A 114,073-nucleotide genomic window follows, 5' to 3' on the forward strand; every position below is an offset into this window, starting at 1 on the left:
CCTGCTCACCGAGGGCGACCAGCCACGGATCATCTCCGGATCGCTGTCGAACGTCGAAACCTGGTGGTCGGCGCTGCTCGCCGCAGACCTGGTCGCGGTCCGCCCGCCGGCCGAGGGCTGAGTGAGCCATCTGCCGGAACCCCGGCCGACCGGAGACCACCGACCGGCCCCGTGCCGGATCAGACGCGGGTCGGACCCGGCCGCCCCGCCGGCCGGGTCAGCCGCCGGTGCCAGGAGATCGCCGCCAGATCGGTGAGTGACGCGACCTGATCGATGATCACCCGGGCCCGGGCCCGGTCATCCGGCGCGTCCGACCACAATGGGAGAAAGACCGGGTCCAGACCGGCCGGGGCGTACGCGGTCAACGCCTCGACGAGTTCGGCGAGCACCTCCCGCTGCCGCAGATAGCCGGCGGCGGCACCGGGCCGACGCATCACGTAGCGCAACGCCAGCCCTTTCAACAACGCACACCGGGCGCGCACCACCCGGGGCACCACCAGATCGGCCGCGTACCGCCGCACCGGCAGCCCGCCGAAGCGCTCCCGGGTGGCCGACACCGCGGCTGCGACGAACGCCCCGGTGAGCATGCTGGTCGTGCCCTTCAGCGCCGCCTGGGCCGGGTGGCCGCCGTCGTAGCCGACCAGCAGCCGCAACTCCGGTCGGGCCAGCAACTCGGCCAGGATGCCGGCCAGGTCGTCGGCGGACTCGGTGGAGTACACCGCGGCGACGTCAGCCGCCAGCGCGGCCTGTTCGTCAGGGTCCGCGATCAGCCGACCGAGGTCGATGTAGCCGCCATGGATACCGTCCTCCAGGTCGTGCACCGAGTACGCGACGTCGTCGGCCCAGTCCATCACCTGCGCTTCCAGGCAGCGCCGCCGGCCGTCGGGCGCGCCGTCGCGCAGCCAGGTAAACACCGGCTGGTCGTCGGCGTACACCCCGAACTTGCGCTCGCCGGGCCTCCGTGGCCAGGGGTACTTGCAGGTCGCGTCGAGCGAGGCCCGGGTGAGGTTGAGCCCGACGGAGTCGCCGGACGGACCGATCACCTTGGCTTCCAGCCGGGTGAGCACCCGCAGCGTCTGCGCGTTGCCCTCGAAGCCGCCGTAGCCGGCGGCGACCTCGTCCAGCGCCCGCTCACCGTTGTGTCCGAAGGGCGGGTGTCCGAGGTCGTGGGCCAGACCCGCGACGTCCACCACGTCCGGGTCACAGCCGAGCCGGGCACCCATCTCGCGGGCGATCTGCGCGACCTCCAGCGAATGGGTCAACCGGGTCCGGGGTACGCCGTCCGCGCCGCTCGGGTCCGCCAGATGCACCTGGGTCTTGGCCGCCAGCCGCCGGAACCCGGCCGAGTGCAGCACCCGGGCCCGGTCCCGCTCGTACGGGCTGCGCCCGTAGCCGGTGTCCTTGGCCGGCTCCGGCACCAGACGGTGCGAGTCGGCGGCGCGACCAGCCGCCGGGCCGTCCGGAGAGGCACTCACCTTCAGCAGCCTAACGCCCTGGCGGGGCGGCGAACCGGACCCGTCGGGGCGGCGGATGCCGTCACCCGATCAGGTAACGATTTCGGGATGATTTCCGGTTTGTGTCGTGATGTTGACGTCGACCCTGCGGGACCCGTACCGGCCAGCCCACAATCGGGACGTGGCTGACCAGGGGTGGATCCGTACCAGCCGGCTCGTACACATCTGCGATGTCGCCGAACCGATGCGGTACGCCGTCGAGGAGCACTGCGCCGGCCAGCTCATGGGAGAGCTGGCCGGCGCCAGCGCCTGCTGTCTGACCAGTTCGACCGGCCCGACCGGATCGACGCGACCACCGCACCGTCATCATCGGGTCGACATCCTGCTCGGCCGGCACCTGGTCACGGCCGGGGACGATCCGCCGCACGGCTACGCCCGGTCGGCCCGACTGGCCACGCTGGCGCTGGCCCTGCCGGCGGCGGACGGCATCCTGGTCACCGCCCGCTGGCAGATCCACGGCCGGCCCGAGTCCTGCTGGCTGGGGTTCGGCGACGGGCCGGACGGCCGGACCTTCCTGCTGCTGCTGCAGGCCGCAGTCGAGCGGGTCGCTCAGCCACGTCCGCTGAGCACGCAGAACTCGTTGCCCTCCGGATCCGCCAGCACCATCCAGGTGACGTCTCCCTGGTCGATGTCGACCCGGCGGGCACCCATGTCGACCAGCCGCTCGACCTCCGCTGCCTGATCCGTCGGACGCAGGTCGATGTGCAGCCGGTTCTTCAACTGCTTGCTCTCCGGCACCGGGACGAAGATCAGCCCGGGCAGTTGGTCCGGCGCCCGCCGGATCTCCACCTCGTCCGGCGCCTCGTGCACGATCTGGTAGCCGAGCGCCTGCGCCCACCATCTGGCCAGCCGGGCCGGGTCGTGGGCGTCGACCACCAGGTTCTCCCACTGACTTGCCACCGGCCACCTCCTGAGGTCGTACGGAACCCGGTTCCAGGCCTACGGTACGGCGGCCACCACCGACCCGGCAGGGTGACGGGCCAAACACCCGAAGTCAGTTTGATGATCGTTCGCAATAGCCGATCAGTTATCAGTTGCTGTCCGATTGCCGATGGTTACGGGTCCACAAAGAAACATCGCCTGCGGTAACGTGCCAGGAGCACATCGTCACTGCCGCCTCGACCGGACGATTGGACAACCCGCTGGTGTCGATCATCGACCGACCGAGGCCCGCCGGCACCCCACCCGGCCCGGTGGCGGAACCTGCGCCCCACCGTCGCGCGGCGCGCAACGTCGCCGACGCCGCGCCGACCGCGGTCGCCCTCCCCGCCCGGCCACCACCCGCCCGTACGCCTGCGGCGGGTCGGTCGGGACGAAGGTCGGCGACCAGCCAACCGGACGATCGAGTGAAGGAGACCGCCGGTGGACACTGACACCGCCATCGTTACCGAGCTGAACGGGCTACGCCGCCGGGTGCCCGACGTGACCGGCTCCGTACTGACCGGGGTGGACGGCCTGCTGATCACCCACGACCTCGCCAACGCCGAAGCGGAGAGCATCGCCGCGCTGGCCGCCGCCAGCGTCGGCCTGGGGCGGCGGTTCGCGATGACCGCCGGCCACGGTGACCTGCGGGAGACCGTCATCCACGGCAACCGTGGCCAGGTCGCCCTCTACCCGGTGGGCGACCGGGCGCTGCTCGCCGTACTCGCCGGACCGGGCACCGATCCGGGCCTGCTGCACGCGCATGGCCGCCGGGCCGCCCGGTCGATCGGCGAGCTGCTGCGCAGCAAACCGGCCGGCAACGTCGCGGCACCGGTACCGGGCCTGCTGGACAACCACGCGCCGCTGGCGGTCCGCACCCCGATGGCGACCCTGCCGTACAACCCGGCGCTACCGCGCCGCCGGTTCTGACCGACGCCGACCAAGGCAGCACCGGCCGAGGCCACGCCTACCGGCGTCGGCCGAGGCGGTACCGGTCGGCGTCGGCCGAGGCGGCGGCCGGGCACCCTCTCGCCCCCCAGGGTGCCCGGCCGCTCTTCGCCACCGGTCGGGCCACTCTTGACCGCCGGTCGGTCAGCGGCTGTCCGAGCCGGTCGACTCGACCGTCGCCCGGCCGGCCTCCAGCCGGGCCACCGGCACCCGGAACGGCGAGCAGGACACGTAGTCCAGGCCCGCCTCGTGGAAGAAGTGCACCGAGTCGGGGTCGCCGCCGTGCTCGCCGCAGACCCCGATCTTCAGGCCGGGCCGGGCGACGCGGCCCTCCTCGACGGCGATCCGCACCAGCCGACCCACCCCGTCCCGGTCGATCGACTCGAACGGCGAGATGCCGAAGATGCCCAGCTCCAGGTAACGCCAGAAGAACGCGCCCTCCACGTCGTCACGGGAGAATCCCCAGCCCATCTGGGTCAGGTCGTTGGTGCCGAAGGAGAAGAACTGCGCCGATCCGGCGAGCTGACCGGCGGTCAACGCGGCCCGGGGCACCTCGATCATGGTGCCGATCAGGATCTCGACCGACCGGTCGCCGAGCACCTCGGCGATGATCCGGTCGGCTTCCGCGCGTACCGTCTCCAGTTCCTGGACCGCACCGACCAGCGGGACCATGATCTCCGGGCGCGGATCGCGCCCGGCGGCGGCCAACTCGACGGCCGCCTCGGTGATCGCCCGCACCTGCATCGCGAACAACCCCGGGATGACCAGGCCGAGCCGCACGCCACGGAGCCCGAGCATCGGATTCTGTTCGTGCATCCGGCGCACCGCGGCGAGCAGGGCCGTGTCACGGCCGGCGTCCTGACCCCGGGCCTGCGCCAGGGCGACCGACACGGCCAGTTCCTCCAGCGACGGCAGGAACTCGTGCAGCGGCGGGTCGATCAGCCGTACGGTGACCGGCAGCCCGTCCATCTCCTGGAAGATCTCCCGGAAGTCGGCCCGCTGCAGAGGCAGCAGTTCGGCCAGCGCGGCCGCACGCTCCGCCTCGTCACGGGCCAGGATCAACCGCTCCACCAGCTCCCGGCGGTCGCCGAGGAACATGTGTTCGGTGCGGCAGAGCCCGATCCCCTCGGCGCCGAACCGCCGGGCCCGGGCCGCGTCTGCGCCGGTGTCGGCGTTCGTGCGCACCGCCAGCCGCCGCCGGTCGTCGGCGTGGGACAGGATCCGGTGTACGGCGAGCACCAGCGGGTCGGTGGTGCTCGCCGGGTCGACGGTGCCTTCGAAGTACTGCACCACCTCGGACGGGCGCACCGGCACCGCACCGAGGTACAGGCAGCCGCTGGTGCCGTCGATCGACACCACGTCACCTTCGGAGACGATCTGGTCGCCGACGATGAACCGACCGGCCCCGGCGTCGATGTCGAGGGCGTCGGCCCCGCACAGGCAGGTCTTGCCCATCCCCCGGGCCACCACGGCGGCGTGGCTGGTCTTGCCGCCCCGGCTGGTCAGAATGCCCTGCGCGGCGATCATGCCGGGCAGGTCGTCGGGGTTGGTCTCCCGCCGGACCAGGACCACCTGGTCCCCCTGCCGGGCCAGCTCGACCGCCCGGGCCGAGTCGAAGACGACCCTGCCGACCGCCGCACCCGGCGAGGCACCGATCCCGGTGGCGATCGTCGGCGGCGCGTCGGACAGGTCGAAGCAGGGGAACATCAGCTGCGCCAGCTGCGCCCCGCTGACCCGGTGCAGCGCCTCGTCCAGATCGATGATCCCCTCGTCGACCAGCTGGCTGGCGATGACGAACGCGGCGGCGGCGGTCCGCTTGCCGACCCGGGTCTGCAGCATCCACAGCTTGCCGCGTTCGATGGTGAACTCGATGTCGCACAGGTCCCGGTAGTGGTTCTCCAGCCGGGCCATGATGGTCAGCAGCTCGTCGTACGAGCGGGGGTCGAGCCGGGCCAGCTCCTGCAGCGGCAGCGTGTTGCGGATCCCGGCGACCACGTCCTCGCCCTGCGCGTTGGCCAGGTAGTCGCCGTAGACCCCCTGGTCACCGCTGGCCGGGTCGCGGGTGAAGGCGACGCCGGTGCCGGAGTCCGGCCCCAGGTTGCCAAAGACCATCGCGACCACGTTGACCGCGGTGCCGAGCTCGGCGGGGATCCGCTCCTGACGCCGGTAGATCACCGCCCGGTCGGCGTTCCACGAGTCGAAGACCGCCCGGATCGCCAGGTCGAGCTGCTCGCGGGGGTCCTGCGGGAAGTCCCGGCCGGTGTGCGCGAAAAAGATCTTCTGGTACGCCCGGACCAGTCCGCGCAGCGCGTCGGCGTCCAGCGCGAGATCGTCGTCGGAGCCGGTGGCCCGCTTGGCCGCCTCCAGCGCCTGGTCGAACTCCTCCCCCGGGACCCCGCAGACCGTTCGGCCGAACATCTGGACCAGCCGGCGGTAGGAGTCCCAGGCGAACCGTTCGTCACCGCCGGCCTGGGCGGCGAGCCCTGCCACGCACTCGTCGTTGAGGCCCACGTTGAGCACCGTCTCCATCATTCCCGGCATGGAGAACCTGGCCCCGGAGCGGACCGAGACCAGCAGCGGGTCGGCCGGGTCACCGAGCCGTTTTCCGCGCTGGCGCTCCAGCCGGTCCAGGGCGGCGGCGATCTGGTCGGGCAGATCCGGCGGTACCGCGCCGGTCGCCAGGTAGGCCCGGCACGCCTCGGTGGTGATGGTGAAGCCGGGTGGGACCGGCAGGCCGAGGTTGGTCATCTCGGCCAGGTTCGCCCCCTTGCCGCCGAGCAGATCCCGCTGGTCACGGTTTCCCTCGGTGAAGTCGTAGACGTACCTGTGGTGATCGGTTGTCTGTCGGGACGGGTCGCCCGGTCCGCCGGATTCCGCCATTGTTGGCCTCCCATGTGCCGTTCGGCGCTGAACGATGGTTCACCAATGGCCATTGGTTGGCGCAGGTTAAGCGACCAGGGAGGTCAGCCGACAGTAGTGGGTGACCAGCCGCACAGGAAACGACACAGGTGGCGATCGGATGGGCGTTCTGGGAGCGCTTCCGTGCGCAGTTCCGCGCATTCACCGGTGTGCTGGATCACCCCGGTGAAGCGGTGTGAAGTACGGGATCCGTCGGCGGATTTCAGCCGCCGGAATCGGCGATCTCCGCCCCCGCCGGGACGGAATCGTCGTCCCGGCTGGCCAGCCACCCGTACGGCAGGAAGACCTTGCCCGGCGAGTTCGTCCGGCCCCGCGGCTGGCCCAACGTGTGCCGGGGGAACGGCTCGGCCGGGTCGAGCTTGGACAGCAGCGCGTCGAGCTCCGCCAGGCTGGACACCATGGCGAGGGCCCGGCGCAGCTCACCGCCGACCGGGAAGCCCTTCAGATACCAGGCCACGTGCTTACGAAAGTCGGTGCAGCCGTCCCGCTCGGCGTCGGCCCGCCCGTCCCGTCCGGTGCCGAACCAGTCGACCAGCAGCTCGGCGTGCCGGCGCATGGTGGCGGCGACCGCGCCCAGGGTCGGCAAGGTCCGCCCGGACCCGCCCTCGAACGCCGCCGACAGGTCGGCGAACAGCCACGGCCGGCCCAGACAGCCCCGGCCGACGACGACCCCGTCGGCGGCGGTGTGCGCCACCATCCGCACCGCGTCGTCGGCCTCCCAGATGTCACCGTTGCCGAGCACCGGCACGCTCAGTGCCTGCTTGAGCTGGCCGATCGCGTCCCAGTCGGCGGTGCCCGAGTACCGCTGGGCGGCGGTACGGGCGTGCAGCGCCACCGCCGCGACCCCGGCCTCCTGGGCGGCCAGCCCGGCGTCCAGGTACGTCAGGTGATCGTCGTCGATGCCCTTACGCATTTTGACCGTCACCGGCACCCCGGCGGGCGCGGCCGCCCGGACCGCGCCGGCGACGATCCGGCTGAACAGCCGGTGCCGCCACGGCAACGCCGCACCGCCGCCCTTGCGGGTGACCTTGGGTACCGGGCAGCCGAAGTTCAGGTCGATGTGATCGGCCAGGTCACGTTCCACCACGATCCGCACGGCGGCGGCGGTGACCTGCGGATCGACGCCGTACAGCTGCAGGCTCCGGGGGCGTTCGGACGGCGCGAACGCGATCATCCGCAGCGTCTTCGGGTTGCGCTCGACCAGCGCCTGCGTGGTGATCATTTCGCAGACGTACAGCCCGCCGCCCTGCTCGCGGCACAGCCGGCGGAAGGCGACGTTGGTGATCCCGGCCATCGGCGCCAGGACCACCGGTGGCCACACCTGGTGACGACCGAGCGGCAGCGGCGGCAGGACCGGCGCGGCTCCGCCGGCCGGTGGGGACACGGTGACAGACACGCCGTCCAGGATTCCACGGGCCCACCCGGCGCCGGCCCCGGGTGGGTCGGTCAGCCGGTCGGCGACCACTCCGGATGGCTGATCACCCGGTCGGCAACCGCTCCAGCAGGTACCGCTCGACCTGGTCCAGCGACACCCGCTGCTGCGCCATGGTGTCCCGGTCCCGCACGGTCACCGCGTCGTCGGTCAGTGTCCCGAAGTCGACCGTGACGCAGTACGGCGTACCGATCTCGTCCTGACGCCGGTAGCGGCGACCGATGGCCTGCGAATCGTCGAACTCGACCATCCACCGGCGGCGCAGCGCGGCACCCAGGTCACGTGCCTTCGGCGAGAGGTCGGCGTTGCGCGACAGCGGCAGTACCGCCACCTTGACCGGGGCGATCCGCGGGTCGAGACGGAGCACGGTCCGCTTGTCGACGCCACCCTTGGTGTTCGGTGCCTCGTCCTCGTCGTACGCCGCCAGCAGCAGGGCGAAGACCGTCGCGGTGAGGTCCGCCGCCGGCTCGATCGCGTACGGCACCCACCGCTCGCCCCGGTCCTGGTCGAAATAGGAAAGGTCGGCACCGGAATGCTTGGCGTGCGCGGTCAGATCGTAGTCGGCCCGGTTCGTGATCCCTTCCAGCACCACGAATTCCTGATAAGCGCCACCGAGCTGGAATTCGATCTCGACGATCCGCTTGGCGTGCTGCGGCAGGCCGGCGAGGGGCATCTCGGTACGGCGCAACTGCTGTGGCGCGAGACCCAGATCGACGTACCACTCCCACCGCCGCTGCGCCCAGTACTCCAGCCAGTCGTCGTCGGTTCCGGGCTCGACGAAGTACTCCAGCTCCATCCGCTCCCGCTCGTGGCTGCGCAGCAGGAACTCGCCGGGGCCGACGACGTTGCGGAAGACCCGGCCGACCTGGGCGATGCCGAACGGCGGCTTCTTACGGGCGGCGATCATCACGTTGGCGAAGTTCACGAAGGTGCCCGGTGCCGCCTCCGGCCGCAGGTAGTACCGGTCCGGTGGTCCCGGCCGGTCCGGCGAGACCTCGAGCAGCCCGTTGACCCGTTGCGGGTCGGTGAAGCTGCCCCTGCTGCCGCAGCTCGGACAGGCGAGCTCGGCGAGTGCGGCGGCCGGCTGTTCCCGGCGTACGGTGAACGCCTCGACGATCCGGTCCAGCGGCTGGGTGAGATCGCAGGCCCGGCACCGGACCCGGGTCTGGGTGTAGGTGTCGAGCAGGCCGGACGCGGTGAACACCGGCCTCGGCTGGATGACCGCCGCGTCGAGGCCGACGACGTCGTCGCGGTGCTGCACCACCGTCCGCCACCACTGCCGGCGGACATGCTCCTTGAGCTCCACGCCGAGTGGCCCGTAGTCCCAGGCGACCGGCTGGCCACCGTAGACCTCACCAGACGGGAACGCGAAACCACGCCGGTGGGCGAGACTGGCCACGGCGTCGATGCGGTCGGCTGGCATGCGCTGCTCCTACACCGGCTGGCGGCCGGCGGGGATGTGCGGACGGGCTGATCTGGCAGATGTTCGGAGGCTACCCCTCGACGCCGCAGACCTCTAGCTCACCGGTGCTGGTGTCCTGGTTGAGCGACACCCGCAGGGTGTCCTCGCCGCCCCGGGCGTAGTCGACCTCCACCGGTACGACGATCCGGCTGGTGACCGAGACCTGACCGACCTCGTAGGCAGTGATCTCCGGCTCCGTGGCGAGCCGCCGGGCGAACTCACTGGCCGACTCGCGGCTCTGCGCCTCGGCGCAGAGCATGTCGTACGCGGCGCCGAAGTCCTGCTGGCTCACCGCCTCGAAGTAGTCGCCGACCGCGATCCGGGCCTGTTCGTCGATCGCTTCGGCACCGGTGACGATCAGTCCGACCAGCGCGACGGTGCCACCACCGCAGCACAGCAGCAGCGCGAGCGCCGCGACGCCCAGCCCGATCCAGACCCGCGCGGTACGGCCCTCGGCCGGCGGCGCGGCGAACGGCGGCGCGACTCCTGGACCAGCCGGCACCGGGTACGTCGGACCGGGAGCCAATGTGTCCGTGCCGACGGCCGGCGTGGCGTCAGGCGCAGCCGACGTGGCGTCAGCTGCGGCCTCAGGCTGTCCGGTCGCAGCGGGCTGCGGCTGCGGCTGGCGGTCCGGCGGTGCCCACGGCGAAGGTGCCTGCCACGGGGACGGGCCGTCGGGCGCGGCGGACGGCGGGCGCGGTTGCGCCGGTCCGGGATCGGTCATGGGCAAAGGGTAGTGCCCGTCGGCTCACCGTCCCGGCTCCGCCGCCCGGTCGCTGCTGTGGGCTGCCGGTTCTTCTCCGGGCCCGGCGGTGACCAGTTCCTCGTACGCGGACGGTTCGTCGAGCGATTCGGCGAGCAGCGGCGTCGCGTCCACCTTCACCTCGAAGGAGCCAAGCGCCCGCCGGTAGGTGCCCACCGACTCCCACTCGGTGACCAGGCACCAGCGGAGCGGGTCCTCCAGCGCCCGGGTCAGTGCGCCGCGCCGGTACCCCGGGCGGCCGGCCAGGGCGCGTAACGCGGCCCGGGCGCGATCGACGAAGCCGGGCGTGTCCGCCTCCGGCACGGCGAACCGGTTGACCACCAACACGGCGATCCCCTCCTGACTAGAGTCGGTCGGATGCAGCCTACGCAGCCGTCGCCGCCGGTCCGCCCCGGGCGGATCAGCCCGACCGGGGCGTTTCTCGCCGCCCTGGTCCTCGTCCTGGTCGGGCTCTTCGCGCCGGGCGTCGTCGGCGCGGCGGCGCTGCTGGTGCTGGCCGCCGGGCTGGTCTGGTTGCTACATCGCAGCTGGCCGGCGGTGCCGGCGGCCGGACGCATGTTCCGCCTGGTGGCGCTCACCCTGCTGGTGGCGGTCGCCCTCGCCAAGATCTTCTAGCCGGCTTCCAGCCCGCTCGTCGCGGGCGGCGCCGAATCATGCAACCATGCGTTTTTGACAATCATTATCGTCGCCACGGACAGTTGCCTGATGCACAGCCACCTCTTCCGCCGTACCGTCGCCACCACCGCAGGTGCCCTGCTGGCCCTGGGCGGCACCGCCGCCTGCGCCCAGGACGGCGGCGACGGGTCCGCCGACGACGCAACGGTCGGCGTGGTAGCCGCCTTCTACCCCTTGCAGTTCCTGGCCGAACGGATCGGCGGCGACGCCGTCACGGTGACCGGTCTCGCGCCCCCCGGAGCGGAGCCGCACGACCTGGAGCTCAGCCCTCGGCAGGTCGGCGAGGTCAGCGACGCCGACCTGGTCGTCTACCTGAGTGGCTTCCAGCCCGCCGTCGACGCCGCGGTGGAGCAGGAGGCCGGTGACCACGCCTTCGACGTGGTGGAGGTCGAACCGCTGCTGGACGCCACCGACGGTGGGCACAGCCACGACCACGACGGCGCCGACGAGCACCCCGAAGAGGACGGGCACGGCTCCGAGGAGGAACCCGCCGACGACCACACCGACGAGGCGGACGACCACGCCGAGGAGACCGGTGCGAAGGACCCGCACCTGTGGCTGGACCCCACCCGGTTCGCCACCGTCGGTGACGCGCTGGCCGAGCGTCTCGCCACCGTCGCCCCGGACCACGCCGCCGACTTCACCGCCCGCGCCGCCACGCTGCGCACCGAGTTGGCGGCCCTGGACACCGAGTACACCGAGCGGCTGGCCGACTGCGAACGCCGGGAGATCATCACCAGTCACGCCGCCTTCGGCTACCTGGCCGCCCGCTACCAGCTCGACCAGATCGGGATCACCGGGTTGAGCCCGGAGGACGAGCCGACGCCGCAGCGCCTCGCCGAGGTGATCGAGGAGGCCCGGGAACACCAGGCGACGACGATCTTCTTCGAGACCCTGGTCAGCCCGAGCGTCGCCGAGACCATCGCCGACGAGACCGGCACCGAGACCGCGGTGCTCGATCCGATCGAGGGACTGCAGCCGGACGCCGACGGGGACTATTTTTCGGTGATGCACAACAATCTGAACAATCTGACCGCCGCCCTGGGATGTTCGTGACCACCAGCGTCGTCCAGGTATCGCGCGGGGCGGTCGGCTACGACAACCGCACCGTACTGCGCTCCGTCGACCTCACCGTGACCAGCGGTGAGGTCGTCGCGCTGCTGGGCGCCAACGGCTCCGGCAAGTCGACCCTGATCCGCGCCGCGCTCGGGCTGGTGCCGCTGCGCAGCGGCTCGGTGCACCTGTTCGGGATGCCGGCGGGGCGGTTCCGGCAGTGGCACCGGATCGGCTACGTCCCGCAACGGCTCGGTGCCGGCAGCGGCGTACCGGCCACCGTCGGCGAGGTGGTCGCCTCCGGTCGGCTGGCCCGTCGCGGCGTACTGCGGCCAGCCGGTGCCGCCGACCGGGCCGCCGTCGCCGCGGCGCTGACCGCCGTCGGCCTCGCCGACCGGACCCGCGACCCGGTGGCCACGCTCTCCGGTGGCCAGCAGCAACGCACGCTGATCGCCCGCGCGCTGGCCGGCGAACCGGAGCTGCTGGTGCTCGACGAACCCACCGCCGGGGTCGACGCGGCCAGCCAGGAGGCGTTCGCCCGGGCGCTCGGCGCGTTCGTGGCCGGCAACGGTACGGTGCTCCTCGTCGCCCACGAGCTCGGTCCGCTGCAACCGCTGATCGACCGGGCCGTGGTGCTGCACCACGGCGAGGTGGTGCACGACGGCCCGGTGCCTGCGCCGGCCGGCCACCACGCGGACCCCGGACACGACCACGTCCATCCGCATGCTTCGGTGGAGCCGTCCCGGATGTGGAGCGCATGAGCATCTTCCAGTACGAGTTCATGATCCGTGCCCTGATCGGGGCCCTGGTCATCGGTCTGGCCGCCCCGGCCCTCGGCATCTACCTGGTGCAGCGTCGGATGTCGCTGATCGGCGACGGCGTCGGCCACGTGGCGCTGACCGGCGTCGGCGTCGGTCTGCTGCTGGACCGGTCCCCGGTGCTCACCGCGGTGATCGCCGCAGCGGTCGGCGCGGTCGCCATCGAGCTGCTGCGCGAACGCGGGCGTACCTCCGGCGACATGGCGCTGGCCCTGCTCTTCTACGGCGGCATCGCCGGTGGGGTGATGCTGGTCGGGCTGGCCGGCGACCGCAGCAACGCCAACCTGATGGCGTACCTCTTCGGCTCGCTCACCACCGCCTCCGTCGAGGACCTGTGGGTGATCGTGGTGCTGGCCACGGTCGTGCTGACCGCGATGCTGCTGCTGCGGCCGGCGCTGTTCGCCATCTGCCACGACGAGGAGTACGCCCGGGTCTCCGGCCTGCCGGTGCGCACCCTCAACCTGCTGATCGCGGTGACCACCGCGGTGACCGTCACCATCGCCATGCGGGCGGTCGGCCTGCTGCTGGTCAGCGCGCTGATGGTGGTCCCGGTGGCGACCGCCCAGCAGATCACCCGGGGCTTCCGCAGCACCATGGCGATGGCGATGATCATCGGTACGGCCTCCGCCGGCTGCGGGGTGTGGTTGGCCGGCACCGCCGACACCGCGATGGGCGCGACCATCGTGATCCTGGCGATCGCCGCCTTCGCGGCCACCGCCGTCGGTGCCGGGACGTGGCGGCTGCTGCGTCGCCGGGCCGGTACGCTGGCCGTCCACCGCCGGCAGCCCCGCGAGGTCGAACCGCCCGAGGTGGTCCTGGACCGTCCCGCCGAGATGGTCCCGGATCGTCCCGTCTGACCTGGTACAGACCCGGCGACGAGCACCGCTGAACCGCCTGCCTGCCGATCCGGCTCCGGTATTGGTTACCGTTGCGGGGTGACGATGGCCAACGGCTACGACGGGTACGAGAGCGCCAGCGAGTTGCTGCGCGCGCTCTCGGCCCCGCTGCGGGTGGCGATCGTGACCGAGCTCGCCCAGGGCGAGCGGTGTGTCCACGAACTCGTGCAGAAGCTCGGCGCGCCGCAGCCACTGGTGTCACAGCATCTGCGGGTGCTGCGGGGCGCGGGGGTGGTGCACGGCTCCCGACGTGGCCGGGAGATCGCCTACGCGCTGGTCGACGAACACGTCGCGCACATCGTCGCGGACGCTGTCAGTCATGCCCGGGAGGTCCGGTGAACAGCCGCCGGCTCCGGCCCGGTCAGAAGTCCCGGAGGCCTTGAATGAGGACTGGAGACACCACGCCCGGCACCGCGGAGCCCTCGACGGTGCGCAACACCCGGCAACGCAGCGCGGTCAGCGCCATCCTCGACGAGCTCGCCGGCTTCCACAGCGCCCAGGAGCTGCACGCCATGCTGCGCCAGCGGGGCGACCGGGTCGGTCTGACCACGGTCTACCGGACGTTGCAAGGGCTGGCCGACTCCGGCGAGGTCGACGTGATGCGCCCGCCCGGCGGCGAGCACCTCTACCGGCGGTGCAGCCAGGGCCACCACCACCATCTGGTCTGCCGCTCGTGCGGCAGCGCGGTCGAGGTGGCCGGGCCGGCGGTGGAGAGCTGGGCGGAACGGATCGCGGCGCAGCACGGCTACGTCGGGGTCAGCCACACGATGGAGATCTTCGGGACCTGCCCGAAATGCGCCGCCCGGCGTACCTCGACGACGTGACCGCGCACGCGCGGTTCCGGTCCTCGTACGGCACGCTGTGCGCATGCAGATCTACGCCGACCGCTTTCCCCGCGCCGCCCGGCAACTCGCCACCGACCTGATCGTCGTCGTCTGGGTCTACCTGTGGATCCGTGCCGCCACCTGGCTACATGACCGGGTCGGTGAGCTGGCCGGCGCGGGCCGGACGCTGGAGAACGCCGGCACCGGGCTGGCCGACAACCTCGCCGACGTCGGCGGCCGGGTCGGCCGGGTGCCGCTGGTCGGCGACGAGCTGACCGGGCCGTTCGAGCAGGCCGCCGGGGCGGCCCGTTCGGTCGCCGCCGCCGGGCAGGAGCAGCAGGACCTGGTCGGTGAGCTGGCCCTGGTGCTGGCCGCCACGATGCTGGTCTTCCCGCTGGGCCTGGTGCTGTTCGGCTGGTTGCCGTTGCGGGTGCGCTGGATCCGGCGGGCGAGCGCGGCGGCCCGACTGCGCGGCGTACCGGCCGGGTCGGATCTGCTGGCGCTGCGGGCGCTGACCACCCGCCCGCTCGGCACCATCGCCGCGCTGGGCCCGGATGTCGCCGCCGGGTGGCGGCGGGGCGACCCGGCGGTCACCGACGCGTTGGCGGAGCTGGAGCTGCGGGCGTTGGGCCTACGTGGCCGGCGCTGACCGGCCGTCGCTACCCGCACCACCGTCGCTGCCCTCGTCCTCCTCGTCCTCCTCGTCCTCGTCGCCGTCCAGCCAGCCACGGTGCACGAACGGCAGGGCGGCCCAGAAGATCAGGAACCACACCCCGGTGAGGCCGCTGAGCACGAACGCGACCGGTCGGGGCAGGATGAAGTCGGTGACCAGCAGCACCGAGCTGACCATGGCGACCAGCATCAGGCTGAGGCCGCCGCTGGCCATCCGGTGGGCGAACCGGACCAGCTCCGGCTTGCGGCCGCGTCGGAAGAGCACCCGGTGAAACGCCACCGGCGAGATGATCAACGCTGCGGCGGCGGCCGCAGCCAGCAGCGCCACCACGTACACGTCCCGTTGAAACCCGTTCGTGTCGGGGAACCCGCTGCTGAACGGCAGGGTCAGCAGAAACGCGAAGAGGATCTGCACCCCGGTCTGGGCGACCCGCAGCTCCTGCAACAGATCGGAGAAGTTGCGCTGCCAGCGTTCCTTCTCGGTTTCCCGGTCCACGTCCGCTCATCCTCCTGCCGAACCGCCCACACTCAAACCGCGGTCGGCAATGTGCCCCGGGCCGGATGGCGGGAAACCTCTACTCGTACTGCTGCCGGGGGGCGTCGATCTGCTGCCACGACTCGACCGCCAGATAGGGGATGCTGGCCCCGTTCACCGGGTCGGTGCCGATCCGGTCGCTGTACCGGCCGACCACCTCGATCCAGGTGTCCGCCGGCAGCCCGGTCGGGGCGCTGCCGTCCATCCCGACCTTGATCGGCCGGCCGTCGGCGGCGCAGCAGGAGAGCACGATCCGGGCCAGCATCGGCTCACCGTCCGGGCCGTCGGTGACGAAGCCGGTGAGCCGCACGTCGCGCCCGTCCAGCGACCGGCCCTCGTCGAAGATCGCCCGGGAGGCGTAGTCGAGCACACTGATCTCGGCCGGATCGCCGTCCGGCAACGGCGGATAGTCCGACGATGCCTGCTCGCTGCTCAACGCGGTACCGGCCTGCGCGACGGCGTACGAACCCAGCGCCGGCGGGGCGACCAGCAGCAGCCCGAGCACCGGCAGGATCAGCAGCCAACCCACCCTCGGCTCGTGATGGGCGTGGCCGTGGCCGTCGTCGGCGGTGTCGTTGGGCCCGGAATGCGCATCATGCCCGGAATGCGCAACGGCGGCGGCCGGTGTCGACCGACGCCGCAGGTCGTGCCAGAGCGTCATGACCGCTGCGGCGATCAGCAGCAGACCGGCGACGATCAGGAACGGCTGCAGCGCTTCCTTGACGTACCGCAGATACATGTCGGTGACGCTGGCCCGGACCACCGCGCCGCCGAGCAGCAGCAGCACCACACCTTGAGCCTGTTTGTTCACAACAGCACCGTCCCCACCGCGACCGCCACCACGACGGCGATCAGGAATGTCGCCGGAGCGAACCGGTACGCGAATCTGCGCCCGAACGTACCGGCCTGCATCGAGATCAGTTTCAGGTCGACCATCGGGCCGACGACCAGGAAGACCAGCCGCGAGGTCAGCGAGAACTGCGACAGCGAGGCCGCGACGAAGGCGTCCGCCTCGGAGCAGATCGACAACAGCACGGCGAGTACGGCGAGCGCCAGGATGGACAGCACCGGGTTGTCGGCGAGAGTCTGCAGCCAGCGCTCCGGCACCAGCACGTTGATGCTGGCGGCGGCCATCGCCCCGATGACCAGGAAACCGCCGGCGTGCATGATGTCGTGCCGGACCGCCGCCCAGAACGCCCGCGCCCGGGACAGGTCGTCCAGGTCGGGGCGGTGCGGCAGGCGGATCCAGTCGGTACGGCCCAGCCGCAGCCACAGCCAGCCCATCACGACCGCGACGAGCAGGCTGGCGACGCCTCGGCCGAGGACCATCTCCGGGTTGTTCGGGAAGGCGACCGCCGTGGCCACCAGCACGATCGGGTTGATCGCCGGGGCGGCAAGCAGGAACGCCAGCGCGGCGGCCGGCGCCACGCCCCGACGGATCAGCGACCCGGCGATCGGCACCGAACCACACTCGCAGCCGGGCAGCACCACCCCGGCGGCGCTGGCCACCGGCACCGCCAGCGCCGGATGTTTCGGCAGCGCCTTGGCCCAGAACGACCGGGGCACGAAGACCGCGATCACCGCGGAGAGCACCACCCCGAAGACCAGGAACGGCATCGCCTGGACCATCACCGAGACGAAGACCGTGGTCCAGGTCTGCAGCCGGGGGTCGGAGATCAGGTTGGCCAACGGCTCGCGGAAGATCACCAGCCCGATCAGCAGGAAGGCGAGCACCTCCACCGAGCCGACCCGGCCACCGAACAGCCGGCGTCGGGGTGGTCGTGGGCCACCGGGCGGTCCGGCGCCGCCGCCGGACCCGGTCAGGTCGTCGTCGGCCGGCGCGGCCCAGTCGATGTCGTCGCCTGGGCGCGTCCGACGCGTCGCGGTGCGATCGGCAGCGGTCACGGCGGGCTGGTCCCCTCGCTGGTGTGAAGGCGGGCAGTTCACGATAACCCGCGCAGGGGTGCCCGCCACCACACCGGGACGCGCCCACTGTCGGTGCGGTGCCACCGGTGCTAGCGTCGGTGGCACAACCTGATGTCCCACAGGGGAGCGCACACAGCGCTGAGAGTGCGGGGAGTCCCGCAGACCCTCGAACCTGATCTGGGTAATGCCAGCGCAGGGAGTTGGAGCGACCAATGACGCGACAAAATGCATCTGTCGACCGCAGCTGGCGGACCGTCGACATCGTGGTCGCCTCGGTGATCGCGGTCGCGTTCGGGGTGGTCTTCTGGCTGTGGGGGTTGATCTGGACCGCCACCGAGGCCGCGTTCACCTTCTTCCCGCCCGCCCAGGCGGTGCTGTACGGGGTGTGGCTGGTGCCGGCCGTGCTCGGCGCGCTGGTGATCCGCAAGCCGGGAGCGGCGTTGTTCTGCGAACTGGTCGCCGCGGTCGTCTCGGCGGCGTTGGGCAGCCAGTGGGGTGCCGTGGTGATCGTGCAGGGGCTGGCCCAGGGGGTCGGTGCCGAGCTGGTCTTTCTGGCGGTGGCGTACCGCTCGTTCCGGCTGCCGGTGGCGCTGGCCGCCGGTGCGGCCGCCGGGCTCGGCGCGGCGATCTTCGACCAGATCCGCTACTACGCGCCGTACGACCTGGTCAGCTTCCGGATTCCGATCTTCATCGTCACCGTGGTCAGCGCGGTCGTGCTGGCCGGTGCCGGCAGCGTGGCGCTGACCCGGGCGCTGGCCCGCACCGGGGTGCTCGACCGGTTCCCCGCCGGCCGCGACCGCACCACGGTGTGACCCGGCCGGGGTCGCACCACCGGGTGGTTCGGCCGGGGCCGGCCGGGTCGTGAGCCGGCTGGAGCTGCGCGGGTTCGGCTGGCGGCACGCCGGCCGCCGGGCCTGGGCGGTCCGCGACGTCGAGCTGAGCGTCGACGTCGGCGAACGAGTCCTGCTGCTCGGGCCGTCGGGTGCCGGCAAGAGCACGCTGCTGGCGGCGATCGCCGGGCTGCTGCCGGCCGACTCGGGCGAGCAGGCCGGCACAGTCACCGTCGACGGGCTCGACCCGCGCACGGCCCGCGAGCGGGTCGGCATCGTCTTCCAGGACCCGCAGAGTCAGCTGGTGATGGCGCGCAGCGGCGACGACGTCGCCTTCGGGCTGGAAAACCGGGGCGTGCCGGCCGAGCAGATCTGGCCACGGGTGGACGCCGCGCTGGCCCGGGTCGGCTTCCGCTACGGCCGGGACCGCCCGACCGCCGCGCTGTCCGGCGGCGAGCAGCAGCGGCTGGCCCTGGCCGGGGCGCTCGCCCTGCGGCCGGGTCTGCTGCTGCTGGACGAGCCGACCGCCAACCTGGACCCGGCCGGCGCCGACCTGGTCCGCGACGCCGTCGCCGAGGCGCTCGACGGGGACCGGGACACCACGCTGGTGGTCGTCGAACACCGGGTGGCTCAGGCGCTGCCGCTGGTCGACCGGGTGGTGGTGCTGTCCGCCGGTGGCGGCGTACGGGCCGACGGCAAGCCGGACGAGATCTTCGACCGGTACGGCGGGCAACTGGCCGCCGACGGTGTCTGGGTGCCCGACCAGCCGCTGCCGCAGCGAGGCGGGCCCGCCGCCCCGGCCGGTGAGCCGCTGCTGATCGCCGACCGGGTCGGGCTGGTGCCCCGGCTCGCCCCGCTCGCCGACGAGGTGCCGGTACGCGGCGGCGAGGCACTGGCCGTGCTGGGGCCCAACGGTGCCGGCAAGACCACGCTGGCCCTGCTGCTCGGCGGGCTGGTCGCGGCCACCGACGGAACGGTCCGGGCCACCGCCGCGTTGACCGGCGACGGCCGGGTCGGCCCGGCCCCGCACCGGTGGCGGGCACCGGAGCTGGTCCGCCGGATCGGCAACGTGTTCCAGAACCCGGAGCACCAGTTCGTCGCCACCACGGTGGCCGACGAGTTGGCTCTCGGCCCGCGCCGCTGCGGGCTGGCGGAGTCGGCCGTCGCCAGCGTGGTCGACGAGCTGCTGCACCGGCTGCGGCTGGACCGGTTGGCGGCGGCCAACCCGTACACCCTCTCCGGTGGTGAGGCGCGGCGGCTGAGTGTGGCGACCGCCCTGGCCACCGCGCCCCGCCTGCTGGTGCTCGACGAGCCGACGTTCGGCCAGGACCGGCGTACCTGGCTTGAGCTGGTCGCGCTGCTCGGTGAGCTGCGCGACGCCGGGCACGGGATCGTGACGGTGACCCACGACGTCAACCTCGTCGCCGCCCTCGCCGATCGGCGGTTGACCCTGTGATCGGCGGACCGGACGGCACCGAGGCGACGGCCGGTTCGGCGCCGCTGGCCCGCCGCAACCCGGTGGCGAAGCTCGCCGCCGCGCTGGTCTTCTCGGTGCTGCTGCTGGCCACCCTGGACCCGGTGGCGCCGGCGGTCGCGATCGCCGTCGAGCTGGCCGTGGTCCCGCTGTTCGGGCTGGGCTACCGTGCCCTGCTGCGCCGGATGGCACCGCTGCTGCTGAGCGCCGCCGGGGTGCTGGTCACCCTGACGCTGTTCGCCGCCGAACGGACCGGCACGGTGCTGCTCACCGCCGGCCCGGTGCTGGTGACCAGCGGGGTGCTGGTCACCGCGCTCGGGCTGGCGTTGCGGCTGCTGGCCGTGGCGCTGCCCGGGGTGCTGGTCTTCGCCACCACCGACCCGACGGACCTGGCCGATGCCCTGGTGCAGAACGTCAAGGCCCCGCCCCGGTTCGCGATCGGGGCGCTCGCCGCGTTCCGGCTGGTGCCGATGCTGGCCGCCGAGTGGCAGCTGCTGGCGATGGCCCGCCGGGCCCGGGGCATCGACGCGGGCCGCAACCCGGTGCGTCGGCTCCGGTTGTTCGCGGCGACCGCTTTCGGGTTGCTGGTGCTGGCGATCCGCCGGGGTACCCGGCTGGCCACCGCGATGGACGCCCGGGGGTTCGACGCCGGCATCCCCCGGACCAGCGCCCGGCGGCAACGGTTCGGGGCGGCCGACGCGGCTCTGGTCGTCGGTGCCGCGATCGCCGCCGGCGGGTCGCTGGCGGTCAGTTTCGCCGCCGGGGTCTTCCGCCCGGTGATCGGCTGAGCGCTGCCGACAGACAGGACCGCAGGTCAACAGTGGTGTGACCGATGCATACATGGCTACACCTTCACGGCACGTGCGCCGCAACGACGGCGGTACGTCGCCTGTTGTTTCCCCTCCTCCACGAGATTGACCGCGACAAAGTTGATCTGGGAGGCGGAACAGGGATGGGACACCACCACCATCATCACCACCACGACCATGCGGCGACCGGTGCCGACGTACCGGCACCGCTCGACCTGTCGGTGCCGGACGCCGAACTGTCGCCGACCGAGGCGTCCCGGCGTACCTTCCTGCGGAACGCCGGGCTGCTCGGGGCCGGCGCGGCCGCGTCATCGGTGCTGGCCGGCGGACACGCCGCGCACGCCGCACCGGCCGGCGACCACGCCGGCGGCGGCACCGGCGGCGGCCAGGCCAACGACGGCGAGTTCGTCTGGCTGGCCGGCGACCACCACATCCACACCCAGTACAGCTCGGACGCCATTTACCGGGTGGTCGACCAGGCCAAGCATGCCCGCGCGTACGGCCTGGACTGGATCGTCATCACCGACCACGGCAACGCCACCCACGCCAGGATCGGGGTGGAGAAGGTCAACCCGGACATCGTCGCCACCCGCCGGGAGATCAAGGATCTGCTGATCTACCAGGGTCTGGAGTGGAACATTCCGTCGGCCGAGCACGGCACGGTCTGGGTGCAGCCCAGCCCGAACGAGGTCGCGGTGCTCAAGCAGTTCGAGACCGACTACGACGGTTCGGTGACCGGCACCAGCGGCTCCAGCCCGGCCAACGAGGCGCTCGCCGTCGCCGGGATCAAGTTCCTGGCCGAGGAGGTCCGCAATCGCCGGATCGGCGGCGCGCTGTTCCTGGCCAACCACCCGTCCCGGCGGGGCGTCGACTCGCCGCACGAGATGCGGGCGTGGCGCGACGCCGACCCGACGGTGGCGGTCGGCATGGAAGGCGCGCCGGGGCACCAGGCGGCGAGTCTGCCGGCGCCGAACGGCCCGGGTCGCGGTCGCGGCTACTACGAGGGCAGCCCGTCGGCGGCGTCGTTCCCCGGCTACCCGTTGGAGAGCTACCGCACCTGGGGCGGCTTCGACTGGATGACCGCCACCGTGGGCGGGCTGTGGGACAGCCTGCTCGCCGAGGGCAAGCCGTGGTGGATCAGCGTCAACTCCGACTCGCACTTCAACTACCTGGGTACGTCGATGCGCGGGCCGGGCAGCGACTTCAACGCCAACGGCAAGTACAACGACCCGGTGTACGGGCCGCTGATCACCACCGCGGGTGACTTCTGGCCGGGCCAGTACGGTCGGACGCACGTCGGCGCCAAGGCGTTCGGCTACCGCGCGGTGATGGACGCGATGCGGGCCGGCCGGGTCTGGGTGGACCACGGTGGCCTGATCCGGGGCCTGGACATGCGGGTCCGCCGGCTCAACGACCAGCGGCCGGGAGCCGGTGCCACGCTCGGCGGCACCTTGAAGATCAAGAGTGGTACGTCGGTCGTGGTCACCCTGGACATCGATCTGGCGACCGTGCCGAACTGGGCGCAGTTCGTGCCGAAGCTGGCCCGGGTGGACCTGATCGTCGGCGACGTCACCGGACCGGTCACCGACCAGGACACCTTCACCGCCCCGACCGCCCGGGTCGCCGCCTCCTTCGAGGTGCAGCCGGGCCGCAAGCGGGTGTCGTTCAGCTACCCGCTGGGCCGGGTGGACCGGCCGATGTACGTCCGGGTCCGGGGCACCGACGGCAACCGCAGCGCGCCCGGCCTGATGGGTGCGACGGTCGACCCGCACGGTCCGGCGATGGACGTGCTCGGCGACGCCGACCCGTGGCTGGACCTGTGGTTCTACGGCAACCCGATCTGGGTCCTGCCGTCCTGACCGCCACCGCCATGACAGTCATCGGAATCAGTCTCGGGCACGCCGACGACGCCGCCGCCGAACACTGGCTGCACGACGTCGTCGGCGTGGCCGACCTGCACGACCTGGTCGCCTGCACCCATCTGGTGCGGACGCCGAGGCCGCACGTGGCGATCAGTCTGGCCGCCCCCGACGGGCTGCCAGACCTGCCCGCCACCCCGGCCGATCTCGTCCCGGCGGCGGAGCTCGCCGCCGACGAGCACCGGGCCGGCCGGTCCGGGCGGGCGGTGCGCTACCCCGGGGTCGACCGTCTGGTCGGCACACTCACCGTCGCGGAGCTGCTCGAGTTCAGCGCGATCGAGCAGGTCATCATGCTCGGCGGCGCGGTCCCGGAGCCGGAGACGCCGGTGCAGACCCGCGACTTCGTCCGGCCGCAGTGGATCAACGGAGTACTGACGTTGATCACTACTGCGGTCGGGCCGGGGCGGATCGGGCCATTCGAGCTGCCCGACCCGACCCCGTGCTGCGCCGACAAGCACTGATCGTACGCCTCACCTATCCAGAATCACCTATCCAGTCCTCCGGTGCTGGTCACCTCCTGTGGCCAGCGCCGGAGGCAGTCTCATGCTCAACGGCCTCCCCTTGCCGGAGCCGCGAGGTGAGGCTTGCGCACGTCATTTCGCATTTTGAGGTGCGTCAGCCTCACCTCGCAGGCGGTGGCGTGGTGGTCAGTTCGCCGCACCGAGGGCACCAGCGGCTCTTGACTCGGAATGAGAACAACCCGGCCAGGAAGCCGAGTAGCGCGGCGCTCGTCAACGCACAGATTTCCATGATCCTCTTTGACTTCTCTACGAGTGGGGATGGTCGACGCCGTTGAGTGGCTGCCGGCGTTGCACCACGCCGGAGCGGGTCAGCGCTGACTTGTAGACGCCGATCGCGGCCATCCGCCCGTCCCGCCCGGCCGAGGTGATCGTGGCGAGGATGCCGACCACCGGGGACTCGGCGTCGTCGAGGCCGTACCGGATGTCGGAGACCCGGACCGTCATCGACCGGTCGCCGAACACCCAGTCGGCCTTGCCGAGATGCAGTGTGTCGCCGACCCGCAGGAGATCACCGTCGGCCATCAGTCGTCCCGGCCGTCGTGGACGTACCCGTCGGGCCAGAGTCCGGCGTACTGCAACACCGCCCGCACCCGACGCGCCTTGCCGTGGTCCCAGCGGTCCAGCACCGCCAGCGCGTTGGTGAACGGCGGGCAGAACGCAGCCACGTCACACACCCGGCACTCGGCCAACCGACTCGGCATGTGCTCAGCCACCGTCTCCCGCGCACGGTCCAACACGCCGACGTCCGGCCGGTTCCGCATCGCCGCCGCCACCTCGTCCAGCACCGCCTGCTCGGCGTCGACAACCGGCCGCCCGGCATCCGGCGCGGGTGCCACCGCACGCGCGGCCAGCAGCCGGAACCGTGAGTCCCGCCCGATGTCCGTCTGCCCCGGCGTCCGTCGCGGCAACGGCGGCCGGTCCGGCGGCGGACCTTCATTACCGCTGAGGTACGGCGACGGGCAGTACCTACTGCTCGGCGGGTTGTTTCCGGCCATGCGCTTTCCTCCGTGGAGAAATGTCAGCGAATACATTCGATGATCCTCAACGCCATTTATTGCTGCTCGTGTGACTCACTACATCCACGGTCGCCTACGTCACACGCACGCCACCACCCGCCGACATCCGGAGATTCCGAGACGTCCATTCCTCGCGCCACGGGGAAGTTCCCAAAATCGGAGCAGTCACGTATGGTCTATCCAAATAGGTCTGCGAATATTTCTGATCATGGGCGGTGACGGCATGGCAGAATCAAGATCGGATAGTCTTCGACGGCAGCAGGCGCGTCTTGCGGCCGAGTTACGGTCGGAGGGAAAGACGTGGGTCGAGGTGGCCGAGGTCTTCCGGCAACAGTTCCGGCTCAACCCCCGGGTCGCACTCCGCGCCGCCCGGGGCTGGAGCCAGGCGCAGGCAGCCGAGGAGTGGAACCGGCGCTGGCCCGACGAGCCCAAGACCCACAAGAGCTTCTCGTACTGGGAGATCTGGCCCGGCAAGGGCGGCTACACGCCCTCGCAGGACAACCTGGTCCGCCTGGCCGAGATCTACGAGTGCGCCGTCGCCGACCTGCTGGCCGACCTGCCCAGCTTCCGCCACCTCGATGCCGCAACCCGAACAACTTTCACCGTCGCACGGGGTACTTCCGTCGCCCTCACCGGTGAGACCATGGTGCCGAGAGAAGCGGAGATCCTGCTTCGCGACCTGCTCGGCCGGCGACCCGGTGCCGAGGCGGGTGCCCCGCCACGAGCGGACCTCACCGGCCTGCACCGCCTGCCCGAGGAGGTCGACTTCGGAGAGTTGGCGCAGGTCATCGTCATGTGGATGCAACGGATACCGGACCCCCAGACCCGCCGGGCCATGCTCGGCAAACTGACCGCCGCGCTCGCGGTCGCCACCACCGCGCCGCTGACCGAGCTGGCCGGCGCGGCCGAGCCGGCCAACGCGGCACCACCGTCCGCCGGACCGGGCACCTTCGACCCGGCGACGCTGGCCCACTGCGAAGAGATGATGCCCCACCTGCGCAAGCAGGGCGACGTACTCGGCGCGGGGGCCACCCTGCCCAGCGCGTTGGCCTACCGGCGTACCGCCGAGCAGCAGGCCAAGGCCGCCCCCGCCGGGCCGCACCGGGACCGGGCGATCGCCGCCTACGCCGAGCTGACCCAGCTGGCCGGCTGGTTGTGCTTCAACATGGGCGACTACGGTTCCGCGCAGCGGCTCTACGACGATGCCCGCACCGCCGCCCACGAAGCACGCGCCGTGGAGCTGGTCACCTACATCCTGTGCACGATGAGCCACCTGGCGACCTGGCAGGGCAAGCCCCGGATCGGCATCGACCACGCCGCCGCAGCTGCCGCCTGGGCCGAGCAGAGCGGCAGCCCGTACGCCCGCGCCTATGCCGCCGATGTGGCGGTGCGCGCGCTCACCGCCGACGGACAGGCCGACCGGTCGCAGGCGAATCTCGACCGGGAGTACGCCGCCCTACAGGAAGCGCAGGCCGACGACGGCCCCCGTCAGTCGTGGTGGTACTTCTACGATGAGTCGTTCTACTGGAGCACCACCGCGCAGCAGGCGTTGGGCTTCCACGACGCCGACCGGGTGCTCGCCGCCACCGACAAGACGTTGAGCCTGATCGACCCGGGCAACTTGCACAACCGCGCATTCGGGCTGCTGTACCGCGCCGAAGCGTTCGCCCAGCAGCGCAACATCGACCAGGCCTGCCGGACCGCCACCGAGGCGGTGGAGCTGACCTCGGTCAACTCCAGCAAGCGGATCACGCAGCAGGTGCAGAAGCTGCGCCGTGGGCTCGACCCGTGGAAACGCACCCGCCCCGTCAAGGAGTTCGACCAGGCGGTACGCAGCTACCGGTCAACTCCCTTCGGCTGACCACAGCGGGCGCACGAAGACGGCGTACTCCCGGTAGTAGGCGCCCGGAGGTCCAGGCTTCGTGCCGACCCGCACCCACCCCCACCGCTCGTAGAGTGCGTGGGTGGCGGTCGCGACCGGGTTGGCCGACAGCGTGGCCCGCTCCTCACGTCGACCACCGAGGAACGTGTCGTGCAGGCCACGGCCGATGCCCTTGCCCTGCCACGCCTTGCGTACCTCGATCTCGGCCAGGACCACCGTGCGCTCGCCACCACGCTCGTCGGTGAAACCCGGCTCGGGCGCCGGATCGAGCCCGCCGAACCAGTCCCGCTCCTGCCGCAGGCTGTACCCGAGGACGAAACCCACCAGCTCATCGCCGCTCCGGGCCGTCACCAGCTCGTAGTTGCGGGCACCCAGCGCAGCCGTGGCCCGATCACGGAAGGCATCCGCCTTGACGCCGGTGTCCTCGCCGGGGACCTGGCCGTAGGCGTCGGCGTAGACCTCGGCCAACTGGTCCAGCATCGCCGCGGCAGCGGCGGCGTCGAGACGGACGTACGAAACCTCAGTCACACCAACCACCGTACGGACGAGCAGACCACCGTCCTTCCCCGCGCCACGGGGAAAATGGGCCCCAGCAGTCACTGTTTCCCTTGCCGAAGCCGATCGGGGTAGGCGACAATATCCACATCGGCTAGTTGGCGACTAGGCGACGGCGGTGAGACGGCCACGCTATATCGCGAGCCCTCCATCGAGGACGGACAACGCATCGATGCACGCAAGATTAAGTGCCAGAGATGTGGTGAAATGTCGATTGCGACAACCTCCAACACACCCGGGAGCCGGGGGAAGTTGGCGGAAAGATCCCAAACCGCCCCCGAGCTGCGAGAGCCCACTCCACGGAGATCATCTATGCTGCCACCAAGATCATGATCAACAGGAGGTTGCCCTCCGGACCCCCTGTTTGCCCAGGTCAGACCCCCCGACATTCCGGACACGGTCACCGAGCACACGAAAACCGCGCCGAATTGAAGCCCTACGGCAGGTTCAAATGCCATCTGTCGACAGATCGACCAACATCGACATGTTGAAGGTGGGCCAGGTGCTGAGAGAAGATGAAGACGTGATCTGGTCCGGCTTGCTCAAACGCGGATACGACCGGGAGATCCGCGCCGCATGGCCGACACGCTCAGCAGTCCCCCGGGAACTCTGGAACGACCTCATCCACCGCGCCACGTCCCGCATCTGGTGCGCCGGCTACACCTCGTACTTCCTCTGGACCGAGGTCCCCGGCATCACACCCACCCTGCGCAACAAAGCCGCATCCGGCCTCGACCTGCGCTTCCTCCTCGGACTCAAGGACTCACCCGTCACCCACGAGCGTGAACGCATCGAGGACGCAGCCCTGTCGATCTCCACCCGCATCGACATCACCACCGCCGAACTCACCAAGATCGAACCCACCCCACAGGTACGCCACACCGACCGCCACATCAGCCTGTCCGTCTGGATCTTCGACGACGAAGCCCTCGTCAGCACCCACCTCGCCGACCAACTCGGACACGCCTCCCCCACCCTGCACATCCGCCGACGCGGCCCCGGCGGCCTGTTCGACCAGTACGCCAACCACGTCGACCACCTCTGGGAAACAGCCCACGCACCAGCACCGGCCCCATGACAGACCAGGGCTGGACCAGCAGCTCAGACCCGTACCTCGTCGCGCAGCAGCACGACGCGTGGTCCGCCGAGGCCGCCGGCCGGGGGCGCGTCGGCACGCAACAGCTCTCGGCGTCGAGACCGTCGACGCCGACACACAGGTCAGACGCGCGCTCGGTCTCGCCGACACCGAACGAGCCGTCGTCCGCCGCCGCCTCATCCTCGAAGACAATCGCCCCGTCGAACTCGCCGACTCCTACTACCCGGAACCCATCGCCGCCGGCACCCCACTGGCCGACAACCGCAAGGTCAAAGGCGGCGCGGTACGGGTACTCGCCGACCTCGGACTCACGCCGCACCAGGTCAGCGAACACGTCACCGCACGACGGCCGACCGATCAGGAACAGGAACTACTCGACATCCCCGCCGACGAACCACTCCTCGTCCTCACCCGCCTCAGCCGCGCCGCCACCGGCCAACCCATCGAGTACGCCGTCATGCGCACCGTCACCAGCCGCTCAACCGGCCACACCTACCAGATGCAGGCCCCAACCCCATGACCAACGAACCCGACAACAAGGCTGCCGCCAACGACGTACGAGACCGACAGCGCCAGATCGCAGCCGACATCCGCCGACAGATCCTCACCGGCGAGTTCAAACCCGGCGACAAGGTGCCCTCCACCGCCCAACTCTGCGAGCGGTACGGCGTCTCCAACCTCACCACCCAGCGCGCGCTCGCCATCCTCAAGAAGCAAGGATTCGTCCGTGGCGAGTCCGGCGTCGGCGTGTTCGTCACCGCCAACCAGCCGATCGCCGTCGAAGCGAACCACTACCCGGGCCAGGCCAGCGACGCCAATCCGTACCCGTGGATCAGTGAGATCGCCAGTCACGGCCGCCGCAAGACCAGCCGCCTGCTGTCCGTCGACGAGGTGACACCGCCGGTCGCGGTCGCCGCAGCGTACGACCTCGAACCCGACACCCGCGTCATCCGCCGGCGGCTTCTGCTCCTGCTCGACGACGCCCCAGCCGAACTGGTCACCAACTACTACCGCACCGACCTCGCACGCGGCACCCCGCTCACCGAACACCGCCTGATCAGAGGCGGATCGCTCCGCGTACTCGCCGAACTCGGCAAGCACGCCGGACCAGCCGTCGACGACGTCGAAGCCACCATGCCCACCATCGACGAGTTCATCGCCCTACAAATGCCCGACGACATGCCCGTGCTGCGTCAGTTCCGCACCGTATACACCACCGACGGCGAACCGATCGAAGTGACCGAAATGATCAAAGCCGCCCACCGGCACAAGGCGAGATACCTCCTGCCCGGACCTGACGAAGCCTGACCTCACCGCCCTCCCGCGACACTTACCAGACCGCCGCCGAGGTAGTGGAGGTGGCCACGGTGAACCCTCCACTCGGCGGACCGCAGCAGGCGCACAACAAGCCACTTTTCCCCTTGCCGGAGCCAACCGCGTACGCGACAATTTCCACATCGGCCTTTCGGTAGGTGCCGGACGGAGGAGGGATAGCCACGCCGAACCCAGCAGCATCCGCTGAGGACAGACAACGCATCGATGTACGCAAGATTAGGTGCCGGAGTTGTGGCGGAATGTCGATTGCGGCAACCTCCGACACGCCCGGGATCCGGGGGAGGTTGGCGGAAAGATCCCAAACCGCCCCCGAGCTGCGAAGATTCGCCTTACGAAGATCATCTAAGCTGCCACCAAGATCATGATCAACAGGAGGTTGCCCTCCAGACCCCCTGTTTGCCCAGGTCAGACCGCCCGACATTTCGGACACGGTCCCCGAGCACACGAAAACCGCGCCGGATTGAAATTCCGGTTGTACTCGAAGGGAATGGAGGCAGGTCGGCCGTAGACTGAATTTGGTCTGCGACAGCGCTGCCGCTATCCGCTGCGAAGGTCAGGCTTCCTGGGGTAGCCGACGAGGTCGACCGTACTCGTGGCCGCGTTCGCATCGGGCGCAACAGCCGCGAGTGGCGGTGCTGATCTCGGCAGAGGATCCTGAGTCGCTGGAGGCAACCGTCGAGCTGCTTCCTTCTGGAACGGGTTGGATGAGGAGACGGACTCCGCTGACCCCGTCACCCCACCGCGAGCCGCGACCGTCAGCGCCGGCCAGTGACGACGTACTGCAGTTTGAGTTCGTGGTCGGGTGCCACGCCGAACCGTTGATCGAGTTCGTAGATCGAGGTAAGCGGTACGGCCGTGACATCACGCAGACCGGCCCCCTGCAGCACTGCCACGGTCTGGTCGATGGACTTCGCGGTGGCCAGCGGCAGCGCCGAGCGCACCGCACTGTCGTAGTGGTCGGCAAAGTTCTCCGAGGCGTTGTCCAGCCCATCAGGGAACCAGGTGCTGTCGACCACGGCGACCGTGCCGCCGGGGCGCAGCAGGCGTACCCAGTTGGCCACGGCGACCTGCGGCTCCCGCAGCGTCCACATCAGGTACCTGCTGGTCACCGCGTCGAAGCTGCCGGCCGGGAAGTCCGGTGCGACGGCGTCGCCGTACGCGATGACCGGGCCGCCGGGCATCGCGGCGGCGTGTCGGCGGGCCCGCTCCAGCATCCCCTCGGACAGGTCCATGCCGGTGACCCGGTGGCCGAGGCCGGCCAGCACGATGGCGGCCTGCCCAGTGCCGGTGCCGACGTCGAGCACGTCCAGCGGTGCCGGCGGCAGTGCCGCCGCCCAGACCTGTGACCAGGCCTGCTGGTCGGCGGCGAACCGTTCAGGGCGCTGCACGTACTCGTCGTAGCCGGGTGCCCGGCCGGTCCAGTACGCGTTGATCCGATCTTGTACGGCCGTCATGCCGCGATCCTTTCCTGGGTGACCTCGTGTGGGCGGAACAGCAGGTGGATGGCACCGTCGAGGTCCAGCCGCCGGATGCCGATCCCGTAGACCGGTTCGAGCACCGCTGGGTCGAGCACCTCGTCCGTGCTGCCGGCAGCCGCCACCCGGCCCTGACCGAGCAGCACCAGGTCGTCGCAGTAGCGGGCGGCCAGGTTCAGGTCGTGTAGTACGACGATGGAGCAGGTGCCGAGATCCCGTACCAGTTGCAGCACCTCGTGCTGGTAGCGGATGTCCAGGTGGTTGGTCGGCTCGTCGAGCAGCAGATGGGTGGCCTGCTGGGCGAGAGCGCGGGCGATCAGCACCCGTTGGCGTTCGCCGCCGGACAGCCCGGCGAACGCCCGGGCACCCAGGTGGGCGGCACCGACCCGGGTCAGGCTCCGGGCCACGATCTCGTAGTCGGCCCGGCTGGTCCGCTGGAACGTCGACAGGTGCGGGCCCCGGCCCAGCAGCACCAGCTCGGCCACGGTCAGCGCGGTGTCGGTGCCGCCGGCCTCCTGCACCACCACGGCCAGCCGGCGGGCGGCCTCCCGCGACGGCAGGCCGGTCAGCTCGTCGCCGTCCACCACGACCCGCCCGGCCCCACCGCTCCGACCAGGACCGCTGCTGCGCCCGGCACCGCCGCTGCACAGGGCACCGTGGAGCAGGCGCAGCAGGGTGGTCTTGCCGCTGCCGTTCGGGCCAATCAAACCGAGGACCCGGCCGGGCCGGGCGGTCACGCTGACCCCGTCGATCACCGGGTTGGCGCCGTAGCGCCACGAGACCTCGGTCGCGGTGATCACGACTCGGCCCCGAAACGCCGTACGATCCGCTCCAGTCCGTCGATGGACAGCGGGGTCGGTGGCTCGGTGAAGTTGAACAGCTGGGTCAGCACGTCGCCGTTGCGTACGGCGGCCAGGTTCTCCGCCCCGGGCAGCCCGGTCAGGCCCTGTTCGACCGCCGCCGGGTCGCCGTCGCTGTACAGCAGGATCAGCACGTCGGGGTCGCGGCCGAGCAGTTCCTCCACGGTGACTTCGAAGACCCGTTCGGGTACGTCGTCGAAGACGTTGCGCAAGCCGGCCGCTTCCAGCTGCGGGTGCGCCATGCTGGCGGTGCCGTACGCGTAGGTGACACCGCCGCCGACGGTCGGGTACAGCACCGCAGCCGTACGGCCGGTGCCCGCCTCGGTCTGGGCCTGCACCTGCGCCATCCGCTCTTCCAGCGCGGTGACCGCCGCTGCCGCCTCGTCGGCCCGGTCGAACACCTCGCCGTAGGTCCGCATCTGGGCGTAGATGTCGTCGAAGGTCGGCACCGTCGTGCTTCCCGGGCACATCGCCGGCTCCTCGAGCAGCGGGATGTCCACCGCCGACAGCGTGTCCCGGGACAGGTTGTCCACCTCGCCGAGCACCAGGTCCGGCTGTTGGCTGATCACCACTTCCTTGGAGATCTGCAGGTGGCCGCTGGTGTCGGTCTTGTCGGTCAGCAGCGGGATGCGGTCCAGTTCGGCGAGGGTCGCCTCGTCGTAGTACTCCGGCGGGTACTGGCCGGCGCGGGCGGTGACCCGGTCCAGCACGCCGAGCGCGTGCAGGTACGGCACGGCAGCGCTCTTGAGCAGCACGACCCGCTCCGGCGCGGCGTCGAAGGTGACGTCGACGCCGCAGTTGGTGACGGTCACCGGGTAGCCGTCGGCCGCGTCCGGGGTGGGGTCGGCACCGGCTTCACCGCACCCGGCGACGAGCAGCGCGGCGGCGGAGATCACCGCAACGGCGGCGGTACGGCTTGTCCTCATGGTGCTCCTCGACTGTTCGGAAAACTCGGGGGCCCAGTTGGACCCGGTGCTCGGGCAGGCCCGGTGGTCACCCGGATGTGGCGTGCAGGCGGCGGATCAGAACCAGCAGGAAAGGTGCGCCCAGCAGCGCGGTGATGATGCCGATCGGGATCTCCTGGGGGGCCAGCAGGACCCGGGCGAGCACGTCGGCCCAGACCAGCAGGATCGCGCCGAGCAGGGCGGCGACCGGCACCACCCGTACGTGTGGTGCGCCGACGAGCCGCCGGGCCAGGTGGGGCACGACGAGGCCGACGAAGCCGATGCTGCCGGCGGCGGAGACCAGCACGCCGACGCTCAGCGAGACCAGCACCAGCAGGCGCAGTCGGAACCGGTCCGGTGACACTCCGAGGGTCTGCGCGGTCTCATCGCCGATGGCGAGCACATCCAGTCGCCGGCCGACGATGGTCAGGTACCCGGTCATCCCGACCAGCACGACGGCGGCCACCGCCAGCAGGGCATCCCAGCGGGCCAGCCCCAGCGACCCGAGCAGCCAGAACATCACCGACCGGGCGCCCTCGGCCGACCCGGAGGCGAAGATCAGGAAACTGGTGGTGGCGTACAGCGCGTAGCCGACCGCGACACCGGACAGCAGCAGCCGGATCGAGGTGACCCGGCCACCGCTGCGGGCGACCAGGAAGACCAGCAGCGACGCGGCGAGGGCGCCGAGGAAGGCGCTGGTGGACAGGGCGTACTGGCCGAAGCCGGCACCGGCCCCGAACAGGATGGCCGCCGCCGCGCCGCTGGACGCTCCGGAGTTGATGCCCAGCAGGTACGGGTCGGCGAGCACGTTGCGGACCATCGCCTGCAGCGCCACTCCGCACACGGCCAGCCCGGCACCGACGAGCATGCCGAGCAGCACCCGGGGTAGCCGGACCTGCCAGACGATGGCCTGCTGCGGCAGGCTCCAGGTCGCCTCACCGGGCAGTCCGACGAGTTGGTGGCCGATGATGGCGGCGACGGTCGTCGGGGCGATCCCGATGGCACCGGAGCCGACCGCGACCAACGCGGTGGCCACCAGTCCGACGGTCAGGACGACCAGCCAGATCCCGGTCCGACGACGCTGGGAGGCGACGCCGAGCAGGTCATCGCGGGCTGCCGACAGGGTGGCCGCCGCCATCGTCCCACCCCCATACGCCGATCTGTTGCTCTTGCAAAGTTATGGCAAAAGCTAGCAGCAAGATCAGCGGATCCGGAAGGCGGTGAGTCACTGTTCACCTCGGCGACGTCCGAGTCCGCCGCCCGTTCACCAGTGCTCCCGCAACGGAAGGTGAACCCGTTGCGGGAGCGGTCAGACCTGACACGGCGGCGGCGTGGGGGTCGGCCGGCAGGGTTGCGCCCTGCCGGCCGACCCCGGCCACGACCGACGGTCAGCTGCGCCGGAACTGGTAGTTGCGGCCCTTGCCGGCGCGCTGACCGCGACCGGCGAGCCGGTCCGGGCGGGCGCTCCTGGTCTGCGGGCCGGAGCCCGGCGCGGCGGCGCGGGCCCGGCGCCGGCCCTCGACGGGCAGCGCGACATCGGGCAGCGCGACATCGGGCAGCGCGACATCGGGCAGCGCGACATCGGGCAGCGCGACATCGGGCAGCGCGAGTTCACCCGGGGCGGCATCGGGCACGGTGAACCCGGGCGTCGTCGTGTCTCGTTCTGGTCGTTGCGCCATGTGAGAAGACCTCCTGGCTGCGAACCGCCACGCGAACCGCGGCGGTGACGGGTGAGATGCGGGAGGCGGGCGCCGCAGTCACCGACGACGGTCCACGATGACGGGACCCGGCAGCCGGAGAAACACCATGACGCCCGCAGTGCCGACCGGCGGCGGGAACCCGCACGGCACGGATCGACGGCGACCGCCGAGCGGTCGCGGCACTGCGAAAAGGGGCGTCAGTAGCGCATGACAATCACGCTAACCGGTGCGCTCCCCCGGCGCACCCGGTTTTTCAGACAGTCCGGCGGCGGCGCCGGGTCGGATCCCGGCTCAGCTCTGCGGGGCGACCGGGTTGGGCAGGGCGCCGCCGAACCGGCGGTCCCGCTGCGCGTACAGCTCGCAGGCGTACCACAGATGACGCCGGTCGAAGTCCGGCCAGAGGGTGTCCAGGAAGACCAGCTCGGCGTAGGCCGACTGCCAGAGCATGAAGTTCGACGTCCGCTGCTCCCCGGACGGCCGCAGGAACAGATCCACCTCGGGCACTTCCGGGTGGTAGAGGTAGCGGGCCAGCATCTTCTCGTTGACCCGGGCAGGGTCGACCTTGCCGGCCGCCACGTCCCGGGCGATCGCCGCCGCCGCGTCGGCGATCTCCGCCTGGCCGCCATAGTTGACGCAGAACTGCAGGGTGAGCGTGCTGTTGTGGCGGGACATCTGCTCGGCGGTCTGCAGCTCGGAGATGACGCTCTTCCACAGCCGGCCGGCCCGACCGGACCACACCACCCGTACCCCCAGGTCGACCAGCTGGTCGCGGCGGCGGCGGATGACGTCGCGGTTGAAGCCCATCAGGAAGCGGACCTCGTCCGGCGAGCGGCGCCAGTTCTCCGTCGAGAAGGCGTACGCCGACAGGTACGGAATGCCCAGCTCGATCGCGCCTTCGACGGTGTCGAACAGCGAGAACTCGCCCTGCTCGTGGCCCTTGGTGCGGGGCAGACCGCGATCCTTGGCCCACCGGCCGTTGCCGTCCATCACGATCGCCACGTGGTCGGGCAGCGCCTGCTTCGGCAACGCCGGTGGCCGGGCACCGGACGGGTGCGGAGTGGGTGCCACCGGCGGGCGCAGGCCCCTGCCCTTGGTCATGATCAGTCTCCTGGGGAACGGTCGACCAGCGGCAGCGAGCGTAACCCGCGTTCCAGATGCCACTGCAGGTGCGCCGCCACCAGCCCGCTGCACTCCCGCCGGGTGGCCGGCTCCGACGCGTCCGCCACCTGCCAGTCACCGGTGGCCAGGGCGGCCATCAGGTCGATGGTGGCCGGCGCCGGATGGGCCGCGCCGGGCGGTCGGCAGTCCGGGCAGACACACCCCCCGGCCGGTACGGAGAACGCCCGGTGCCGGCCCCGGGTGCCGCACACCGCGCAGTCGCGCAGCGCCGGTGCCCAGCCGGCGAGGGCCATCCCGCGCAGCAGGTACGCGTCGAGCACGAGGGTGCCGGCGTGGTCGCCGTCGGCGAGGGCCCGCAGCGCGCCGAGGGTGAGCTGAAACAGCCGCAGCGACGGTTCCCGTTCCACCGGGGTGAGCCGCTCGGCGGTCTCCGCGATCGCGCTGGCGGCCGTGTAGCGCGGATAGTCGGCCAGGAACCGTTTGCCGTACAGGTGCAGCCCTTCGACCTGGCTGACCGTGTGCAGTGAGCTACCGGGCCCGTCGGGGTTCCCGGCGATCTGCAGGTCGACGTGGCCGAACGGCTCCAGCCGGGCGCCGAACCGGGAGGTGGTCCGGCGTACCCCCCGGGCCACTGCCCGCAGCCGGCCGTGCCGGCGGGTCAGCAGGGTGATGATCCGGTCGGATTCGCCCAGCTTCTGTACGCGCAGCACCACCGCGTCGTCGCGGTAGAGCTGGCGGCGGTATCCGGGCACCTGGTCATTGTCCCGTGCCGACCGGGTGTGCCGGCGGCCGGCCCTGATACGGATTCAGGGTCGCGATCCGGGACAGATCCGTGGCCGTGCCGGATGTGCCCCGCCGTTGGCGCTCTTAGCGTCACCGGCATGACTTCCACCCGCACCACGACCACCGCACTCGTCGCCGCGTCGACCGTCGCGCTGCTGGCCGTCGCCTCGGCCGCGTGCGCTCCGCTTGACTGGCGCCAGGAGGACTTCCACGACACCGAGACGGTCCCGATCACCGCGGTACGGATCGTGGAATCCGGCGACGGCGACGTGCTGGTGCGGACCCGGCCCGGTGACACGGTCGAGATCCAGCGGGTCGTCCGCTACCAGCGCTCCGAGCCGGGTCGGACCTATCGGATCGACGGGACGGTGCTCGAGCTGGACACGTCGTGCGGCTGGCGGTGCGACGTGTCGTACGACATCGTCGCGCCCCCGGGCGTCTCGGTCGAGGGTGAGAACGGCTCCGGCCAGCTGTTGCTGTTCGACGTGTCGGACGTGTCGGTGCAGGTCGGATCGGGCAGTATCACCATCGACCGAGCTACTGGTCGGGTGGACGCGCGGACCGGTTCCGGCGGCATCACCGCGTACCGGCTGTCCGGTCCGGCGGAGCTGCGTACGGGTTCCGGCTCCATCGATGGCCGCGGTCTCAGCGGCGATGGCGTGGTCGCGACCACCGGTTCCGGGAAGGTGGCGCTCACCCTTGACGACCCGGGTCCGGTGCGCGCCGAGACATCGAGTGGGTCGGTGCACGTCACCGTGCCCGCGGGTAGCTACCGGATCCGTACCGAGACCGGATCCGGATCGGCCGACGTACGGGTGCCGGACGATCCGGACGGCGAGCATCTGATCGACGCGCGGACCGGCAGCGGGAGCATCGTCATCGATCGCAACCGGCCCGAACCAGTGTGACGTCCCGCAGATGCCGGGTCAGAAGCCCAGCTTGCGCAGCTGCCGGGGGTCGCGCTGCCAGTCCTTGGCCACCCGCACGTGCAGGTCGAGGTAGACCCGGCTGCCGAGCAGCTCCTCGATCTCCCGGCGGGAGCGGGTGCCGACGTCGCGCAGCCGGCTACCGCCGGCGCCGATGACGATCGCTTTCTGACTCGGCCGCTCGACGTAGATGTCGGCATATATCCGGATCAGCGAGTCTTCCGGGAGCATCTCCTCGACGATCACCGCGATCGAGTGCGGCAACTCGTCCCGTACGCCCTCCAGCGCGGCCTCCCGGATCAGCTCGCCGATCAGCACCTGCTCCGGCTCGTCGGTGAGCATGTCGTCCGGGTAGAGCCGGGGGGATTCGGGAAGGTGGCCGGTCATCACCTCGACCAGGGTCTGCACCTGGTGGCCGGTGGCGGCGCTGACCGGCACCACGTCGGCGAAGTCGCCCAGCTCGCTGACCGCGAGCAGCTGTTCGGCGAGCCGGCGCCGGTCGACCAGGTCGGTCTTGGTGACCACCGCCAGCACCGTCGCCTTGAGCTCGGCGATCTCCCCGGTGATGAACCGGTCGCCCCGACCGACCGGCTCGTTGGCCGGGATGCACAGCCCGATCACGTCGACCTCGCTCCAGGTCTGGCGGACCAGGTCGTTGAGGCGTTCGCCGAGCAGCGTCCGCGGCCGGTGCAACCCCGGGGTGTCGACCAGGACGAGCTGCGACTGCGGCTGGTGCAGGACGCCCCGGATCACGTGCCGCGTGGTCTGTGGCTTGCTGGAGGTGATCGCGATCTTCTGCCCGACGATCGCGTTGGTCAGGGTCGACTTCCCGGCGTTCGGGCGGCCGACGAAACAGGCGAAGCCGGCCCGGAAGGTTTCCAGCGGAGCCGACCCGCGCCGGCTCGCTGGCGTACCGTGCGAACTTGCTGACGTACCGCGCCGGCTCACTGGCGTACCGTGCCGAGCAGTTTGCCGTCCGGGGCCGCGACGTGGACCGGCGCGTCGGTGGCCAGGTCACGCACCACCGCGTGGCCGGCGCCGTCCAAGGTGGAGGCCTCGGTGACCACAGCGGCCGCCTCCAGCCGGGTGGCCCCGGACGCCACGGCCGACGCGACCGCCAGCTGCAACGCGGTCAGCGTCAACGACGGCAACGCGACGTTAGCCCCGGCGTAGGTACGCCCGTCCTGGTCCCGTACGGCGGCGCCCTCAGCCGCCCCGATCCGGGCCCGGGCGCTGCGGGCCAGCACGACCAGCTTGCTGTCCTCGGCGCTGAGCTGCGGCTCCGGCTCCGACCCGGTCGGCGTGGCCGACGGCGACTCAGGCATCTGCGTGCTGCCTTTCCTCTGCTCTGGCATGACGGTGGTCTTTGCCGTCGGCGGTGTGCTCGGCCGACGGCCCGGCCGGCTGCTCGACGGTCCGGCTCACCAGGACGGTGTCCACCCGGTTGCGCCGGCCGGTGGTGCCCTCGGCGACCAGTCGGAGGCCGGCGACGGTGACCTCCGCGCCCGGGATCGGCACCCGGCCGAGCACGTGGGCCATCAACCCGCCGACCGTTTCGACCTCGTCGTCGGAGATTTCCACGTCGAACAGCTCGCCGAGGTCCTCGACCGGCAGCCGGGCGGTCACCCGCACCCGGTCGTCGTCGAGTCGTTCGACCGGTGGCCGCTCGACATCGTACTCGTCGGTGATCTCGCCGACGATCTCCTCCAGGATGTCCTCGATGGTGACCAGTCCCCCGGTGCCACCGTACTCGTCGACCACGATCACCAGGTGGGTACGGGCGGCCTGCATCTCGGAGAGCAGGTCGTCCACCGGCTTGGACTCCGGTACGAACGTCGCCGGACGCATCAGCTCGACCACCGGGACCTCGTCGCTGCCCGGCCCGACCGCGTGGGCCCGACGGACCACGTCCTTGAGGTAGATGATGCCCACCACGTCGTCGACGTTCCCGCCGATCACCGGGATCCGGGAGAAGCCGGACCGCAGGAACAGCGCCAGGGCCTGGCGCAGCGTCTTGTGCCGTTCGATCCACACCATCTCGGTACGCGGCACCATCACCTCGCGGGCGATGGTGTCGCCGAGCGCGAACACCGAGTGGATCATCTGGCGCTCGCCGTGCTCGACGACGCCGCGCTGCTCGGCCAGGTCGACCAGTTCCCGCAGCTCGATCTGGGTGGCGAAGGGGCCTTCCCGGAAGCCCTTGCCCGGGGTCACCGCGTTACCGATCAGGATCAGCAGCGAGGCCAGCGGGTTCAGGGCGCGGCCCAGACCGCGCACCAGCGGTGCGGTCGCCCGCGCCACGACGAAGGCGTGCTGGCGGCCGATCGTGCGCGGGCCGACCCCGACCACCACGAAACTGACCACGGTCATCGCCCCGGCGGTGACCAGCGCCGCCGTCCAGCCGGCGCCGAAGGTGTCCACGGCGACCAGCGCGACCAGGGTGGTGGCGGTCAGCTCGCAGAGCAGCCGGAGCAGCAACAGCAGATTGACGTGCCGGACCGCGTCCGCGGCGACGATCTGCAGCGCCCGGGCGGAACGGCTACCGTCGCGGGCCAGCTCGGCGGCCCGGGCCGGCGAGACGACGACCAGCGCCGCCTCGGTCATCGCGATGACTCCCGCCAGCACCACCAGGCCGGCGGCGATGACCAACAGTTGCAGATCCGGCAGCCCGGTGGCTGCCGCAGCGGCGGCCAGCGGGGTGCCGGTGGTATGGCCAGAGTTCACGTGGCCCGGGCTTCCTTCCAGCTGTAGAGCAGGCGAGCCTGCAACTCGAACATCTCACGTTCCTCGTCCGGCTCGGCGTGGTCGTAGCCGAGCAGGTGCAGCACCCCGTGCACGGTGAGCAGATGCAGCTCGTCTGCGGCGGCGTGCCCGGCGGTGGCCGCCTGTTTGGCGGCCGCCTCCGGGCAGAGCACGATGTCGCCGAGCAGGCCCGGCTCGTCCGGGCTCGACTCGCCCGGACCATGGTCGACGCTGCCCTCGTCCATCGGGAAGGCGAGCACGTCGGTCGGCCCGTCGCCGCCCATCCAGCGGTGGTTGAGCTCGGCCATGTAGTCCTGGTCGACCAGCAGCACCGACAGCTCCGCGAGCGGGTTGACGCCCATCTCGTCCAGCGCGTGACGGGCGACGGCGAGCACCGCGTCGGTGTCGACGTCGACCCCGGACTCGTTGGCGATCTCGATGGACACGTGTCTCTCCCGAAGCTCTATCGGCGCCGGTTCGCCCGGCCACCCTGGGCGGTCCGGCCCTGGACCGCGTGGACGCCCTGATTCTGCTGTGCCTCGCGGTCGGCGTCCCACCGGGCGTACGCGTCGACGATGTCGCTGACCAGCCGGTGACGCACCACGTCGGTGCTGGACAGCTGCGCGAAGTGCACGTCGTCCAGGCCGGTGAGGATGTCCCGCACGGTACGCAGCCCGCTGGAGGTGCCGCCGGGCAGGTCGACCTGGGTGATGTCACCGGTGACCACGATCCGGGAACCGAAGCCGAGCCGGGTCAGGAACATCTTCATCTGCTCGGCCGTGGTGTTCTGCGCCTCGTCGAGGATGATGAAGGCGTCGTTGAGGGTCCGGCCCCGCATGTAGGCCAGCGGCGCGACCTCGATGGTGCCGGCCGCCATCAGCTTCGGGATGGAGTCGGGGTCGAGCATGTCGTGCAGCGCGTCGTAGAGCGGACGCAGGTAGGGGTCGATCTTCTCGTAGAGCGTGCCGGGCAGGAAGCCGAGCCGCTCACCGGCCTCGACCGCCGGCCGGGTCAGGATGATCCGGTTGACCTGCTTGGCCTGCAGTGCCTGCACCGCCTTGGCCATCGCGAGGTAGGTCTTGCCGGTACCCGCGGGGCCGATGCCGAAGACGATGGTGTGCGCGTCGATCGCGTCCACGTACCGCTTCTGACCCAGCGTCTTGGGCCGGATGGTCCGCCCGCGCCGGGAGAGGATGTTGAGGGTGAGCACGTCGGCGGGGCGCTCGCTGCCGCCCTGCGCCAGCATGCCGACGGTACGCCGGACCGCGTCGGTGGTCAGCGTCTCGCCCTTGGCGATGAGCTCGAGCAGCTCGCTGAAGAGCCGCTCGGCCACCGCGTTGTCCGACGGCACACCGGTGATGGTGATCTCGTTGCCGCGTACGTGGACGTCGCTGGCGAGGGACTGCTCAACCAGCCGCAGGATCTCGTCGCCTGCGCCGAGCAGGTTGACCATGATCTGCGGGTCCGGGACGGTGATCCTGGTCTGCACCCGGGCCTGCCCGGGAGGTGGAGTGCCGGTCATGGGTCGGCCTGACGGCCTTTCGCACCTGCTTCCATTTCAGCGCCCCGACCCGGTCGGCCGTGGCGGGCGGACTTGCTGCCATCGTATCCGCTCAACGCCCGGCACAGCGGCTCCATTTCCGCCGGTTGTCAACGGGACAGCATCGGACCGAGCGGCGCCCCGCCGAGCACATGGGCATGCACGTGGAACACCTCCTGACCGGCGTACCGGCCGGTGTTGAAGATCAACCGGAACCCGTCAGCGGCCAGCCCTTCGGCCTGCGCCACCGCGGCCGCCGTGGTCAACAGCTCGCCCGCGACGGCGGGGTCGGCCGCGGCCAGCGCGGCGACGTCGGGATGGTGCTGCTTCGGTATCACCAGCACGTGGGTGGGTGCCTGCGGGTGGAGGTCCCGGAACGCGACCGTGTTGGCCCCGTCGTGCAGCAGGGTGGTCGGCAGTTCCCCGGCGGCGATCCGGCAGAAGACACAGTTGTCGCTCACCCGACGGATGGTAGCGGTGACCGCGGTCCGGCCGGTCCACCGCCGCGCTACCAGCGCCTCAACCACCGCGCTACCAGCGCCCCAGCCGACCGGAGAGCAGCGCGAGTGCCGCGACACCGGCGGTCGACGTCCGCAGCACCGCCGGACCGAGCCGCACCGGTCGGGCTCCGGCGTCGACGAAGGTGGCCAGCTCGGCGTCGTCGATCCCGCCTTCCGGCCCCACCACCAGCAGCACCGACCCGGTGGTCGGCAGGTCGGCGACGGCCAGCCGCTGCTGCGCCGACTCGTGCAGGACGAAGCTGGCGGCCGACGCCGCGCACCGGGCGGCGATCGCGTCGGTGGGCTCGGCCGGCTGCTCGTCGGAGCCGCCGATCACCGGCAGCCACGGTCGGCGGGCCTGTTTGCTGGCTTCCCGCGCGGTGCCGACCCATCGTTGCCGGGCCCGGGCACCACGGTCGTCGCGCCAGCGGGTCACCGAGCGGGCAGCCGCCCACGGGACGATCTCGTCGACCCCGACCTCGGTCATCGCCTGCACCGCCAGCTCGCCCCGGTCGCCCTTGGCGATGCCCTGCGCCACCACCAGCCGGGGATCGGTGGCGCTGACGTACCCGGTGTCGAGGACCCGCAGATCGAGCTGGTGCCGGCCGACGGCCTCGACCACCGCGTCGGCGACGCCGCCGCGCCCGTCGGCGAGCCGCAACCGCTCGCCCGGGCGCAGCCGGACCACCGTGGCGGCGTGGTGGCCCTCCGGCCCGTCGAGGGTGTGGGTCGGCCCGGTCGGCAGGCACTCGACGAGAAACAGTGGGGCGCTCACCTCGGATCGGTTCTCCGCTGCTGCTCGCTGGTCGGGCCGGGCGGCGGGTCAGCCGTGGCCGTTGAACGCGTCGCGCATCCGGGAGAAGAACCCGCCCTGCTTGGTCAGCTCGGCGACCTCCTCGCCCCGGGCCTTGGCGAACTCGCGCAGCGCCCGCTCCTGCTCGGCGTCGAGCTTGGTGGGGGTACGCACGTCGAGGTGCACGTAGAGGTCGCCACGGCCGGTGCCGCGCAGATGCGGCACGCCGCGCCCGCGCAGCCGCAGGGTGGCACCGGGCTGGGTGCCCGGCTTGACGTCCACCGGCTCGTCGCTGTCCAGTGTCCGGATGGTCAGCCGGGTGCCGAGCGCCGCGGCGGTCATCGGCACGGTGACCCGGCAGTGCAGGTCGTCACCCTTGCGGGAGTAGACGTCGTGCGGCCGCTCGTGGATCTCGACGTACAGGTCACCGGCGGTGCCCCCGCCCGGCCCGACCTCGCCCTGCTGGGCCAACCGGATCCGCATCCCGTCCTCCACCCCGGCGGGGATCTTGACGGTCAGCGAACGTCGGGTCCGGACCCGGCCGTCACCGGAACAGGTGGCGCAGGGATGCGGGATGACGGTGCCGTAGCCCTGGCAGGCCACGCAGGGCCGGGACGAGACCACCTGGCCGAGGAAGGTCCGTTGCACGGACTGGACCTCGCCGCGCCCGCCGCACGCCTCGCAGGTCGCCAGGTGGGTGCCGGCCGCGGTGCCCGCGCCGGAGCATGTGGTGCAGATCACCGCGGTGTCGACGGTGATCGGTGCTTCCACGCCGAACGCGGTGTCGGTCAGATCGAGCTCCAGGCGCAGGATCGCGTCGGCGCCGGGGCGGGTCCGCGACCGGGGCCCACGGGAGCCGGCCGCCGCCCCGAAGAAGGCGTCCATGATGTCCTGGAAGCCGACGAAGGGCCCGGCCCCGCCGGGGCCGCCGCCGGGCGCGCCGCCGGGTGCCAACGGGTCGCCACCGAGATCGACGATCTGCCGCTTCTGGTCGTCGGAGAGCACCTCGTACGCGGCATTGATGTCCTTGAACTTGTCAGCCGCCACCGGATCCGGATTGACGTCCGGATGGTACTGCCGGGCCAACTTGCGGTAGGCCCGCTTGATGTCGTCAGCGGAGGCGTCCCGGCTCACGCCGAGAATCCCGTAGTAGTCCTTGGCCACTGCGTCTGGTGTCCTCATGTGTCAGTCTCGCATGTGCAGTTCGCCGGGTCGTTTTTGATCCTGCCCGCCGGTCAGTTCTGCGCCAGCAGATCGCCGACGTAGCGTGCCACGGCGCGAACCGTGGCGATGGTGCCGGGGTAGTCCATCCGGGTGGGCCCCAGCACGCCGAGGCCACCGACGATGACGGTGCCCGGACCGTAACCGGTGCTGACCACGGATGCGGCCCGCAGGTTGTCGATCTCGTTCTCGTCGCCGATGCGGACCCGCAGGGTGCTCGGCTCCACCTCGCCGATCAGCTTGAGCAGGACGACCTCCTCCTCCAGTGCCTCCAGTATCGGGCGCAGGGAGCCCTGGAAGTCGAGTAGTCCCCCTCTGGTCAGGTTAGCCGTCCCGGCCAGCGCGATGCGTTCCTCGTGCCGCTCGACCAACGTCTCCAGCAGGACCGTCGAGAGCGTGGTCATCGCCGGTCGCAGGTCCGATGGCGCCTCGTCGACCAACGCCTGGACCAACGGCGGGGTGTCGGAGAGCCGACAGCCGTCGAGCTTCTCGTTGGCCAGCCGACGCAGATCGGTCACGTCGTCGGCGCTGATCGGGGCCGGCAGCTCCACCAGCCGCTGTTCGACCCGGCCGGTGTCGACGATCAGGACCAGCATCAGCCGGGTGGTCGAGATCGGCACCAGCTCCAGGTGCCGTACCGACGACCGGGACAGGCTCGGGTACTGCACCACCGCGACCTGGCGGGTGAGCTGGGCGAGCAACCGGACGGTGCGGTGCACGACGTCGTCGAGGTCGACGGCGCCGGCGAGGAAGCGTTCGATCGCCCTGCGCTCCGCCGGGCTGAGGGGTTTCACCCGGGACAGCCGGTCGACGAACAACCGGTAGCCACGGTCGGTCGGGACCCGCCCGGCGCTGGTGTGCGGCTGCCGGATGTAGCCCTCTTCCTCCAGCACCGCCATGTCGTTACGCACGGTCGCCGGTGACACCCCGAGCTGGTGCCGCTCGACCAGCGCCTTGCTGCCGACCGGCTCCTGGGTGGCGACGTAGTCCTCGACGATCGCCCGGAGCACGTCGAGTTTGCGGTCGTCGAGACCCATCCGCACCTCCTCCGCTGGCACCTGTCGGACCGGTCCGAGGCTACGGCCCCGGCCGTCGCGGCGGCCGGTGGGTGGCCGGACCGACGACGGACGCCCCTGCTGGCACTCGCCGGTTGTGAGTGCCAGCATACGTCGATCGGGCCGGGCCGGGCCGGCGATGATCAATTCGCCGGGCGGGGGCGTACCGGGCGATATGTCACCAAGTGCACTCCTTCGGGTCGGATCCGCCGTCCGGCGGGCCCCGCAAGGCCGGCCAGCCAACCCCGCGCAAGCCGACCGACCAGCGGAGACGGCCTGCCCGGACGGGAAAATCGTCGGCGGGGCTAACTGGCGCGGCTTGATCCGTCCCCCTACCGTGTCGGGCATGACTGAACCACCTCGCCCACCAGGGGAGAACGGTCCCGGCGGCATGCCGCAGGACCCCAACTCCCCGCCGCCACCTCCAGCGTCCTACTCGATGCCGGGCGAGGCCTCCTCTCCCGGATACCCCCCGCCGCCCGGCGGCGCGAGCCCGCCCCCCGGCGGATACCCCCCGCCCGGCGGTTTCCCGCCCGGCGGTCCGGCGTACGGAGGTCAACCCCCGTCCGGCTACGCCACCAACGACGACAAGACCTGGGCGCTGGTCGCCCACTTCGGTGGCGCCCTGGGCGCGTTCATCAGCTTCGGACCGCTCGGCTTCGTCGGCCCGCTGATCGCCTACCTGGTCAAGGGTCAGCAGTCACCGGCCGTACGGGCGCACGCGCTGGCCGCGCTCAACTTCCAGATTCTCTGGTCGGCCATCGCCTTCGTGCTGCTCTTCGTCAGCTGGTGCCTGCTGTTCATCCCCAGCCTGGTGGTGTTCGCCATCCAGATCATCTTCGGGATCATCGCGGGCGTGAAGGCCAACGAGGGGACGCTGTACAAGTACCCGATGTCCGCCAACTTCATCAAGTGACACCGCTCGCCCCCGGATCCGTACCGGCTCCGGGGGCGTCACCGGTGGCGGCGGTTCACGGCAGCAGGTCCCGGACGACCGCGTCGGCCAGCAGCCGGCCGCGCAGGGTCAGCACCGCCTGCCCGGCGGCGAGCGCGCCGGGGTCGAGCAGCCCGTCGTCGCCGGCCCGCTCGGCCGCGACCCGGCCGGCCGGATCCAGTCGCGCCAGCGGCAGCCCACTGGCCAGCCGCAGCCGCAGCATCACCTCTTCGACCTGCTGCTCGGTGCCGGTGAGCAGTTCCCGGCCGTGGCCGGGCGAGCGTCCGGCGGCCAGCCGCTCGGCGTACGACCGGGGATGCCGCACGTTCCACCAGCGGACCCCGCCGACGTGGCTGTGTGCCCCCGGCCCGAGACCCCACCAGTCGCCGCCGGTCCAGTACAGCAGGTTGTGCCGGCACCGGCCGACGTCCGACCGGGCCCAGTTCGACACCTCGTACCAGTCGAATCCGGCGCCGCTCAGCGCCGATTCGGCGGCGAGGTAGCGGTCGGCGGCGACGTCGTCGTCGGGGTACGGCAGTTCGCCGCGCCGCATCCTGGCCGCCAACCGGGTGCCGTCCTCGACGATCAGCGCGTACGCGCTGACGTGGTCGACACCGGCCGCCACCACCGCCGCCAGCGACTCGTCGAAATCCGCCGCGCTCTCCCCCGGCGTACCGTAGATCAGATCGAGATTGACGTGCTCGAACCCGGCCTCCCGGGCCTCCCGGGCGGCGGTGACCGCGCGGCCCGGCGCGTGCCGGCGGTCCAGCACGGCGAGCACCGTCGCTGCGGTCGACTGCATGCCGAGCGACACCCTGGTGTAGCCGGCGGCCCGCAGCGCCCGCAGCGACGCCGGGGTCACCGACTCCGGATTGGCCTCGGTGGTGACCTCCGCGTCGGCGGCCAGCCCCCAGGTGGCGTCGATCGCGTCGAGCAGCCGGGCCAGCGCGTCGGCCGGCAGCAGGCTCGGCGTGCCGCCGCCGACGAAGACCGTGTCCACCTGCCGTGGCGGGCGGTCGGCCAGGACCTTCGCGGCCAGTTCCAGCTCGCCCAGCACGGCGTCCAGGTACTCGCCGACCGGCGCGCTGCCGCCGAGTTCGGCAGGTGTGTACGTGTTGAAGTCGCAGTAGCCGCAGCGGCTGGCGCAGAACGGCACGTGCAGGTAGACCCCGAAACCGCGCTGGCCGCTGCGGGCGAGCGCGGACGGCGGCAACGCCCCGTCGGCGGGCACCGGCGTACCGGCGGGTGGTGCTCCTGGCATGGGACTAGTGTGCCGGCATGGATGAGCCCCGACCCACCAGGTCCGCGCAGCCACTGATCCGTACGGCCACCGCCGCCGGGATCACCACCCTGACCCTGGACAGCCCGGGCAACCGCAACGCGCTGTCCACCCCGCTGATGACCGAACTGCTCGCCGGCCTGGCCGAGGCGGTCGCCGCCCCGCAGGTCCGGGTGGTGGTGCTGAGCCACACCGGGCCGGTCTTCTGCTCCGGTGCCGACCTGAAGGAGACCGCCGAGGCGTACGCGACCCGACAGGTGCCGGTCGGGATGCTCGGCGACGTACTCGCGGCGCTCTGGGAGTGCCCCAAGCCGGTGGTGGCCCGGGTCGGTGGCCCGGCCCGGGCCGGCGGGCTGGGGCTGATCGCCGCGGCCGACATCGCGATCTGCGACGCGGCGGCCACCTTCGCCTTCACCGAGGTACGGCTCGGAGTGGTCCCGGCGGTGATCTCCGCCACCGTGCTGCGCCGGCTGCAGCCGCGGGCAGCGGCGCAGCTGTACCTCACCGGTGAACTGTTCGATGGTGCCCGGGCGGAGCAGATCGGTCTGGTCAGCGCCGCCGTACCGGCCGGGGAGCTGGACGCCGCGGTGACGGCGAGCTGTGCCGCACTGGTCCGGGGTGCTCCGGGCGCCCTGGCCGGCACCAAGCAGCTGCTCCGGCGCACCCCGGCGGCGGACATCCGGGCCGAGACGGCCGAGCTGCGCGAGCTCTCCACCGAATACTTCCTCTCCGACGAGGGCCGCGAGGGCGTACGGGCGTTCCGCGACAAACGCGACCCGAGCTGGCTGCCCGGCGGTGACCACGGATAGTCGCCCCGAAACGGGGTATCTGCGGCGTACGGGGTCGAGGCGTACGGCGTAAGGGCCGGGTACGGCAAGCGCGGGACCCTCTCCCGCTGGACGACACAACCGTCCCTGGTGTACCAAAGGTCCCAGCAACACGCGTGGGGGTGACGGTGCGGGCTAGGACGGTGCTGGTGCTGGTCGCCGTGCTGGCGGCGATCGCCCTGTTGGGCGGAGTCGGCCTGGGCCGGTGGATCGGCGATTTCGCGTTGCCCGAGGGCTGGCGGGGCTGCACCGTCGAGCTGCCCGAGTCCATGCCGGGGGCGGGCGACAGCCAACTGCGTCGGGTGTCGCTCGATCCGGAGCAGATGGCGAACGCCGCCACGATCGCGGCGATCGGGGTGCAGCGCGGGCTGGCGCCCCGTGCCGTGGTGGTAGCGCTGGCGACCGGGTTTCAGGAGTCCAAGCTGCGCAACCTGACCGGCGGGGACCGGGACTCGGTCGGGTTGTTCCAGCAGCGCCCCAGCCAGGGGTGGGGCACGGTCGAGCAGATCCGCGACACCAGGTACGCGACGAACGCGTTCTACGCCGGCCTGGAACGAATCCGGGGTTGGCAGGACATGCGGGTCACCGACGCCGCGCAGGCCGTCCAGCGGTCGGCCTTCCCCGAGGCGTACGAGAAGTGGACCGACGAGTCGCAGGTGCTCACCGCTGCGCTGCTCGGCGAGGCCACCGGCGCGGTCGCCTGCACGGTGACCCAGGATCCGGTGATGCGGGGTGCCGAGGCGACGGCGGCGCTCACCGACGGTCTGCGGCTGGACTGGGGCGGCCTGGAGTCACTGCTGCCGGTACCCACCACGCCGTCACTGAGCGTTCCGGCGGAGAACGCGCAGGCCGGGTGGCGATATGCGCACTGGCTCGTTTCCCATGCCACTGATCATGGCGTCAAAAGGGTCACGTTCGGCGATCAGGAATGGACCGCGGAAGGCGGCAGTTGGTCGTCGATTTCCGGCAGTGAGATCGAGACCGGGCGGGTGATGGCGGAGGTCTTCACCTGACGTCGACAATCGGCCTCCAGGTTGCATATCTTAACCGACAGTTAGCGCAACATACGGCAAATTATGCAATACGGACATTTCGCACGGCAGACCTGTACCGAAAGTGCGCACCCCGACACCTCACGTGCGATCGGCTGTGGCCGACCACACGGCCCGCAATTTGCTGACAATCGGCCCGGGCGGGCCGGCCGAGAGGCGGGCTAGGATCGGCATCCGCCAGGCCCGAAAGGGGCGCACCACCGACAGGACGGGACAGCTGTGTTCGATTACGGCGGGCGGACCGGTTACGAAGCGATCAGCGACATCGACCGCAAGGAGTTCCACGAGCAGGGCTTCCTCCTGCTGCGCAACGTGCTGACCGAGGACCACCGGGCGGCGCTCGAGGCCGCGGTCGACCGGGTGTACGCCGAGGAGAAGGCCGCCGGCAAGACCACCGCCGACGGCACCCTGCATCTGCTGGGCTTCCTGGACCGCGACGAACTCTTCGGCGACCTGCTCACCCATCCGATCGCGTTCCCGTACATGTGGGGGCTGGCCGGTTGGAACATCTACACCCACCACAACCACCTCGACGTCACCCCACCGGCGCTGGAGCCGGAGAAGCCGTACTGGGGGTGGCACCAGGACGGCTACCGGCAGAACTCCGACCCGGAGACGATGGACCCGAACCTGCCCCGGCCGATGTTCTCGCTGAAGGTGGCCTACGTCCTGTCCGACCTGTCGGAGACCGGCCGCGGCGCCACCAAGGTGATCCCCGGCAGCCACCTGCGCAACTCGCTGCCCCGCCCGGCCGACCTCACCGTGCACAACCCGGATCCCGAAGGCACGGTCGAGATCACCGCGAACCCGGGCGACGCGTTCATCTTCGACCGCCGGCAGTGGCACTCCCGGTCGACCAACCTGTCCACGATCACCCGCAAGATGCTGTTCATCGGGTACACGTACCGCTGGATCCGCCCGTTGGACGAGTTGCATGTCGACAAGGACCGCCAGTGGTGGGCGAACCGGACGCCGGTGCAGCGACAACTGCTCGGCGAAGGCACCCATACCGCGAACTACTGGGGCATCAACTGGGACGGCTACATCGACGACGAGATCCCGCTCCGTAAGGAACTCAAGGAGCGCGGGCTGCTCGACCGCAGCATCCCCTGGCTGCGCTGACCCGCGACAACCGGGTCCGTCGTCGGCGTCCGCCCCCGCAGGTGCCGGGATGGGCGCCGACGACGGACCCGGTGCCGTCGGCTGGGGATTCCTCAGTCCGTCGGCTGGGCCGCTCAGTACCGGCTCATGCTGCGGCGACCACCGACCCCGACGACCAGGGCCACACCGACCGCGGCCAGGATCACCTGCACGAAGAACTCCCGCCAGTCGAAGCCGGCGGTGCTGGCGAAACCGGCGGCACGGGCGATGACGGTGCCCAGCAGCGCGGCGCCGACGCCGATCAGCATGGTCAACCAGATCGGGATGTTCTGCTTGCCCGGCACGACCAGCCGGCCGAGCGCGCCGATGATGAGGCCGACGATGAGAGCGGTGATGATGCCGGTAACGGTCATTGTTCATCCTCCTTGCCGGAGATGTCGCGTTGTCCTTGGTGACCGCTAAGTTCCCGGCCATCGCGACGACCAAACCGGTTCATCGCCGCCGGAGGAGACAACCGCGTCAGCGTCCGGAGGATGCCGCCACGTCCCGCACCGCCACGTCCATGGTCGCGAAGGCCAGCGGCGGCGGCTCGGCAAGGGCGAACCAACCGCACTCGGTGGCCTCGGCCGAGTCGAGTCGGACCCGGTCGCTGACCAGGGTGGCCAGGAAGAAGCACTCCAGCACGCTCAACGTCTCGTCCTGGAACTCGTACTCACCCAGATAGAGGCCGACCAGCGCACCGAGCTCGACCTCGACGCCCAACTCCTCCCGGCACTCGCGCAGCGCCGCCGACCGGGGATGTTCCGCCCCGTCACAGAACCCGCCAGGGGTCTCCCAGTGACCGGCCCGGGGCGGCTTGGCCCGGCGGATGGCCAGGAACCGGGTCCGGGCCGGGTCGGTCACCACCACGTTGACGGTCGGCCGGGAATTCTGGAACAGCTGGTAGTCGCAGCCGCCGCAGCGCACCGGCGGCGGACCGGACAGCCCGGCTCCGCATCGCGGACAGTACGCCGCGCTCGGGCCGTAGCCACGGGGGATCACCGCTTGCCGCCGGCCTTCCCGTCCGAGCTACCGCCGTCCGAGGTGGACAGAGCCGCGATGAACGCCTCCTGCGGCACCTCCACCCGGCCGACCATCTTCATCCGCTTCTTGCCTTCCTTCTGCTTCTCCAGCAGCTTGCGCTTACGGCTGATGTCGCCGCCATAGCATTTGGCCAGCACGTCCTTACGGATCGCCCGGATCGTCTCCCGGGCGATCACCCGGCTGCCGATCGCAGCCTGGATCGGCACCTCGAACTGCTGGCGCGGGATGAGGTTGCGCAGCTTGGCGGCGATCGTCGTACCGTAGCTGTACGCCTTCTCCTTGTGCACGATCGCACTGAACGCGTCCACCGGCTCGCCGTGCAGCAGGATGTCCACCTTGACCAGGTCCGACGGCTGCTCGCCGGAAGGCTCGTAGTCCAGCGAGGCGTAGCCCTTGGTCCGGCTCTTCAGCTGGTCGAAGAAGTCGAAGATGATCTCGGCGAGCGGCAGCGTGTAGCGCAGCTCCACCCGGTCGGCGGAGAGGTAGTCCATGCCCTGCAACGAGCCGCGCCGCCCCTGGCACAGCTCCATCACCGCACCGACGTAGTCGTTCGGGGTCAGTACGGTGGCCCGGACCACCGGCTCGTGCACCTCGGCGATCTTGCCGGTCGGGTACTCACTCGGGTTGGTGACGGTGGCCGTCTCGCCATCCTCCATCACCACCCGGTAGACCACGTTCGGTGCGGTCGAGATCAGGTCGAGGTTGAACTCCCGCTCCAACCGCTCCCGGATGATCTCCAGGTGCAGCAGGCCCAGGAAGCCGCAGCGGAACCCGAAGCCGAGCGCGCCGGACGTCTCCGGCTCGTAGGTCAACGCCGCGTCGTTGAGCTTCAGTTTGTCCAGCGCCTCACGCAGCGCCGGGTAGTCGGAGCCGTCGATCGGATACAGCCCGGAGTACACCATCGGCCGCGGATCCTTGTAGCCGCCGAGCGGCGCACTCGCCGGCCGACCGTTGATGGTGACGGTGTCCCCCACCCGGGACTGCCGGACGTCCTTGACCCCGGTGATCAGGTAACCGACCTCGCCGACACCGAGCCCGTTCGCCTTGATCATCTCTGGCGAGATCACCCCGATCTCCAGCAGCTCGTGGACCGCGCCGGTGGACATCATCTTGATCCGGTCGCGGGCCTCGATCCGCCCGTCGATCACCCGGACGTAGGTCACCACCCCCCGGTAGACGTCGTACACCGAGTCGAAGATCATGGCCCGCGCCGGTGCCGCCGCGTCACCGACCGGCGGGGTGAACTGGCGGACGATCTCGTCGAGCAGGTACGGAACACCTTCACCGGTCTTGCCGGAGACCCGGATGCAGTCGGCCGGATCGCCGCCGATCAGGTGCGCCAGCTCCTCGGCGTACTTCTCCGGCTGCGCCGCAGGAAGGTCGATCTTGTTGAGCACCGGAATGACGTGCAGGTCGTTCTCCAGCGCCAGGTACAGATTCGCCAGCGTCTGGGCTTCGATCCCCTGCGCCGCGTCGACCAGCAGCACCGCGCCCTCGCACGCGGCGAGTGACCGGGACACCTCGTAGGTGAAGTCGACGTGCCCCGGGGTGTCGATCATGTTGAGCACGGCGGACTCGCCCTGGCGTTCACCGGCGCGGATGGTCCAGGGCATCCGTACCGCCTGGCTCTTGATCGTGATGCCGCGTTCCCGTTCGATGTCCATCCGGTCCAGGTACTGGGCCCGCATCTGGCGCGGGTCGACCACCTCGGTGAGCTGGAGCATCCGGTCGGCGAGGGTCGACTTGCCGTGGTCAATGTGCGCGATGATGCAGAAGTTCCGGATGCTGCCGGGTTCGGTGGCACCGGGGGCGTTCACGCCGGAATCGGGCGTCGGAGGCACGGTGGTCCGTTCTGCTGGGCTGGAGTCCGTCGTCTCAGCCGGCGTCGCCGGCCGCCACCTATGTTCCCACGCCCCGATCGTCGGGGTGGCCATGCCCACCACCGGGCCACCGGCCGGGTGCCGGCCGCGTGCCGACCGCGTGCCGACCGCGTGCCGACCGCGTGCCGACCGGGTGCCGACCGGGTGCCGACCGGGTGCCGCTGCCTGGGTTCGTGGCGGCGGCGCGGCAGGATGGAGGGGTGGCTACAGTGCGGTTGCCCGCTATCCGGTACGACGCGACATCGGTCCGCCCCGCCTGGGCGGACCTCCCACCCGATCTGCGCGCGGCGATCTGCGGTCGGCTCGGCAGCCCGGTGACCTGGGCGACCAGCGCCGGCGGCGGCTTCACTCGGGGCTTCGCCGCGACACTGACCACCTCGGCCGGCGAACGGGTGTTCGTCAAGGCCGCGTCGCTGGTCGAGCAGCGACACCTCAGTGACTGGTACGCCCGCGAGGCGGCGCTGACGGCCGAACTGCCGGCCCAGGTGGCGGCGGCCAGACCGCGGTGGACACTCACCACCGCCGGCTACTTCGTACTCTGTCTCGACGCGGTCGACGGCCGGATGCCGGCGCTGCCCTGGGCTGCGGCCGAGCTCGACGCCGCCCTGGCCAGCTGGGCGGGCGCGGCCCGCGCTCTACGCCGGCCGCCGGCCGGGCTGGTCAACATCGGTCTGCCCCGGCTGGCCGACCTGGCCAGCGCCGACCTGGCCTGGTGGCAGGAGATCGCCGCCGGCCGGGAAGCCATGCCGGTGTTCGGCACCGACGGCGACGGCGACAGGCTGCTCCGGCGGCACCTGCCGGAGCTGGCGTCCCTGGAGGCCGACCTGCCCCACCTGGTGGCCAACGACGCGGTGATTCACGGCGACCTGCGCCTCGACAACCTGCTGATCGACCGGACCGGGATGGCGTGGATCTGCGACTGGACCTGGGTGTGTCACGGTCCCGCTTGGTTCGACACGACGAGCCTGCTGGTCACCGCGTACGCCAGTGGTCTCGACGCGGACACGCTGTTCGCCCGGCACCCGACTGCGGTCGACGCGCCGCCCGGCGGGCTGGACGCGGCGCTGGCGGCGCTCTCCGGCTACTGGCTGACCCGGGCGTCAGCCGGACCCACCGGCGCCTCCCCGCACGTCCGTGCTCACCAGCGGTTCAGCGGGGAGACGGCGCTGGCCTGGCTGGCCGCCCGACGCGGTTGGCCCGGCCCGTTTTGGCCGGCGCACCGGTGAACTGGTAACCTTGCCCTTCGCGCGTGGCGACACGCGCCGCCAGCATGCATCCCGGTTGTCGGGCCCGGCCATCCGTCGGGCTCCGATACCGGTCCGGACCGGCCACTGCGCCGGACCCGGTCACCGGGATGACTCGGGCGGCCGCGTACGCCGCAGGCGGATTGTCATTTTGGTCGTTTCGATTTCGGATGAGCAGGGCGAGGCTGTCGCGTGGCGAACATCAAGTCCCAGATCAAGCGCAACCGGCAGAACGAGAAGCGTCGGCTGCGGAACAAGTCGGTCAAGTCGGCGCTGAAGACCGCCGTCCGCAAGTTCAACGAGGCCAACGCGAACGGCGACAACGAGCAGGCCGCCGCGCTGATGCGGGAGGCCAGCCGCAAGCTCGACAAGGCCGTCAGCAAGGGCGTGATTCACAAGAACCAGGCGGCGAACCGCAAGTCCGCGATCGCCAAGCGCCTGCAGTCGATCGGCTCCTGACGAGCCTGCTCCCACCGACCAGCCGACCCGCGAGGTCGGCTGGTCTGCGTCGGGTGACCGTTGCCACCAGCCGGGACTGACCCAGCTGAGCTGCGTCAGTCCCGACCCAACCGATTCACGTCACTCGGGTACCGGTGGTTGGCGCTCGCTGAGCTGACCGGTGTGGAGCACGTCCAGCAGCACTGTCGGCGCGGTAAGCGCAGCAGCGGTGGCGGTCGCAGGGCTGGCCGGGACGGTCTGTAGGAGGACCGTCGGAGCCGCGAGGGCCGCACAGGTCGCCTCAGTCGAAGTCGCAGTCGCTGCGGTCGCCGTCGACGCAGTAACCGTCGCTGCGGCCGCCTCGACGTGGGCACCGCCGATCCGCCGGATCTGAATACCGGGACCGGTCTGGATGCCAGAGCCGGTCTGGATGCCGTGGCCGGTGCCGCCGGCCGGAGACGCCGGTCCGGTCCGGGTCCCGATCACCGACCGTACGGGCTGCCCGACGGCCGGGGCCACCTCGCGACGGAACATCTCCTGTTCCCGCTCGGGGACAAGCTCCGCCGACCGCTCGACCGCACCGGCGACCAGGTCGTTGATCTTCACCATGACGGCCACCGCGACCGGCAGGACCAGCATGCCCCACCAGGGGATCAGTTCCGCCAGGGCGAGCAGCCCACCCAGTACGAAGCTGCCTTCGAAGAAGGCCAGACAGGTCAACCCGCTGGGCTGCACGTACCGGAGCCGCAACGCCCGGGCGTAGACCGGTGGGAACTCGTCCTCGACGGCGTCCTGTTCGTCGGCCGGGTCCAGATGGTCACGCGGATCCCGGTGGTCACGACCGCTCAACGCAGATCACCACCGCTGCGGCGGGCCTGCGCGACCGCGACGACGGCCCGTTCCAGTGCGTAGTCCCGGTCGTCCGACCCGCCCTTGACATCGGCGTTGCACCGCGCCGCCGCATGCATGGCATCGACCAGGCCTTCCGCGCTCCAGCCCCGGCTCTGCCGTTGCGCACGCTCGATCTTCCACGCGGGCATGCCGAGACTGCTCGCCAACTGGTACGGGCTCCCCCGCCCGGCGGACGCGACCCGGGCCACGGTACGGATGCCGTCGGCGAGCGCGTCGGCGATCGGCACCGGATCAACCCCGACGTGCAGGGCCCAGCGCAGTGCTTCCAGGGCTCCCGGCACGTCACCGATGATCGCTGCGTCGGCCACGGTGAATCCACTCACTTCAGCACGGCCCCGGTAGTACCGGGCCACGGTCGCCGCGTCGACCCGGCCGCCCGTGTCGGCCAGCAGTTGGGCGCAGGCCGCAGACAGTTCCCGCAAGTCGTTGCCGACAGCGGCGAGTAGCGCCTCGGCGGCGTCGTCGGTGCACCGGCCGCCGGCGCGACGAAACTCGTCGCGGACGAAGGCGACCCGTTCCCGGTGCCCCTTGAGCTTGGCCGCCGGCACCACGGTCGCCCCGGCCGACCGCAGCCCGTCGGCGAAGGCCTTCCCTTTGGCACCGCCCGCGTGGGTGACCAGCAGCGTCACGTCCGGATCGGGTTGCTTCGCGTAGCCGAGCAGCGCGGCGGTCAGGTCCTTGCGGGCGTCCTGGCCACTGCGCAGGACGAGCAGTCGCCGACCGCCGAACAGGGACGGACTGAGCATCTCGGCGACCTCGCCGGCACTGACCGCGCCCGCCTCGTACTCCCGCACGTCGGCGTCGGGATCGGTGGCCCGGGCAGCCTGGACGGCTTCCGTCACAGCCCGAGTGACCAGAAGTTCCTCGTCACCGAGCACGAGCACCACGGCGGGCGGGGCGGCAATTTTCACGCCCGCCATAGTCGCACGGGTCGTAGCACCGAGATCAACCCCCAATTTCTCGCTGCGTAGTTGTTCAGTCACGCTCCGATAATAGGGACATTTGCTGGCGAGCTGGCACGAACGACACCGGAACACCGCAGCTGACTGCGCGGGTCCGCCCCACCCGGATCAGCCAGTACGGGAGGTGACGTCAGCCCGCTGGTGGGAGACCGCGAGCCCGCCGCCACGCCGTACCACCACGAGATCACCGTCGACATCGGTCCGCAGCACCCGCGCTCCCCGCGCCGACAACCGGGCGAGCACTCCCGGATCCGGATGCCCGTACCGGTTGTCGGCACCGACCGGCACCACCGCTACCTTGGGTGCCACCGCGTCCAGGAAACCGACGTCCTGGAAGGGCGACCCGTGGTGGGCGACCTTGAGCACGTCCGCCCGCAGCCCGGCCGCCCCGAACCGGTCCAGTAACGCTTCCTGCGAGTCGTGCTCGGCGTCACCGGTCAGCAGGATCCGTACCCCGTCCACGACGGCCAGCAGCATCAGGGAGTTGTTGTTCGGATCGGACCTGGTCCCGACGAACGGCTCGGTCGGACCGAGCACCGTCAACTCGACCGGGCCACGACGGTAACTCCAGCCGGGCGGAACCGGTCCGACCGCGACGCCTCGGGCCGCCGCCGCCAACTGCACCGCGTCCCGGCCGGCGGCCGGCTCCGGCCACGCGGTGGTCGCCACCGCCGAGACCAGACGGTGTCGCAGGACACCGTCGACGCCAGCGACATGGTCGGCGTGGAAGTGACTGATCACCAACAGCGGCACCCGGCTGACGCCGAGACGACGCAGGCACCGGTCGGCCGCAGCCGGGTCCGGGCCGGCGTCGACGACCACAGCGGACCGGGCACCGGCGGGTAGCACCACCACGTCCCCCTGACCCACCGCACAGACCGCCACCACCCAGCCATCCGGTGGCCAGCCCGGCGCGGCGAGCCGCACCGGCAGGGCACCGACCACGGCTCCGACCGCCACCACCGCCAGCACTCGACGGGCGAACCCGTGGCGGGCCAAGACCAGCACAACGACCGTCGACGCGGCGAGGGAGAGCGCACCGACGGCCCCGTCCGGCCACGGCAGCGACCCTGCGGGGACCCGCGCCCCGTACCGGGCCACCGTCACCAGCCACCAGGCCGGCCAGTGACCGAGCCAGGCCAGCAGTTCGGCACCGCCCGGCCAGACCGGTGAGACGACGGCGGTCGCCACCCCGAGCACCGTCGCCGGGGCGATCGCCGGCACCACGAGCAGGTTGGCGGGAACCGCGACCAGGCTGATCAGCCCGGACAGGCCGGCGACGACCGGGGTGCAGGCCAGCTGCGCCGCCGCCGGAATCGCCAACGCGTCCGCCAGCGGAGCGGGAACGCCACGGGCCACCATCGCGTCCCGCCAGCCGGGTGCGAGCAGCAGCAGACCACCGGTCGCCAGTACGGACAGGGCGAACCCCGCGTCTGCGGCCAGCTCCGGATCGACCACGACCAGAACGGCCACGGTCGCGCCGAGCGCCGGCAACGCCGCCCGCCGACGTCCGGTCGCCAGCGCGAGCAGCCCGACCGCACCCATCACCCCGGCCCGTACCACACTGGGCGAGGGACGGGCCAGGATCACGAAGCCGACCAGCGCCACGGCGCACGCGACCGCCGTCAGACCGGGGCCGGCCCGGCACCAGCGCATCCCGAGCAGGACGAACCCGACGACAACCGCGACGTTGGAACCACTCACCGCGACGAGATGGGTCAGCCCGGTAGCCCGGAAGTCCTCCTCCACCGCAGGATCCAGCCGGCTGGTGTCGCCGACGACGAGACCGGGCAACAGGCCACCGGGCTGGTCGGGCAACGGCTCGCAGGCGCGCTGCAGACCCGACCGCAGGACACCTGCCGCCCGCTGCGCCCAACTCGAGGACCCGACCGGCGTCGGATCCTCTCCGGTGGACAGCACGGCGGCGGTCAGATCACCGCCGCGCGGTGGCGCCAACCGGCCGGCGACCCGCACCCGCTGCCCCGGCAGCAGCCCGTCCCAGGCGTTGCTGGTGCCGAGGACGAGCAACCGCACCGGACCGACCAGTCGACCGGCGACGCCGTGGTCGGGCCCGGCGGCCGGCGAGCCGGACAGGCCGGCCAGCCGGACCGGCACCAGCCACAGCGGCGGTCCCGCCACCGCCGACCTGACCCGTCGAGGATCGTCCCGGATCACCACCTCCGCGGTGACCGCCGCCCGGTCGTCGACCAGTGCCGCGAGCGGCCCGGCGTCGCGCGCCGCCACCCGTGCGCCGGCAGCGGCGGCACCGCAGACGACCCCGAGCACCACCGCCATGGCCAGCCAGCCGTACGCGTGGATCCACCTGGTCAGCCGGGGCAGATCGGAGTCGTTGCCGGGCTGCCGGGCCGCCCGGCTGCGGCCGGTGCCCGTACCTCTGGTCAGGTAGACGCCGAGCAGGCCGACCAGCGTCACGCCACCGATGACCAGTGCCGCCGCCAGTTGGGCCGTGCCGCACACCACAGCGAAGGCGGCCAGCCAGCAGGCCACCGCGAACCCGGCCAGCCGCAGATCCGGCGGCCCGACCCGGTTGTCACCGGATGCCTTCACACCGTCACCAGCTCACGCAGTTGGTCGAACCGCGCGTCGCCGATACCGCTGACCTTGCGCAGGTCGTTGACGGACGCGAACCTGCCCACCCGCTCGCGATGGTCGATGATCCGCTGGGCGAGCACCGGGCCGACCCCCGGCAGCGTCTCCAACTGCTGCTGGCTCGCGGCGTTCAGGTCGACCTTGCCGGTCTCGCCCGGCCGGCCGGCGGCAGGGGCAGCCCCGGTCACGGCTCCCGGTGGAGGGGTGACCCCGACCACGACGAGCTCACCGTCCTGGACCGGGCGGGCCAGGTTGAGCCAGGCGATGTCGGTGTCGGGCAGGGTGCCACCGGCCGCCTCCAGGGCATCGGCCACCCGGGCACCGGCCGGCAGGGTCACCAGACCCGGCCGGCGGACCCGACCGGTCACCGCGACGATCAGCTGTGTCGGTCCGCCGGTGCCGGTCGTCCCGGTTCCGGCCGCAGCCGGGCGGCCCTCGGAACTCGGGCCGGTGGCCACGGCCGGAACCGGGACGCCCTGGACCGGGGTGCCGTCGGCGGACGGCACCGGCTCGACCCGGGGTCGCGCCCGCCAGGCGAGCAGCGCGGCGACGGCGACCACCACCACAGCCACGGCGGCGAGTGCCCGTACCCCGCGCCGACCGGGGTCGAAGGCGGGCAGCCGGGCGGTCGCCCCGGGAAAGGCCGGGTCGTCGAGGTCGAGCGGGTCGCCCGACCCGGCCGGATCTGCCCGGTCGCGGTCGGTCGGACCGCTGCGGCCGGTCGGGTCCCCGAAGTCGCGGTCGGACGGACGGACGGGGTCTACCGGCGCCCGTAGGCCGCCATCAGCGGGTGCCCGTAGGCCACCACCGGCGTTTGTCAGTAGGCCGCCGCCGGCGTGGGTCAGCCGGGCCAGCCGTCGTTGGACGGCGTCGTCGTCGATCACGTGCAGAAGCTAGGCCGCCGGCTAGGCCGCCCCGACCGGACTGCGGGCCGGGCTGTGGACGACCAGCGCGTTGTGGACAATGCCCCGTACCGGGCCCCGATCTGCTATGGGCCGGCGGTCAGGAGCCCGCCCGCCGGTGCACCACGACCGAGAGCAGACCGGGGCCGGCGTGTGCGGTCACCACCGCCCCGATCTGCGCCACGTGGACGTCCTGGAGCCGGTCGCCCAGCCGGGAGGTCAGTTCGGCACATAGCGCGGCGGCCCGGTCCGGATCGTCGAGGTGGTGCACGGCGACGTCGACCCGCGACGCGTCGCCGGCCGCGAGACAGGCGAGGTCGACCAGCTTGGCCAGGGCACGGGCGGCGGTACGTACCTTGTCACGCAGCACGATGTGACCGTCCTGCACGTGCAGGATCGGCTTGACCGCCAGCGCCGTACCCAGCAGCGCGGACGCTGCCGTGATCCGACCACCGCGCCGCAGATGCTCCAACGTGTCGACGTAGAAGAAGGTCCGGGTGCGGGCCGCCGCGGCGGTCGCGGCGGCGCTGACCTCGGCCAGGTCGCCCCCGCCGGCCGCCACCGTCGCCGCGGCGAGCGCAGGGAAGCCCAGCCCCATGCCGGTCGAGCCGCTGTCCACCACCGCGACCCGGTCCGGGCCGGTCTGCCGGGCGGCCAGTTCGGCGGCCGCGACCGTGCCGGACAGCCCGGCCGACAGGTGCACCGACACGACGCCGGAGCTGCCGGTGCCCAGCAGTCGCCGGTACGTCTCGGCGAACTGCTCGGGCGCGGGTCGCGAGGTGCTGACCGCCGACCGCCGCACGGTCAACGCGCGGGCCACCTCGGTCGGGGTGAGATCAAGGCCTTCCCGGCGTTCGACGCCGTCGACCAGCACGGTCAGCGGCACCACCGTGAGGTGGTGCCGCTGTGCCAGATCAGCCGGCAGGTAGGCGGTGGAGTCGGTCACGACCGCGACGGACATGCCGGCACGCTAGCTGATCATCGGCGATCGTGCCCGGCCAGGCCACCTGTCGGGCCAGGCCGGCCGTCGGATCAAGCCGGCTGTCGAGTCAGACCGGGGCGGGGATGTCCCGGGTGCTGCTCACTCCGACGTTGTGTGCCCGCAGTTGCCAGCCACGCGACTCGTCGTACCGCAGCTCGGTCCAGTGGCAGTTCTGCAGCGGAGCGACGGTACGCAGCACCGCCGTGCCCCAGCCGAGCAGATGGCCACAGCCCTGCCGGGCCGCCCCGCCGTGGGTGGCGACCACCACGGTCCCGCCCGGCGTCGCGTCAGCCGCGTCCTGCAACGCCTCCCCGACCCGTTTGCCAAGGTCGTCGAGGCTCTCCACGGCACAGCCGGGCGACGGATCGCCGGCCCGCCAGCGGGCGTGCTCGGCGGGGAACCGTTCGGCGATGGTCGGCATGGTGAGCCCTTGCCAGAGCCCGTACTGCCGCTCCCGCAACCGGGGATCGGAACGGACCGGAAGGCCGGTGAGTGCCGCCAGAGCCGCTGCGGTGTCGGCCGCCCGCTGCAGGTCGCTGGCGACGATCGCGTCCGGTCGTAGCGCCGCGATCAGCGGCGCGGCGGCGGTGGCCTGGGCCCGGCCGAGGTCGTTGAGCGCGGTGTCGGTCTGGCCCTGCACCCGGTCGGCGGCGTTCCAGTCGGTGTTGCCGTGCCGCCAGACGATCAACCGAGTCACTCGGTGGCCCCGGCCTCGGCCTCGACCAGGTCGCGGTCGACGAACGGGATGACCGGACAGTCCTTCCAGAGCCGGTCGAGGGCGTAGAACTCGCGTTCCTCGGTGTGCTGGACGTGCACCACGATGTCGTTGAAGTCGAGCAGCACCCACCGGCCGGCCCGGTCGCCTTCACGCCGGATCGGCTTGGCCTTGTCCGGCAGCCGGACCAGACTCTCCTCGATGGCATCGACGACGGCCAACACCTGGCGCTCGTTCGGCGCCGAGGCGAGCACGAAGGCGTCGGTGATCGCCATCCGGTCGGCCACGTCAATGACGACGATGTCCTGCGCCTTCTTGTCGGCGGCGGCCTGGGCGGCCGTCAGGGCCAGCTCCCGCGCGCGCTCTGAGGCGCTCATCGGATCACCTCGACAACACTCCTTCAGCTAGACAGCTTCGCTGCTCTAGCCTCTCACACTCGCCCAGCCAGGAAATACGGATATAACACCCAGAACATGACACGGAGGGGTCATTGCCCCGAAGATTCCGTCTCGTACAGCCGACGTTTGGCGATGTACTGCACCACCCCGTCCGGCACGAGATACCACAGCGGCTTGCCGGCAGCCACCCGCGCCCGGCACTCGGTCGACGAGATCGCCATCGCCGGCACCTCGACCAGGGACACCGTGTCGGCCGGCAGGTGTGCGTCGGACAACTCGAACCCCGGCCGGGTCACCCCGATGAAGTGGGCCAACTCGAACATCGCATCCGTGTCCTTCCAGGACAGGATCTTCTCCAGGGCATCCGCGCCGGTGATGAAGAACAGTTGCGCCTTCGGCCCGTACACCGAGTGCAGGTCGCGCAACGTGTCGACGGTGTACGTCGGGCCGGGCCGGTCGATGTCCGCCCGGCTCACCTGGAACGTCGGGTTCGACGCGGTCGCGATCACGGTCATCAGGTACCGGTCCTCGGCCGGGGTAACCGTCAGCCCGGCCTTCTCCCACGGATCCCCGGTCGGCACGAAGACCACCTCGTCGAGCGCGAAGCGCTCGGCCACCTCGCTCGCCGCGACCAGGTGACCCTGGTGGATCGGATCGAAGGTGCCGCCCATGATGCCGACCCGACGGATGCCATCGTCCATCGACGAATCGTATGCCGATGATCTACCCAGCCGGGCTGTCGCGTGGCGTAGGCAACACTATCGGGTGCCTGCTCCCGCTTTGTACCTACGGCGATTCCTAGCTACGGCGATCCCTAGAGCTACGGCGATCCCCGCCTACGCCGGTCCGGCTCCGGCTGGGTACCGACGCCGCGCGGTCAACGCCCGGTCCAGTTCATCGGTGGCGTCGGTGACCACCCGGCGCAGCCCGGCGGTGAGATCGTCGCGGGCGAGCATCGCGGTCGCCGCCGCCCGGGTCCGCTCGTTCACCGCGAACTGCGGAAAGGCCGACTCCGCCACCCGGTCGGCGAGCCACGCCACGCGCCGCCGGGTCGCCGCCGGCAGATCGGCGAAGTACCGGTCGACGTACGGCGCCGTCAGCTCGGTCTGTTCCGGCTGCCAGAACCCTTCGGCGTACGCCTCGACGAGACGGTTGGACAGGCTGGTGTCGGTGACGATCGCCTGCCAGGCACGCTCCTTGCCGGCCGGGTCCGGCAGCGCCGCACGGCACTTCGTGGCCCACTGCTCTCCGGCCGCGCTGCGGTCCCGGTCGGCCTCGTCGTCGATCTCGGTCGCGCCGACGCCGCCGCACGCCGCCAGCCGGTAGAGCAGCAACCAGCGCAGGTCGGCGTCAATCGTCAGCCCGGCGGGCACCACCCGCCCCGTCAGCCACCCCCGCAACCAGTCCACGTCCCCGCTGGCGGTGATCGCCCCCCGGGCGGCGGCCAACTGGACCGATGTGCCGGGCCCGGCCGCGGCCAGCAGCCGGGTGCAGGCGGCACCGAGCCGGGACCGCAGCACCGGACGGTCCACCGGGTGCGCGTACCGGTCGATCACCGACCGGCTCAGCCGCAGCACGTCCTCGACGACCACCACCACCGTCTCGGCCGGCAGGGCCAGCTCGATCAGCGCCGCCAACTCGGCCACCGGCTGCTGCGCGTCACGTACCGCGTCCAGGGTCGCCGTCCACGACACCGCCCGGGCCAACGGATCGGTCATCCCGGGCAGCATCGCCGGCAGCGCGGCCGCCGACGCCGAGTCGAACCGCACCTTGGCGTACGTGAGGTCACCGTCGTTGACCAGCAGCAGGTCGGCCGCCGGCTCACCGACCAGCGCCGGTACCAGGGTCCGTCCGCCGTCGACATCCGGGGCCAGGTCCACCGCCAGCCGGCACCGCCGCACCGACACCCGCCGGTCCCCGGTCACCTCAGCGTCGAACAACCCCAGTCCGATCCGGTGCGGACGCAGTACCGGATAGCGCTGCGGTGCGGTCTGCACCAGGGCGACCTCCCGGTAGCGACCGGTCTCGTCGACGGTCGTCTCGGCCCGGATCGTGTTCACCTGCGCCTGCCGCAGCCACCGCGTCGCCCAGCCGGACAGGTCACGGCCACTCGCCGCAGTCAACGCGTCGAGCAGGTCGGCCAGCGTGGCGTTGCCGAACCGGTGGGCGGCGAAATGTGCCCGCAGCCCGGCCAGGAACGGCTCGTCGCCCAGCCAGGCCACCAACTGGCGCAGCACCGACGCGCCCTTGGCGTACGAGATGCCGTCGAAGTTGAGCAACGCCCGCTCGGCGTCGGCTACCTCCTCCGGCGCCACCGGATGGGTCGACGGGCGCTGGTCCGCGGCGTACCCCCAGGATTTGTAGAGGATGCCGAAAGTCGTCCAGGCGTCGGTGAACCGGGTCGCCTCGGCGGTCACCCGCACCCCGAGGTACTCGGCGAACGACTCGTTGAGCCACAGGTCGTCCCACCACCGCATGGTCACCAGGTCGCCGAACCACATGTGGGCCATCTCGTGGGCGATGGTGGTGGCCCGCCGCTCGCGTTCGCTGTCGGTGACCGCCGACCGGAAGATGTGGTCGTCGCGGAAGGTCACCAGGCCCGGGTTCTCCATCGCGCCGGCGTTGAACTCGGGCACGAACGCCTGACCGTAGCCGCCGAACGGGTACCGCACCTCGAACAGCTCGTGGAAGCGGTCCAGGCACTGCCGGGTGATCGTGAAGATCTCCTCGGCGTCGGCGTCCAGGTACGCGGCGAGCGAACGCCGGCAGTACAGCGACAGCGGGACGCCGTCGTGCTCGGCGTGGCGGGCGTGGTACGGCCCGGCGATCAGGGTCACGAGGTACGTCGCCAGCGGCGCCGTCGGCGCGAACGCCCACCGCCCGTCCACCGGCGCGCCGACCGGCTGGCCGTTGCCGGCCACCGTCCACTCCGGCGGCGCGGTGACCCGTAGCCGGACCGGTGCCTTCAGGTCGGGCTGGTCGAAGCAGGCGAAGATGCGTGGCGCGTCGTCCAGGAACGACATGGCATACAGGTACGTCTCACCGTCGGCCGGGTCGACGAACCGGTGCAGCCCTTGCCCAGAGTTGGAGTACGCCATCCGCGCCTCGACGGTCAGCGTGTTACGCGCGGCGAGCCCGGTCAGTGGCACCCGGTTGTCGTCGAGACTCGCCGGATCGAGGTCGACATCGTTGAGCCGTACCCGGGTCAGCTTCGCCGCAGCGACCTCGACGAAGGTCGCTGCTCCCGGCGCGGCCCGGAACTCGATCACGCTGGTCGAGCCGAACTCGGTGGCACCGATGGTCAGGTCGAGGTCGATCGTGTACGACTCGACGGTGATCGTCGCGGCGCGCTCGGCCGCCTCGGCGCGGGTCAGGCTCGGCATCCGACCATCCTGCCGCACATGTCGGAGGCGGCGGGCGTTAGCCTGTGCCGGTAACCGGGCGTGTACCGCCCGACATCACCCACATGTGTTTCAGTGCAGAAGGAGTCGACGATGGCGCAGCACCCCAAGGGCGATTTCGACCTGTCGCGGGCGGTGTGGCAGCGGGCCGAGGGCGACGCGTCCGAGGGCGCGGTCGAGATCGCGTTCGTCGACGATCTGATCGGGATGCGCAACTCGGCCGAGCCCGACGGCCCGGTCCTGGTCTTCACCCAGGCCGAGTGGGACGCGTTCGTCGCCGGCGCCCAGGACGGCGAGTTCGACCTGGACTGACTCGGCGATCACGGCGGCCCGGGTCAGCACGACCTAACCACTCGGCTAGCCGGAGGTGCGTGACAGTGGACAACACAGAGCTGGTCAAGGCCCAGGCGTGGTCGGCGTTCCTCGACGCACTCCCCGGCCGTGATCTGGTAGCCAGGACCGATGAGAGCCATGATCAGTTGATGAAAATGCGGTGTGCGGCCGGCGTGTCGCCCGATTTTTCGTCAACTGATCATGGGGTGCGCACGTACGCGCACGCCGGCTAGTACCGGTACGTACGCGCACATGCGCGTTGCCGCCAGGCGCTGAGCGATCCGTGACCGGCAGCGGTCAGTCGGCGCAGCGCAGGACGGCTTGGCCGCGTACCTCGCCAGCGGTGACGTAGCGGATCGCCTCGGCCGCCTGTGCCAGCGGGAACGTCCGGTCCAGTACCGGTCGGACCGTCCCCGACTCGATCATCCCGGTGATGGTGACCAGGTCGTCGTGGCTGTCCTTGTGAATCACGGGCCGGGTCCTGAGCCGGTGCAGCGGCGCGAGCGCCATGCCGCGCAGCCACCGGTCGGTGCCCATGAACCACCGTCCGCCGGTGCCGCCGACGTAGGCGACGGTGCCGCCGGGGACCAGCACGCGGGCGACCTCGGCCAGCGACGGGTTGCCGTACAGGTCGATCAGCACGTCGAAACGACGGCCGAGGTCGCCCAACGGGGTCACGGTGTAGTCGACCACCTCGTCGGCGCCGAGCCCGGCGACCAGGTCCATCTTGCTGGTCCGGCACATGCCGGTGACGTGGGCGCCGTACGCCTTGGCGAACTGGACCGCGTAGGTCCCGACCCCGCCGGACGCCCCGGTGATCAGCACCCGACGGGCCGGTCCACCGGCTGGCCGAGGGTCCCCGGTGTCGGCGGCCAGCAGACCGGCTCCGTCGCGGACCGCCTGCAGGGCGGTGAACGCGGCGATCGGCACCGCCGCCGCCTGCTCCAGGGTGAGGGTGGCCGGGATCGGGGCCAACTGCTTCTCCGGCACCACCGTGTACTCGGCGAAGGTGCCGGCGGCCCAGCCGTACACCTGGTCGCCCGGTCGCAGGGTGGTCACCGCCGCGCCGGCTTCGACGACGGTGCCGGCGAGGTCGTAGCCAGGGATCCGGGACCTCGGCCGACGCCAGCCGGTGATCGGCCGGGCAACGTACGGCAGCCCTCGAACGAGGTGCCAGTCGGTGCCGCTGACCGGCGTGGCATGCACGCGGACCAGCACGTCGTGCTCCCCCGGCACCGGCCGGTCGACGTCGCGCAGGACCATCACCTTCTCCGGTGGGCCGTACGCGTCCTGGGTGATCGCTCGCATCGTCGGTTCCTCCCGGGTCGAGGGGTGGGTCACGCCGGCTCGTCGCCGGCGTACTGGAACACGTCGTCGAGCGGGACCCGGAAGACCCGGGCGATCTGGAACGCCATCTCCAACGACGGCGAGTACTTCCCCTGCTCGATGGCGATGACGGTCTGTCGGGTCACGCCGAGCCGTTTGGCGAGCTCGGCCTGGGTCATCTCCCCGTTGGCAAAGCGCAGGGCCCGGATCGAGTTGGTCACCCTGGTCGGTCTGCCCACGCTTCACCACCCCCGGCGGTACGCGACGATCTTGACGATCGCGCCGATCGAGGTGGACACCACGAACACCGCGTAGATGGCGTTGGCGATCCAGAAGTGGTCGAGCTCGGCCAGGGTCAGCCCGAGCGGCAGCACCATCCCGACCGAGAGGACCAGCCCGGAGACGTAGTCGCCCTGGCGGTTGATGTCCTTGTCTCGGATGTCGATCTGGTACGTCTCGCTCGGCACCGCGATCTCGACCATGATCCGCAGGACCATCGCCGCGACGATGGCGATGCCGAGCGCCCAGAGCATCGTCGACACGTACGGCGCTTCGGTCAGCGGTCCGCCGTCGGCTCGGCGCACGAGGGCGACGACGTAGCCCGCGTACGTGCCCAGGGTGGTCACCAGGAACGCCCAGGTGCCCTTCTCCTCGTACGACATGACACGCTCCCGATGTAAAGAAAATTTGACATCACCAAGGTAATGGAGACTGGACATGATGTCAATAATCTTTGACACGACCGGGACCCGGAGCGCACCCGGGAGATCAGGACGAACCAGGACTACAGCGCGTCGTCGAGCAGAATCCGCCGCTGGTCGGTCGGCGTCACCAGATGTACGCCGAGCAGCCGCACGCCGGCCTGCCCACACACCTGGTACGCGGTGTGGAACCAGAGCCGGTCCGGGTCGCTGACCGCACTCGACCCGGACCGGGTGAGCACCACCAGCATCGAGCCGTCACCCGCCCGCTCCGCGAGCGCGTTGGCGAAGATCCCGACCGCCTGGGCGCAGTCGTCCGGGTCGAGCCGCGCCGGCAGGTCGTCGACCGGGCAGTGGACCTGTACGCGGTCCTCCTCGTCGCAGAGAACGAACCGCACCCCGCGCCGCCCCCGCTCCCACCGCTCGATGGCAGCGGCGAGATGAGCATCGATAGCCTCGGGACTGTCCAGAACCGGCGAATCGCTCATGACCCGACATCGTCCACCATTCGCCCGGGTTCGGCCACCCCGTCCGCGTGGCCGGGCACCATGAGCCAGGACGGTCAGGCCGCGGCGACCGGGACCCGCTTCTCGAAGCAGACGCTGTACGGATTACCGACGTACTCGCCGTAGACCGGGATCCGGGCGTAGCCCGCCGAGGCGTACAGGTGCAGTGCCACCGGCAGGTAGCTGCCGGTCTCCAGCCGGAAGACGGTGTGGCCGGCCGCGTACGCCGACTCCTCCAACGCGGTCAGCAGGTGCCGCGCGATCCCCCGGCCCCGGTAGGCCGGCCGTACGTACATCCGTTTGATCTCGGCGGTCTGCGCGTCCAACGCCTGGACGGCGCCGCAGGCGACCGCCCGCCCGTCCAGCACGCACACCAGGTACCGGGCGTCGTCGTGTACCGGGTACCCGACCGGGTCGACCGGTCGACCGGCACGTTCCGCCTCAGCCAGCTCGCGCTGCTGGGTCATGATCAGGGCAGCGACCTCCGGGTCGGTAGGCAGACGACGCTCGATCAACACTCAGTCACGATAGACAAAGCGCGTTTCCCGAAGGTTTCGTCCAGTTGGCCGGGATCAGGCCTGATTCCGACAACCCGACGTTCAACTGCCACCAACCCGCTTGGTAACAACCAGTTACCTCGATACGTCCGAGTCGTCCTCGGCCGGCCGCTGCCGGCGGGCCTTGCGGTCCGCCAGCCGCTGCGCGGCGCTGGCCCGGCTCGACTGCTCCTCCAGCCGGACATCGGTGCCACGGGAGCTCGGCACGTACTCGACATCGGCGAAGTGGCTCGGCTGCCAGTCGAACTCCCACGAGCCGATCCGCACCAACGCGCCCGGCTCGGCACCCGCCTTGGCCAACGCGTCCTCCACGCCCAGCCGGGCCAGCCGATCGGCGAGGAAGCCAACCGCCTCGTCGTTGTCGAAGTTGGTCTGCCGTACCCACCGTTCCGGGCGGGATCCCCGGACCCGGTACCCGCCGTCGGCAGCCGGCTCGACGGTGAATCCGGCGTCGTCGACAGCCGCCGGCCGCAGCACTATCCGAGTCGGCTCCAGCTCCGGCGCGGCCGCACGGGCGCCGGCGACCAGTTCCGCCAAGGCGTAGGTCAGCTCCCGCAGCCCTTCCCTGGTCGCCGTACTGACCTCGAACGCCCGCAGCCCGCGCGCCGCCAGGTCGTCGCGGACCAGCTCGGCCATTGCCCTGCCATCCGGTACGTCGATCTTGTTCAGCACCACCAGCCGCGGCCGGTCCGCCAGACCGCCGTACGCGGCCAGCTCCGCCTCGATCGCGTCGATGTCGGCCAGCGGGTCCCGCCCAGGTTCCAGGGTCGCCGTGTCCACCACATGGGCCAGCACGGCGCACCGCTCGATGTGCCGCAGGAACTCCAGACCGAGGCCCTTGCCGGTGGCCGCACCGGGGATGAGCCCGGGTACGTCGGCGACGGTGAAGGTGTGTTCGTCGGCCCGGACCACCCCGAGGTTGGGCACCAACGTGGTGAACGGGTAGTCGGCGATCCTCGGCCGGGCCGCCGAGATCACCGAGATCAGCGACGACTTGCCGGCCGAAGGGAAACCGACCAGGCCCACGTCGGCGACGCTCTTGAGTTCCAGCACGACGTCAAGCTGCTCACCCGGCTCGCCCAACTCGGCGAAGCCGGGGGCCTTGCGCCGGGCGCTGGCCAACGCCGCGTTGCCCCGGCCGCCCCGGCCGCCCCGGGCGATCTCCAGGCTGGTGCCGGCGCCGACCAGATCGGCCAGCACCTCGCCGTCGAGACCCTGCACACTCGTCCCGTTCGGCACCTTGAGCACCAGGTCGGCACCTTTGGCGCCGTCCCGGTTGCCGCCAGCCCCGCCCTTGCCGTTCTCCGCCTTGGCATGCGGCCGGAAGTGGAAGTCGAGCAGGGTGTGCACCTGCGGGTCGACGACCAGGGTGACGCTGCCGCCGTGCCCGCCGTTGCCCCCGTCCGGCCCACCGAACGGCTTGAACTTCTCGCGGTGGATCGAGACGCAGCCGTGCCCACCGTTCCCCGCCAGCACATGCAGTACAACCCGGTCGACGAAGGTCGTCACGGCCCTATCCTCTCCACTGCCGCCGGAGCGACCGGCGTACACGACAAAGCGGGCTGGGACCTCTGGTCCGCAGCCCGCTCGTCAGGTTGCTCGACAAGCGTCAGCCAGCAACGCCAGGGCGCCTGCCTGCGGCGGCGCTGTACGGCAGATGCTACTGCGTCGCCGGAACGATGTTGACCGTCTTGCGGCCGCGCTTGGTGCCGAACTGCACCGAGCCGTCGGCCAGCGCGAACAGCGTGTCGTCGCCGCCCCGGCCGACCAGGTCACCCGGGTGGAACTTGGTGCCGCGCTGACGGATAAGGATCTCGCCGGCGCTGACGACCTGACCACCGAACCGCTTCACGCCGAGACGCTTGGCCTGGGAGTCACGGCCGTTCCGCGAGCTGGACGCACCCTTTTTGTGAGCCATGGCTGGTGCCTACTTCCCGTTCGAGATGCCGGTCACCTTGACCTGGGTCAGCGGCTGACGGTGACCCTGGCGCTTGTGGTAGCCGGTCTTGTTCTTGAACTTGTGGATCCGGATCTTCGGACCCTTGGTCTGCGCGGCGATCTCGCCGGTCACAGCGACCTGGGCAAGCTTGGTCGCGTCGGTCACCAGGTCGTCGCCATCGACGAGGAGCACCGCGGGAAGCGTCACCGCGTCACCGGGGGCACCGGTGATCTTCTCGACCTCGATCACGTCGCCCTCGGCGACCTTGTACTGCTTGCCGCCGGTCTTGACGATCGCGTACATCGGACGCGGACTCCTGTCGTTTGTCGCTGGCGGATGGTGTTCGTGGCAGCTCGGCGGACCGTCGGCTACGCCGTGGGGAACGGACGCGGCGGTCACGGACTGAGCAGTCACGGGCACGCGGGAACCTGGCGCACCGGGTGCGCCACCGGCAAGGGTACGCCATGCCGGTGGCAACCCTCAAATCGACCCCGGTCAGGGACGGGTCCGGCGACGGGTGCCCCCGCTGCGGCGGACCCGTCGCCGACCGCCGGCGGCGTGGTCGGCCGCCGACGCGTCCCGGTCATCGTCGTCATCGGCGAGATCGGGATCGTCCGCCCCGGCCAGACGGACCGGTGCCGCGCCGTTGCCGGTCTCGACCACCGGATCCACCTCGTAGCGGGACAGGTCGTAGCCCATCGTCTCGTCCTCGTCCTCCGCGGCCGGATCGACCAGCGGTTGCGCTGCCGCGACGGGGACCCTGATCACGCCGGTGGTGGTCGGGGCAGGCTCAGGCTCAGCCTCGGCTTCGGCTTCGGCAACACCGGCGACCACCATCAGGTCGGCCGGCTCATCCGGCTGGTCCACCCCGATCACAGCCGTGACGTCGGGTGTGTCCGGGACGTCAGGCGCAGCGGTGACATCAGGCGCCGGGGAGGTGTCGTCCGCCGGTTGGTTGGCCTTGCGACCCCGGCGGCGGCTGCCGCCGGCCGTCGCACCACCCGTACCGCTGGTACCACCACCGCTGGCCGGAGCTGCGGCGACCGTCTTCGCCCGGTCCCCGGCCCCGGTACCGCCCGACGAGCGCGGCTTCTCCGGCACCGGCTCGGTGTGGATGATCAGCCCGCGACCCTTGCAGCAGTCACAGGTCTCGCTGAACGCCTCCAGCAGGCCGGCGCCGATCCGCTTACGGGTCATCTGCACCAGACCCAGCGACGTGATCTCGGTGACCTGGTGCTTGGTGCGGTCCCGGCCCAGGCACTCGGTCAGCCGGCGCAGCACCAGCTCCCGGTTCGACTCCAGCACCATGTCGATGAAGTCGATCACCACGATGCCACCGATGTCGCGCAGCCGCAGCTGGCGGACGATTTCCTCGGCGGCCTCCAGGTTGTTACGGGTGACCGTCTCCTCCAGGTTCCCGCCGGCGCCGGTGTACTTGCCGGTGTTCACGTCGATGACGGTCATCGCCTCGGTCCGGTCGATCACCAGGTGACCACCGGACGGCAGGAACACCTTGCGGTCCAGGCCCTTGAGGATCTGCTCGTCGATGCGCCGCTCGGCGAACACGTCCGCCACTGCGGCGTGCCGGCGCAGCCGGGCCAGCAGGTCCGGCGAGACGTGGGCGAGGTAGGACTCCACCATCTCGTACGCGGTGTCGCCCTGCACGACCAGTTCGCGGAAGTCTTCGTTGAACAGGTCCCGGACCACCCTGATGACCAGGTCCGGTTCCTCGTAGAGCAGCGTCGGCGCGCCGCCGGAACCCACCTTGGCCTGGATGTCCTCCCACTGTGCCTGCAGTCGCTTGACGTCCCGGGACAGCTCGTCCTCGCTGGCGCCTTCAGCTGCGGTCCGCACGATGACGCCGGCGCCATCGGGCACCAACTTCTTGAGGATGTCCCGGAGCCGCTTGCGCTCGGTGTCCGGCAGTTTGCGGCTGATCCCGGATGCGTTGCCGTTCGGCACGTACACCAGATGCCGGCCGGAGAGCGCGACGTGACTGGTGAGCCGAGCGCCCTTGTGCCCGATCGGGTCCTTGGTGACCTGCACCAGCACCGAGTCGCCGGAACGCAGCGCCTGTTCGATGGACCGGGACCGACCTTCCAGGCCGGTGGCGTCCCAGTTGACCTCACCGGCGTACAGCACCGCGTTGCGGCCACGCCCCACGTCGACGAAGGCGGCCTCCATGCTCGGCAGCACGTTCTGCACCTTGCCGAGGTAGACGTTGCCGGCCATGGTGCCCGACGACGCCCGGGTGACGTAGTGCTCGACCAGGACACCGTCCTCCAGCACGGCGATCTGCGTCCGGTCACCGCGCTGGCGCACCACCATGTCCCGGTCGACGGCCTCCCGCCGGGCCAGGAACTCCGACTCGCTGAGGATCGGCGGACGGGTCCGCCGCTGCTCCCGGCCGTCCCGACGGCGCTGCCGCTTCGCTTCCAACCGGGTCGACCCGGTGACGCCCTGCACCTCGTCGACGGTCTTGCGTGGTTCACGGATCTTGACAACGGTCGGCACGCCGTCCTCGGCACCCGACTCGGCGTCGCCGGAGCCACGGCGGCGCCGCCGCCGACGGCGACGGGTCGTGGAATCGCCATCGCCATCGCCATCAGCGTCGGCGTCGGCGGCCGACCCACCGGCAGTGGACGCTTCGGTCTCGTCGCCGGTGTCGGCGTCGTCCTCCTCCGCGCCGCCCTTGCCCCGGCCCCGGCCCCGGCGGCCACGGCGTCGACGGCGCCGGCCGGCCGGCGTGTCGTCATCGTCATCGTCGTCGTCGGTGTCGGTGGTCGCCGCAGCGGGCTGCTCCTGCGGCGCATCGGCGGCCTCGGTGACGGCCTCGGCCGTCGGCTCGCTGTCGGCGCTACGCCGGCCCCGCCGGCGGCGCCGTACCGGCTCGTCCTCGCCGGCCGCCTCGGCACCGTCGACGGCCCGGACAGCGGCCTCCGCTGCGGCCGGCTGGCCCTCGTCGGTGGCGACCGGCGGGCTCTGCGGATCGGGCGCCATGAACAGTACGACCGGTGGGCCGGCGGCCGCTCTGCGGCGTCGGGACGGCGGCGCGGTGTCAGGTGCCGCAGCGGCGTCGTCGGTCGCCGGGCCGGGCTGGTCCACGGCGGCACCCGGTTCCGCGTCGGAGCCGGCGGTGGCCGAGCCAGACTTCGCCGCCGAGCGAGACTTCGCCGACCGTCCGGTTGCCCGGGTCGGCGCCGGCTCGGCGGCCAGCGGCTCGGCGGCCAGCGGCTCGGCGGCCGCGGGTGGCTCGGCGGCCGGCGTCGCGGGACCGGCCGGCGACGATGTGGCCAGTTGGGCAGCGGCTGCTCCCGGGGCGGGTTCGCTCTCCTCGACCGGCACCTCGACTGCCGGCTCGGCCGCCTTCTTCCGCCGGGTCCGAGTGATCTTCTTGACGGCCGGCTCGGCCGGCTCCGCAGCGGAGTCGGCCGACGGGCCAGCGGCGTCGTTCGGGCCACCCGTGCCGGTGGCGTCCGCTGCCGTCGAACGGCGACGGCGGGTCCGCGACGGCGCAGCCGGTTCACCGGTGGCCGGTGCCGGTTCGGCCGAACCACCGGTCGCGGCCGCATCGCCGCCGGTGGCCTCCACCACCGGCTCGGCGGCCGACGCCGCGGCCTTGCTGGTCCGCCGCCGCGTCGTACGGGCGGTTGTGGATCGGGTCACATCAGCGGTAGCGCCGGCCGGTTCGGTACCGGTCCGGTCCCCGCCCTCGGGCTCATTTTCGAGCATTGGACGTTCTCCAGTTCTGGCCGCCCCGGGCGCGGGTGAGCGCTGCCACGCAGGGTTGCCGCAAAAAGTGATCCGGCGGACGCGCCGCTGAGCTTCCGGCCCGGTGGGGCGAAAGACCCGGAGGCAGACCGCCGAAGTCTGGCTTACTGAGCGCCGGCCGGAACACGGCTGGCGTTCACCGATGGCTGCCCAGCTCGATCCGCCTCCAACGGATCGACGATCTCCCCCTGCGCGGTCAGTGTTCCCTGCGCTAGCCGGGTCACTCGGGGCGGCACCGGCGGCTCCAGGTCGGCCATGACGCGCAGGCCGGAGAGGACGTCATCGGGTCGTACCGACGGGGTGACCTGCCGGACGACTAGGTCGAGTATCGCACACGGCACCGAGCTGACCTCGGAAGGTAGGCCGCTGCCCGGACCGGCACCCGGTCCGTTGGTGTTGTCGGACCGGTCGGCGACCACGATCCGCACCACCGCGGCACGGGCGTCGAAGGTCCGCCGACCCTGCTTGGTCAACCGCTCCACCAGCACCTCCTCGGCGGCGGCGAAGGTCGCCACCGCCCGGCCGGCCGACTCCGGATCGACCTCGGGCAGCTCGATCCGCCACCGAGACATGTCGATCCGGTCGGCCAGGCTGCCGCCGGCCGCCTCGACCGCCTCCAGTACGTCGAGACCGGGCGACAGCGCGGCGTCGAGCGCCACCCGCAGCCGGTCGGGGTCGACCTGCTGCTGCAGACCGATCTCCAGGTACTCGGCCTCGCTGGCGACACCCGTCGGAGCCGCGCTCGCGTAGGAGATCTTGGGGTGCGGGGTGAATCCCTGAGAGAAGGCGACCGGGACACCGCCCCGGCGCAGTGCCCGTTCGAACGCCCGGGCGAAGTCGCGGTGCGAGGTGAACCGCAGCGGGCCGCGCTTGGCGTACCGGATCCGGATCCGTTGCACGACCGGTGCCTGGCCGCCTGCCGGTTGTGGCTTCCTGCTGATCGTGATGCTCCTCGGAAGGGGTAGGGAACGTCGTCATCCTCACCCGGATGGGTGCGGCGCGCCAGTCAGCCCGCCGCCGGGGTCCGCAGGCCGGTGTTGACCGGTGTCAGCGGCAGCAGTTTCTGCCCGGTCGGACCGATCTGGATCTCAGTATCCATTGACGGACAGACACCGCAGTCGAAACAGGGCGTCCACCGGCAGTCATCCTGCTCGTACTCGCCCAACGCGTCCTGCCAGTCCTGCCAGAGCCAGTCCTTGTCCAGCCCCGAGTCCAGGTGGTCCCAGGGCAGCACCTCGGTGGCGTCCCGTTCGCGGACCGTGTACCAGTCCAGGTCGACCCCGTACGCCGGCAGTGTGTCGGCGGCCGCGTCGACCCACCGCTGGTACGAGAAGTGTTCGCTCCAGCCGTCGAACCGGCCGCCGGACTCCCAGACCCGGCGGATCACCGCGCCGACCCGCCGGTCACCGCGCGACAGCAGCCCTTCGATCAGCGACGGCTCACCGTCGTGGTAACGGTAGCCGATCGCCCGACCGAGCGACCGGTCCGCGTTGATCGCCTGCTTGAGCAGCCGCAACCGGTTGTCGATCACCTCCGGGCGCTGCATCGACGCCCACTGGAACGGGGTGTGCGGTTTGGGCACGAACCCGCCGATCGAGACGGTGCACCGGATGTCCTTGGAACCGGTCGCCGCCCGCCCCGCCTTGATCACCTCGTGCGCGAGCCGGGCGATCTGCAGCACGTCGTCGTCGGTCTCGGTGGGCAGCCCGCACATGAAGTAGAGCTTCACCTGACGCCAGCCGTTGGTGTACGCGGTCACCACGGTCCGGATCAGGTCCTCCTCCGAGACCATCTTGTTGATCACCCGTCGGATCCGCTCCGAACCGCCCTCTGGGGCGAAGGTCAGCCCGGTACGCCGACCGTTGCGGGACAGTTCCTGGGCCAGCTCGATGTTGAACGCGTCGACCCGGGTGGACGGCAGCGACAGCGACACGTTGGTGCCCGCGTACTGCTCGGCCAGACCGGAGCACATGTCGCCGATCTCCGAGTGGTCGGCCGAGGACAGCGACAACAGACCGACCTCGTGGAAGCCGGAGTACTCCAGTCCGTCGGCGACCATCTGCCCGACCGTGGTGATGGACCGCTCCCGCACCGGACGGGTGATCATGCCCGCCTGACAGAACCGGCAACCGCGCGTACAGCCGCGGAAGATCTCCACCGCGTAGCGTTCGTGGACCGTCTCGGCCAGCGGGACGATCGGCTTCTTCGGGTACGGCCAGGCGTCCAGGTCCATGGTGGTACGCTTGTGCACCCGGAACGGCACGTCCGCCCGGTTCGGCACCACCCGCTGGATCCGGCCGTCCGGCAGGTAGTCCACGTCGTAGAAGCGCGGCACGTAGATGCTCTCCGTGCGGGCCAGCCGCAGCAGCAGCTCGTCGCGCCCACCCGGCGACCCTTCGGCCTTCCACTGCCGGACGATGCCGGTGATCTCCAGGACGGCTTCCTCGCCGTCGCCGAGCACCGCCGCGTCGATGAAGTCGGCGATCGGCTCGGGGTTGAACACGGCGTGCCCACCGGCCAGCACCACCGGGTGTGAGTCGTCCCGGTCGGCGGCGGACAGCGGGATCCCGGCCAGGTCGATCGCGGTCAGCAGGTTCGTGTAGCCCAGCTCGGTGGCGAACGAGACACCGAAAACGTCGAAGTCGCCGACCGGCCGGTGCGCGTCGACGGTGAACTGCGGCACGCCGTGCGCCCGCATCAGCCGTTCCAGGTCCGGCCAGACCGCGTAGGTCCGTTCGGCCAGCACGTCGGGCTGCTCGTTGAGCACCTCGTACAGGATCTGCACGCCCTGATTCGGCAGGCCGACCTCGTAGGCGTCCGGGTACATCAGCGCCCAGCGCACCGTCGCGGCGTCCCAGTCCTTGGCCACCGCGCCGAGTTCGCCGCCGACATACTGGATCGGCTTGCTGACCTGGGGCAGCAGCGGCTCCAACCGGGACCAGACCGACCTGGCCGTCGGGCCACCCACGGTCGCCGTCGGGGCAGCGCCTGCCGGGACACCCATCAAACCTCCTCCAAACCGCACCGGACACCGGATCAACCACCCACAGTACGCGGGCGGGGCGGCCGGGCTGGCCGCACGGTACTAACCTCGAACGGGTCCGAGAGGAGATGCATCTGCGATGCGGCAGCCGCAACCGGATGAAGGTCCGACCACGGACCAGCCAGCCGGGGCGGGCGGGTCCGACCCGGCCACGTCACCAGCCCCGTGGCGGGGGTCGGCAGCGGTACCGCCACCGCGGCCGCGCCAGCGCTGGTGGCAGCGGGACGCCCCCCGGACGGATCAGCCACCACCCCGTGACCCCACCCTGCAGCTACCCCCCGACGGGTTCGCCGAGGACGATCCGGCGACCCGCACCCCGGTCGACCCGTGGGCCGCCGCCGACCCCTGGCCGGCCGGTCAACCGACCGACCCGCCCGACGGATGGCCCGGTGCCGACCCGTCGACACCGGAACCGGTGGCCTTCCCCCCGCCGGTGTCCCCACCCGCGCCCACCTCGCCCCCGGACCCGCCGCCACCGGTCGCCGGTCCGCACCCGCCGCCACCGGTCGCCGGTCCGCACCCGCCGAACCCGAGCCGGCTCCCGGTGACCCGACCGCCAGTCACCGGGCCGCCGACGCCGACCGGAAAGGCGGCCCGTCGGCAGCGCCGACAACAACGCCGGCGACGGCGCTGGCCCTGGAAGACGACGCTGTTCACCCTGCTCACCGTCGCCTGCTGCTGTGGCTGCCCGGCGTACTACGGCAAGCCGCTGTGGGACCAGTACCCGGCAAATGCCGCGCTCCCCGGGCAGATCGCCGACCTGCGGCTCAGCGACGACGGATCCAGCCAGGAGACCGTCGCCCGGCTGGAAGGTGAGATGCGCACCGCCCATCTGCTGGCCGAGGACACCTTCGCCGGCGTGTACCGGGACGGCAACGGCAAGCTCGTGGTGCTGTACGGCATCACCGGCTTCCGGATGACGCCGGGCAGCGACCTGGACAGCGAGGTCGGCCGGATCAGCGACGCGTACCAGATGGATGCCGTCGATACGTTCGAGACCGGCGCCCGGGGCACCCACCTGAGCTGCGGGACCGGCGTCTCCGACGGCGACGATGTGGTGGTCTGCGCCTGGGCCGACCACGGCAGCCTCGGCACGGCGCTGTTCACCCGCCGGTCGGTCGAGGAGAGCGCGACGTTGACCGGGCAGCTGCGCTCCCAGGTGATCAGCCGGAAGTGACCCGGGGGCGGCTCAGCCGGCGGCGTCGCCGTTGCCGTTGCCCGGCTGGCCGTCGCCGGTCCTGGCCCCACCAGCGGTACGCGGTGGGGCGTACCGGGGCACGTACTCCTGGCCGGTGAGCTGCTGGATCTCGCTCATCACCTCGTCGGTGATCCGGCGCATCTCGGAGCGGTCGTCGCCACGTCCGGTGAAGTCGAGCGGCTTGCCGAACCGGACCGTGACCGTGCCCCGGCTCAGCTTCGGCCAGAGCGACCCGATCGGCTGGATCTGCGCGGTGCCGACGAACCCGACCGGGACGACCGGCACCCCGGCGGCCAGCGCCAGCCGCGCCACCCCGGTGCGGCCCCGGTAGAGCCGCCCGTCCGGCGAGCGGGTGCCCTCCGGGAAGACGGCCACCTGCCGACCGGACCGCAGCAGCGGGATCGCGCCGTCGAAGGCGCTCAACGCCGCCCGCCCGCCGCCGCGTTCCACCCGGATCGCGCCGAGCCCGGTCACCAGGCCCTTGGTCAGCAGGCCACGGACCCCGGTGCCGTCGAAGTACTCGGCCTTGGCCCAGAACGCCACGTGCCGGGGCAGCACCGCGCCGAGGAAGTACTCGTCGGCGACGGACAGGTGGTTCGCGGCCAGGATCACCCCGCCGGTGGTGGGGATGTTCTCCCGCCCTTCCACCTTGGGTCGCCAGCCCAGCAGCAACGCTGGTCCGACAGTGACTTTGCCGATCGAGTACAGCGGCGGCACGGATCCTCCGGCGTCGGGACAGGCATGGGTGGGTCGGACAGACACGGTAGCGGACGGGATCCCGCCCGGACCGGTCAGACCCGCTGCACCCGTACCGACACCGGCTCACCGTCGCCCACCTCACCGGCGAATCCACCCGCCGGACCGGGGGCGGACGGACCGGACGGGTCGAACGTCACCTCGTCGGCGAGCACCTCACCGGCGACGAAGTCCTGGTACGCCCGTACCGCCGCCACCACGTCGGCCCCGGCGACCACCGTGACCCGGACCCGGTCGGTGATCCGCAGGTCGGCCTCCCGCCGGGCCTGCTGGATCACCCGGACCAGGTCCCGGGCCAGCCCTTCGGCGGCCAGCTCCGGCGTGACGGTGGTGTCCAGCACCACCACTCCCTGCCCGCCCGGCAACGGTGCGGAATGCTCCGGGTCGGCGGCGACCAGCTTCAACTCGTACTCCCCGTCGGCCAGCCGGACCCCGGCGGCGACCGGCGCGCCGTCGTCGCCCAGCGCCCAGTCGCCGGACTTCACCGCCCGGATCACCGCCTGCACCTGGCCGCCGACCCGGGGGCCGAGCACCCGGGGCACCACGGTCAGCACCTGCTGGCAGTGGTCGGCGACCGCGTCGGTGAACTCCACCGACTTGACGTTGACCTCGTCGGCGACCAGGTCGGCGAACGGTGCCAACCGAGGCGCGGCGGCGCTGGCCACGGTCAGCGCCGGCAGCGGCAGTCGGACCCGCAGATTGCGGGCCTTGCGCAGCGACAGCCCGGCCGAGCAGACCTCGCGGACCGCGTCCATCGACGCGACCAGGTCGTGGTCGGCGGGGAACTCGCCGGCGGCCGGCCAGTCGGTCAGGTGCACCGACCGGTCACCGGTCAACCCGCGCCAGATCTCCTCGCTGGTCAACGGCGCCAACGGCGCCACCACCCGGGTGAGCGTCTCCAGCACCGTGTACAGCGTGTCGAACGCGTCGGTGTCACCGGACCAGAACCGGTCCCGGGACCGGCGGACGTACCAGTTGGTCAACGCGTCGAGGTAGGTACGCACGCTGGCGCAGGCACCGGAGATGTCGTAGCCGTCCATCTGCCGGGTGGCCTCGTCGACCAGTTCCCCGGTCTTGGCCAGCACGTACCGGTCGAGCAGGTGGGTGCTGTCGGTACGCCGGGTCGCGGTGTAGCCCTCCGCGTTGGCGTACAACGCGAAGAAGTACCAGACGTTCCACAGCGGCAGCAGCACCTGCCGGACGGCGTCGCGGACGCCGCTCTCCACCACCGCCATGTCGCCGCCGCGCAGCACCGGCGAGGCCATCAGCATCCAGCGCATCGCGTCCGAGCCGTAGGTGTCGAACACCTCGTACACGTCCGGGTAGTTGCGCAGGCTCTTGCTCATCTTGCGCCCGTCGGCGCCGAGCAGGATGCCGTGGCTGACGCAGTTACGGAACGCCGGCCGGTCGAACAGCGCGGTGGCCAGCACGTGCATGGTGTAGAACCAGCCACGGGTCTGCCCGATGTACTCGACGATGAAGTCGCCCGGGTAGTGGTGCTCGAACCACTCCCGGTTCTCGAACGGGTAGTGCACCTGGGCGAACGGCATCGACCCGGACTCGAACCAGCAGTCCAGCACCTCCGGCACCCGGCGCATCGTGGACCGGCCGGTCGGGTCGTCCGGGTTGGGCCGGGTCAGCTCGTCGATGCCGGGCCGGTGCAGGTCGGCCGGGCGTACGCCGAAGTCACGTTCCAGCTCGTCGAGCGAGCCGTACACGTCGACCCGGGGGTAGGCCGGGTCGTCCGAGCGCCAGACCGGGATCGGCGAGCCCCAGAACCGGTTCCGGCTGATCGACCAGTCCCGGGCTCCGGCCAGCCACTTGCCGAACGAGCCGTCCTTGACGTGCGCCGGCGTCCAGGAGATCTGCTGGTTCAGCTCCACCATCCGGTCCCGGAAGGTGGACACGGCGACGAACCACGACGACACCGCCTTGTAGACCAGCGGCGTGTCACAGCGCCAGCAGTGCGGGTACGAGTGGGTGTAGGTGTCGTGGCGCAGCAGCAGACCCCGGTCACGCAGCTCACGGATGATCGGCTTGTTGGTGTCGAAGACCTGCTCCCCCGCGTACGGCGGGACCAGGGCGGTGAACCTGGTGTGGTCGTCGACGGTGACGATCGTCGGGATGCCGGCGGCGTTGCAGGTGTTCTGGTCGTCCTCACCGAACGCCGGGGCCATGTGCACCACCCCGGTGCCGTCCTCGGTGGTGACGAAGTCGGCGCCGAGGACCTGGTAGGCGTTCGGGCCGGCCCGGTCGACCAGGTAGTCGAACAGCGGGGTGTAGCGGCGTCCGACCAGGTCGGCGCCGCGCACCGTGCCGACCCGTTCGAACCCGTCCAGTTCCTTGGCGTACGCCTCGAGGCGGGCCGCCCCGAGCAGGTACCGCTGCCCGTCGCGCCGCAGCACCGCGTACTCGATGTCCGGGCCGACGGCGAGGGCCAGGTTCGACGGCAGCGTCCACGGTGTGGTGGTCCACACCCCGATCCGTTCCGTCTCACCGCCGGGCTGCGCCGGCGCCAGCTCGAACCAGACGGTGACGGTCGGGTCCTGCCGGTCCCGGTAGACGTCGTCCATCCGGGTCTCGGTGTTGCTCAGCGGCGTCTCGCAGCGCCAGCAGTAGGCCAGCACCCGGAAGCCCTCGTAGACCAGCCCCTTGTCGTACAGGGCCTTGAAGGCCCACATGACGCTCTCCATGTAGTCCAGGTCGAGCGTCTTGTAGTCGTTGACGAAGTCGACCCAGCGGGCCTGCCGGGTGACGTAGCGCTCCCAGTCCTGCGTGTAGGTCAGCACCGAGCTGCGGCAGACGTCGTTGAAGCGCTCCATGCCCAACTCGACGATCTCCGCCTTGGTGGAGATGCCGAGCTGGCGTTCGGCTTCGACCTCGGCGGGCAGCCCGTGGCAGTCCCAGCCGAAGCGGCGCTCGACCCGCCGGCCGCGCATCGTCTGGTAGCGCGGCACCACGTCCTTGACGTAGCCGGTGAAGAGGTGGCCGTAGTGCGGCAGGCCGTTGGCGAACGGCGGGCCGTCGTAGAAGACGTACTCGTTGGCGCCGTCCGGGCCCGGGTCGCGCTGGTCGACGCTGGCTTCGAAGGTCTTGTCCGCCGTCCAGTAGTCCAGGACGCGGCGCTCCACCTCGGGCAGGTCCGGACTGGCCGGCACGCCGGTGGCGGCGGGGTCGGTCATCGGGTACGCCATGGTGGTGGCCTCTCCTCGCGCAGCTCACTGTCTCGTGGTCTGCGAGGACGAACCCGCCGGGCGGTCGCCGGCTGCTGCCGGACGCCGCCACGGTGGGCCGCGGTACCACCTCGCTTGGCGGTCGCCGAGGTGCGCGACCGCCCGCTCATCGGCCGGCTGTGACGGGCCGGACCCGTCCGGTTCTACTGGGGCCGCCGCTGCCGGGCAGTGGTGGCCGGTTCTTCCGGAGGCTCACCGGTGATGGCCGGGTCGTCGCCTTTGGGTTGTCTTCGGTTCCGAGCGTATCCCACCCGTCGAGCCGGTTTCCGTCCGCCCGCCACTTCCGGTTTCAGCGGGTGCGCGGGGCCGGCAGGGTGGTCGACCAGAGCGAACGGCCGTCCCGGTCGCGCAGGTGCACGGTGAACGCCCGGGACCCGCCGTCGACGAACACCTCGCCGTAGTGCTGGAAACCTTCGGCCGGTGAGGTGTTGGCCCGCGGCGGGGCGTTGACGAACACCGCCTCCGGGCCGAACGTACCGTCGAGGGTGTTCGGGCCGAACGCCCCGGCGTGCGCCGGGCCGGAGACGAACTCCCAGAACGGGGTGAAGTCGGCCACCGCGGCCCGCGCCGGATCGTAGTGATGGGCGGCGGTGTAGTGCACGTCGGCGGTGAGGAAGACGATGCCGGTGACGCCGGCCCGGTGCGCCGCGCCGAGGATCTCGGCGAACTCCAGCTCCCGCCCGGCCGGCGCGCCGCCGTCGCCCTGGGCGACGCCTTCCTGGGCGCCGCCACCGTCCGGCACGATCAGCCCGAGCGGCAGGTCGTTGGCGATCACCTTCCAGGTGGCCGTCGACCGGGTGAGCTCGCGGATCAGCCACTGCCGTTGCTGGGTGCCGAGCAGGCCACGATGCGGGTCCGCGTAGGTGTTGCCGTCGTTGGCGTCCTTGTAGGTGCGCATGTCGAGGACGAACACGTCCAGCAGCGGCCCGTAGCGGACCACCCGGTACAGCGGTCCGTCGTCCGGGGTCGGCAGCCACTCGTGGAACGCCTGCCGGGACCGGGCGGCCAGCACGTCGACCCGGGTCTCGGTGTAACGCGGGTCGGTGAGGATCTCGCCCGGATACCAGTTGTTGGTCACCTCGTGGTCGTCCCACTGGTTGAGCTGCGGCACCTCGGCGGCGAACGCCCGCAGATGCGCGTCGAGCAGGTTGTAGGCGAACTGGCCGCGGAACTCGGTCAGCGTCTCGGCGACCTTGGTCTTCTCCGGGGTCACCAGGTTGCGCCACACCCGCCCGTCCGGCAGGGTCACCGTCTCGGTGAGCGGGTTGTCGGCGTACACGGTGTCGCCGCTGCACAGGAAGAAGTCCGGCCGGCCACGCCGCATCGCGTCGAAGATCCGCATGCCGCCGAAGTCCTCGCTGATCCCCCAGCCCTGGCCGGCGATGTCCCCGGTCCAGACGAACCGCACGTCGTCGACCCGCCCGCCGGTACCGCCGCCCGGCCGGCCCTGGTGGGGTCCGTGGTGGCCGCCGGCGCGGGGCGCGGTGCGCAGCGAACCGGTCAGCGGTTCGCTGATCAGGCCGGGACGGTGCAGGCTCTCCACCCGTACCCGGTAGTGCAGCCGCTCGCCGGCGGGCAGGCCACGCAGCCGTACCTTTCCGGTGTAGTCGCTGCGGCCGTCGAGCACCGGGCCGCGTACCCGCCGGGCATCACGCAGGTCTGGCCGGCGGCCGACCTCGACGATCAGCCGGCCGACCCGGTCCGCACGGGTCCAGACGACGGCCTCGCCGGGGCCGGCCACGCCGCTCTGCACGCCGTGGGTGAGCACCGGCCGGCCGGTGGGGTGCCAGGCCGGCGCCGCAGGCCGGCCCGACGCAGCGGGCTCGCTGGCGGCCGCGCCGGCTCCGCCGAGCAGCGCGCCGCCGGCGATCCCGGCGCCGCCGGCCAGTCCGGCCCGCAGCAGGGTACGGCGGTCGAATGGGTTCATCGAAATCCTCCTGGGAAGTACGGCGTTCCCAAGAGGTCTATCGATGGAATGTGGCGAGATCCCCCGGATCAGGTGACCAGCACCCGAACCGGCCGATAACCCGCGGCTGACCGGCCGGGGTCAGCCCAGGTCCGGGAACCAGAGCTTGATCTCGCGGGCCGCGCTCTCCGGGGAGTCCGAGGCGTGCACCAGGTTCTCCCGGTTGGACAGCGCCAGGTCGCCGCGGATGGTGCCGGCCGCCGCCTTGCGCCCGTCGGTGGTGCCGATCAGCCCACGGACCACCTCGATGGCCTGGTCACCGGCGAGCACCAGGGCGACCAGCGGCCCGCCGGTCATGAAATCCTTCAGCGGCGGGTAGAACGGCTTGTCCACATGGTCGGCGTAGTGCGCGCCGGCCAACTCCTCGTCCATCCGGCGCGACTGCAGGGTGACCAGGTGCAGTCCCTTACGCTCGAACCGGCCGAGGATCTCGCCGACCAAGCCGCGCCGGACCGCGTCCGGCTTGATCAACACGAGGGTACGTTCGACATCGGTGGGGCTGGACACGCTGGCTCCTTATCGACGGACCGGCACCGCTCCCCTGCGGAGCGATCCGGTACGGACTGGCGCTGCCAGCCTAGTGGGTCCACGCCGCCCCGCGCGTCATGATGGAGGGCCAGGGGACGGACGAGGACCGGCGGCTACCGACGCCACCGGTCGTGGCTCTTCCATCCTCGCCGGGCCCGGCCTAGCCTGGCCTTGACGCAGGGAGGTCTACTGTGGCGAACGGCCATCGATCGGTTTCCACCGCCCGCAAGCTCATCGCGACGGTGCTGGGCACTTTCGCCACGTTCATCATCCTCTTCGGCGCCGGCATGACCAGCTGGGCGATCGCCGCGCTGGGCGTGGCGCTGCTGGTGCTCGCGGTCAGCCTGGTGCTGATCACCGCGTTCCCCGGCACCGAGCGCGCCTGGGTGGCCGGCATCGCCCACGTCCGCAGCGTCTCCGAGCCACCGGCCTCCTCCACCTACGGCCGCTGCGAACTGCAGATTCTGGTGGACGCGCCGGGCGTACCGCCCCGGTCGGTCAAGGTCCGCGACCCCCGGGTGCCGGTGGCGAAGTGGCCCGACCCCGGCGCCACGCTGCCGATCATGGTCGCCATCGACGACCAACGCCACGTACGGATCATCTGGGACGACGTGCTCACCCACGCCGAAGCCGCCGCGGAGCGGGCCGACCTGCCGCCGGAGTTCGACGAGCCCGACTTCAGCACCCTCGACGACCACCTGCTCGACGTGGACGAGGAGCCGCCGTGGGCGCGGCGACGCTCCGACGACCTGTTCCTCGACCCGGACACCGCCCAGACCGCCGACCTCGGCTCGGGTCTGCGCGACGACGATCCGGCCGAGCCCGCCGGTCCGGCCGACGATCCGCGTCAGCGCCGACGCGACCCGGCGGAAAATCCCCGCCCGGACTTCGCCACACCCGGGTTCGACCCCGACATCGAACAGTCCGAGCCGGAGGATCCGGGCAAGGCCGGCAACCCCGGCAAGGACCCCGGCAGGGTCGGCGACCCCGTCGTGGTGAGCCAGTCACCGGGTGGCCACAAGGTGGTGGACGGCACCGTCGTGGACCCGCAGCCGGTGCCGCTGCCGCGCCGCGCCCGGCCACAGCCGTACTCCCCACCCGCCGAGCCGGAGGCCGGCACGGTCACCGCCGGAGCGGAGCGGGGCCGGGCCGCCGCCGAGGCCCGCGCCGAGTCGCCGACCGCCACCGGGACGGCGCTGGCCGACCAGCCCGACCCGGACGCGGACGGCCCCGACGGCGGGTCGGTGACCGACCCGGACGGACCGCTCGCCGACCTGGCCGCCGCCGGCCCGGTGACCGGCCCCGATACCCTGGCCGGCGAACCTGCCGACGATCACGGGCCGATCCACGGCGTCGGGCTGACCCTGCTCGTCGCGGACCTCGACCGGTCGGTCGAGTTCTACCGCGACATGCTCGGCTTCTTCGAGATCGACGGCGGGGACGGCAACGCGGTGCTCGCCTCCGGGCAGACCCGCCTGGTGCTGCGGTCGGTGCCCGAGGTCGCTCCGGTCAACCGGCGGCTGATGCACCTCAACCTCGAAGTCGACGGCCTGCAACGGATGCACGACGAACTCAAGGCCAAGGGGGTGCGATTCACCTACGCGCCCCGGGCGGTCAACCGGGGTGCCCGGCTGGAGCTGTGGGCAGCCGCTTTCCGCGACCCGGACGGCCACGGCATCGCCATCATCGAATGGCGTGACCGTGACCAGCCGACGTCGTCCGACGCCGACGCGGCACAGTGACTTATCAGCTGAGAATGACCCGCCGGACGTGCCACACGTACGCCCAGACGACGCCGAACAGCACCCCCACCACCAGCAGTGACCAGTGCAGCAGGCCGGCGAGCAGGACCAGCCCCTGCAGCACTGTGCCGGCGTACCAGGCCCAGCGGCGGCGCAGCAGGCCGGCGAGCGTCACCGCGCCGACGGCGAGCACGGCGCTGACCACCATCGCAGCCGGGCCGGAGCCGTCGGCCACCATCCGGATCGGCTGGATCGCCAGCACCAGCACCAACGCTTCCAGGCCGAGGGTCGCCGCGCCGAGCCCGCGCGCGGCGGCCGGCGGGTTGCGCAACCCGGACCGGCGCGGCGGCGGTCCGGCCGGCTCGCCACTCACCGGCTCGCCGCTCACCGGGTCAGCAGCCGGCGTGCGTCGGCCACCGTCACCACCGACCCGGTGATCAGGACCCCCACCCCGCTGAGCTCCCCGTCGAGGTCGGCCTCGGCCAGCTCCACCGCCGCTTCGATCGCGTCCGGCATCTGCTCGGTCACCCGTACCCGGTCCACGCCGAACGCCTCGACCGCGAGGCCCGCCAACTGACCGACCGGCATCGCCCGCAGCGACGTGTTGCCGGTCACCACCAGGGCGTCCGCTACCGGCTCCAGCAGATCCAGCAGCGCCTCGGCGTCCTTGTCGGCCAGCACGGCGAGTACCACCACGAGCCGCCGGAACGCGAACTCCTCCTGCACCGCGGCGACCGTGGCCGCCATCCCGTGCGGGTTGTGGGCGCCGTCGAGCAGGATCGTCGGCGCGCTGCGTACCCGCTCCAGCCGGCCCGGTGACGACACCCCGGCGAAGCCCTGCCGGACCGGCTCGGCGTCCAACGTCCGACCCTGGCCGGCACCGAGGAACGCCTCCACCGCCGCCAGCGCCAACGCCGCGTTCTGCGCCTGATGCGCCCCGTGCAGCGGCAGGAACACCTCGTCGTAGCGGCCGCCGAGCCCCTGCAACGTGAGCATCTGCCCGCCGACCGCGACCGCGCGGTGGACCACGCCGAACTCGCCGCCCTCCCGGGCGATGGTGGCCCCCACCTCGGCGCACCGGTCCAGGATCGGCCCGGCCGCCTCCTCCGGCTGCACCGCGGTGACCACCGTCGACCCGGCGTGCACGATGCCGGCCTTGGCCCAGGCGATGTCGGTGAGGGTGTCGCCCAGCCACTCGGTGTGATCCAGACCGATCGGCGTGATCACGCAGACACCGGCGGACAGCACGTTGGTGGCGTCCTCGGCACCGCCCAGCCCGACCTCCACCACCGCCACGTCGACCGGGGCGTCGGCGAACGTCGCGAACGCCAGCGCGGTCGTCATGTCGAAGTACGTCAACGGCTCCGCCGCCTGCTTGTCGACCAACTCGGCCAACGGCGCGACCTCCCGGTACACGGCGGCGAACCGCTCCTCGCTGACCGGCTCACCGTCCAGGCTGATCCGCTCCCGCACCGTCTCCAGATGCGGGCTGGTGTAGCGGCCGGTGTGCAGCCCGAAGGCCCGCAGCAGCGAGTCGATCATCCGGGCGGTCGAGGTCTTGCCGTTGGTCCCGGTCAGATGGATCGACGGGTACGCCCGCTGCGGACTACCCAGCAGGTCCAGCAGCTGGCCGATCCGGTCCAGGTCGAACACCATCCGGGTGAAGCCCCGGTCGGCGAGTTCCTGCTCGACCCGCGCGAACTCGCCACCCGGCCGCTGCCTGGCACCGCTGGCGGCCCCGGGTCGACGTGCCGTCACGACTGCTCACCGTCGGCGGCCGGCAGCGCGGCGAGCGCTCCGGCGATGCGGGCCAGCTCCGCCTCGGCCACCGCCAACCGGGTACGGATCTTGTCCACCACCGGGGCCGGTGCCTTGTCGACGAACGCGCTGTTGCCCAGCTTGGCCCGGCACTGCTCGGCTTCCCGCTCGGCCGCCGCCCGGTCCTTGGTCAACCGGGCGCGTTCAGCCGCCACGTCGATCGAACCGCGGGTGTCGAACTCGACACCGACCTGTGCGGTCACGGCGAGCTTCGCGGTGGCCGAGAAATCGGCAGCCGGCTCGTCCAGCCGGGTCAGTGACCGGATCAGCGGCTCGTGCCCACCGACACCCGCGTCGGCCAGACCGGTCAGCCGGGCGCTGACCCGCTGGGTCGGCCGCAGCCCCTGGTCCGACCGGAACCGGCGGACCTCGGTGACCACCCGCTGCACCACGGCCAGCTCCGCCTCCGCCGCCGGGTCCTGCCACGACGGGTCGGCGACCGGCCAGGAAGCCACCATCAGGCTGCCGGCCGCCGGCTGACCCGCCCCGGCCAGCGCCGACCACAACTCGTCGGTGACGAACGGAGTGACCGGGTGGAGCAGCCGCAGCAGCTGGTCGAGCACGTGGCCGAGCACCCGGCGGGTCCGGTCGGCGGCCTCCCCGCCGGCGCCCAGTACCGGCTTGCTCAGCTCCAGGTACCAGTCGCAGACGTCGTCCCAGGCGAAGTGGTAGAGCGTGTCACACGCCTTGGCCAGCTCGAACGCCTCGAACTGCTGGTCGACCTGTGCCGTCACCTCCTGCAGTCGGGACATGATCCACCGGTCGGTCATGCCCAGGTCCGCCGGGTCGGGCAGGTCGCCGGTCAGGTGCGCGCCGTTGAGCAGCGCGAACCGGGTGGCGTTCCACAGTTTGTTGCAGAAGTTGCGGGAACCCTGGCACCACTCTTCGCTGACCGGCACGTCGGCGCCCGGGTTGGCGCCCCGGACCAGGGTGAACCGGGTGGCGTCGGCGCCGAACCGGTCGATCCAGTCGAGTGGGTCGACGACGTTGCCGTACGACTTGGACATCTTCTTGCCGAACTGGTCCCGGACCATGCCGTGCAGGGCCACCACGTCGAACGGCTGCTGGCCGTCCATCGCGTACAGCCCGAACAACATCATCCGGGCCACCCAGAAGAACAGGATGTCGTAGCCGGTTACCAGCACGCTGGTCGGGTAGAAGGTCCGCAGGTCGTCGGTCTGGTCCGGCCAGCCGAGCGTGGAGAACGGCCACAGCGCGCTGGAGAACCAGGTGTCGAGGACGTCCTCGTCCTGCCGCCAGCCGGCACCGGCCGGCGGCTGCTCGTCGGGTCCGACGCAGACGACCTCGCCGGCCGGGCCGTACCAGACCGGGATCCGGTGCCCCCACCACAGCTGCCGGGAGATGCACCAGTCGTGCATGTTGTCGACCCAGGCGAAGTAGCGTGCGGCCAGCTCCGGCGGCTCCACCCTGGTCCGGCCGTCACGCACCGCGTCCCCGGCGGCCTTCGCCAGCGGGCCGGTCCGGACGAACCACTGCAACGACAGCCGCGGCTCGACCGTGGTCCGGCACCGCGAACAGTGACCGACGGCGTGCACGTACGGCCGCTTTTCGGCCACCACCCGCCCTTCGGCGCGCAACGCCGCGACGATCGCCGGCCGCGCCTCGAACCGGTCGAGTCCTTCGAACGGTCCGGCCGCCGTGACCACCGCCCGCTCGTCGAGGATGGTCAGGCTCGGCAGCCCGTGCCGTTGGCCGATCTCGAAGTCGTTGGGGTCGTGCGCCGGGGTCACCTTCACCGCGCCCGTGCCGAACGTCGGATCGACGTGCGCGTCCGCGACGATCGGGATCCGCCGACCGGTCAGCGGCAGCTCGACCTCGGTGCCGACGAGATGCCGGTAGCGGTCGTCGTCCGGGTGCACCGCCACCGCGGTGTCGCCCAGCATCGTCTCGACCCGGGTGGTGGCCACCACGATCGACGCGTCGCCCTCGCCGTACCGGATGGAGACCAGCTCGCCGTCGTCGTCGCTGTGTTCCACCTCGATGTCGGACAGGGCGGTACGGCACCGCGGGCACCAGTTGATGATGCGCTCGGCGCGGTAGATCAGCTCGTCGTCGTAGAGACGCTTGAAGATGGTCTGCACCGCCCGGGACAGACCCTCGTCCATCGTGAAACGTTCCCGATCCCAGTCGACCGAGTCACCGAGACGGCGCATCTGCCCGAGAATGGTGCCGCCCGACTCCGCTTTCCACTGCCAGACCCGGTCGATGAACTGTTCCCGGCCGAGGTCGTGCCGGGACAGGCCTTCGGCGGCGAGCTGTCGCTCCACGACGTTCTGGGTGGCGATCCCGGCGTGGTCCATGCCGGGCAGCCAGAGCGCTTCGAAGCCCTGCATCCGCTTGCGTCGGATCAGCGTGTCCTGGATCGAGTGGTCGAGGGCGTGCCCGACGTGCAGCGACCCCGTGACGTTCGGCGGCGGCACCACGATCGTGAACGATGGCTTCCCGCTGCCCGCGTCGGCGCGGAAGTAACCCTCGGCTACCCACCGCTCGTACCGCCGCTGTTCGACCTCACCTGGAGCGTACTGGGCCGGCAACATGGGGGCTGCGTCGTGATGGGGCTGCGAAGTTTCGGTCACCCATCGAGTTTACGGAGCCAGCGCACCCGGATTCACGCAGGCCCGACTGGGGCTGACCGGCTGCGGCTGGCCAGCCGCCTCGGGCCGGTTGACGGCGCTGACAGGCGGCACCCACCGCTCGGCGGGCTCGGTGACGTACGGTGTCGGGCATGGTCGACGACATATTCGGCGGACGGCGGTCGGCTCACCAGGAAGCGGCCGACCGTCAGGAACCGGTCGACGTCACCCCGGACGCCCGGCCGGCGCCGGGCGACGGAGACGGCCGCAGCCGAGGTGTCCGGGCCTGGCGCGGCCGGCGCGTCGCCGTCATCGGCTCGCTCGCCGCGATCGGTGTGCTGGGCGCCGGCCTGGTCGGTTCGACCGGCTTGCGCATCGTCGCGCAGAAGGACGCCAGCCTGAGCGCTCCGGACGAGGCGGCCGGGCTGGTCCGCGACGACGGGGAACAGGCCAGGAGTACGGCCGACTACCTGCACAGCGCCTTCGCCGCCGGGATCGACCTGGACCACAGCACGGCTGCGGTCTACCGGGATCCGTCGGCGGCGGACCGCAGCGTTCTGGTCTTCGGTGGCACCGCTCTGCTCTGGTCACCCGAGCATGACCTGGACGCGCTGCTGACGATCGTCGGTGACGAGGAAGGTTCGGTGACCGGCGTCCACCAGGTGCCGGCCGGGACGTACGGCGGGGTGATGAAGTGTGGTAGCACGCCCACCGACGACCAGGAGATGCCGGTCTGCGGGTGGGCGGACCACGGAAGCATCGCGGTGGCGCTGTTCCCGGGGCGTACCGTCGACGAGTCGGCCGCGCTGCTCGCCGACCTGCGCATGGACCTCCAGCAGCGGGACTGACGTCCGCGCGCGGTCTTCGTCTTCTGCGTCTTCGTCTCCGGCACGGGGCGGTCTGCTGAGGATTTTCCCGGAAAACACTTGTGGGCCACCCGTAAGGGTGGCCCACAAGTAAAGATGTCCGGCGGTGACCTACTCTCCCACACCCTCACGAGTGCAGTACCATCGGCGCTGGAGAGCTTAGCTACCGGGTTCGGAATGTAACCGGGCGTTTCCCCTCCGCCATAACCGCCGTAACCCTAACAACAAACCAAACACACACAAGTGTTCGTTTGCCCAGAATCACACAGTGGACGCGTACATCTTCGAAGTCAAGTCCTCGGCCTATTAGTACCGGTCAACTGAACCAGTTACCTGGCTTACATCTCCGGCCTATCAACCCAGTCATCTACTGGGAGCCTTACCCCATCAAATGGGTGGGACACCTCATCTTGAAGCGAGCTTCCCGCTTAGATGCTTTCAGCGGTTATCCCTTCCGAACGTAGCCAACCAGCCGTGCCCCTGGCGGGACAACTGGCACACCAGAGGTTCGTCCGTCCCGGTCCTCTCGTACTAGGGACAGCCCTTCTCAAGTATCCTACGCGCGCGGCGGATAGGGACCGAACTGTCTCACGACGTTCTAAACCCAGCTCGCGTACCGCTTTAATGGGCGAACAGCCCAACCCTTGGGACCTGCTACAGCCCCAGGATGCGACGAGCCGACATCGAGGTGCCAAACCATCCCGTCGATATGGACTCTTGGGGAAGATCAGCCTGTTATCCCCGGGGTACCTTTTATCCGTTGAGCGACACCGCTTCCACACGCAAGTGCCGGATCACTAGTCCCGACTTTCGTCCCTGCTCGACCTGTCAGTCTCACAGTCAAGCTCCCTTGTGCACTTACACTCAACACCTGATTGCCAACCAGGATGAGGGAACCTTTGGGCGCCTCCGTTACCCTTTAGGAGGCAACCGCCCCAGTTAAACTACCCACCAGACACTGTCCCTGAACCGGATCACGGTCCGAAGTTAGAAACCCAAATCAACCAGAGTGGTATTTCAACATTGACTCCACCGATACTGGCGTACCAGCTTCACAGTCTCCCACCTATCCTACACAAGCTAATTCGAGTACCAATGTCAAGCTATAGTAAAGGTCCCGGGGTCTTTCCGTCCTGCCGCGCGTAACGAGCATCTTTACTCGTAATGCAATTTCGCCGGGCCTGTGGTTGAGACAGTAGGAAAGTCGTTACGCCATTCGTGCAGGTCGGAACTTACCCGACAAGGAATTTCGCTACCTTAGGATGGTTATAGTTACCACCGCCGTTTACTGGCGCTTAAGTTCTCAGCTTCGCCCCGAAGAGCTAACCGGTCCCCTTAACGTTCCAGCACCGGGCAGGCGTCAGTCCATATACATCGAATTACTTCTTCGCATGGACCTGTGTTTTTAGTAAACAGTCGCTTTCCCCTGGTCTCTGCGGCCATACAACGCTCCACCCGCAAGGGGCTTCACGTCTCCGGCCCCCCTTCTCCCTAAGTTACGGGGGCAATTTGCCGAGTTCCTTAACCACAGTTCGCCCGATCGCCTCGGTATTCTCTACCTGACCACCTGTGTCGGTTTAGGGTACGGGCCGCTAGAAGCTCGCTAGAGGCTTTTCTCGGCAGCATAGGATCACTGACTTCACCTGAATCGGCTCGGCATCACGTCTCAGCCTCACGCACCACGGATTTACCTATGATGCAGCCTACACGCTTACCCCGGCACAACCACCGGCCGGGATCAGCTACCTTCCTGCGTCACCCCATCGCTTGACTACTACCCGCCAGGTTCCCGCGCTCCCTCAGATCAGTCCGAAAACCTCACCAAGTTCGGGCAGTTAGCACAACAAGGTTCATCATGGGCGCTCCTTCGCGGGTACGGGAATATCAACCCGTTGTCCATCGACTACGCCTCTCGGCCTCGCCTTAGGTCCCGACTCACCCAGGGCGGATTAGCCTGGCCCTGGAACCCTTGGTCATCCGGCGGAAGGGTTTCTCACCCTTCTTTCGCTACTCATGCCTGCATTCTCACTCGTGCCGCGTCCACAGCTGGGTCACCCCGCTGCTTCACCCCCGGCACGACGCTCCCCTACCCATCCACACACCTGCACCAACCCCCAAAGGAGTCAGCGAAGTACACGCGTGAATGCCACAGCTTCGGCGGTGTGCTTGAGCCCCGCTACATTGTCGGCGCGGAACCACTTGACCAGTGAGCTATTACGCACTCTTTAAAGGGTGGCTGCTTCTAAGCCAACCTCCTGGTTGTCTAAGCGACCCCACATCCTTTTCCACTTAGCACACGCTTAGGGGCCTTAGCTGGTGATCTGGGCTGTTTCCCTCTCGACTACGAAGCTTATCCCCCGCAGTCTCACTGCCACGCTCTCACTTACCGGCATTCGGAGTTTAGCTGATTTCGGTAAGCTTGTAGGCCCCCTAGACCATCCAGTGCTCTACCTCCGGCAAGAAACACGCAACGCTGCACCTAAATGCATTTCGGGGAGAACCAGCTATCACGGAGTTTGATTGGCCTTTCACCCCTAACCACAGGTCATCCCCCAACTTTTCAACGTTGGTGGGTTCGGCCCTCCACGCGGTCTTACCCGCGCTTCAGCCTGCCCATGGCTAGATCACTCCGCTTCGGGTCTAGAACATGCGACTCAACGCCCTCTTCAGACTCGCTTTCGCTACGGCTACCCCACACGGGTTAACCTCGCCACATGCCACTAACTCGCAGGCTCATTCTTCAAAAGGCACGCCGTCACCCCTAAAGGCTCCGACGGATTGTAGGCGAACGGTTTCAGGTACTATTTCACTCCCCTCCCGGGGTACTTTTCACCATTCCCTCACGGTACTCGTCCGCTATCGGTCACTAGGAAGTATTTAGGCTTACCAGGTGGTCCTGGCAGATTCACGGCAGATTTCAGGGGTCCGCCGCTACTCGGGAACATCCACAGAAGACCAGAAGTTTTCACCTACCGGACTATCACCGTCTACGGCTGGCTTTTCCACACCATTCAGCTAACAACTGGCTTTATCACTTCTCGACCGAATGTCAGTCCGATCAGCAGAGTCCCACAACCCCGACCACGCAACCCCTGACAGGTATCACACGCAGCCGGTTTAGCCTCATCCGCTTTCGCTCGCCACTACTCACGGAATCACTATTGTTTTCTCTTCCTGCGGGTACTGAGATGTTTCACTTCCCCGCGTTCCCTCCACACACCCTATGAGTTCAGGTGCAGGTGACACCACATGACTGATGCCAGGTTTCCCCATTCGGACACCCTGGGATCACAGCTCGGTTGACAGCTCCCCCAGGCCTATCGCGGCCTCCCACGTCCTTCATCGGCTCCTAGTGCCAAGGCATCCACCGTTCGCCCTTGACAACTTGACCACAAAGATGCTCGCGTCCACTGTGTAATTCTCAACAAACGACCAACCCGCAACCCCAAGCCCCACACCAGCACCACCACACACGATGGCCGGTATGCAAGACCAGGCCGCGCCTGGCAACCAGAGACAACAACCCACCACGTGGCCTGTTCCCTCAGGACCCAACAGGATGCCCACCATTCACACCAGCCGCACCAACACCACCCTCCACACCCCCACCCGAAAGCAGAAGCAGTACTAGCAGCATCAGCCGTTGCCGACACGAACTCACCAGTGTCTCCGCCAAATGAGCACCCCCACCCCACACTCGGAGGCGGCAGGCTCCCTACCCGACCTTCGCCGGGAGAGCGCTCCTTAGAAAGGAGGTGATCCAGCCGCACCTTCCGGTACGGCTACCTTGTTACGACTTCGTCCCAATCGCCAGCCCCACCTTCGACAGCTCCCTCCCACAAGGGGTTGGGCCACCGGCTTCGGGTGTTGCCGACTTTCGTGACGTGACGGGCGGTGTGTACAAGGCCCGGGAACGTATTCACCGCAGCGTTGCTGATCTGCGATTACTAGCGACTCCGACTTCACGGGGTCGAGTTGCAGACCCCGATCCGAACTGAGACCGGCTTTTTGGGATTCGCTCCACCTCACGGTATCGCAGCCCATTGTACCGGCCATTGTAGCATGCGTGAAGCCCTGGACATAAGGGGCATGATGACTTGACGTCATCCCCACCTTCCTCCGAGTTGACCCCGGCAGTCTTCGATGAGTCCCCGCCATAACGCGCTGGCAACATCGAACAAGGGTTGCGCTCGTTGCGGGACTTAACCCAACATCTCACGACACGAGCTGACGACAGCCATGCACCACCTGTGACCGCCCCCGAAGGACCCCACATCTCTGCAGGTTTTGCGGCCATGTCAAACCCAGGTAAGGTTCTTCGCGTTGCATCGAATTAATCCGCATGCTCCGCCGCTTGTGCGGGCCCCCGTCAATTCCTTTGAGTTTTAGCCTTGCGGCCGTACTCCCCAGGCGGGGCGCTTAATGCGTTAGCTGCGGCACAGAGAACCGGAGAGGCTCCCCACACCTAGCGCCCAACGTTTACAGCGTGGACTACCAGGGTATCTAATCCTGTTCGCTCCCCACGCTTTCGCTCCTCAGCGTCAGTATCGGCCCAGAGACCCGCCTTCGCCACCGGTGTTCCTCCTGATATCTGCGCATTTCACCGCTACACCAGGAATTCCAGTCTCCCCTACCGAACTCTAGCCTGCCCGTATCGACTGCAAGCCCACAGTTGAGCTGTGGGTTTTCACAGTCGACGCGACAAGCCGCCTACGAGCTCTTTACGCCCAATAAATCCGGACAACGCTCGCGCCCTACGTCTTACCGCGGCTGCTGGCACGTAGTTGGCCGGCGCTTCTTCTGCAGGTACCGTCACTTGCGCTTCGTCCCTGCTGAAAGAGGTTTACAACCCGAAGGCCGTCATCCCTCACGCGGCGTCGCTGCATCAGGCTTCCGCCCATTGTGCAATATTCCCCACTGCTGCCTCCCGTAGGAGTCTGGGCCGTGTCTCAGTCCCAGTGTGGCCGGTCGCCCTCTCAGGCCGGCTACCCGTCGTCGCCTTGGTAGGCCATCACCCCACCAACAAGCTGATAGGCCGCGAGCCCATCCCAAGCCGAAAAACTTTCCACACACCACCATGCGGCAGCATGTAATATCCGGTATTAGCCCCGGTTTCCCGGGGTTATCCCAAAGCCTGGGGCAGGTTGCTCACGTGTTACTCACCCGTTCGCCGCTCGAGTACCCCGAAGGGCCTTTCCGCTCGACTTGCATGTGTTAAGCACGCCGCCAGCGTTCGTCCTGAGCCAGGATCAAACTCTCCAACAAAAACTTTGTGAAGAAATCAAACCCGGCATTATAAAATGCCAAGGAATCACCAACCAGAAAACCACCACAAACGCGGCAGTCAACCAGCCGGGAACCAAACAAACTTTGGCACTGGCTTATCAAGCACCCTGTTGAGTTCTCAAAGAACAAACACACACCAGCAGAACCACCCACACCAAGCAGGCAACCCCACCAGGGCCATCCGTCCCACCCGACTTCCGCCGGGCAACTTCTCTACCTTACCCGGTCGGCTTCGCGTTGTCAAGAGCCAGTTTCAACTCTCTCGCACCGCCCGGATTCCCCCGCGCTTGATCCAGCCGCTCTGCGGCTGTCTTTGGTCGGGGTGTCCAGCAGACCGGCCCTCCTCGTTACCCGAGGCTCGGCCCGGCTCCCTGCCGGCTTCCTACCTTACCCGGTCGGTTTCGCAATCTCAAGTCCGGCTTGCCGGTGAGTCGCACCGCCCGCCCAGTCTGGTTCGGCGGTCACCCGCCCCATCCTGGCTGTCTGCGTTTCCGGCCGTTTTGTCCGTGTCCCGCTGACAGAGAGAAAGTTACGCGGCGCCGCGACGGAACGCAAGTTGATCTTGAAGATTCCTGGCGAGTTCCACATATGCGCAGGTCAACGCGGGTGCAACCGGACGAACTCGGGTCCTGACTCGGCGAGCTGCCCGGCGGTTGACCTACGCGGCGTGAGGTCCACGGGTGCCGGAGGGCGCCGCAGTGCGGTGCGCCCCCTTCGACGACGCCGGCGGCTTCGACCTGGCCGCCGGTCCCCCGCACCGCAGCCGACCGTGCCAGAGTGGCTCTCATGACTGTCGAAGGACCACAAGCCATCGACGCCATCTCCGCCCTGCTGCTGCCGTTCTGGCAGATCGTGATCGGCGGTGTGGTGGTGGTGGCCGTGATCGTCTCGATCCACCGGCTCATCCTTCGCGGGCCATCCCGGATGACGAAGGCGCTGCTGATCCTCGGTGGCGCGATCATCAGCCTCGCGGTGATCGGCGTACTGACCTCTGGCGGTTGAGTCTGCGGCCGACGTAGGCCGCAGTCCCGACGGCACTTGCCGCCAGCCCGGCGTCAGAGCCGGCGGTTCGCCAGGCTCGGCAGCTCGCGCCGGATGGTCTCCAGCCGCCCTGGGTCGAGATCGGCGAACACCACACCGGGGACGTCCGGCGCCTGGGCGACGACGACGCCCCAAGGGTCGACCACCATGCTGCGACCTAAACAGGTGCGGCCCGGCTCATGCTTGCCGATCTGGCCGGCGGCCAACACATAGCACTGGTTCTCGATCGCCCGGGCGCGGAGCAGAACCTCCCAGTGGTCCCGGCCGGTGTGCAGCATGAACGCCGCCGGCACAACCAGGACCTGGGCACCCAGCTCGGTCGCCAGCCGCCGGTACAGCTCAGGAAATCTCAGGTCGTAGCAGATCGACAGGCCGATCCGGATGCCGTCGCACTCCACCACCACCGGATCGGCACCGGGTGCCACGCTGCTCGACTCGTGGTACGAGACCCGGCCGGGAATCTCGACGTCGTACAGGTGGATCTTCCGGTAGGTGGCGGCCAGTTCGCCGCCACGGTCGAAGACCAGGCAGGTGTTGAACGTACGGTCCGGGTCGGGCCCGCGTTCGTGGTAGGAGCCGACCACCACCCACATCCCGAGGTCACGCGCGGCGTCGGCGAAGAACCGTCCGACCGTGCCGTCGACGGGCTCGGGGTCGGGCAGCCCTGCCGCAGTACCGAGGTAGTCGACGTACTCGGGAAGCACCGCGAGGTCGGCACCGCCGGCGGCGGCCGACGAGAGCAGTCCGTACGCGGTCGCCAAGTTGGCGGGCTGGTCGGAGCGACTGTTCAGCTGGCAGACAGCGACACGCACGGGCGGTGCTCCCTGGTTGTGTTGCGGCTAGGCCGACTTCTCCTCGCGGTCGCGTCGACGCCGGCCGGTGAACTCCCGTGGCACGATCGTCGGGTTGACGTTCTCCAGCACGGCCTCACGGGTGATCAGCACCCGGGCTGCGTCCGGGTTGCTCGGCACCTCGTACATCACGGAGAGCAGCACCTCCTCCATGATCGCCCGCAGACCACGGGCGCCGGTGCCGCGGAGCATCGCCTGATCCGCGATGGCCTCCAACGCGCCGGGATCGAACTCCAGCTCCACGTTGTCCAACTCGAACAGACGTTGGTACTGGCGAACCAGGGCGTTGCGGGGCTGGGTCAGGATCCGGACCAGGGCCTCGCGGTCCAGACTGCGGACGTTGGTGATCACCGGGAGCCGGCCGATGAACTCCGGGATCAGCCCGAACTTGAGCATGTCTTCCGGCATCACCTGGGTGAGGATGTCGTCGGTGGACCGTTCGGACACTGCCCTGAGCCGGGCCCCGAAGCCGGTGCCGCCCTGCCCGGTACGTGACTCGATGATCTGGTCCAGGCCAGCGAACGCACCGCCGCAGATGAACAGCACGTTGGTGGTGTCGATCTGGATGAACTCCTGGTGCGGGTGTTTGCGCCCGCCCTGGGGCGGCACGTTGGCCACCGTGCCCTCGAGGATCTTCAGCAGGGCCTGCTGGACGCCCTCGCCGGAGACGTCCCGGGTGATCGACGGGTTCTCCGACTTACGGGCGATCTTGTCGACCTCGTCGATGTAGATGATCCCGGTCTCGGCCCGCTTGATGTCGTAGTCGGCTGCCTGGATCAGCTTGAGCAGGATGTTCTCGACATCCTCGCCGACGTAGCCGGCCTCGGTCAGGGCGGTCGCGTCCGCGATGGCGAACGGCACGTTGAGCATCCGGGCGAGGGTCTGCGCGAGGTGGGTCTTGCCGCAGCCGGTGGGCCCGATCAGCAGAATGTTCGACTTGGCGACCTCGACGGCGTCGTTGGCCCCGGGCGCGCCGGCGGCGTCCGCCTGGATCCGCTTGTAGTGGTTGTAGACGGCGACCGCGAGCGCCTTCTTGGCGTGGTCCTGGCCGACCACGTACGAGTCCAGGAACTGGCAGATCTCCATCGGCTTGGGAAGTTCTTCCCACTTCACCTCGCCGGACTCGGCCAGCTCCTCCTCGATGATCTCGTTGCAGAGATCGATGCACTCGTCGCAGATGTAGACCCCTGGGCCTGCTATGAGCTTCTTGACCTGCTTCTGCGACTTGCCGCAGAAGGAGCACTTGAGTAGGTCGCCGCCGTCGCCGATCCGTGCCACCTACGTTCTCCCTGCGCTCTCGGCCGGTCTCGCCGGCCCTGGCCTAAGGACGGTCTGCCTCGTCACTGTCGAGCACCTGCCGCCGGTCAACTCCGTCAGACGGTGCATCTCGACGTTACCCGCTGGCGGGGCAAACTCCGACCCCCAAAATCGGGTGTGTCAGAGGTCGGCCAGTCTACTCACTGCCTGGCCGACCTCTGACCGTGCGTCGTCAGCTGGCCGAGCTGGCGGCCAGCACACCCTTCTTCCGGCTGGTCAGGATGGTGTCGACCAGGCCGTAGTCGCGGGACTCCTCCGCCGTCATGATCTTGTCGCGGTCGATGTCCTTACGGACCTTCTCGACCGCCTGGTTGCAGTGCCGGGACAGCATCTCCTCCAGCTGGGTCCGCATCCGGAGGATCTCGCGGGCCTGGATCTCGATGTCCGAGCCCTGCCCGTAGCCGCCCTCGGTGGCCGGCTGGTGGATGATGATCCGCGAGTTCGGCAACGCCATCCGCTTGCCGGGGGTGCCGGCGGCGAGCAGCACCGCGGCCGCGCTGGCCGCCTGCCCCAGGCAGACCGTCATGATGTCCGGCCGGACGTACTGCATCGTGTCGTAGATCGCCGTCATGGCGGTGAACGAGCCACCCGGCGAGTTGATGTACATGATGATGTCCCGGTCCGGGTCGGTGCCCTCCAGGGTGAGCAGCTGGGCCATCACGTCGTTGGCCGACGCGTCGTCCACCTGCACCCCGAGGAAGATGATCCGGTCCTCGAAGAGCTTGTTGTACGGGTTCGACTCCTTGATCCCGTACGAGGTGCGCTCCACGAACGACGGCAGGACGTACCGGTTGTGCACCGGAGCGAACCCGGGCGGCATGGTCAGGTCAGTCATCGTCGCCTTCCTCAGTTGCGGGTGCCAGCGCCGGTCGGGACCTGCGTGGCTCCAGTGATCACCCGGTCGATGAAACCGTAGTCGAGCGCCTCGGCGGCAGTGAACCAGCGGTCACGGTCCGAGTCCGCCTCGATCTGCGCCGGCTCCTGCCCGGTGTGGAACGCCACCCGCTCCTGGAACATCCGCTTGGTGTAGAGCATCTGCTCGGCCTGGATGGCGATGTCGGAGGCGGTGCCGCCCATCCCGCCGGACGGCTGGTGCATCATGATCCGCGCGTGTGGCAGGGCGTACCGCTTGCCCGGCGCACCGGCGCAGAGCAGCAACTGGCCCATGGACGCGGCCATGCCCATCGCGATGGTGGCCACGTCGTTGCTGACGTACTGCATGGTGTCGTAGATCGCCATGCCCGAGTAGACCGACCCGCCCGGCGAGTTGATGTACAGGTTGATGTCCCGGTCCGGGTCCTCGGCGGCCAGCAGCAGCAGCTGGGCGCAGATCCGGTTGGCCACCTGGTCGGTCACCTCGCTGCCCAGGAAGATGATCCGTTCCTTGAGTAGCCGGTTGAAGACCGTGTCGTCGAGGTTGCCACTGAGTGAGTCACCGCCGCGGGCCTCGCTCACCCGGATGGGCATAGCTGGGATGTGCAGATCGGTCATGGCAGCCCTTCGCTCTCCGTGCGTCGTTAAGCCCGACATTAACCGTTGCGAACGGGCCGGGCGCCGTTCTCAGGGTGCTGTTCGCTCACAGCGCAGGGGGCCGCGACACGTGGTGCAGCGGTCACCCCGGTTGAGCAGGCGGCTGGTCCGCAACGACGAACGGGCCATCGGCCGGGCATGGTCATCCCGGCCGACAGCCCGCAGTCGGTCACCCTCAGTGCTCGTGGTCGTGCTCGGCTTCGTTGGCTTCCCGGATGGCATCCATGCTGATCGGGTTGCCGGCCGCGTCCTTCATCGTGATCCGCTCCATCACCAGGCCGAGTGCCTTGCCCCGGCGGACGTCGCCGTAGACCGCCCCGGCCGCACCGGACCGGGCCAGCTGGTCGTAGTACTGCTGAGGCGCCATCCCCGCCCGCTGGGCGCGATGCACGATCTCGTGGCCGAACTCGTCATCGGAGACCTGGACCTCCTCGGCGTCGGCGAGGGTGTCCAGCAGCAGCTGGATCTTGACCGCCTTGCCGGCCGCATCGGTCAGCTCCGCGTCGATGTCGGACTCGGACTTCTCCTCGGAGCCGAGGTAGTCCTCCCATGAGGCCCCGATCCGCTCCAGCTGGTCGGTCATCGCCTGCTTGCGGTGCTCGACCTCCTCGCGGACCACGCCGTCGGGTGCCGGCACGTCAGCCGCCTCGACCAACTGGTCGAGGGCCTTGTCCCGGGCGGCGTAGATCTGCTCGACCCGCTTGACCCGCTCGACCTTCTGCCGCAGGTCGTTGCGCAGGTCCTCCAGGGTGTCGAACTCGCTGGCCAGCTGGGCGAACGCGTCGTCCAGCTCCGGCAGCTCCTTCTCCTTGACGGTACGCACGGTCACCGCGACGTCCGCGTCCCGGCCGGCGTAGTCGCCGCCGACCAGTTGGGTGACGAAGCTGGTCGCCGCGCCGGCGGCCAGCCCGACCAGCACCTCGTCCAGGCCGGGCAGCAACTGCTTGCTGCCGACCTCGTGGGAGAGGTTGGACGCCGAACCGCCCGGCACCTCCTCGCCGTCAACGGTCGCGGCCAGATCGATCTGGACGTAGTCGCCCTCCTGGGCCGGACGCTCGACCGTCTTGAGGGTGGCGAACCGCTCACGCAGCCCGCCGATCTGGTCCTCGATCTCCTTCTCGTCGATCTGCAGCTCGTCGACGGTGACCTCGATGGTGCTGAGATCCGGCAGGCTCAGCTGCGGACGTACGTCCATCTCCGCGGTGAACTTCAGCGCCTCACCGTCGGTGAAGTCGGTGATCTCCACCTCCGGCCGGCCGAGCGTCTTCACCTCGTGCTCGCGGACGGCGGCCAGGATGTTCTGCGGGATCGCCTCCTGGACGGCCTCGTTGAGCACCGCGCCCCGGCCGATCCGCTGGTCGATCACGGCCGCCGGCACCTTGCCCTTACGGAAGCCGGGGATGGTGACCTGCTGGGCGATCTCCCGGTACGCCTTCCGCAGGCTCGGTTCGAGCTCGACGAACGGCACCTCGATGGCGAGCCGGACCCGAGTCGGGCTCAAGGTCTCGACGGTGCTCTTCACAGGCGTACTCCTTGATGCATGTCAGTCTTGTCCGGTCGTCGCTGTCGGCTCCGGGCACCTGCTCGAGGCAGCCACCCCCGCCGCGTGGCATGGCACAGCCCATCGAGTGTAGGCCTGCCGGCAGGCCGGATCGTTCTCGCCCGGTGCCCGAGCCGGCGGGTGACAGTCGGGGTGGCGGGATTTGAACCCACGGCCCCTCGCTCCCAAAGCGAGTGCGCTACCAAGCTGCGCCACACCCCGTGGCACCGGCCAGTCTATGCGGTCGGCAATCCGCCGCGCCGCCCGGTATCCCGCCGGCTGTCGGATCAACCCGCCGCGCTGGCCGGCGGGACCCCCGTGCGGCAGACCCACGACAACTTGTACGCTAGACGGCGCGCCCTGCCCGCCAGGGCGCACGCGGGCGTAGCTCAATGGTAGAGCCTCAGTCTTCCAAACTGATTACGCGAGTTCGATTCTCGTCGCCCGCTCCACTTGCTCCGCCGCAGGTCACTGGTGGTTTCTCTGGCCGGTGACCACTTCTCCGGTCAGCCCTTGTCGATCTTGCGTGCCATCCGCGTGCCATTGGCCCCGGCCGGGCCGTCAGCCGTGCCGTCCGGAGCGCTCGCCTGACGGCCCGCAGGGCGCGGCAGCCCGGCGGTGATCACCCGGTCCATGCCGGCCGCGATCTCCCGATCCCGCTCGCTGTTGGCGTGCTGGTAGATCAGTGCCGCCCGCATGCTGGCGTGCCCCATCCGGGACATCAGGTCACGGGTACTCGCACCCGTCGCCGCCGCCAGGTTGTTACCGGTGTGCCGCAGGTCGTGAAAGTGGAAGCCGGCCGGCATCCCGGCCGCCGCCAGTGCCTTCGACCACCGGACCGCCCGCCGGAAGTTGCCGGAACGCAGCACCGCACCCTTGTCACCGGTGAACACCAGCGCTTCCGGATCGTCGTCGACGAACGCGGCCAGGTGGTCGACGAGCGCCGACCGGGCCGCCGCCGGCAGCGCCACGACCCGGTTACCGGCTTGCGACTTCGGCGGGCCGAACGCCAACCCGCCGCTACGCAGCACGGCGAGCTTGCGCGGTACGCGGATCGTGCCCGCGTCGGTGTCGACGTCGCATCGGCGCAACGCGGCCAGTTCGCCCCAACGCAGCCCCGAGAACGCGGCGACGATGATCAACGCCGAGAACCGGGCCGGCATCGCTTCCGCGAGCGCGAAGACCTGGGCGACGGTCGCCACCGGCCGCTCTGGCGTGTGATAGCGGTCATAGCCGGGGATGCGGCAGGGGTTCTGCCGGATCAGCTCGTCTTCCTTCATCGCCGTGTTGAGCACGGCCCGCAGCAGTGAGTACGCCTTGACCGCTTGCGGCTCGGAGACGCCGTTGCCGAGCAGCCGGGCACGCCAGTCCCGGATGGTCGCCGGCTTGATCGTGCCGAGTACGAGAGTGCCGAGGTACGGCCGGACGTACAGCCGGAACAGGTCCTCGTAGTTCTCCCGCGTACGCGGCTGAAGTCGACGTTGCGCGATCCAGCGCGAGCCGTACTCGCTGAGCGTGATCTGACCCGCCTCCGGTGCGTTCCACTCGCCACGGATGATCTCTGACTCGACGACGGTCAGCCACTTCGCTGCCTGCGGCTCGGTCGGGAACGTGTCGGGCGCCTTCCGCTCGACGCCGTCCGGGCCGAAGTACCGGGCCTGGTACCGCCCGGACGGCAACTTGCGGATGCTGCCGAACCGACGCCGGCCGGGCTTGTTCGCCATCAGGCCACCTCACCCAGGTAGTGACGCAGGTTCGCGCGGGTCAGCGGCGCGATCCGGTTCCGTTCGACGTACGCGGCCACAGCGGATTCCTCGAAGCGGACCAGGCGGCCCACCTTCACGTACTCGATCCGGCGGTCAGCGACCAGCCGGCGCACGAATCGCGGTGTTGCCCGGAGGCGAGCGGCGACCTCATCAGGGGTCAACAGCCCGTCTGCCATCCATGTCCTCCCGTTCATGATCAAGCTGCCAAGGTCAGGGGTTGAGTCGTTGCCGAGACAGCGCCGGTGGCGCGTTGTCGGGCGTTGGTGAGGGTGGTGCGCCAGCGGATGCGTTCGGAGACGGCGCGCAGGATGCGGTGTTGCAGGGGTGGGACGTCGGGGTCGTCGGGTCGGGCGAGTTCGAACCGGTAGCGGTCCGGGTTGTCGACCTGCCCGTCTGCCTGCCCGCCGTCGCTGTTGTCGGTGGCGGCCTGGTCGTCGGTGTCGGCGAGGTTGCCGGCGAGGATGGCGCGGACCCAGGCCCGGTTGTCGGCGCGGTGGTCGGCCAGGGTTTTGCCGGACCACTGCCGGGAGACGAGCACTCGGCGGCCGGTGAAGCCGAGCGTCGCCCGTTGGTGGACCTTGCCGGTGCAGCGGCCGGGGGTGAGGCCGGGTTTGGCCTTGTCGGGTTGGACGCCGTAGAGCAGCCAGTTGGCGCAGGTCGGCGAGCACGGGAGTACCGACAGTTCGGCGTGGAGCCGGTCGAAGTGCGCCTTCTGGGGGTCGGAGCGTGGTCGGGCCTGGTCGGTCAGGTCCTTGGTGACGTACTTCGTGACGTAGCGGATGGAGCGTTCCGCGTCGCGGGTGCCCTGGTCGATACCGCGCGCGTCGATCCGACCCAGCCGGGCGACATAGGCGGGTGGGGTGCCGGGTTCCTCCAGCTCATCGAGGGCTTCGCCCCAGGTGGGTAGCGGCTGGCGGGTTTTGGGGTCGATGTACGCCTGTTGGTCGACGTCCCACAGCGGTGGTGTGTCGACGCGGTAGACGGGTTGGTCGTAGCGTGGCCACCACACCTGGTGGTAGGTGGCGGCGGCGATCTGCTTGAGCAGCTTGCGTGGCAGGGTGCCCCGGATGGCGAAGTGTGCGTGTGGGGCGAGTCGGCGTTGCAGCTCGACTGCTCCGGCGTACTGGACGTTCCAGCCCGCTGCCCGGCGCAGGTTCTGCCACCACCGGTCCAGGACCCGTGCGAAGTGGATCGAGTCGAGAGCGGCGCGTCGGTAGTCGTAGCTGGCCGGGTCCACCGGGGTGCTGAGTACCGGGTCGTGTGGTTGGTGGCGTTGCCCGCATTCGCACGGCACGACGTAGCCGCCGCGCCGGAAGTGTGAGTGCACCGGGCCGTGGCTGTCGAGGGTGAGTGTGAGCAGCATCGACGGCCGATACGTTTTGCCCTGCCGGCCGGTGTAGGCGCGGCCGACCGTGCGCGGGTCGACGGGCAGCCGGGGCAGGTCGGGGGTGTCCTGGCGGCGGCGGGTCGACCGGCGACGTCGAGGCCGCTCGTCCCGCTCGGTCGGGGTGAGCTTGCCGCGTAGGTTCGATTCCGCCAACGCCTCATCAACCTCGACGATCGCCGCGTCCAGGTCCGCGACCTGCGCCGCCCGCGCATCCGGGTGCATCGGCTCGTAGGCCAGGGCGTGACGTTCGAATTCGAGGTGCGCCCGCAGCCGGACCAGCGACAGGACGTCCTCACCCGGCTTGTCCGGGCGGACGGCCGGTTCGTCGGCCAGGTGCCAGCCTTCCCGGATCTGCTGAATGCGTAGCCGTCGGCCGCGTTCCGCGCACGGCTTGCACTTCGCGGCCAGGGTCGCCCCGCAGGGCACTTCGACGACATCGGTACGGCCGGTCACGGTGTCGGTGCGGCGCAGCACCACCGGCCGCACGCACACCTGATGCTGCTCGGCCAGCTGCCGTAGCGCGTCTTTGGCCAGGGGTTGACGCATCCGGGCCGCCCGCGACCCCGGACGCGGCACCACTGACAGCGGCGATGCGTTGTCCGGGATCGCGGCGCCCACGCCCGCCGCAGTGGCTACGGGTTCGGGGTGAGTCACTGGTCAGCCTCCACACCGGTCACCGCAGAGCCGTTGCGGGTCGGGAACCCCGCCACCGGTACCGGCACCACACCCCGCCGCACACCGGGGACGACCGGCCGGACCGGTTCGACCATCGAGCGCGGCTGGTCGACGGGCCGGGCAGCCGGGACGGGAACGACCGGCGCAGCGTGGTCGGTGTCGACCTGGTCGACGGCAGCAGCCGGCCGCTGGTTGCCCGGCTGGTCGACACCGGCCGGGGCGGGGGTGGCGGGTTTGGTGGACAGGACGAGCTTTGACAGGCCGAGGAACGCCAGCGCCGGCACCGCCGACAGCAGCCAGCCCGAGATACCCGGCTTGGCCACCGCGAGTTGTGCTGCCAGGGACAGGCAGACCGCGCAGACGAGCAGGAACATCGGATAGCCGACCGGCCCACCGGTACGACGCCGCCGCCGGATCGTCAGCAACGCAGCGAGGGGGATCAGTTCGCTGATCGCGGCGTTGGCCCAGCCGAACCACTCCCCCGTACCCGCCGGGGAGTTGTCCATCGTCCAGTCGTGGACGTGGGTGAACGACGCCGCCCCGGCCAGGCCACCGACGACGAGCAGGATCAGCACCAGGACGACGCCTTCCGCCCGCTCCGCGCGGGTCGGACCACCAGTCGACGGCGTCATGCGATCACCCCCGGCACGCCACCAGCGCCGTTGTCCGTGCCGTTGTCGGTGTCGGTGTCGTCGAGATGCCGGTACGCCTGGCCCAGGCCGCGAATGTCGTCGTCGGACAGGTAGGCGAACCGGACCCGGACGGGTTCCCGGACACCGTCGAGGACGACATAGCCGACCCCCGGCAGCGTCTCCGGAACCCGGTCACACACCGCACCCCGGTCACGGGCACCGTCGCCCAGGACCATGTCAGCCTGCTCCGGCTCGGTCATCCGCAACGCGATCCGGGTCGGGAACAAATCCCGGAACGGCAGCACGTCCTTACGCGGGTCCTGCAACGCCGCCACCACATGCACACCCACCGCCCGGCCCTGCGACAACAACAGACCCAGCGCCTCTTTGATGCGGTCGCGGACCTTGCGGTCAGTCAGATAGGCGGTCAACGCCGCCAACTCGTCGACCACCACCACGATCAACGGCTCATCCCGACTCGGCGTGTGCTGACGGGTCACCCCACGAAGCCGGTCCGCCCGCACCCGCATGCGTTTCACGGCCTCTTCCAGGACACCGGCCATGGTGTCCGGGTCCTGGTAGCAGAACCCGGCGAACAACGGCAGCCCCGCCGCCAACTCCATGCCGCCCTTCGGGTCGAACACCCACAGCTCCACCAACCCGGAACGGACGCCGCCGGCCAACGCGGAGATCAGCGACCAAATCACCGAGCCTTTGCCGGAGTTCGTAGCCCCCGCCACCAGCACATGCGACCCCGTCAGCCGCAGCCGATACGGCTCCCCGCCCTCCTGAACGCCCAGCGGCAGGCCGGCAAGATCAGGCACGGCCGGGACCGGCAGCGGCGCCACCACGCCGGCGAGCGGATCCCGGCGGGTGAACCGCACCGCCACCAGATCCGGCCGCACACACGCCGACGCCCGCGCTTCGCGCTGGTGGAAACCGTGCGCCAACCGGTCCGCGATACGCGCCCAGTCATCCGGCACCTGACCCGGCAGCATCCGCACCGTCACCGTGTCCCCGAACCGATCCGAGACGACCCGGACCAGACGCGGCACGTAGCGGACCCCGTCGAAGATGACTGCCAGTCCGCAGGTGGCGGTGACCGCGACCCAGCGACGCCGGTACACCCACAACCGACGCCACCGGGCCACGAACGGGTACCAGCCGAACCGCCACCACGACCCCGGATGCAGCCGCCACCACACCACACCCGCTGTGGCGAGGCCTGCGACGACGGCGGCCAGGACCAGCGGACCGTACTCCAGATGCACCCACGCCACAGCGACGGCCGGGCCGGAGATCCACCAGTAGCGGACCGCCAACACCGTCAGCCGGACCAGGCCACGGGCCAGCCACCACAGCAGGAGCAGCCAGCCCGGCAACCGCCACGACGGCAGCCGCACATTCATCGGCGCGACCGGGACCTTCTCCCCCGGAATGATGTTGATCAACGGCATGACGTCGTCACCGCCCCGACCAACGGACCGGACGACCCAGCGTCGCCATACAGGTCCGGCACGCCATATGCAGCGAATCGAACCGACGCGGACGCACCCACCGCCCACAACGCGGACACCGGATCTCATCCACCAACGCCGGCAGATCCCGCAGCCCCATCACCCGGCGGGCCACCGCCAGCCAGGACCACAACACACCAGCGAGCAGACGACGACGGAACCTCACGCCGACCACCCCCGCCGGATGCGGTTGGCCTGCTCACGGGCGATCTCCGCCAGATCCGACGCCTCACCGGCGACATCCGGCGACGACGACTCAGCCGCAGCCCGGTTGAACAGGTCCGCCTTGCGGTCGTACCAGGCGGCCCGCTCCTCGTCGGACGCCTGCCAGGTCGGCCGGCTGTTCAGCAGCTCCGCCAGCTCAGCGGCGAACGATCGCGTTCCGTCAGCCACGGTCGTCACCGCCCGCCGGCTGGTCGAGGAAGACGACGAGCGCGCAGGCGTCGCAATACCGCCGTGGCTCGCGGCGGTCCGGCCTGATCAGGGCAAGGTTCATTAGCATGGGCGTCACAGCCCTGCCCCCTTTCACGAGGGGTTGAAGGGATGGGAGCGCGGGACGGGCCGGGACTCTTGGCGGGGAATCGGCCCGCCCCGCGTGAGAGATGGAGCGGTCAGGCAGCGGCGGGAGCGTGGGCCGAGGCCGGCTGCATGCCGGTGGCCCGCAGGGAGTACGCCATCCGCGCCCGGCACTGACCCGAGGCCCGGCACCGGTGCGAATCCACGTACGGGGTCAGGGTCAGCCCGTCGAACTCCACCGCCGGCGGATACCCCGGCACCGTCGACGACGGCGGCACCGGACGCTGCCCGGCAACGATCTTCACCTTGACCTCAGTGGACCGACCGAACTTGCCCGCCTCAGCGTCCAGATCCAACACACGGACCACCCAGACCCGCTCACCGGTCTCCTTGTCCCGCGCCTGGTTGTCCGCCTCGCCACGCCGGTCGAAGTCGACCTGAGCATCGACACCGAGGAACAGCGCACCGGCGGGGAACACGTACTCGAACGGGACCGGGACCTTGATCGACGCAGGAACCACAGCAGATACCTCCGAGGGGATGAGAAACCGACCCAACAAGCCGGCAAGTTGACTTGTTAAGTAGATCGAAGATAACTCCCGCCAACTCGACTTGTCAAGTGATCCAGTGAGCGCGACGTCTCACGCTCTACTATGGTCAGTCGAGGGGGTAGACGTCTTCCAGGTCGTGACGGGAAGCGGGAAACAGCACGTCGACCGCGAGCAGTGGGGTTGCCGTGCGGTCGCAGATGGACAACAGCGCGGTTACCACCGGGTCGGTCGGGCTGACTTTCAGCAGGGACGCTTCGTCGGCGCGGGGCAGCCGGGCCGAGATCCGCTCGGCGACGTGATCGAACTTGACGCCCTTGCGTGCCGTCAGGTGCCGCAGCAGCCCATCGGACAGCGAAGCCGTTCCGCCCACGTCCGTGCCCGCAGCGAGATCAACGGGAAGGTACGCGGTGGCCAGCTCCACCGGCCCCAGGTCGTCGACCGTGACCAGTCGACGACGTGCGACGACCGGCGTTCCCGGTTCGATATCGAGCGCGGACGCCGCCCGAGGCGGCGCAGGGATGACCTCAGCCGCCAGGACGGTCGAGCCGGCCGGTTCCGGCTGGTCGAGTACGGCGTACCGCTCACGGGCCGCTCTGGTCGACGCACCGCCGGGACGGCCGATGACGAACCGGCCCTTGCCCTGACGGGACTCGATCCACCCGTCCTGACGCAACATGTCCAGCGCCCGCACGACGACCGGACGGGACGCGCCGAACTCCCGTACCAGCTCGGTTTCACTCGGAAGCATCGCACCGGGCGGGTAGGTGCCGTCGCCGATGCGCTGCTGCATCGCGTTGACGATCACCACGTACTTGGGTTGCGCGACTTCGATCGGCACCCAACCCACCCCCAAGACGACAACTCAGCTTGTCAAGAGGCTATCCAGGTAGGTAATGATCTGTCCATCACCGCCGGGTGCCTCACATCCGGCCATTCGGCCATCGTCGCGGCAGGTGACCATGCCGGCCGAACACCCGCAGCGCGGTCCGCCGCCGATCGCAGCCGAACACGCCGCACCCCGGACACCGACCATCACGGCCAAGTCCGGGGTGCCGGTCGAGCAGCCATTGCGCCGCCCGAAGCTGGTCGCGGACGGACGCCGGTCGCACCATCGGTCAGCGCGGCCCGGGTGCCAGCAGTGCCGCCCGCGCCATCACCAACGCGTGATCACCCCACGTGCCGTCACGGTTGAGCTTGACGCCTTCCAGCCAGATCCACTCGTCACTCTCCGGCCGGTTGGTGATCAGCCGTACGCCGGTCAGCCGCATCACGACCGGCCCGTCCGCCGGCCGGTACCGATCCCTGGGTTGTAGCCGGATCGTGTCACCGAGCTTGACCCGGATATCGAACGCCACGGTTGCCCTCCATCCTCGCCACCACCGGCGACGGTCCCGCCGCCGGTCTCCTCACCTGTTTCGCCGGCCGCCGGTTCCGGCTGGACAGCAGGCGCAGCCCGTCCCGCTGGACGAACACCTCACGCCGCTCGACCGCATCGCCGTGCCGGTCCAGGACATAGCCGGTCAGCCAGCACCAGCCCTCATACGTCGGTTTCCGGCACACCGCCGTCACCCGCAGAATCACCGCCCGGCTACCGGCGAACTGCACCGACGCCCGCCCGGCGATGTGCACCACGTCCCCGACCTCCGGATCCACCATCGACCTGTCTCCCCCGATCACAGATTGGATGGGCGCCGAGCCGAGCGGGGATCAGCAGTCCCCGGCAGCCCGTGTCGTTCTGCCGGTCGGGCGAGGAACCGCCTACCCGGCACCCGGCCCGGCGCCCTGTCTGAGTCACCTGGTGGCCGGAGCGCTCCCAGGTGTGCCGCTGCCGGTCGTGCCCTGCCCGCCGCAGTCCGGACAGGTCCGCCGCTGCAACCGATGCGGATCGCCCGGAGCCCGCAGCGCCCGACGCGGAGAAGCCAGCTTCCAGCCCCGCCCCTCACACGCCGGACACCCCGAGCCGGCCGACCCGGACGGCGCAGGATCCGGTGTGCCCGCGTCGGACTGGCAGCGCACGATCGGGACCCGGCCCCCGGCGAACGCCGCCGCGCCGACACCCACCAGCCGAGGCGCGATCAACAGCCCGCCGCCGGTCGGGCAGACCGCACCCGCTCCCGTCCGAGATAGCCTCACGTCATCAGGCGTAGCAATCCGTAGCCGGTTCACGACAAGAATCGTGTACCGGTCTAACAGGACAGATCGAGGACCCGGCCCGGCACATCAGACGGACCTCAACAGGACCGCATCAGGACCTGTCTTGCCGTCCGGACATCAACCGGACCAGCCTTGACAGCAGAGCCCCACCGTCCAGGAAGGCACACCGGATGGCACCACCACGGCGCGAACCCCGAACTGTGCTGGAGTACCTCATCCAGCACAGCGACCGCACCTACGAAGAACTCGCCGACGAGTTCACCCGCCACGACCCACACGCCGTGATCAGCGCCCGCCACCTCGCCCGCCTCGCCCGAGGCGAACGCGACCTCACCGGCGCCAACCCCGCCACCCGCCGCGCCCTGCAAGCCAGGTTCGGCCGCCCCGTCGACGAACTCCAACGCCCCTGGACCGGCAACCACCCCGTACCGCCCGCGCAGCGCACCCCGATCACCCCTCAGCCGCTGCTGCCCGGCACCGGAACTGAAAGGAACCTGCTCGCCATGGCCGCCGACCGCGCCCGCCGCTACGCCCTGCTCGCCGCCGAAGCCACCACCCCCGCCGCCATCACCAGCCTCGCCGAAGACGTGCAACGCCTCGCCCTGGCCTACCCGCAGCAGCCCGTCAGCCACCTCATCGGCGACCTCACCGAAACCCAGGACACCCTGTTCACCCTCCTGGAACGCCGCCAACCCCCCGCCCAATCACGAGACCTGCACTTCCTCGCCGGCATCACCAGCGGCCTACTCGCCAAGGTCTCCCACGACCTGGCCGACCCGCACTCAGCGATGCTGCAAGCCCGCACCGCGGTGCTCTGCGCCGACCAGGCCGGACACCCCGGACTGCAAGCCTGGCTCCGCGGCCTCCAATCGTTGGTCGCCTACTGGGCCGGCCGCTACGCCGAAGCCGTCCGCTACGCCAACACCGGCACCCACTACGCCCAGCAGACCGGCGGCACCACCTCCGTGTGGCTCCCGATCAGCGCCGCCCGCGCCTACGCCGCCCTCGGCAACGCCGAACAGGCCAAGGCCGCCATCACCGAAGCCGAACAGGCATGGACCCGCGTCCAACCCGACGAGATGGACGAGATGGGCGGCATCTGCACCTTCTCCCACCCGCGCACCCTCTACTACGCCGCCGACGCCCTCGCCTGGCTACCCGAGGAAGCCGCCACCGCTGAGGAGTACGCCGCACAGGCCGTCGCCGCCTACGCCGACCCCCACGACCCCGCATGGGCCTTCGGCGACCAGGCCGGCAGCC

At 70.4% G+C, this 114,073-nt stretch carries 108 protein-coding genes, 2 tRNA genes, 3 rRNA genes and 1 riboswitch (2 of these 114 running past the window's edge); of the genes, 33 read left to right on the forward strand and 80 right to left on the reverse strand.

The genetic code is table 11. The features are described 5' to 3' along the window. On the forward strand, positions 1-121 hold the 3' portion of the coding sequence (locus EDC02_RS17810; RefSeq protein WP_123602938.1) for a hypothetical protein. 176 nt of this gene lie to the left of the window's left edge; only the last 121 of its 297 coding nucleotides appear in the window; its start codon lies off the left edge, out of view; its stop codon occupies positions 119-121. A gap of 58 nt (positions 122-179) precedes the next feature. Here EDC02_RS17810 and EDC02_RS17815 read toward each other — a convergent pair whose 3' ends face one another. Further along, positions 180-1,475 carry a deoxyguanosinetriphosphate triphosphohydrolase gene (locus EDC02_RS17815; protein WP_123602939.1) on the reverse strand — a complete coding sequence of 432 codons (1,296 nt, stop codon included), beginning with the start codon at positions 1,473-1,475 and terminating at the stop codon, positions 180-182. A 588-nt stretch (positions 1,476-2,063) separates the two neighbouring features. Further along, entirely contained in the window at positions 2,064-2,414 is a 351-nt protein-coding gene (locus EDC02_RS17820) for a VOC family protein (protein WP_123602940.1), read from the reverse strand. Positions 2,415-2,876: 462 nt separating this feature from the next. On the opposite strand from EDC02_RS17820, the gene EDC02_RS17825 reads away from it, so the two are divergent. After that, positions 2,877-3,365 (forward strand): roadblock/LC7 domain-containing protein, encoded by a 489-nt coding sequence (locus EDC02_RS17825; RefSeq protein WP_123602941.1) that lies wholly within the window; start codon positions 2,877-2,879, stop codon positions 3,363-3,365. A gap of 162 nt (positions 3,366-3,527) precedes the next feature. On the opposite strand, the gene ppdK is transcribed toward EDC02_RS17825, so the two are convergent. The 5 genes from ppdK to EDC02_RS17850 form a co-directional block, all read right to left on the reverse strand. After that, positions 3,528-6,263, reverse strand: coding sequence for a pyruvate, phosphate dikinase (gene ppdK / locus EDC02_RS17830; RefSeq protein ID WP_123602942.1), 2,736 nt, complete (start codon positions 6,261-6,263; stop codon positions 3,528-3,530). A gap of 241 nt (positions 6,264-6,504) precedes the next feature. Next, a complete protein-coding gene (gene dusB, locus EDC02_RS17835) occupies positions 6,505-7,653 on the reverse strand; it encodes a tRNA dihydrouridine synthase DusB (RefSeq protein WP_255500587.1) in 1,149 nt (382 codons plus the stop codon). 127 nt (positions 7,654-7,780) lie between these two features. Beyond that, positions 7,781-9,157, reverse strand: a complete 1,377-nt coding sequence (locus EDC02_RS17840; RefSeq protein WP_123602943.1) for a glycine--tRNA ligase — start codon at positions 9,155-9,157, stop codon at positions 7,781-7,783. 70 nt (positions 9,158-9,227) lie between these two features. Next, a complete protein-coding gene (locus EDC02_RS17845; RefSeq protein WP_123604898.1) occupies positions 9,228-9,698 on the reverse strand; it encodes a hypothetical protein in 471 nt (156 codons plus the stop codon). Between the two features lie 246 nt (positions 9,699-9,944). After that, positions 9,945-10,286 carry an antibiotic biosynthesis monooxygenase gene (locus EDC02_RS17850; RefSeq protein WP_123602944.1) on the reverse strand — a complete coding sequence of 114 codons (342 nt, stop codon included), beginning with the start codon at positions 10,284-10,286 and terminating at the stop codon, positions 9,945-9,947. A 30-nt stretch (positions 10,287-10,316) separates the two neighbouring features. Here EDC02_RS17850 and EDC02_RS17855 point away from each other — a divergent pair, with 30 nt between their 5' ends. The 7 genes from EDC02_RS17855 (at position 10,317) to EDC02_RS17885 (ending at position 14,874) form a co-directional block, all read left to right on the forward strand. Beyond that, complete coding sequence (locus EDC02_RS17855; RefSeq protein WP_123602945.1) at positions 10,317-10,574, forward strand: DUF6703 family protein; 258 nt, start codon at positions 10,317-10,319, stop codon at positions 10,572-10,574. Between the two features lie 90 nt (positions 10,575-10,664). Continuing rightward, positions 10,665-11,690 carry a metal ABC transporter substrate-binding protein gene (locus EDC02_RS17860; RefSeq protein WP_123602946.1) on the forward strand — a complete coding sequence of 342 codons (1,026 nt, stop codon included), beginning with the start codon at positions 10,665-10,667 and terminating at the stop codon, positions 11,688-11,690. Beyond that, entirely contained in the window at positions 11,687-12,448 is a 762-nt protein-coding gene (locus tag EDC02_RS17865) for a metal ABC transporter ATP-binding protein (RefSeq protein WP_123604899.1), read from the forward strand. The genes EDC02_RS17860 and EDC02_RS17865 overlap by 4 nt, the downstream gene beginning before the upstream one ends. Continuing rightward, positions 12,445-13,362 (forward strand): metal ABC transporter permease, encoded by a 918-nt coding sequence (locus EDC02_RS17870; protein ID WP_123602947.1) that lies wholly within the window; start codon positions 12,445-12,447, stop codon positions 13,360-13,362. The genes EDC02_RS17865 and EDC02_RS17870 overlap by 4 nt, the downstream gene beginning before the upstream one ends. An 84-nt stretch (positions 13,363-13,446) precedes the next feature. Next, positions 13,447-13,740: an ArsR/SmtB family transcription factor gene (locus tag EDC02_RS17875; protein WP_370461550.1), complete on the forward strand. Its 294-nt coding sequence runs from the start codon at positions 13,447-13,449 to the stop codon at positions 13,738-13,740. Between the two features lie 44 nt (positions 13,741-13,784). Next, positions 13,785-14,225 (forward strand): Fur family transcriptional regulator, encoded by a 441-nt coding sequence (locus tag EDC02_RS17880; protein WP_123602949.1) that lies wholly within the window; start codon positions 13,785-13,787, stop codon positions 14,223-14,225. A gap of 43 nt (positions 14,226-14,268) precedes the next feature. After that, complete coding sequence (locus EDC02_RS17885) at positions 14,269-14,874, forward strand: hypothetical protein (protein ID WP_123602950.1); 606 nt, start codon at positions 14,269-14,271, stop codon at positions 14,872-14,874. Here EDC02_RS17885 and EDC02_RS17890 read toward each other — a convergent pair. From EDC02_RS17890 to EDC02_RS17900, 3 genes are all read right to left on the reverse strand, one after another. Then, the gene (locus EDC02_RS17890; RefSeq protein ID WP_123602951.1) at positions 14,857-15,393 is read right to left on the reverse strand and encodes a DUF6328 family protein; all 537 of its coding nucleotides are present in this window, start codon (positions 15,391-15,393) and stop codon (positions 14,857-14,859) included. The two genes, EDC02_RS17885 and EDC02_RS17890, sit on opposite strands and share 18 nt — an antisense overlap. 79 nt (positions 15,394-15,472) lie before the next feature. Continuing rightward, positions 15,473-16,243: a TIGR03943 family protein gene (locus EDC02_RS17895; RefSeq protein WP_123602952.1), complete on the reverse strand. Its 771-nt coding sequence runs from the start codon at positions 16,241-16,243 to the stop codon at positions 15,473-15,475. Next, on the reverse strand, positions 16,240-17,256 hold the full coding sequence (locus EDC02_RS17900) for a permease (protein ID WP_370461551.1): 1,017 nt from the start codon (positions 17,254-17,256) through the stop codon (positions 16,240-16,242). Before EDC02_RS17900 ends, EDC02_RS17895 begins: the two co-directional genes overlap by 4 nt. Before the next feature lie 212 nt (positions 17,257-17,468). Continuing rightward, a riboswitch (TPP riboswitch) is annotated at positions 17,469-17,574 on the forward strand. Between EDC02_RS17900 and EDC02_RS17905 the strand changes: the two genes are divergently transcribed. From EDC02_RS17905 to EDC02_RS17925, 5 genes are all read left to right on the forward strand, one after another. Continuing rightward, entirely contained in the window at positions 17,571-18,170 is a 600-nt protein-coding gene (locus tag EDC02_RS17905) for an ECF transporter S component (RefSeq protein WP_123602953.1), read from the forward strand. (Overlaps the previous riboswitch by 4 nt.) Positions 18,171-18,219: 49 nt before the next feature. After that, positions 18,220-19,644, forward strand: coding sequence for an ABC transporter ATP-binding protein (locus tag EDC02_RS17910; protein WP_123602954.1), 1,425 nt, complete (start codon positions 18,220-18,222; stop codon positions 19,642-19,644). Further along, positions 19,644-20,450 (forward strand): energy-coupling factor transporter transmembrane protein EcfT, encoded by an 807-nt coding sequence (locus EDC02_RS17915; protein WP_123604901.1) that lies wholly within the window; start codon positions 19,644-19,646, stop codon positions 20,448-20,450. Before EDC02_RS17910 ends, EDC02_RS17915 begins: the two co-directional genes overlap by 1 nt. 164 nt (positions 20,451-20,614) lie before the next feature. Next, complete coding sequence (locus EDC02_RS17920) at positions 20,615-22,330, forward strand: PHP domain-containing protein (RefSeq protein WP_123602955.1); 1,716 nt, start codon at positions 20,615-20,617, stop codon at positions 22,328-22,330. An 11-nt stretch (positions 22,331-22,341) separates the two neighbouring features. Further along, complete coding sequence (locus tag EDC02_RS17925) at positions 22,342-22,851, forward strand: hypothetical protein (protein ID WP_123602956.1); 510 nt, start codon at positions 22,342-22,344, stop codon at positions 22,849-22,851. A 306-nt stretch (positions 22,852-23,157) separates the two neighbouring features. On the opposite strand, the gene EDC02_RS17930 is transcribed toward EDC02_RS17925, so the two are convergent. After that, positions 23,158-23,433 (reverse strand): hypothetical protein, encoded by a 276-nt coding sequence (locus EDC02_RS17930; RefSeq protein ID WP_123602957.1) that lies wholly within the window; start codon positions 23,431-23,433, stop codon positions 23,158-23,160. Continuing rightward, positions 23,433-23,906, reverse strand: a complete 474-nt coding sequence (locus EDC02_RS17935; RefSeq protein WP_123602958.1) for a hypothetical protein — start codon at positions 23,904-23,906, stop codon at positions 23,433-23,435. Before EDC02_RS17935 ends, EDC02_RS17930 begins: the two co-directional genes overlap by 1 nt. Positions 23,907-24,237: 331 nt before the next feature. Here EDC02_RS17935 and EDC02_RS17940 point away from each other — a divergent pair, with 331 nt between their 5' ends. Next, positions 24,238-25,788, forward strand: a complete 1,551-nt coding sequence (locus EDC02_RS17940) for a helix-turn-helix transcriptional regulator (protein ID WP_123602959.1) — start codon at positions 24,238-24,240, stop codon at positions 25,786-25,788. Here EDC02_RS17940 and EDC02_RS17945 read toward each other — a convergent pair. After that, positions 25,771-26,337 carry a GNAT family N-acetyltransferase gene (locus EDC02_RS17945; protein WP_233605995.1) on the reverse strand — a complete coding sequence of 189 codons (567 nt, stop codon included), beginning with the start codon at positions 26,335-26,337 and terminating at the stop codon, positions 25,771-25,773. The genes EDC02_RS17940 and EDC02_RS17945 overlap by 18 nt on opposite strands. Before the next feature lie 529 nt (positions 26,338-26,866). On the opposite strand from EDC02_RS17945, the gene EDC02_RS17950 reads away from it, so the two are divergent. The 3 genes from EDC02_RS17950 to EDC02_RS17960 are packed head-to-tail and all read left to right on the forward strand — an operon-like array spanning position 26,867 to position 28,768. Continuing rightward, positions 26,867-27,442: an XRE family transcriptional regulator gene (locus tag EDC02_RS17950; RefSeq protein ID WP_233605996.1), complete on the forward strand. Its 576-nt coding sequence runs from the start codon at positions 26,867-26,869 to the stop codon at positions 27,440-27,442. Between the two features lie 58 nt (positions 27,443-27,500). Continuing rightward, on the forward strand, positions 27,501-27,980 hold the full coding sequence (locus tag EDC02_RS17955; protein ID WP_199757670.1) for a GntR family transcriptional regulator: 480 nt from the start codon (positions 27,501-27,503) through the stop codon (positions 27,978-27,980). After that, positions 27,977-28,768 (forward strand): GntR family transcriptional regulator, encoded by a 792-nt coding sequence (locus EDC02_RS17960; RefSeq protein WP_123602960.1) that lies wholly within the window; start codon positions 27,977-27,979, stop codon positions 28,766-28,768. Before EDC02_RS17955 ends, EDC02_RS17960 begins: the two co-directional genes overlap by 4 nt. Positions 28,769-29,550: 782 nt before the next feature. Here EDC02_RS17960 and EDC02_RS17965 read toward each other — a convergent pair. The 7 genes from EDC02_RS17965 to recO form a co-directional block, all read right to left on the reverse strand. Further along, on the reverse strand, positions 29,551-30,249 hold the full coding sequence (locus tag EDC02_RS17965) for a class I SAM-dependent methyltransferase (RefSeq protein WP_123602961.1): 699 nt from the start codon (positions 30,247-30,249) through the stop codon (positions 29,551-29,553). Next, positions 30,246-31,070 (reverse strand): ABC transporter ATP-binding protein, encoded by an 825-nt coding sequence (locus EDC02_RS17970; RefSeq protein ID WP_123602962.1) that lies wholly within the window; start codon positions 31,068-31,070, stop codon positions 30,246-30,248. Before EDC02_RS17970 ends, EDC02_RS17965 begins: the two co-directional genes overlap by 4 nt. Next, positions 31,067-32,056, reverse strand: coding sequence for an ABC transporter substrate-binding protein (locus EDC02_RS17975; protein ID WP_123602963.1), 990 nt, complete (start codon positions 32,054-32,056; stop codon positions 31,067-31,069). Before EDC02_RS17975 ends, EDC02_RS17970 begins: the two co-directional genes overlap by 4 nt. A 67-nt stretch (positions 32,057-32,123) precedes the next feature. Beyond that, positions 32,124-33,212, reverse strand: a complete 1,089-nt coding sequence (locus EDC02_RS17980; protein ID WP_123602964.1) for an iron ABC transporter permease — start codon at positions 33,210-33,212, stop codon at positions 32,124-32,126. Positions 33,213-33,462: 250 nt separating this feature from the next. Next, on the reverse strand, positions 33,463-33,753 hold the full coding sequence (locus EDC02_RS40290; protein ID WP_158632219.1) for a hypothetical protein: 291 nt from the start codon (positions 33,751-33,753) through the stop codon (positions 33,463-33,465). 312 nt (positions 33,754-34,065) lie between these two features. Further along, complete coding sequence (locus EDC02_RS17990) at positions 34,066-34,872, reverse strand: isoprenyl transferase (RefSeq protein ID WP_123602965.1); 807 nt, start codon at positions 34,870-34,872, stop codon at positions 34,066-34,068. A 2-nt stretch (positions 34,873-34,874) separates the two neighbouring features. Next, complete coding sequence (gene recO, locus EDC02_RS17995; RefSeq protein WP_123602966.1) at positions 34,875-35,645, reverse strand: DNA repair protein RecO; 771 nt, start codon at positions 35,643-35,645, stop codon at positions 34,875-34,877. Between the two features lie 129 nt (positions 35,646-35,774). On the opposite strand from recO, the gene EDC02_RS18000 reads away from it, so the two are divergent. Continuing rightward, positions 35,775-36,584, forward strand: coding sequence for a DUF4097 family beta strand repeat-containing protein (locus tag EDC02_RS18000; RefSeq protein ID WP_158632220.1), 810 nt, complete (start codon positions 35,775-35,777; stop codon positions 36,582-36,584). 18 nt (positions 36,585-36,602) lie between these two features. On the opposite strand, the gene era is transcribed toward EDC02_RS18000, so the two are convergent. From era to hrcA, 9 genes are all read right to left on the reverse strand, one after another. Next, on the reverse strand, positions 36,603-37,484 hold the full coding sequence (gene era / locus EDC02_RS18005) for a GTPase Era (protein ID WP_123604904.1): 882 nt from the start codon (positions 37,482-37,484) through the stop codon (positions 36,603-36,605). Positions 37,485-37,546: 62 nt separating this feature from the next. After that, on the reverse strand, positions 37,547-37,927 hold the full coding sequence (locus tag EDC02_RS18010) for a cytidine deaminase (protein ID WP_123602968.1): 381 nt from the start codon (positions 37,925-37,927) through the stop codon (positions 37,547-37,549). Beyond that, on the reverse strand, positions 37,920-39,326 hold the full coding sequence (locus EDC02_RS18015) for a hemolysin family protein (protein WP_123602969.1): 1,407 nt from the start codon (positions 39,324-39,326) through the stop codon (positions 37,920-37,922). Before EDC02_RS18015 ends, EDC02_RS18010 begins: the two co-directional genes overlap by 8 nt. After that, complete coding sequence (gene ybeY, locus EDC02_RS18020; RefSeq protein ID WP_123602970.1) at positions 39,323-39,790, reverse strand: rRNA maturation RNase YbeY; 468 nt, start codon at positions 39,788-39,790, stop codon at positions 39,323-39,325. The genes EDC02_RS18015 and ybeY overlap by 4 nt, the downstream gene beginning before the upstream one ends. 17 nt (positions 39,791-39,807) lie before the next feature. Continuing rightward, on the reverse strand, positions 39,808-40,866 hold the full coding sequence (locus EDC02_RS18025; RefSeq protein ID WP_123602971.1) for a PhoH family protein: 1,059 nt from the start codon (positions 40,864-40,866) through the stop codon (positions 39,808-39,810). A 128-nt stretch (positions 40,867-40,994) separates the two neighbouring features. Further along, positions 40,995-41,345, reverse strand: coding sequence for a histidine triad nucleotide-binding protein (locus EDC02_RS18030; RefSeq protein ID WP_123604905.1), 351 nt, complete (start codon positions 41,343-41,345; stop codon positions 40,995-40,997). A 70-nt stretch (positions 41,346-41,415) separates the two neighbouring features. Further along, positions 41,416-42,159, reverse strand: coding sequence for a 16S rRNA (uracil(1498)-N(3))-methyltransferase (locus EDC02_RS18035; protein ID WP_123602972.1), 744 nt, complete (start codon positions 42,157-42,159; stop codon positions 41,416-41,418). Between the two features lie 48 nt (positions 42,160-42,207). Further along, complete coding sequence (dnaJ, locus tag EDC02_RS18040) at positions 42,208-43,341, reverse strand: molecular chaperone DnaJ (protein WP_199757872.1); 1,134 nt, start codon at positions 43,339-43,341, stop codon at positions 42,208-42,210. 71 nt (positions 43,342-43,412) lie between these two features. Beyond that, positions 43,413-44,435: a heat-inducible transcriptional repressor HrcA gene (gene hrcA / locus EDC02_RS18045; protein WP_123604906.1), complete on the reverse strand. Its 1,023-nt coding sequence runs from the start codon at positions 44,433-44,435 to the stop codon at positions 43,413-43,415. Between the two features lie 364 nt (positions 44,436-44,799). Between hrcA and EDC02_RS18050 the strand changes: the two genes are divergently transcribed. After that, the gene (locus EDC02_RS18050) at positions 44,800-45,369 is read left to right on the forward strand and encodes a DUF4870 domain-containing protein (RefSeq protein WP_123602974.1); all 570 of its coding nucleotides are present in this window, start codon (positions 44,800-44,802) and stop codon (positions 45,367-45,369) included. A 55-nt stretch (positions 45,370-45,424) separates the two neighbouring features. Here the strand turns inward: EDC02_RS18050 and hemW are convergent, their stop codons facing one another. Further along, the gene (gene hemW / locus EDC02_RS18055; protein WP_123602975.1) at positions 45,425-46,648 is read right to left on the reverse strand and encodes a radical SAM family heme chaperone HemW; all 1,224 of its coding nucleotides are present in this window, start codon (positions 46,646-46,648) and stop codon (positions 45,425-45,427) included. 17 nt (positions 46,649-46,665) lie between these two features. Here hemW and EDC02_RS18060 point away from each other — a divergent pair, with 17 nt between their 5' ends. The 3 genes from EDC02_RS18060 (at position 46,666) to EDC02_RS18070 (ending at position 49,667) form a co-directional block, all read left to right on the forward strand. Continuing rightward, positions 46,666-47,475 (forward strand): enoyl-CoA hydratase-related protein, encoded by an 810-nt coding sequence (locus tag EDC02_RS18060; RefSeq protein ID WP_123602976.1) that lies wholly within the window; start codon positions 46,666-46,668, stop codon positions 47,473-47,475. 140 nt (positions 47,476-47,615) lie between these two features. After that, the gene (locus tag EDC02_RS18065) at positions 47,616-48,506 is read left to right on the forward strand and encodes a hypothetical protein (protein ID WP_370461464.1); all 891 of its coding nucleotides are present in this window, start codon (positions 47,616-47,618) and stop codon (positions 48,504-48,506) included. A gap of 258 nt (positions 48,507-48,764) precedes the next feature. Next, complete coding sequence (locus EDC02_RS18070) at positions 48,765-49,667, forward strand: phytanoyl-CoA dioxygenase family protein (protein WP_123602977.1); 903 nt, start codon at positions 48,765-48,767, stop codon at positions 49,665-49,667. A 113-nt stretch (positions 49,668-49,780) separates the two neighbouring features. Here the strand turns inward: EDC02_RS18070 and EDC02_RS18075 are convergent, their stop codons facing one another. The 3 genes from EDC02_RS18075 to lepA all read right to left on the reverse strand — a co-directional run bounded on the left by EDC02_RS18075 (position 49,781) and on the right by lepA (position 52,570). Next, positions 49,781-50,059 carry a GlsB/YeaQ/YmgE family stress response membrane protein gene (locus tag EDC02_RS18075; protein WP_123602978.1) on the reverse strand — a complete coding sequence of 93 codons (279 nt, stop codon included), beginning with the start codon at positions 50,057-50,059 and terminating at the stop codon, positions 49,781-49,783. Between the two features lie 106 nt (positions 50,060-50,165). Then, a complete protein-coding gene (locus EDC02_RS18080) occupies positions 50,166-50,687 on the reverse strand; it encodes an NUDIX hydrolase (RefSeq protein WP_123602979.1) in 522 nt (173 codons plus the stop codon). Beyond that, entirely contained in the window at positions 50,684-52,570 is a 1,887-nt protein-coding gene (gene lepA, locus EDC02_RS18085; RefSeq protein WP_123602980.1) for a translation elongation factor 4, read from the reverse strand. Before lepA ends, EDC02_RS18080 begins: the two co-directional genes overlap by 4 nt. Before the next feature lie 239 nt (positions 52,571-52,809). Here lepA and EDC02_RS18090 point away from each other — a divergent pair, with 239 nt between their 5' ends. Further along, the gene (locus tag EDC02_RS18090; RefSeq protein WP_123604908.1) at positions 52,810-53,835 is read left to right on the forward strand and encodes a phosphotransferase; all 1,026 of its coding nucleotides are present in this window, start codon (positions 52,810-52,812) and stop codon (positions 53,833-53,835) included. Between the two features lie 210 nt (positions 53,836-54,045). Beyond that, positions 54,046-54,312, forward strand: coding sequence for a 30S ribosomal protein S20 (gene rpsT / locus EDC02_RS18095; protein WP_123602981.1), 267 nt, complete (start codon positions 54,046-54,048; stop codon positions 54,310-54,312). 120 nt (positions 54,313-54,432) lie between these two features. Here the strand turns inward: rpsT and EDC02_RS18100 are convergent, their stop codons facing one another. The 9 genes from EDC02_RS18100 to pepN all read right to left on the reverse strand — a co-directional run bounded on the left by EDC02_RS18100 (position 54,433) and on the right by pepN (position 65,155). Continuing rightward, positions 54,433-55,140 (reverse strand): hypothetical protein, encoded by a 708-nt coding sequence (locus tag EDC02_RS18100; protein ID WP_123602982.1) that lies wholly within the window; start codon positions 55,138-55,140, stop codon positions 54,433-54,435. Next, entirely contained in the window at positions 55,137-56,123 is a 987-nt protein-coding gene (gene holA, locus EDC02_RS18105) for a DNA polymerase III subunit delta (protein WP_123602983.1), read from the reverse strand. The genes EDC02_RS18100 and holA overlap by 4 nt, the downstream gene beginning before the upstream one ends. Positions 56,124-56,273: 150 nt before the next feature. Then, complete coding sequence (locus EDC02_RS18110) at positions 56,274-58,733, reverse strand: ComEC/Rec2 family competence protein (protein WP_123602984.1); 2,460 nt, start codon at positions 58,731-58,733, stop codon at positions 56,274-56,276. Then, positions 58,730-59,659: a helix-hairpin-helix domain-containing protein gene (locus EDC02_RS18115; protein ID WP_370461465.1), complete on the reverse strand. Its 930-nt coding sequence runs from the start codon at positions 59,657-59,659 to the stop codon at positions 58,730-58,732. Before EDC02_RS18115 ends, EDC02_RS18110 begins: the two co-directional genes overlap by 4 nt. A 118-nt stretch (positions 59,660-59,777) precedes the next feature. Further along, positions 59,778-60,638 carry a DegV family protein gene (locus EDC02_RS18120; protein WP_123602986.1) on the reverse strand — a complete coding sequence of 287 codons (861 nt, stop codon included), beginning with the start codon at positions 60,636-60,638 and terminating at the stop codon, positions 59,778-59,780. Positions 60,639-60,726: 88 nt separating this feature from the next. Further along, positions 60,727-61,356: a histidine phosphatase family protein gene (locus tag EDC02_RS18125; protein WP_123602987.1), complete on the reverse strand. Its 630-nt coding sequence runs from the start codon at positions 61,354-61,356 to the stop codon at positions 60,727-60,729. Next, entirely contained in the window at positions 61,353-61,751 is a 399-nt protein-coding gene (gene rsfS / locus EDC02_RS18130) for a ribosome silencing factor (protein WP_123602988.1), read from the reverse strand. The genes EDC02_RS18125 and rsfS overlap by 4 nt, the downstream gene beginning before the upstream one ends. Positions 61,752-61,861: 110 nt before the next feature. Then, on the reverse strand, positions 61,862-62,473 hold the full coding sequence (gene nadD, locus EDC02_RS18135; protein WP_123602989.1) for a nicotinate-nucleotide adenylyltransferase: 612 nt from the start codon (positions 62,471-62,473) through the stop codon (positions 61,862-61,864). Between the two features lie 135 nt (positions 62,474-62,608). Then, positions 62,609-65,155: an aminopeptidase N gene (gene pepN, locus EDC02_RS18140; RefSeq protein ID WP_123602990.1), complete on the reverse strand. Its 2,547-nt coding sequence runs from the start codon at positions 65,153-65,155 to the stop codon at positions 62,609-62,611. Positions 65,156-65,266: 111 nt separating this feature from the next. On the opposite strand from pepN, the gene EDC02_RS18145 reads away from it, so the two are divergent. Further along, entirely contained in the window at positions 65,267-65,485 is a 219-nt protein-coding gene (locus tag EDC02_RS18145; protein WP_123602991.1) for a DUF397 domain-containing protein, read from the forward strand. Positions 65,486-65,550: 65 nt separating this feature from the next. Beyond that, on the forward strand, positions 65,551-65,739 hold the full coding sequence (locus EDC02_RS39595; RefSeq protein ID WP_148083505.1) for a hypothetical protein: 189 nt from the start codon (positions 65,551-65,553) through the stop codon (positions 65,737-65,739). Positions 65,740-65,803: 64 nt separating this feature from the next. Here the strand turns inward: EDC02_RS39595 and EDC02_RS18150 are convergent, their stop codons facing one another. The 11 genes from EDC02_RS18150 to EDC02_RS18200 form a co-directional block, all read right to left on the reverse strand. Beyond that, positions 65,804-66,814 (reverse strand): NAD(P)-dependent alcohol dehydrogenase, encoded by a 1,011-nt coding sequence (locus tag EDC02_RS18150; protein ID WP_123604909.1) that lies wholly within the window; start codon positions 66,812-66,814, stop codon positions 65,804-65,806. Between the two features lie 29 nt (positions 66,815-66,843). After that, positions 66,844-67,053, reverse strand: a complete 210-nt coding sequence (locus EDC02_RS18155) for a helix-turn-helix transcriptional regulator (protein ID WP_255500588.1) — start codon at positions 67,051-67,053, stop codon at positions 66,844-66,846. A gap of 21 nt (positions 67,054-67,074) precedes the next feature. Beyond that, a complete protein-coding gene (locus tag EDC02_RS18160) occupies positions 67,075-67,494 on the reverse strand; it encodes a hypothetical protein (RefSeq protein WP_123602993.1) in 420 nt (139 codons plus the stop codon). A 122-nt stretch (positions 67,495-67,616) separates the two neighbouring features. Beyond that, the gene (locus EDC02_RS18165) at positions 67,617-68,021 is read right to left on the reverse strand and encodes a hypothetical protein (RefSeq protein ID WP_148083506.1); all 405 of its coding nucleotides are present in this window, start codon (positions 68,019-68,021) and stop codon (positions 67,617-67,619) included. 74 nt (positions 68,022-68,095) lie between these two features. Next, positions 68,096-68,557 (reverse strand): GNAT family N-acetyltransferase, encoded by a 462-nt coding sequence (locus EDC02_RS18170; protein ID WP_123602995.1) that lies wholly within the window; start codon positions 68,555-68,557, stop codon positions 68,096-68,098. 114 nt (positions 68,558-68,671) lie between these two features. Beyond that, the gene (gene obgE / locus EDC02_RS18175) at positions 68,672-70,105 is read right to left on the reverse strand and encodes a GTPase ObgE (protein ID WP_123602996.1); all 1,434 of its coding nucleotides are present in this window, start codon (positions 70,103-70,105) and stop codon (positions 68,672-68,674) included. 151 nt (positions 70,106-70,256) lie between these two features. Next, positions 70,257-70,514, reverse strand: coding sequence for a 50S ribosomal protein L27 (gene rpmA / locus EDC02_RS18180; RefSeq protein ID WP_123602997.1), 258 nt, complete (start codon positions 70,512-70,514; stop codon positions 70,257-70,259). A gap of 9 nt (positions 70,515-70,523) precedes the next feature. Continuing rightward, positions 70,524-70,838, reverse strand: a complete 315-nt coding sequence (gene rplU, locus EDC02_RS18185) for a 50S ribosomal protein L21 (protein ID WP_123602998.1) — start codon at positions 70,836-70,838, stop codon at positions 70,524-70,526. Positions 70,839-71,030: 192 nt separating this feature from the next. Beyond that, entirely contained in the window at positions 71,031-74,267 is a 3,237-nt protein-coding gene (locus EDC02_RS18190) for an Rne/Rng family ribonuclease (protein ID WP_123602999.1), read from the reverse strand. Positions 74,268-74,410: 143 nt separating this feature from the next. After that, the gene (locus tag EDC02_RS18195) at positions 74,411-75,166 is read right to left on the reverse strand and encodes a TIGR03936 family radical SAM-associated protein (RefSeq protein WP_233606411.1); all 756 of its coding nucleotides are present in this window, start codon (positions 75,164-75,166) and stop codon (positions 74,411-74,413) included. A gap of 146 nt (positions 75,167-75,312) precedes the next feature. Further along, positions 75,313-77,310 (reverse strand): TIGR03960 family B12-binding radical SAM protein, encoded by a 1,998-nt coding sequence (locus EDC02_RS18200; RefSeq protein WP_123603001.1) that lies wholly within the window; start codon positions 77,308-77,310, stop codon positions 75,313-75,315. A gap of 118 nt (positions 77,311-77,428) precedes the next feature. Here EDC02_RS18200 and EDC02_RS18205 point away from each other — a divergent pair, with 118 nt between their 5' ends. Next, positions 77,429-78,526, forward strand: a complete 1,098-nt coding sequence (locus EDC02_RS18205; RefSeq protein ID WP_123603002.1) for a hypothetical protein — start codon at positions 77,429-77,431, stop codon at positions 78,524-78,526. 12 nt (positions 78,527-78,538) lie between these two features. On the opposite strand, the gene EDC02_RS18210 is transcribed toward EDC02_RS18205, so the two are convergent. From EDC02_RS18210 to ndk, 4 genes are all read right to left on the reverse strand, one after another. Further along, on the reverse strand, positions 78,539-79,264 hold the full coding sequence (locus tag EDC02_RS18210; protein ID WP_123603003.1) for a 1-acyl-sn-glycerol-3-phosphate acyltransferase: 726 nt from the start codon (positions 79,262-79,264) through the stop codon (positions 78,539-78,541). 74 nt (positions 79,265-79,338) lie between these two features. Beyond that, positions 79,339-82,497, reverse strand: a complete 3,159-nt coding sequence (gene ileS / locus EDC02_RS18215) for an isoleucine--tRNA ligase (RefSeq protein WP_123603004.1) — start codon at positions 82,495-82,497, stop codon at positions 79,339-79,341. A gap of 328 nt (positions 82,498-82,825) precedes the next feature. Beyond that, the gene (locus EDC02_RS18225; protein ID WP_123603006.1) at positions 82,826-84,463 is read right to left on the reverse strand and encodes an alkaline phosphatase; all 1,638 of its coding nucleotides are present in this window, start codon (positions 84,461-84,463) and stop codon (positions 82,826-82,828) included. A gap of 120 nt (positions 84,464-84,583) precedes the next feature. Next, positions 84,584-85,009, reverse strand: coding sequence for a nucleoside-diphosphate kinase (gene ndk, locus EDC02_RS18230; protein ID WP_123603007.1), 426 nt, complete (start codon positions 85,007-85,009; stop codon positions 84,584-84,586). A 212-nt stretch (positions 85,010-85,221) separates the two neighbouring features. Here ndk and EDC02_RS18235 point away from each other — a divergent pair, with 212 nt between their 5' ends. Continuing rightward, positions 85,222-86,772, forward strand: a complete 1,551-nt coding sequence (locus EDC02_RS18235; RefSeq protein WP_123603008.1) for a VOC family protein — start codon at positions 85,222-85,224, stop codon at positions 86,770-86,772. Positions 86,773-86,776: 4 nt separating this feature from the next. Here the strand turns inward: EDC02_RS18235 and EDC02_RS18240 are convergent, their stop codons facing one another. The 3 genes from EDC02_RS18240 to EDC02_RS18250 form a co-directional block, all read right to left on the reverse strand. Beyond that, complete coding sequence (locus tag EDC02_RS18240; RefSeq protein WP_233605997.1) at positions 86,777-87,160, reverse strand: DUF4233 domain-containing protein; 384 nt, start codon at positions 87,158-87,160, stop codon at positions 86,777-86,779. Then, the gene (locus EDC02_RS18245) at positions 87,157-88,428 is read right to left on the reverse strand and encodes a folylpolyglutamate synthase/dihydrofolate synthase family protein (protein WP_123604910.1); all 1,272 of its coding nucleotides are present in this window, start codon (positions 88,426-88,428) and stop codon (positions 87,157-87,159) included. The genes EDC02_RS18240 and EDC02_RS18245 overlap by 4 nt, the downstream gene beginning before the upstream one ends. Positions 88,429-88,526: 98 nt before the next feature. Continuing rightward, a complete protein-coding gene (locus EDC02_RS18250; RefSeq protein ID WP_123603009.1) occupies positions 88,527-91,148 on the reverse strand; it encodes a valine--tRNA ligase in 2,622 nt (873 codons plus the stop codon). Between the two features lie 188 nt (positions 91,149-91,336). On the opposite strand from EDC02_RS18250, the gene EDC02_RS18255 reads away from it, so the two are divergent. Continuing rightward, a complete protein-coding gene (locus tag EDC02_RS18255) occupies positions 91,337-92,032 on the forward strand; it encodes a hypothetical protein (protein ID WP_123603010.1) in 696 nt (231 codons plus the stop codon). A 116-nt stretch (positions 92,033-92,148) separates the two neighbouring features. Here EDC02_RS18255 and rrf read toward each other — a convergent pair. The 3 genes from rrf to EDC02_RS18270 all read right to left on the reverse strand — a co-directional run bounded on the left by rrf (position 92,149) and on the right by EDC02_RS18270 (position 97,315). Continuing rightward, positions 92,149-92,265: ribosomal RNA gene (rrf, locus tag EDC02_RS18260) — 5S ribosomal RNA — on the reverse strand. Between the two features lie 71 nt (positions 92,266-92,336). Beyond that, a 23S ribosomal RNA gene (locus EDC02_RS18265) occupies positions 92,337-95,441 on the reverse strand. 357 nt (positions 95,442-95,798) lie between these two features. Beyond that, positions 95,799-97,315 (reverse strand): 16S ribosomal RNA (locus EDC02_RS18270). Together the 16S, 23S and 5S rRNA genes form the textbook arrangement of a ribosomal RNA operon. A gap of 807 nt (positions 97,316-98,122) precedes the next feature. Here EDC02_RS18270 and EDC02_RS18275 point away from each other — a divergent pair. Beyond that, complete coding sequence (locus EDC02_RS18275) at positions 98,123-98,338, forward strand: hypothetical protein (RefSeq protein WP_123603011.1); 216 nt, start codon at positions 98,123-98,125, stop codon at positions 98,336-98,338. Between the two features lie 53 nt (positions 98,339-98,391). Here EDC02_RS18275 and EDC02_RS18280 read toward each other — a convergent pair whose 3' ends face one another. The 6 genes from EDC02_RS18280 to EDC02_RS18305 form a co-directional block, all read right to left on the reverse strand. Next, entirely contained in the window at positions 98,392-99,189 is a 798-nt protein-coding gene (locus tag EDC02_RS18280) for a carbon-nitrogen hydrolase family protein (protein ID WP_123603012.1), read from the reverse strand. A 27-nt stretch (positions 99,190-99,216) separates the two neighbouring features. Beyond that, on the reverse strand, positions 99,217-100,506 hold the full coding sequence (clpX, locus tag EDC02_RS18285) for an ATP-dependent Clp protease ATP-binding subunit ClpX (RefSeq protein WP_123603013.1): 1,290 nt from the start codon (positions 100,504-100,506) through the stop codon (positions 99,217-99,219). Between the two features lie 211 nt (positions 100,507-100,717). Continuing rightward, positions 100,718-101,380 carry an ATP-dependent Clp protease proteolytic subunit gene (locus tag EDC02_RS18290; RefSeq protein WP_123603014.1) on the reverse strand — a complete coding sequence of 221 codons (663 nt, stop codon included), beginning with the start codon at positions 101,378-101,380 and terminating at the stop codon, positions 100,718-100,720. A gap of 11 nt (positions 101,381-101,391) precedes the next feature. After that, positions 101,392-102,036 carry a ClpP family protease gene (locus EDC02_RS18295; RefSeq protein ID WP_123603015.1) on the reverse strand — a complete coding sequence of 215 codons (645 nt, stop codon included), beginning with the start codon at positions 102,034-102,036 and terminating at the stop codon, positions 101,392-101,394. 214 nt (positions 102,037-102,250) lie between these two features. Next, entirely contained in the window at positions 102,251-103,597 is a 1,347-nt protein-coding gene (gene tig, locus EDC02_RS18300) for a trigger factor (RefSeq protein ID WP_123603016.1), read from the reverse strand. A 166-nt stretch (positions 103,598-103,763) separates the two neighbouring features. Continuing rightward, positions 103,764-103,837 (reverse strand) — tRNA-Pro (locus tag EDC02_RS18305). 156 nt (positions 103,838-103,993) lie between these two features. Here EDC02_RS18305 and EDC02_RS18310 point away from each other — a divergent pair. Further along, a tRNA-Gly gene (locus tag EDC02_RS18310) sits at positions 103,994-104,067 on the forward strand. Between the two features lie 54 nt (positions 104,068-104,121). Here the strand turns inward: EDC02_RS18310 and EDC02_RS18315 are convergent. The 11 genes from EDC02_RS18315 to EDC02_RS18360 form a co-directional block, all read right to left on the reverse strand. Continuing rightward, complete coding sequence (locus EDC02_RS18315; protein ID WP_123603017.1) at positions 104,122-105,339, reverse strand: site-specific integrase; 1,218 nt, start codon at positions 105,337-105,339, stop codon at positions 104,122-104,124. Further along, entirely contained in the window at positions 105,339-105,557 is a 219-nt protein-coding gene (locus tag EDC02_RS18320) for a helix-turn-helix domain-containing protein (RefSeq protein ID WP_123603018.1), read from the reverse strand. The genes EDC02_RS18315 and EDC02_RS18320 overlap by 1 nt, the downstream gene beginning before the upstream one ends. Before the next feature lie 20 nt (positions 105,558-105,577). Then, a complete protein-coding gene (locus EDC02_RS18325) occupies positions 105,578-107,314 on the reverse strand; it encodes a replication initiator (RefSeq protein ID WP_123604912.1) in 1,737 nt (578 codons plus the stop codon). Positions 107,315-107,418: 104 nt separating this feature from the next. After that, complete coding sequence (locus EDC02_RS18330; protein ID WP_123603019.1) at positions 107,419-108,075, reverse strand: DUF2637 domain-containing protein; 657 nt, start codon at positions 108,073-108,075, stop codon at positions 107,419-107,421. Then, positions 108,072-109,532, reverse strand: a complete 1,461-nt coding sequence (locus tag EDC02_RS18335) for an FtsK/SpoIIIE domain-containing protein (RefSeq protein WP_123603020.1) — start codon at positions 109,530-109,532, stop codon at positions 108,072-108,074. Before EDC02_RS18335 ends, EDC02_RS18330 begins: the two co-directional genes overlap by 4 nt. Positions 109,533-109,754: 222 nt before the next feature. After that, the gene (locus EDC02_RS18340; RefSeq protein ID WP_148083507.1) at positions 109,755-109,985 is read right to left on the reverse strand and encodes a hypothetical protein; all 231 of its coding nucleotides are present in this window, start codon (positions 109,983-109,985) and stop codon (positions 109,755-109,757) included. Then, on the reverse strand, positions 109,978-110,103 hold the full coding sequence (locus EDC02_RS42385) for a hypothetical protein (RefSeq protein WP_255500437.1): 126 nt from the start codon (positions 110,101-110,103) through the stop codon (positions 109,978-109,980). Before EDC02_RS42385 ends, EDC02_RS18340 begins: the two co-directional genes overlap by 8 nt. Positions 110,104-110,203: 100 nt before the next feature. After that, positions 110,204-110,629, reverse strand: coding sequence for a hypothetical protein (locus EDC02_RS18345; RefSeq protein WP_123603022.1), 426 nt, complete (start codon positions 110,627-110,629; stop codon positions 110,204-110,206). A 136-nt stretch (positions 110,630-110,765) separates the two neighbouring features. Next, on the reverse strand, positions 110,766-111,497 hold the full coding sequence (locus tag EDC02_RS18350) for a GntR family transcriptional regulator (protein WP_123603023.1): 732 nt from the start codon (positions 111,495-111,497) through the stop codon (positions 110,766-110,768). A 277-nt stretch (positions 111,498-111,774) separates the two neighbouring features. Further along, positions 111,775-112,014, reverse strand: coding sequence for a hypothetical protein (locus EDC02_RS18355; RefSeq protein ID WP_199757671.1), 240 nt, complete (start codon positions 112,012-112,014; stop codon positions 111,775-111,777). After that, positions 111,983-112,315 (reverse strand): hypothetical protein, encoded by a 333-nt coding sequence (locus EDC02_RS18360; RefSeq protein WP_123603024.1) that lies wholly within the window; start codon positions 112,313-112,315, stop codon positions 111,983-111,985. Before EDC02_RS18360 ends, EDC02_RS18355 begins: the two co-directional genes overlap by 32 nt. Positions 112,316-112,983: 668 nt before the next feature. On the opposite strand from EDC02_RS18360, the gene EDC02_RS18365 reads away from it, so the two are divergent. Next, positions 112,984-114,073, forward strand: partial view of a hypothetical protein gene (locus tag EDC02_RS18365; protein WP_199757672.1) — the 5' portion only. It continues 230 nt past the right edge of the window; only the first 1,090 of its 1,320 coding nucleotides appear in the window; its start codon is at positions 112,984-112,986; its stop codon lies beyond the right edge, outside the window.

It is taken from the genome of Micromonospora sp. Llam0 (assembly GCF_003751085.1).
Lineage (GTDB): Bacteria > Actinomycetota > Actinomycetes > Mycobacteriales > Micromonosporaceae > Micromonospora_E.

Excerpts from the sequence above, each read along its gene's own strand:
- EDC02_RS17980 (WP_123602964.1), bottom strand. The coding sequence starts at position 33,212 with ATGGCGGCGGCCACCCTGTCGGCAGCCCGCGATGACCTGCTCGGCGTC.
- EDC02_RS18150 (WP_123604909.1), bottom strand. The coding sequence starts at position 66,814 with ATGCGAGCGATCACCCAGGACGCGTACGGCCCACCGGAGAAGGTGATG.
- rplU (WP_123602998.1), bottom strand. The coding sequence starts at position 70,838 with ATGTACGCGATCGTCAAGACCGGCGGCAAGCAGTACAAGGTCGCCGAG.
- EDC02_RS18250 (WP_123603009.1), bottom strand. The coding sequence starts at position 91,148 with ATGTTGCCGGCCCAGTACGCTCCAGGTGAGGTCGAACAGCGGCGGTAC.
- EDC02_RS17870 (WP_123602947.1), top strand. The coding sequence starts at position 12,445 with ATGAGCATCTTCCAGTACGAGTTCATGATCCGTGCCCTGATCGGGGCC.
- EDC02_RS17880 (WP_123602949.1), top strand. The coding sequence starts at position 13,785 with ATGAGGACTGGAGACACCACGCCCGGCACCGCGGAGCCCTCGACGGTG.
- EDC02_RS18165 (WP_148083506.1), bottom strand. The coding sequence starts at position 68,021 with ATGAGCGATTCGCCGGTTCTGGACAGTCCCGAGGCTATCGATGCTCAT.
- EDC02_RS18325 (WP_123604912.1), bottom strand. The coding sequence starts at position 107,314 with ATGCGTCAACCCCTGGCCAAAGACGCGCTACGGCAGCTGGCCGAGCAG.
- EDC02_RS17990 (WP_123602965.1), bottom strand. The coding sequence starts at position 34,872 with ATGACCAAGGGCAGGGGCCTGCGCCCGCCGGTGGCACCCACTCCGCAC.
- EDC02_RS18190 (WP_123602999.1), bottom strand. The coding sequence starts at position 74,267 with ATGCTCGAAAATGAGCCCGAGGGCGGGGACCGGACCGGTACCGAACCG.
- EDC02_RS17965 (WP_123602961.1), bottom strand. The coding sequence starts at position 30,249 with ATGACGGCCGTACAAGATCGGATCAACGCGTACTGGACCGGCCGGGCA.
- EDC02_RS18295 (WP_123603015.1), bottom strand. The coding sequence starts at position 102,036 with ATGACCGATCTGCACATCCCAGCTATGCCCATCCGGGTGAGCGAGGCC.
- EDC02_RS17935 (WP_123602958.1), bottom strand. The coding sequence starts at position 23,906 with ATGGCCGGAAACAACCCGCCGAGCAGTAGGTACTGCCCGTCGCCGTAC.
- EDC02_RS17930 (WP_123602957.1), bottom strand. The coding sequence starts at position 23,433 with ATGGCCGACGGTGATCTCCTGCGGGTCGGCGACACACTGCATCTCGGC.
- EDC02_RS18160 (WP_123602993.1), bottom strand. The coding sequence starts at position 67,494 with ATGTCGTACGAGGAGAAGGGCACCTGGGCGTTCCTGGTGACCACCCTG.
- EDC02_RS18025 (WP_123602971.1), bottom strand. The coding sequence starts at position 40,866 with ATGACCGGCACTCCACCTCCCGGGCAGGCCCGGGTGCAGACCAGGATC.
- EDC02_RS18290 (WP_123603014.1), bottom strand. The coding sequence starts at position 101,380 with ATGACTGACCTGACCATGCCGCCCGGGTTCGCTCCGGTGCACAACCGG.
- EDC02_RS17975 (WP_123602963.1), bottom strand. The coding sequence starts at position 32,056 with ATGAGGACAAGCCGTACCGCCGCCGTTGCGGTGATCTCCGCCGCCGCG.
- EDC02_RS18000 (WP_158632220.1), top strand. The coding sequence starts at position 35,775 with ATGACTTCCACCCGCACCACGACCACCGCACTCGTCGCCGCGTCGACC.
- rpmA (WP_123602997.1), bottom strand. The coding sequence starts at position 70,514 with ATGGCTCACAAAAAGGGTGCGTCCAGCTCGCGGAACGGCCGTGACTCC.
- pepN (WP_123602990.1), bottom strand. The coding sequence starts at position 65,155 with ATGCCGAGCCTGACCCGCGCCGAGGCGGCCGAGCGCGCCGCGACGATC.
- EDC02_RS18330 (WP_123603019.1), bottom strand. The coding sequence starts at position 108,075 with ATGACGCCGTCGACTGGTGGTCCGACCCGCGCGGAGCGGGCGGAAGGC.
- EDC02_RS18205 (WP_123603002.1), top strand. The coding sequence starts at position 77,429 with ATGCGGCAGCCGCAACCGGATGAAGGTCCGACCACGGACCAGCCAGCC.
- EDC02_RS18060 (WP_123602976.1), top strand. The coding sequence starts at position 46,666 with ATGGATGAGCCCCGACCCACCAGGTCCGCGCAGCCACTGATCCGTACG.
- EDC02_RS17885 (WP_123602950.1), top strand. The coding sequence starts at position 14,269 with ATGCAGATCTACGCCGACCGCTTTCCCCGCGCCGCCCGGCAACTCGCC.
- EDC02_RS18120 (WP_123602986.1), bottom strand. The coding sequence starts at position 60,638 with ATGTCCGTCGCGGTCGTGACCGACTCCACCGCCTACCTGCCGGCTGAT.
- EDC02_RS18335 (WP_123603020.1), bottom strand. The coding sequence starts at position 109,532 with ATGCCGTTGATCAACATCATTCCGGGGGAGAAGGTCCCGGTCGCGCCG.
- EDC02_RS18320 (WP_123603018.1), bottom strand. The coding sequence starts at position 105,557 with ATGGCAGACGGGCTGTTGACCCCTGATGAGGTCGCCGCTCGCCTCCGG.
- EDC02_RS17960 (WP_123602960.1), top strand. The coding sequence starts at position 27,977 with ATGACCAACGAACCCGACAACAAGGCTGCCGCCAACGACGTACGAGAC.
- EDC02_RS18050 (WP_123602974.1), top strand. The coding sequence starts at position 44,800 with ATGACTGAACCACCTCGCCCACCAGGGGAGAACGGTCCCGGCGGCATG.
- EDC02_RS17925 (WP_123602956.1), top strand. The coding sequence starts at position 22,342 with ATGACAGTCATCGGAATCAGTCTCGGGCACGCCGACGACGCCGCCGCC.
- EDC02_RS18315 (WP_123603017.1), bottom strand. The coding sequence starts at position 105,339 with ATGGCGAACAAGCCCGGCCGGCGTCGGTTCGGCAGCATCCGCAAGTTG.
- EDC02_RS18245 (WP_123604910.1), bottom strand. The coding sequence starts at position 88,428 with ATGGTGTTCGACCTGGACCGGATCGGCCAGCTGCTGGACCTGCTGGGT.
- EDC02_RS17905 (WP_123602953.1), top strand. The coding sequence starts at position 17,571 with ATGACGCGACAAAATGCATCTGTCGACCGCAGCTGGCGGACCGTCGAC.
- EDC02_RS17840 (WP_123602943.1), bottom strand. The coding sequence starts at position 9,157 with ATGCCAGCCGACCGCATCGACGCCGTGGCCAGTCTCGCCCACCGGCGT.
- EDC02_RS40290 (WP_158632219.1), bottom strand. The coding sequence starts at position 33,753 with ATGGCGCAACGACCAGAACGAGACACGACGACGCCCGGGTTCACCGTG.
- hrcA (WP_123604906.1), bottom strand. The coding sequence starts at position 44,435 with ATGGGTCTCGACGACCGCAAACTCGACGTGCTCCGGGCGATCGTCGAG.
- rsfS (WP_123602988.1), bottom strand. The coding sequence starts at position 61,751 with ATGAGCGCCTCAGAGCGCGCGCGGGAGCTGGCCCTGACGGCCGCCCAG.
- ileS (WP_123603004.1), bottom strand. The coding sequence starts at position 82,497 with ATGGCGTACCCGATGACCGACCCCGCCGCCACCGGCGTGCCGGCCAGT.
- ppdK (WP_123602942.1), bottom strand. The coding sequence starts at position 6,263 with ATGGCGGAATCCGGCGGACCGGGCGACCCGTCCCGACAGACAACCGAT.
- holA (WP_123602983.1), bottom strand. The coding sequence starts at position 56,123 with ATGGCGGGCGTGAAAATTGCCGCCCCGCCCGCCGTGGTGCTCGTGCTC.
- EDC02_RS18145 (WP_123602991.1), top strand. The coding sequence starts at position 65,267 with ATGGCGCAGCACCCCAAGGGCGATTTCGACCTGTCGCGGGCGGTGTGG.
- EDC02_RS17860 (WP_123602946.1), top strand. The coding sequence starts at position 10,665 with ATGCACAGCCACCTCTTCCGCCGTACCGTCGCCACCACCGCAGGTGCC.
- EDC02_RS18010 (WP_123602968.1), bottom strand. The coding sequence starts at position 37,927 with ATGCCTGAGTCGCCGTCGGCCACGCCGACCGGGTCGGAGCCGGAGCCG.
- EDC02_RS18200 (WP_123603001.1), bottom strand. The coding sequence starts at position 77,310 with ATGGGTGTCCCGGCAGGCGCTGCCCCGACGGCGACCGTGGGTGGCCCG.
- EDC02_RS18275 (WP_123603011.1), top strand. The coding sequence starts at position 98,123 with ATGACTGTCGAAGGACCACAAGCCATCGACGCCATCTCCGCCCTGCTG.
- EDC02_RS17875 (WP_370461550.1), top strand. The coding sequence starts at position 13,447 with ATGGCCAACGGCTACGACGGGTACGAGAGCGCCAGCGAGTTGCTGCGC.
- EDC02_RS18225 (WP_123603006.1), bottom strand. The coding sequence starts at position 84,463 with ATGAACCCATTCGACCGCCGTACCCTGCTGCGGGCCGGACTGGCCGGC.
- EDC02_RS18075 (WP_123602978.1), bottom strand. The coding sequence starts at position 50,059 with ATGACCGTTACCGGCATCATCACCGCTCTCATCGTCGGCCTCATCATC.
- hemW (WP_123602975.1), bottom strand. The coding sequence starts at position 46,648 with ATGCCAGGAGCACCACCCGCCGGTACGCCGGTGCCCGCCGACGGGGCG.
- EDC02_RS18255 (WP_123603010.1), top strand. The coding sequence starts at position 91,337 with ATGGTCGACGACATATTCGGCGGACGGCGGTCGGCTCACCAGGAAGCG.
- nadD (WP_123602989.1), bottom strand. The coding sequence starts at position 62,473 with ATGGACGATGGCATCCGTCGGGTCGGCATCATGGGCGGCACCTTCGAT.
- EDC02_RS18360 (WP_123603024.1), bottom strand. The coding sequence starts at position 112,315 with ATGGTGGATCCGGAGGTCGGGGACGTGGTGCACATCGCCGGGCGGGCG.
- EDC02_RS17855 (WP_123602945.1), top strand. The coding sequence starts at position 10,317 with ATGCAGCCTACGCAGCCGTCGCCGCCGGTCCGCCCCGGGCGGATCAGC.
- EDC02_RS17920 (WP_123602955.1), top strand. The coding sequence starts at position 20,615 with ATGGGACACCACCACCATCATCACCACCACGACCATGCGGCGACCGGT.